The sequence below is a fragment of the Streptomyces sp. NPDC016309 genome, assembly GCF_043077235.1.
Lineage (GTDB): Bacteria > Actinomycetota > Actinomycetes > Streptomycetales > Streptomycetaceae > Streptomyces.
Window position 1 is genome coordinate 509,601 of sequence record NZ_JBIBSG010000001.1, and the last position, 112,555, is coordinate 622,155.

Here is a 112,555-nt window from a genome sequence, read left to right on the forward strand (position 1 = left end):
CGCCCCAGCCCCAGCCGGGTGCCACGGACCGCGGCGGCGACGGTCTCGGCCGCGTCGTGATGGCCCAGGTCGTCCTCGTGGAAGAACGGCAGGCCCATGAGCAGGTCGGTGTCCTCGGGGGTGACCTCCAGGGCGAGTGAGGTCTGCTGGGCGACGTAGCCGCCGTACATCCCCTCCAGCGGCATCCAGGTGTCGTACGACATCACGGCTATCTGGTCGACCCGGCGGGCCACCTGGCCGAAGAACTCCTGCGACCACCACTTCTCGCTGCCGCTCAGCGCGCCGTTCACCGCGTGCGCCGCCGGGAGCGGGTCGATCTGGTGGGCGGCGACCGACAGGGGCGCCTCGCGGGCCCTCGTCAGCTCGCCCAGGTCGTCCAGCAGGCTCAGGTAGTGCCGGTCGCCGGACAGCAGCGGCTCCAGGTCGAAGTGGACGCCGTCGAAGCCCGCGTCCAGGACCTGCCGCGCCGAGCGCACGACGGCGGCGCGGGACGCGGCCCGCTCCAGCCGCAGCCCCTCCGGCCCCTCGGTGGCCAGCACGTCACCGAGCCAGGCGTGGACCCGTATCCCCGGCATCGTGCGGTGCACGGAGTCGATCAGCCACCTCGCCCGCGGGTACCGCCCGGCGGGCAGGCTCCCGTCGTGCTCCAGCGGCCCGGCGTGGACGTACAGGTCCCGGATGCCGGTCCCCTTGATCCGCGCGGCGAACGCGGCGAGATCGGCGTCCTTCTTCCGGCCGTCCACCCAGGCGTGCCCCAGCCAGACGGCGTCCTTGCCCCGGGTCTTCGTCCCCTCCCGCACCTCCCCCGCGTAGTTCATCCGCAGCGCCGCCCCGGCGGTCAGCGGGGGCAGGACGACCAGCAGGAGCAGCGCCAGTGCGATCCGCCTGGGCCACCGGAGCCCCGGACCTCGCCACTTCGCCCTCAGCGCACGCATGTTCACAACGAACCCCCCGTCAGCGGTGCCGAACGATCTCCACCCTAAGGGTCGCCACTGACAGTGACGATCGGCGCCGGGTCGCGTGCGGACAAAGCCCGACATAGCCTCACGCATGTGATGCGGAGCGCCACTCTGGCCTTCCTCGCCGTACCCCTCTGTGCACTGGTGGCGGCGTGGTCGCCGGCTGCCCTGCCCGGCACCCCGCGCGGGCAGGGGTCCTCCGGCGCCGATCTGGTCCTGCCCGTGGCGGTGCTCGTCGCGGTCGCCGCCGTGGCGGCGTACACGTACGCCAAGCGCCGTCGGCGCACCGCCACCCGCACCACCCCGCACGGCGGACACGACCGGTGGGAACCGGCCCCGGCGCGGCCCTCCCCGGACGAGCCGGACGCCCGCGCCGGACGGCTCCTCGCCGACACGGACGAGGCGGTGCGCACGAGCGAGGAGGAGCTGGGGTTCGCCCTCGCGCGGCTCGGGCGGGAACCGGCGCGGCCGTTCACCGAGGCGGTGGCGTACGCGAAGGGCGAGCTGGCCGAGGCCTTCCGGCTGCGCCAGCGGCTCGACGAGGAACGCCCGGAGGACGAGGCGACCCGCCGCCGCACGCTGGAGGAGATCGTCGCGCGGTGCGAGGAGGCCGGCCGGCGGCTGGACGCGGAGGCGGAGGCGTTCGACCGGCTGCGCGCCCTGGAGCGGACGGCGGGGGAAGTCCTCGCCGCGGCCCGGGAGGAGTTCCGCGCGGTGCGCGGCCGGGCCGACCTGGCGGAGGCGGGACTCGTCGCGATGCGCGAGCGGTACGCGGAGTCGGCCGCCGTGCCGGTGGCGGAGGGCGCCCGGCGGGCCAGGGAGCGGCTGCTGTTCGCGTCGGCCGGCCTGGAGCGGGCCGCGGAGGCGGTGGACGGGGGCGATGCCGCCGCCGCGGCGGTCGGTGTACGGGCCGCCGAGGGGGCCCTCCACCAGGCGGCGCTGCTCGTCGACGCGGTGGACCGGCGCGCGAGGGAACTGGCGGAGGCGGCGGGGCGGCTGCCGACCGTGCTCGCCGGCACCGAGGCGGACCTGGCCGAGGCGGGCGGGCTGCTGGAGGGGGCGGCGGGGGCGCCCCCGGCCGGGCTGCGGGGCCGGGCCGCCCGCGCCGAGTCGGTCGTCACCGACGTACGGGCGGCGGTGGCGGACGGACGGTACGACCCCATCGACGCGCTGCGCCGGGTCGGGGAGGCGGGCGCCGCGCTGGACGAGGCCCTGGCGGCCGCGCGGGAGGACCGGGGCGCGCGGCGGGCGGGCGCACTGCTCGACGCGGCGCTGCTCACGGCCGGCTCGGCGGTGGAAGCGGCCGCGGACCACCTCGCGGCGCACCGGGGAGCCGTGGGCGCCCTGGCCCGTACCCGGCTCGCGGAGGCGCACCGGCGGATGGAGCGGGCGCGGGAGCTCGCGGAGGGGTACCTCGCGACGGGGGACCTCGCGGCGGGTGGCGCGGAGGACGCGCGGGAGGCGGCGGCCGAGGCCCGGCAGGCGGACGCGCTGGCCCGGCAGGCCCTGAGCCTGGCCGAGCAGGACGTACGGCGGTTCGCTCCCCTGGGCGGCGGCCCCCCCGACGGCGATGCACCCCCCGACGGGCTGGGCGGGGCGGTGCTCGGCGGGATCCTGCTGCGCGGCGAACCGGGCGGCACCGGCGGCGCGGGCGGCGACGACCCGCCCGGGGCCGATGGCGGCGGTGGCCGGGCGGACGCGCGGTACGGCGGCGGGCCCGGTCGCTTCGGTGGCCGGAGGACGCGCGGCCGGCTGGGCGGGGGCGACCGGTTCCGCCCCGGCCCCTCCTCCGGGACATGACGGCCGCGCGCGGCGCGGACCCGCCGCGCCGCGCGCGAGCGGGCGTCAGAACATGCTCAGGAGCTGGTCGACGGTCGGTTCCTTCATGGCGTCACCGTCCGGCAGCGGCAGTTCGAACCAGACCGTCTTGCCGCGCGGTGTACGGCGGGAGCCCCACCCGGCGCTGAGCAGCCCGACGAGCTGGAGGCCGCGGCCGCCCTCGTCGGTGTCCCGCGCCCGCCGCCGCCGGGGCTGGACCAGGCCCGCGTCCCACACCTCGCAGACGAGGGAGCGGTCCCGCAGCAGCCGGAGCCGTATCTCGCCCTCGCCGTACCGCAGCGCGTTGGTGACGAGCTCGCTGACGAGGAGTTCGACCGTGTCGACGAGCGGCTCCAGGTCCCAGGCGGTGAGCTGTGCTCGGGCCAGCTCCCTGGCGCGCCCCACCGAGCGCGGCTCGCGGGGCATCCGCCAGTCGCCGACCGCCTCGGCGGGCAGCCCCTGGATACGGGCCATCAGCAGCGCGATGTCGTCCTCGCCGTGCCGGGTGTCGAGGGTGTTCAGGACGTGGTCGCAGACGTCCTCCAGCGGCCGTGCCGGATCGGTCAGCGCGCTGCGGAAGGCCTGCATGCCCTCGTCGAGCGGGTGGTGGCGGGACTCGACGAGCCCGTCCGTGTACAAGGCGAGCAGCGCGCCCTCGGGGAGTTCGACCTCCACCTCCTCGAAGGGCTCGCCGCCCACGCCGAGCGGCATCCCCGGCGGTACGTCGAGGAGCAGGGCCTCCTCACCGGGTTCGACCAGCACCGGCGGCAGGTGGCCGGCGTTGGCGAAGGTGCACCGGCGGGTGACCGAGTCGTACACGGCGTAGACGCACGTCGCCAGGTAGACCTCGGACAGCTCCGGGCCGCGCGCCGCGGCGACCCGGGAGGCCTGTCCGCCGCCCGTGGGCGTGCCGAGGCCGCGGGCGATCTCGTCGAGGTGGGAGAGGACCTCGGCCGGTTCCAGGTCGAGCTGGGCCAGGGTGCGTACGGCGGTGCGCAGTTCCCCCATGGCGACGGCGGCCCGCAGCCCGCGCCCCATGACGTCGCCGACGACCAGGGCCGTGCGGTGGCCGGGTAGCTGGATGACGTCGAACCAGTCGCCGCCCACCTCGGTGGCGGTGTTGCCGGGCAGGTAGCGGCAGGCGATGTCCAGACCGGCGGCCTCGGGGTCGCCGGGCGGGAGCAGGCTGCGCTGGAGGATCAGGGCCCGCTCGTGCTCCCGCCGGTAGAGGCGGGCGTTGTCGATGCAGACCGCCGCGCGGGCGGCGAGCTCGACGGCGAGCGCCCGGTCCCGCTCGCCGAAGGGCTCACTGCCCTTGGTGCGGGAGAACTGCACCAGGCCGACCACGGTGTCGTGGGCGACCATCGGCACGACGAGGGTGGACTGGACGAGGCTGCCGTCGGCGCCGGGCACGGCGCGCAGCCGTCCGGTGCGCAGGGCGCCGGCGCACGGCGAGTTGAAGGGGTAGCGGTGGATGGCGCCGACGTCCGTGGACGCCGTCTCGCAGCAGCCGGACGCGGAGCCGGGGTTGACGAGGGGGGCGTCCGAGACGGCGCTGGCGAAGGCGACCCGGCGCAGTTCGGCGCTGGACCCGTCGGCCCGTCCGGGCGGCGCCTCGTCCCCGCTGAGCAGTCCCTGGTACAGGTCGACGGAGGCGAGGTCGCAGAAGCCGGGGACGGCGACGTCGAGGAGCTCGCGGGCGGTGGTCTCCAGGTCGAGGGAGTTGCCGATGCGGGCGCTCGCCTCGTTGAGCAGGGCGAGGTTGCGGCGGGCGTTGGCGGCCTCGCGGGCGGCGATCTGGCGGCGGGTGACGTCCGTGCCGAGTCCGGCGACGCCCACGGGCCGGCCGGAGCCGCTGTGCACCCGGTAGAGGTTGATCGACCAGTGCCTGCGGTCGGTGCTGCCGGGCACCGCGCCGGTGAGCTGGAGGTCCGTGACGGACTCGCCGGTCTCCAGCACCCGGCGCAGCGCGGCGGTCATCCGCTCGGCCTCGGGGCGGGAGAGGTAGTCGTGGACGGTGCGCCCGCGGTGGTCGTCGGCAGAGCCGCCGAAGACGGTCGCGAAGCGCTGGTTGGCACGCTTGACCGTCAGGTCGGTGTCGAACAACAGGAAACCGAAAGGTGATTGACCGAAAATCGCCTGCGCGGCGGCGAGATCGGTCTCCATGCGCCGCAGGGCCCGGACGTCGACGACGATGCAGAGCGCCGCCCTCTCCCCGCGCTCGGTCTCACTGGGCATCACATAGACCTCGGCGATGCCGCGCGGCCTGCGCTCACCCGGCAGCCGGAACGGGACGAGTCCCGTCCACTCCTTGCCGTCCAGGATCTCGGAGACCTTGCGGTGGCCGCGCGGCCGCAGCTCGGCGGGCATGAACGCCTCGACCGGGTCCTTGCCCCTGACCTCCTCGGCGGGAATGCCGAACAGGTCGGCGGCGCGAAGGCTCCACTGGTCGACCAGCCCGTCGGGGCCGATCGAGAAGGAGGCGACCCGTATGTAGTCGTAGATCGAGCCAGGCGGACTGCTCTGCCACACGACGCTGTTCGCCGTCTCGGATATCTCGCTCACGCGACCGTCCCCTCCAGCTCACCGCACCGGACCGGCCATTCCCGCAGTATTCAGCACTACGGCCCCCGTCGGCACGCCGTTCACGATCACAGGGTGGTCTCGTTCGTTTTGAGCCGAGCCCGAAGGTGATCGTTGTCCCTTCACTCTTCTAACCAGGCAGGGCCAGCTCGAACCACACGGTCTTGCCCGACCTGCCCTTTCGGGTCCCCCAGCGGCGGGCGGAGCACGCGACCAGTTGCAGCCCCCGGCCGCCTTCGTCGTCCGGGCCGGCGGGGCGCTCCAGGGGCGGGTCGGGGAGCGGGTCGGAGACCTCGACGAGGAGCGCGGGGTACAGGGGGAAGGGCTCGTCACCGGGGTGCACCAGGACCAGCCGGACCCCGATGGGACCGAAGGCGTACCGAAGGGAATTGGTCACCAGCTCGCTCACGAGCAGCACCGTCACATCGCCGACCATCGCGTCCAGCCGCCAGGCGCGCAGGGTGTCGCGGACCGCGTGGCGGGCCGCGCGTACGGCGTCGAGTTCAGCCGGAAAGGTCCACTCGGCGCACTCGCCCTCGGTGTCGATCACGCCGACCACTTCCCAGACCCAGCGGCTGACCCCACGTCCAATTTCGGTGGGTTAATCAGCACATACCCGATATTTGGGGCGGGCTATCGCGGGAGTGGGCGCATCGTGGCACGAACGGCGTACACCGCGACCGCGCACCCCTTTTCGAGATCCCGCCTCCCGAGCGCGCCGAGGCGCTTCCGGCGTACGTGGCGGGCGCGCTCAGCCGGCGGCGCGACCGGAGGCCGGGTCGGTGGCCGGGTCGGCGGGGGCGGGCTGAGCGGGGGGCAGCAGACAGGCCACCTCCGCCACGGCGGGACGGTCCTGATCCAGCCAGTCGACGGTGTCCAGTTCGTGGCGGAACAGCCAGCGCAGCTCGTCGTGGTCCTCCAGCGGGAGCGGCTCACCGGAGACCAGCCGGGCCGTCCACACCCGCAGGACGTAACCGGGCGCCAGCGGCCATTCGCCGGGGATCCGCTCACCCGGCTCCGTCTCCACGCCCAGCTCCTCGCGGAGCTCGCGCACGAGGGCCTCCGGTCCCGTCTCGCCCGGCTCCAGCTTGCCGCCGGGCAGCTCCCAGCGGCCGGCCAGCTCCGGAGGGGCGCTCCGGCGCGCGGCCAGCAGCCGTCCATGGTCGAGGACGGCTCCGGCCACCACCACACGATCTGTCATGCGCCGGAGCGTAACGCGCGCCGGCCGGCACCCTCGCCGTCGGTCAGCCCGCGGGCTGACCGACGCGCTCCACCCAGTAGAGCTTGTCGGGTCCGGGCGTATCGAGACTGTCGGCGATCTTCTGCGCCTCGTCCCGGGTCGCGTACCTGCCCACCCGGTACTGGTTGCCGTTGTCGTCCTGCCGGATCACCAGCCAGGGAAGGACCGCGCCACTCTCGCTCATCACGCCTCACCCTCCGCCGGCCTGCCCACTTCTAAGCTTCTCCACGAAACCGCAATGCGCATATGCACGAGCTTACGCCTGACCTTTACTGAGCGGATACGTGTTTTCACGAAGAGGTACGCATCCGGCCAGCGAACCGGTGCGCCAAGGGGGCGCACCCGGCCGGGTGCGCCCCCTTGCACAGAACCGCGCCGATCTGAAAACCCGTCAACCGCCGCCGCTCAGCGCACCGGCAGGTGGTACGCGATCCGGTAGCGGTCGGCCGGCACCACGACGTCGGCGGTCTCGACGGCCCTCCCCGAGGCGTAGTACGTCCGCTCCACCACCATCACCACATGGCCGGGCACACCGCCGAGCGTCAGGAGCTCCTCCGCGAGGCCCGGGCGGGCGCCGACCTCCTCCACCACGTTGTCCACCACGACGTCGATGGCGGCCATCCGCTCCACGACCCCGCAGCCGCCCAGCGGGCCCTCCTCGGGCAGCATCACGGGCGTCCGCCCGGTGAGGGTGAGCGGCTCCCAGGAGGTGGAGAGCATCATCGGCTCGCCGCCGTCCCGGAAGACGTACCGCGTGCGCATCACCCGCTCCCCCGGCTCGATGCCCAGGCGCCCGGCGACCTCACGGCTCGCCGGCTCCTGCTCGCTGCCGGACTCCCAGGTGCCGCGCGCCCCCTCGGCCGCCTGCTCCTGCCGGAACGGATTGGCCCCGGCCGTCAGGCCGTACCCGGAGCGGGCGATCCGGCGCGGCACGGGGCGCTCACGGACGTACGTCCCGGAGCCCGAGCGGCCTTCGACGAGCCCCTCGGCCATCAGGACCTTGCGGGCCTCCAGGGCCACGGTGTCCGAGACCCCGTACTCCTGACGGATACGGGCCTGGGAGGGCAGCCGGGTGTGGGGCGGGAGCGAGCCGTTGACGATCTTCTCCCGGAGATCGCTCGCAACGCGCAGATAGGCGGGCTGCTCACCGAAGGTCACTGGCCACTCCCATCAGGTTGACAGACAGCAACAGCGTGGCAACCGACGGTTGCCCGCCGCAAGCATGGGCCAAGGTTTCACTCGAAGTGATGACCGCCGTTTGAGCCCCAGCTCACCGTGGGTATCGCCGCCCGGTCCGCCGCCCCGGGCCCGAGAGGCGAGCCGGGCCCTGCGGGGGTCCGTCAGGCCGTGCCCTCGGCTCCCGTGGCGTCGGCCGGGGGCGTGACGTCCAGCTTCAGGGCGCCGCGCGCCGTGGCGCCCAGGTCGGCGGGGAGCCCGTCGTAGGCCGGCTCGTAGTGCTCCCAGAAGGTGTCCGGGTCCTTGGCGTCCGCCATCCTCGTCCAGTGCTCACGGACGGTCTCCAGCTCCTCGGCCAGGTCCGCCACCGGGCGGCGCGCAGCGGCCGGCCACGGGTGGGCCCGCAGCTCCGCGACCGTCGCCGTGAGCGTCGACGAGACCTTGCGGGCCCAGGCCACGTTGGCCTCCCGGTCCTCCTCGACATCGGCGTCCGGCTCCTCCATGAGGGCCGCGTCGATCCGGTTCACCGGCTTCAGGTAGGCGAGCTGGTGCGCGTCGAGGGTCTTCTCGTCGCCGCGGACCGAGCCGGTGAGCTTGCCCTTCTCGGCCGCGAAGGCGCACGTCACGGTGCGGTCGCCGATCGCCCAGCTCTCCTTGCTCGGCTGGTAGTAGTACATCCACGCGTGGTCGGGAACGGCCCAGGTGTCGAGGGCGTACGCCGTGTTGAGCCGGTCGCAGCGCTTCTCGGCGATCGGCTCGATGGGCTTGTCGCCCGGCCAGGCACGGAACTCCGTGATCTTGAAGCCGCCGGTTATCTCCCCGTCGTGCGGCTCGGCGCAGTCGACGATCGTGACGTCGACGGCCTCCGCCTCGACGGCACCGCCCGGGCTGTCGAAGCACTGCCCCTTGTGGAGGTCGAAGGCGGATCGCGAGCGCGACACCTCGTCGGCGGCGTCCCGCACGCCGTCGTAGACGTCACGGAACGCCCCGGTGGTGAGTCCGACCACCACCAGGAGGGTGCTGACCAGCGAGAGGGCCATGCCGGTGACGGCCAGCCCGGTGCCCCGCTCGCCCCGCCCGCGGATCCGTCCCAGCGCGAACCCGCCCAGGACCATGCCGAGCGGGGGCACCAGGCACACGATCCCGGTGACCAGGGAGGCGATGGCGAGCCCGTTGACGCTCGCCCGGGGCGGCTGCGCGCCGGGCACGCCGTAGAACGGGGCGGGCGCCTGGGGGTACAGCGCCTGGGGCGGGGGCCACCCCTGCGGAGGCCCCTGGGGGGATCCCTGGGGCGGGCCCTGGGGCCCCTGGGAGGACGGTTCCACGGTTCTCGGTGCTCCTGTCGGGGGGCGGGACGAATCGAATGCGCGCGCGGCTGGCGCATCGTACGCGGTGCGCGACAGGAGGCGGAACGCCGTACGGAGGCGGAACGCCGTACGGAGGCGGAACGCCGTACGGAGGCGGAACGGGGTACGGGCCGGAACGGGAGGAGCGGTCACCGCGGGGATGACCGCTCCTCGTCACACGCTCACGCGCGCTCGCTCACGCGCGCTCGCTCGTCCGCGCTCGCTCCCTCCCTCAGAACTGGAGGGCCCAGGAGTCGATCCTCCCGGTGTCGTAGTTCGCGTTGTCGCTCACGCGCAGCTTCCACGTGCCGTCCGCGACCTCGGAGGAGGCGTTGACCGTGTACGTGGTGTTGATGTTGTCGGCGCTGCCGCCGGTGCCGTACCCCTTGAGCGTGTACGCGGTGCCGTCGGGCGCGATGAGCTGCACCTGGAGGTCACCGATGTACGTGTGAACGATGTTCACGGGCACCTGAAGGGCGGACGGGGCATTGCCGGTGACGCCGCTGACGGTGATCGGCGATTCGGCGGTCGCGTTGTCGTTGATCGCGTAGTCGGCGGTGTTCTCGAAGCGCTTCCCGGGCGGCGTGGTGCCGCCGTCGCCCACGTACAGCAGGCGGTTCGGGGAGCCGGTGCCCGGGTTGCCCACGACGCCGGTGGTGGCGGCGGAGGTGAGCGCGGTGGCGACCTGCGACGGGGTGGCCGTCCGGTTGTTCGCCAGGTAGAGCGCCGCGGCGCCCGCGACGTGCGGGGTCGCCATCGACGTACCGGAGATGGTGTTGGTGGCGGTGTCGCTGGTGTTCCAGGACGAGGTGATGGAGGAGCCGGGTGCGAACAGGTCCACCAGGCTGCCGTAGTTGGAGAAGCTGGAGCGGGCGTCCGTGTTGGTCGTCGAGCCGACCGTGATGGCCTCGGCGACGCGGGCCGGCGAGGAGTTGGACGCGTCACGGCCGTCGTTGCCGGCGGCGATGGCGTACGTGACGCCGGAGGCTATGGAGTTGCGGACGGCGGTGTCGAGGGCGGAGTCCACGCCACCGCCCAGGCTCATGTTGGCGACCGCCGGCTTGACGGCGTTGCGGGTCACCCAGTCGATGCCGGCGACGACCTGCGCGGTGGTCCCGGAGCCGGAGTTGTTGAGCACGCGCACGCCGACGATCCGGGCCTTCTTGGCCACGCCGTAGGAGGACCCGGCGACGGTGCCGGCGACGTGCGTGCCGTGACCGTGGCCGTCCTGCGCCGTGTTGTCGTTGTCGATGGCGTCGTAGCCGTAGGAGGCCCGCCCGCCGAAGTCGCCGTGCGTGATGCGTACGCCGGTGTCGATGATGTACGCGGTGACGCCCTCGCCCGCCGGCTCGGGGTAGGTGTAGCTCTGGTTGAGCGGCAGGGCGCGCTGGTCGATCCGGTCCAGGCCCCAGGACGGCGGGGACGGCTGGGTGCCGGTGACCGTGAAGACGCGGTTCTGGACGACGGAGTCCACGGCCGGGTCGGCGGCGAGCTTCTTCGCCCGGTCCTCGGTGAGCTGGACGGCGTAGCCGTTGAGGGCGGAGGTGTACGTCCTCTCGATCTTGGCCCCGTAGCGGGCGGCGACGGCCTTGCCCGCCGTGGACTCGGCGTCGGCGGCCGATTCGTCGAGGGTGACGATGTAGCTGCCCGCGATGGCGCCGGGGGCACCGGCGTTCTCGATCACGCCCTCCGGGGCGGCCGCGGCCGCGGTGGCCGGGAGAGTGGAGAGGGTGCCGAGCGCGAGGGCGGCGACGACGGTGGCGCCGGCTGCGGCCAGTCTTCGCCGCGGGGTACGCATCACTGACATGTGAGGGGTCCTCCTCATTGGTGGTGCGTTGCTGTGGGGGTTTTCGGCAGGGGCATGACAAACAGCGCCGCCGTGTACGCGGCGTTGCCCGAATCCGTCTGCCGAGCGAAAGGTTGACCGATCCATAGGAATCCCACAAGGGTCCTGACGCTCCGGTAACACGGCCGCCATACGCGTGACATGCTGGCTCTCATGAGCCTGTCGGCGGGCTACGTATGTCCGGTGTGCGGTACGCGATCACCCGTATCCGCGCTGACCTGGTGCTGCCCCGGGTGCCGGGGCCCCTGGGACCTGGATTTCACGGCCGGACCGGTGCCCCGGGCCGCGCTCGCCGGCCGGGCCGGTTCGATGTGGCGGTACGAGGAGGCCCTGCCGCTGTCCGACCCGTACTGCACCCTCGGAGAGGGCCGCACCCCTCTGGTCCGCCTCACGGACACGGTGTCGGCCAAGCTGGACTTCCTGATGCCCACCTTGTCGTTCAAGGACCGGGGCGCCGTCATGCTCGCCGAACTCGCCCGCCGCCTCGCCCCGCGCCGGGTGATCGCCGACAGCAGCGGCAACGCGGGCACCGCCGTGGCGGCGTACTGCGCCCGCGCGGGACTGGACTGCGCGGTGTACGTCCCCGAGGGCACCTCCGCCAAGAAGCTGGAGCAGATCCGCGCCCACGGGGCCCGGCTCACCGTCGTCCCCGGCGACCGCGAGGCGGCCGCCCGGGCGGCCAGGGAGGCCGCCGGCGAACCGGGCACCTTCTACGCCTCGCACGTCTTCAACCCGTACTTCCTGCACGGCACCAAGACCTACGTGTACGAGATCTGGGAGGACCTCGGCGGCCGGCTGCCCGGCACGCTCGTCGTCCCCGTCGGCAACGGCACCCTCCTGCTGGGCGCCGCCCTGGCCGTCGCCGAGCTGCATCGGCACGGCCTGATCCGCTCACGCCCCGCCCTGGTGGCCGTTCAGGCGGAGGCGGTGGCACCGCTCGCGGAGGCGTTCCGGACCGGTGCCGACCGGCCGGCCGCGCCCGCCCCGGCGCGGCCCACCATCGCCGAGGGCATCGCCATCCCGGACCCGCCGCGCGCCCGCCAAGTCCTCCGCGCGGTCCGCGAATCGGGCGGCACGTTCCGCACGGTGACGGAGGAACAGATCCGGGCCGCCCAGCTCGACCTGGCCGCGCGCGGGCTGTTCGTCGAGTCGACGGGCGTGGCCTGCTGGGCGGCCATCACCGCCGAGCCGCGCGACGGCGACGTGGTGGTGCCGCTGTGCGGCGCGGGCGCCAAGTCGGGGCTCGCCCCCGCCTGAGCACCACCCGGCCCCGGCAGCGGCCCGGCCCGCGCGCCGCCCGGCGGTGGCGGGTGCAGCATGGAAGAGGGGCCGAAACCGACCACCTATCGGAGGTGCGGGAGCCATGGCCACGTACATGGACGTCCACCGGGGAATGAAGGGCATCACGTCCGAGCAGCTCGACGAGGCGCACCGGGCGGATCTCGCCATCGAGAAGGACGAAGGGGTGCACTTCGAGCACGCCTGGGCCGATCCGGAGTCGGGCACGGTGTACTGCCTGTCCACCGGCCCCTCCGCGGACGCGGTGAAGCGCATCCACGAGCGCACCGGCCACTCCCCCGACGAGATCCACGAGGTGACGCTCTCGGTGTGACGGCCACGGCCGACGGGGGTGCGCCGGGCGCGGCCGCTCCCCCGGCGGACGCGGCGTCCGGGCTCAGAAGTCGTCCGCGCCGTTGCGCAGCTCGGGCGTCCAGTAGCCGGTCTTGGCGGCGGCCTCGTCGACCGCGAGTCCCCCGGCGGGGACGGCGACGGTGTCACTGCCCTCGGCCGGGCCGTCGGCGGCGAACAGGTTCACGGTGAAGCCGGTGACGACCTTCGTCTCCTCGTCGACGCCGCCCAGCGCGACCCGTACGTTCGCGTACGCCGGGGCGCCGGGCTCCAGGACGACCGGGGCCGCGGGCTTGCTCTTGGCCACGGCGGAGACGTTCCGGGCGGTCTGGATCTCGCCGAAGGCGATCAGCGGGTACCCCAGGAGGCGGCAGGTCCGCCCGGACGTGTTGGTGGCGGTGAGGACGATGTGCTCGGTGGGCGTCTCGTCCGCCTTCCGCATGGTGACGGCCACGTCCTGGTAGGTGCAGACGGGGGCCTGCCCGGAGGGCTTCGCGGCGGTGCCGGCAGCGGCGCCCTTGCCCGTGGAGGCGGCCCGGCCGCCGGTGCCCCCGCCCGCCGTGCCCGTACCGCCGCCGGTGGCCGTGGCGGAGGTGGCCGTTCCGGAGCCCGAGCCGGTGCTACTGGTGCCGGTTCCGGTGCCCGGTCGCGCCGCGCCGGTGGTGCTGGCCGCGGCCCCGGCGTCCTGGGCGCCCGTGTCACCGCCGCCCCCGCAGGCGGTCAGCCCCAGCGAGAGGGCGACGGCGGCCGTCGCGGCCAGGACGGCATTCGTGCGGCTCATACGGTTCGTGCGGTTCGTGCGGTTCCTGCGGTGGTGACGCATGGTGGTTCTCCCCCGTTGCGGTCGGTCGGCGCACGCGTTCGGTGCCGTACACAGCCTCCGGTCCCGCGCTGCCGTCCCGCTTACGTGCCGCTAACGCCCCACCGGCAGCCGCGCCAACAGCTCGCCGGCCCGCTCCACGCCCTCGGTGTACCCCGCCGCGTCGGCCGCCTCGCCCGCCCGTCGCAACTGCTCGGCGGCCTCCTCCCGGCGGCCGAGACCGGCGAGCGCCTCACCGTGGACGATCCGCAGTTCGGCGCGGCCGACCAACGCGTCCGGCGAGATCAGCTCCAGCGCCCGCCGGGTGTGCGCGAGCGCCTCCTCGTGGGCGCCCGTCGTCAGACAGTGCCTGGCCAGGTGCTGGAGGGCCAGCACCTGGGTGGGCGGGTGCCCGGTGGCGGCGGCGAGGGAGACCGCACGGGCCATCAGCGCCCCGGCCCGGCGGGACGCACCCGTGGAGTCCAGGACGGCGCCCAGGTTGACGTACGCGATGGCCTCACTGATCGTGTCCCCGGCCAGCGCGGCCAGCGCGGGCGCCTTCTCCAGGTGGACCAGGGCCTCCTCGTCCCGGCCCTCCTCGTGCAGCACCCAGCCGAGCAACGCCCGGGTCCGCGACTGCGCGTCGGGGTCGCCCTCCCGCTCGGCCGCGTCGAGCCCCGCCAGCAGCAGCGGCGTCCAGCCGTCCCTGATCCGCCACAGCATCAGCGGCCACTGCACCAGGGCGAGCCGCCAGGCCCGGTCGTACAGGCCCAGGGCGGCGGCGGCCGCGACCGCCCCCTCCAGCGCCGGGCGCTCCGCCTCGTACCAGGCCAGCGCGGCCGCCCGGTCCTCGAACTCCCTGGTGGCGGCCGGCCGGCGGACGTCGGCGGGCAGGGCGTAGCAGGGCTGGGAACCCGGCTCGGCGGCGGCGTCGGCCGCCAGGCCCGTGTAGAGGTAGTGGTCGAGGAGGCGGCGCAGCCCCTCGGGGTCCGCCCCCGCGGCGAGCCGGCGGGCGTAGAGCCGTACCAGGTCGTGCGGTGTCCAGCGGCCGGGGACGGATTCGGTGAGCAGATGGGCCGCGGCCAGCCGGTCCAGGTCGGCGGAGGCCTGCGCGGGGGACGTCCCGGCGAGCGCCGCGGCCGTGAACCGGTCGAGGTCGGACCCGGTGTGGAGCCCCAGCGCGCGGAACGTCCGGGCCGCGGGCTCGGGCAGTTGCTGCACGGTGAGGCGCAGCGCCGCGGCGACGCCGGTGTCCTCGACGTTCAGCAGGGCCAGCCGGCCGTGCTCGTCGGCGAGTTCGCCCGCCATCGCGTCGAGCGTCCACCGCGGCCGCTCCGCCAGCCGGGCCGCCGTGACCCGCAGCGCGAGCGGCAGCCCGTCGCACAGCCCGGCCAGCGTCAGGGCGGCGTCGGGCTCCGCGGCGACCCGCCCGGCGCCCAGCACGGTGGCGAGCAGCGCCGCCGCGTCGGCCGGCGGGAGGTGCCCGAGCGGTACGGGCCGGGCGGCGTCGGACGCGATGAGGCCACCGAGCCGGTCCCGGCTGGTGACGAGGGTGGCGCAGTGGTCACCGCCGGGCAGCAGGGGCCTGACCTGCTCGGAGGAGCGGGCGTTGTCGAGGACGACGAGGATCCGGCGCTCCGCGGTGAGCGAGCGGAACAGCGCGCCCCGGGCGGCGGGGGTCTCGGGGACGCGTTCGGGCGGGGTGCCGAGGGCGAGGAGGAACTCGCGCAGGACGGAGCCGGTGTCAGGGGCCGGAGTGTCGCTGAAGCCGCGGAGGTCGGCGAACAGCCGGCCGTCGGGGAAGCGGGCGCGGTGCCCGTACGCCCAGTGCAGGGCGAACGCCGTCTTGCCGACCCCGGCGGGCCCGGTGACCAGGCAGACCGGGGCGTCCCCGCCGTCGGCCGCCTCGGTGAGCGCCGCCAGGTCGGCCGCCCGCCCGGTGAACCCGCGCGGCGGGCGGGGCAGCAGCTCCGGGACCGCGATGCCGGCGGGTGCGGTGACGGGTGCGGCCGCGGGAGGGCCGGCCGCGGGACGGGGCCGGGCGGGCGGCGGAGGGGTGGCGCGCAGCAGCGTCGCGTACGCCTCGCCGAGCGTCTCGCCGGGGTCCACACCGAGCTCCTCGGCGAGCAGCCGCCGGGTGCGGTGGTACCAGTTGATGGCATCGGACTGGCGCCCCGAGCGGCCGAGGGCCAGCATCAGCGCGGCGGCCAGCGACTCGCGCAACGGGTGCGCGACGGCCTCGGTACGGAGGACGGCGGCGGCCCGGTCGTGCTCGCCGAGCCGCCCGTACGCCTCCGCGAGCGCCTCCACCGAGGCCAGCCGCCGCTCCTCCAGGGCGCCGGCCGCCGCCTCCAGGGGCCTGCTCCGCACGGCGCCGGTGAGCGCGGGCCCCTGCCAGTAGGACAGGGCCTCGCGGAGCATCCGCACGGTGTCGGCGGGCCGGCGCTGCGAGCGGGCGAGGGCGACGAGCTCCTCGAAACGGTGGGCGTCCACCAGGGTTTCCGGCATCCGCAGCGCGTAGGCCGCCCCCTGGGTGGTGAGTTCGATCCCGTACGCCTCGGCGTCGTGCCGGGTGAGCAGCGCGCGCAGCCGGGAGACGTGCCCCTGGAGGACCGTCTTGGAGTGGGTGGGCGGCTCGTCCTCCCAGAGGGCCTCGGTCAGCTGCCCCACGCTCACGGCGGCGTTGGGCCGCAGCAGCAGCATGGCCAGCAGGCCGGACCGCTTGGCGGGCCCGGGGGCCACGTCCCCGCCCTCCGTCACGACCGCGACGGAACCGAGCAGCCGGAACTCCACCTCTCACCTCCGCCGTCCGCGCCCCGCCAACCTTCCGAGGATACGCGCGGCCCACGAACCGCCCGCGTTCCGGCGCACGGTTCACGCCCCCCACCGGGCCCCCGCTTTGCACCACTTCACCCAGACCTGATCGCGGCTGAGCGTGAGGAAGAAGGGGTCGGACTCGACAGAGTCCGACCCCTTCTTACCTGCATGTCTGCGCTCACACGTTGAAGCGGAACGTCGAGTGCAGAGCTATGACCCGCGGAAACGTCGTTCGGGAGGGGTTTCCGCCAGCACCATCCCAGCACGGGCGGTCAGTAGTGGTACCGAGCCGCAAGGATGATGATCTCCTTCTCCGTCACCAGGTAGACGAGGCGGTGCTCGTCGTCGATCCGCCGCGACCACGCGCCAGGCAGGTGGTACTTCAAGGGTTCGGGCTTGCCGATCCCCGAGAACGGGTCACGTCCGACGTCCTCGATGAGCTTGTTGATCCGGGTGAGCGTCTTGCGGTCGTTCTTGAGCCAGGATGTGTAGTCCTCCCAGCCCTGATCCTCAAAGACAAGCCTCACGCGGCACCCGCACCCGCGCCCGCCGAGTCCGGATCGATCAGCTCGCGCTCCGACACGTCGATGTTTGCCAGGGCGTTCTCGTAGGCCTTGAGCAGCCGGCGGGCGTTCGCCGGAGAGCGCAGCAGGTACGAGCCCTCACGCAGGGCCGCGTAGTCCTCGGCCGAGACAAGCACGGCGTTGCCGTGCTTCGAGACGATCTCGATGGCCTCGTGGTTCTCGTTGACCTTCTTGATCAGCGGAAAGAGTTCCTTGCGGGCTTCGCTCGCGGTGATGGACATGACCTGACCTCTTCCCTGAAGTGGTACCAAATAACGTACCACTACCGACACCCCTCAAGCAGGGTGACCAGCCAGGGGACGTCGCTGGGCACGATCCACTTCAGCCCGACGCGGCACACCTGCAAGCACCATGCAAACGGCCACGATGCAGCCCTGAAGAAAGGCAGTCAGGGGTCCGACTCCGAAGAGTCGAACCCCTTTGACCTGCATGTTTGCTAGATCATCTGCGTTGCGGCATATAGCTGGCTACACGTTGAAGCGGAACTCCACCACGTCGCCGTCCTGCATGACGTATTCCTTGCCCTCCATGCGGGCCTTGCCGGCCGCGCGGGCTTCGGCGACCGAGCCGGTTTCGACGAGGTCGGCGAAGGAGATGACCTCGGCCTTGATGAAGCCCTTCTGGAAGTCGGTGTGGATGACACCGGCCGCCTCGGGGGCGGTCGCGCCCTTCTTGATGGTCCAGGCGCGGGACTCCTTGGGGCCGGCCGTCAGGTAGGTCTGGAGGCCCAGGGTGTCGAAGCCGACGCGGGCGAGGGTGGCGAGGCCGGGCTCCTCGGCGCCGACGGACTGGAGGAGCTCCATGGCGTCCTCCTCGTCCAGCTCGGCGAGGTCCGCCTCCAGCTTGGCGTTGAGGAAGATCGCCTCGGCCGGGGCGACGAGGGCACGCTGCTCGTTCTTGAAGGTCTCGTCCGTCAGCTCGTCCTCGTCGACGTTGAAGACGTAGAGGAACGGCTTGGTGGTGAGCAGGTGCAGGTCGTGCAGGAGCTCGGCCTTCTCGGAGCCCTGGAGGATGCCCTGGGAGAAGAGGGTGTCGCCCCGCTCCAGGATCTCCTTGGCCGCCTCGACCGCCGCGACCTTCGGCGCGACGTCCTTCTTGATCCGGGACTCCTTCTGGAGGCGCGGGAGGACCTTCTCGATGGTCTGGAGGTCGGCGAGGATCAGCTCGGTGTTGATCGTCTCGATGTCGTCCTTCGGCGAGACCTTGCCGTCGACGTGGACGACGTTCTCGTCCTTGAAGGCGCGGATGACCTGGCAGATCGCGTCCGACTCGCGGATGTTCGCCAGGAACTTGTTGCCCAGGCCCTCGCCCTCGCTCGCGCCGCGCACGATGCCGGCGATGTCGACGAAGTCGACCGTGGCCGGAAGCACGCGCTGCGAGGAGAAGATCTCGGCCAGCTTGGTGAGCCGGGCGTCGGGGACGCCGACGACGCCGACGTTCGGCTCGATGGTGGCGAACGGGTAGTTGGCCGCCAGCACGTCGTTCTTGGTCAGGGCGTTGAACAGGGTCGACTTGCCGACATTCGGCAGGCCGACGATTCCGATCGTGAGCGACACGTTGGCGACTTCCCTAGAAGTGAGGATGGTGGGCCGACCCCCCAGTTTACGGGCGTGGCGGAGCGGGGAGCGACGGCGGCCGTAGGGCGAACTCTTGGCCAAGGTCACCCGAAGGGCGTGTCCCATGCCTGATTCCCGGGCCCCCGCGACCTACGTTGGTCAGGTGGAGCAGCACAGGAACAGTCCCCCTCAGCGCCCCCGGCGGGCGCAGTCCCCGGGCGGGCCGGCGGGCCCGGCGGCCCCCGCGGCGTCGGCGGCCCCGCCGGCGCCCGGCCCCCTGCCCCCGGGCGGGCTCATCGACGGCGCGGGCACCCGCCCCGCCGGGACGCGTCCCACACGGCCGCCCGCGAGGCCGGGCGGCCGGGCGGGCCCCGCGGCGGGGCCCGGTGCCGGTGACCGGCCGGGGCGCGCGGCCGGCGGCCCGGGCGGTGGCCGGCCCGGCGGTGCCGGCGGGCCCGGCGCCGGCAGGCCCGGCGGTACCGGGCGGCCGGGACGGCGGGCCGTGCCACCCGTGGTGCTCGCGCTGCGCCGGCTGCCCTCGCCGCGCCTGACCGGGCTGGGCGCCGGGCTGTTCGCGGCCGCGACGATGTTCCTGCTCGGCTGTCTGGACCGGCTGCTCTTCGGTGGCTCCCCGCTGGTGTACGGGATGCTCTTCCTGCCCGTCAGCGCCCTGACCGCGCTGTGGGTGCGGGACGCCGACCTGGTGACCGCGCCGATCAGCGTCCCGATCGCCTTCGCCGCCGGTGTCGTCCCGATCGCCGGAGGCCCCGGCGGCTTCGGCGGCCGGACCATGGCCGTGGTGACCGCGCTCGCCGTGCACGCGGGCTGGCTGTACGGCGGCACCCTGGTGGCGGGCGTCATCACCTCCGTACGGAAGGTACGGCAGATGGGGCGGCGGCAGCGGACCGCCGCCGCCGCCCGGGCCGGCCAGCGCTGACGGCCGGCCGGTCCCTCAGCGGGCCGCGGCGGCCATCGCCGCGCCCACGATGCCGGCGTTGTTCTGGAGCTCCGCCGGGACGATCTCGGCACGCACGTCCTTGATCAGCGGCAGGAACTTCTCCGCCTTGCGACTGACGCCGCCGCCGACGATGAGGAGCTCCGGCGAGAACAGCATCTCGACGTGCGCCAGGTACTTCTGCACCCGGTGGGCCCAGTCCTCCCAGCTCAGGTCCTTGTCGTCCTTGACCTTCGTCGACGCCCGCTTCTCCGCCTCGTGACCGTCGAGCTCCAGATGGCCCAGCTCGGTGTTGGGCACGAGCCGGCCGTCGACGAACAGCGCGCTGCCGATGCCCGTACCGAAGGTCAGGGTGATCACCGTGCCCTTGCGGCCGCGTCCCGCGCCGAAGGTCATCTCGGCGATCCCGGCCGCGTCGGCGTCGTTGAGGACCGTGATCGGCATCCCGCTCAGCCGGTCGCCCAGCAGCGCGGCCGCGTCCACGCCCACCCAGCTCTTGTCGACATTCGCCGCCGTGCGGATGGTGGAGTCCGTGACGACACCGGGGAAGGTGACGCCGATGGGTCCCGACCAGTTGAAATGGGCGACTACCTCGGCAACGCACCCCGCGACGTCGTCCGGCGTCGCGGGGTGCGGTGTCAGTACCTTGTGGCGGGGCTCGGCCAGATCTCCACGCTCCAGGTCCACAGGAGCGCCCTTGATCCCCGACCCGCCGATGTCCACTCCGAAGACGTTCATGGACCCAACGTTACGGGGAGCGGCCGTCGGTCACCGGGTTTCGGTCAGCGCTCCTCGCTGAGGGCGGCGGCCTCGGCCCGCAGGTCGCGGCGCAGCTCCTTCGGCAGCGAGAAGGTGATCGACTCCTCGGCGGCCTTCACGATCTCCACGTCCTCGAAGCCGCGCGCCGCCAGCCACTCCAGGACACCCTCGACCAGCACCTCGGGCACGGAGGCGCCGGAGGTGACGCCGACCGTGGACACGCCGTCCAGCCAGGCCTCGTCGATCTCGTCCGCGAAGTCGACCAGGTGGGCGTCCCTGGCACCGGCACCGAGGGCGACCTCGACCAGCCGGACGGAGTTGGACGAGTTCTTGGAGCCGACGACGATGACGAGGTCCGCCTCGGCACCCATCTGCTTCACGGCCGTCTGGCGGTTCTGCGTGGCGTAGCAGATGTCGTCGCTGGGCGGGGAGATGAGCTGCGGGAACTTCTCCTTCAGCTTGTCGACCGTCTCCATGGTCTCGTCGACCGAGAGGGTGGTCTGGGAGAGCCAGACGACCTTGGACTCGTCCCGCACGGTGACGTTCTCGACGTCGTCCGGGCCGTCGACCAGGGTGATGTGGTCGGGGGCCTCGCCGGAGGTGCCGATGACCTCCTCGTGGCCCTCGTGGCCGATCAGGAGGATGTCGAAGTCCTCGTTCGCGAACCGGACCGCCTCCTTGTGGACCTTGGTCACCAGGGGGCAGGTCGCGTCGATGGTCGCGAGCTTGCGCTCGGCGGCCTCTTGGTGGACGGTCGGCGCCACGCCGTGCGCGGAGAACATCACGATGGACCCCTCGGGGACCTCCGCCGTCTCGTCGACGAAGATGGCGCCCTTCTTCTCCAGGGTCTGCACGACGTACTTGTTGTGCACGATCTCGTGGCGGACGTAGATCGGCGAGCCGTACTGCTCCAGAGCCTTCTCCACGGCGATCACGGCACGGTCCACGCCGGCGCAGTAACCACGCGGAGCGGCGAGGAGGACGCGCTTGTCGGACGACGGGCTGGCAGGCGTAGCAGTCATGTCCCCCATCGTAAGGGCGGGTACGGAGGGCGGGAGATCCGCCGGGCGGCGGGACGGGGCGGGACGGCGGTGGGGTTCACCCTGTGGGGCCACGCCCGGACGGGCCGGGGCGTGGCGGCGGGGCTCACCCGGCCGGAGCGGACGCGTGACGATCCGCGCGGGCCGAGGCGGGCGACGCGGGGCCGGGGGGCTGTCGTAGGCGGCGCGTACGCTCGGCGGCATGGCTCTGCATACGTCTGCCGAAGCTCCCCTGCCCGTCGGTGAGGTCTCGCGGCTCATCGGTGGATGGATCGACCGGCTGGGTGCCGTCTGGGTGGAGGGGCAGATCACCCAGTTGTCGCGGCGCCCCGGGGCGGGGGTCGTGTTCATGACGCTGCGCGACCCGTCGTACGACATCTCCGTGAGCGTCACCTGCTACCGGCAGGTGTTCGACGCGGTCGCGGACGTGGTGTCCGAGGGCGCCCGGGTCGTGGTGCACGCCAAGCCGGAGTGGTACGCCCCGCGCGGGCAGTTGTCGCTGCGGGCGGCCGAGATGAAGCCGGTCGGGATCGGGGAGCTGCTGGCCCGGCTGGAGATGCTGAAGCGGTCGCTGGGCGCCGAGGGGCTGTTCGCGCTCGACCGCAAGAAGCCACTGCCGTTCCTGCCGCAGCTCGTCGGCCTGGTGTGCGGCCGCGCCTCGGCCGCCGAGCGGGACGTGCTGGAGAACGCGCGGCGGCGCTGGCCCGCGGTCCGCTTCGAGGTGCGGAACGTGGCGGTGCAGGGCGTCCACGCCGTGCCGCAGGTCGTGCGGGCGGTCAAGGAGCTGGACGCGCTGCCGGACGTGGACGTGATCATCGTCGCGCGCGGGGGCGGCAGCGTGGAGGACCTGCTGCCGTTCTCGGACGAGCAGCTCGTCCGGGCGGTCGGCGAGTGCCGTACGCCGGTGGTGTCGGCTATCGGGCACGAACCGGACTCCCCGCTGCTGGACCTGGTGGCGGACCTGCGGGCGTCCACCCCCACCGACGCGGCCAAGAAGGTGGTCCCGGACGTGGGCGAGGAGCTGGACCGGGTGCAGGCGCTGCGCGACCGGGCGCTGCGCACGGTCCGGGGGCTGATCGACCGCGAGGAGCGGGGCCTGGCGCATGCGCTGGCCCGGCCGGTGATGGAGCACCCGCGGCGGATGGTCGAGGAGCGCGGGGCGGAGGTCGACGCGCTGCTGGCGCGCGGCCGCCGGGTGTTCGGGCACCTGCTGGACCGGGCGGACTCCGAACTGGCGCACACGCACGCGCGCGTGGTGGGGCTTTCGCCGGCGGCGACGCTCCGGCGGGGGTACGCCGTGCTCCAGCGGGCGGACGGCTCGGTGGTCAGGGCCCCGGAGGAGGTCGCGGCGGACGAGGAGCTGCGGGCCCGGGTGGCGGGGGGCGACTTCCCGGTGCGCGTGGCCGCCGAGGGTGTCGTACCCCGCCCTTAGGCTGGTGCGCATGGCAGCCAACACGACGGAAACGGCGATCGGGTACGAGCAGGCGCGCGACGAGTTGATCGAGGTCGTGCGCCGGCTGGAGGCGGGCGGCACGACGCTGGAGGAGTCGCTCGCCCTGTGGGAGCGGGGCGAGGAGCTGGCCAAGGTGTGCCGCCGCTGGCTGGAGGGGGCGCGGGCCCGGCTCGACGCGGCGCTGGCCGGGGAGGAGGACGGGGAGCGGGCGGCCGAGCAGGAGGAGTGAGCCTCCGGAAGCGGCGTGTGAGAGACGTCATGCCCCTCCGCCGACCCGTTTAGTTGAAACTTAACCTATCTCGGGCGTACGGTGGTGCGCATCGCTTGATCCTTTGCTCCTCCGAAAGGCACGCCGCATGTCCCTCGTTCTCGACCCCGCCGCCCAGGACCTCCTCTTCCGCGAGGCCCGTACCGCGAACACCTTCACCGACGAGCCGGTCACCGAGGAGCAGGTCCAGGCGATCTACGACCTGGTCAAGTTCGGGCCCACGGCCTTCAACCAGTCGCCGCTGCGCATCGTCCTCGTCCGCTCCGCCGAGGCCCGCGAGCGCCTGGTCCCGCTCATGGCGGAGGGCAACCAGCCCAAGACCGCGTCGGCCCCCCTCGTCGCGATCCTCGCCGCGGACAACGAGTTCCACGAGGAGCTCCCGAACCTGTTCCCGCACTTCCCGCAGGCGAAGGACGTGTTCTTCTCGGAGCGCCCGGCCCGTGAGCAGGCCGCCGGTCTGAACGCCGCGCTCCAGGCCGCGTACTTCATCGTCGGCGTGCGCGCCGCCGGTCTCGCCGCCGGCCCGATGACGGGCTTCGACTTCGCGGGCGTGCAGAAGGAGTTCCTGGACGACGACCACACCCCGCTGATGATCGTCAACATCGGCAAGCCGGGCGAGGGCGCCTCGTTCCCGCGCAGTCCGCGACTGGCGTACGACGAGGTCATCACCACCGTCTGAGATCAGGCCCCCGGAGGCATCGCCTCCGGCCGCACCACCGCCGTGTCATCGCGGACGGCGGCCCACGGACCGACGGCCCCGCGCACCATCCCCCCTGGTGCCCGGGGCCGTCGCCGTACGCCCCCTACGCCTTCTCCGCCGGGGCCTTCTCCGCCGGCCGGAGCGCCGTCGCCACCCGGGCGAGCTGCTCCGGGGCCGCCGTGCCGGTCACCACGGTCGTGACGCCCTTGTCGCGCAGCACCAGCGCGTCGTACTTCGGGCCCTCCCAGCGCTGCCAGACCCGGCCCGCCACCGTCTGCGTCCGGCCCGTGTCGCGCGCCTCGTGGGTCACCTCGGCGATGTACTTCTCCGCACCGGCCGTCGACTGCTCGACCGCCACGTACTGCCGGTCGGGCGTCAGGAAGCCGAGGTGCCAGGCGTCGCCGTCCTCGCGGTCGTACGCCACCGAGGTCGGCGTCCAGTCCCCGCCCAGCCCCTCGGGCGCCAGCACCGGGTACGGCGCCGCGCGCTGGGCCGTCACCAGCTCGATCCGGTAGTCGACCGGCTTGATCGGGTCCGCCTTGTCGTCGTGGGGGATGAAGAGGTACATCACGCCCCCGGCGGCGAGGATGACCGCCATCGACTGGAACATCCCGCGCACTGTCTGCTTGCCACGCATACCTGCCACGCCCCCTATGGTCGCATCAGGGTGGCCTGCTCATACGTGGGCCCCTCTGCTCAATATGTCGACCTACCGATAGAGTCGCAGCACCCTCTTCTCCCTTGCGGCCGTCGCCGTACAGAAAGGTGCGTTCCGATGACCGACAATCATCTGCCGTCCGAGCTCGAGGTCTCGCCCGAGGCTCCGGACCGCAACCTGGCCCTCGAGCTGGTCCGGGTGACCGAGGCCGCCGCCATGGCCGCCGGCCGCTGGGTGGGCCGGGGCGACAAGAACGGCGCCGACGGCGCGGCGGTACGGGCCATGCGGACCCTGGTCTCCACCGTGTCGATGAACGGTGTCGTCGTGATCGGTGAGGGCGAGAAGGACGAAGCCCCGATGCTGTTCAACGGCGAGCGCGTCGGCGACGGGACCGGCGCCGAGTGCGACATCGCCGTGGACCCGATCGACGGCACCACGCTCACCGCGAAGGGCATGCCGAACGCGATCGCCGTGCTGGCGGCCGCCGACCGCGGCACCATGTTCGACCCGTCCGCGGTCTTCTACATGGACAAGCTCGTCACCGGCCCGGAGGCCGCCGACTACGTCGACATCAACGCCCCGGTGTCCGTGAACATCCGCCGGGTCGCCAAGGCGAAGCACTCCTCCCCCGAGGACGTCACGGTCGTCATCCTGGACCGCCCGCGCCACGAGGGCATCGTCAAGGAGATCCGCGAGACCGGCGCGCGCATCAAGTTCATCTCGGACGGCGACGTGGCCGGTTCGATCATGGCGGTGCGCGAGGGAACGGGCGTGGACCTGCTGATGGGCATCGGCGGTACGCCCGAGGGCATCATCAGCGCCTGTGCGATCAAGTGCCTGGGCGGTGTGATCCAGGGCAAGCTGTGGCCCAAGGACGACGAGGAGCGGCAGCGCGCCCTCGACGCGGGTCACGACCTGGACCGTGTGCTGTCCACCAACGACCTGGTCAGCGGGGACAACGTGTTCTTCGTCGCGACCGGCATCACGGACGGCGAGCTGCTGCGCGGCGTGCGCTACCGCGCGGAGACGGCGACCACGTCGTCGCTGGTCATGCGCTCGAAGTCGGGCACGATCCGGCAGATCGACTCGACGCACCGGCTGTCCAAGCTGCGCGCGTACAGCCAGATCGACTTCGACCGCGCGAAGTAGTCCGCGCGGCGCGAAGCAGTCCGGGCGGTCCGCGCGGGCAACGGAAAAACGGGGCGCTCCCCTGTGCGGGGGAAGCGCCCCTCTCCGTTCGCGCCGCCGCCACGGCGGGACGCCCGGCGGCGGGTGCCGGGCCTCCCGGTGCCGGGCCCGGACCGCGGCGTCAGCCGGCGGCGGCGATACGGGGGCCGGTCGAGGCGGCCTTCTTCAGCTCCACCTCGCGGCGCCGGCGGCGGGCCAGCACCACGCGCCGCTCGGCCGCCGTCAGGCCGCCCCAGACGCCGTACGGCTCGGGCTGGAGCAGCGCGTGCTCCCTGCACTCGACCATGACCGGGCAGCGGGCGCAGACCCGCTTCGCGGCCTCCTCACGCGCCAGCCGGGCGGCCGTCGGCTCCTTGGAAGGGGCGAAGAACAGGCCTGCTTCGTCCCGGCGGCACACCGCCTCCGAGTGCCACGGACCGGCCTGGTCCTCCCGCGCCGGAAGACGCTGGGAGGAGGAGGCGGCGGCGACCTGGAGGGGCTGGGGCGGCAGTTGCAGCACGGTCTACTCCTGACGACGGCTTCGCGAGCGAGAGACGATGCAGCAAGCCCTACCCGCTGTGCGCGCGCCTATGCACTGCGTGGCGCTCCGTTCCGAGTGGCGGGATTCCCACCGCCGCGAACCGGCCGCGCGGCTCAACCCCCCATGTGCTTACGGAGTTTGTGGTGCAGGTCGGCGAGGAACGCACCGCGCCGGGGCCGCGCCTCCACGTTGCCCAGGACCGCGTACCCGTTGATCACGACGACCGGCGCCTCGGGGTCGCCGGCCTCCAGCCCGGCCACCTCGAAGTTGCCGAGGACTCCGGTGCCGCCACCCCGCAGCGTGACGTTCTCGGGGACACGGACCTCGACGCTGCCGAAGACGGAGACGGCGTCGATCGTGGTCAGGCGCTGGGTGAAGACCGCCTCGCTGAGGTCGATCTCGACGCTGCCGAAGAGGGCGAACGCGGTGGTCCGCCGCCCGACGCGCCAGCGCCCCCGGCGCGTGGTGCTGGAGAGGACGGCGACCAGCCTGTCGGCCGGCACCGCCGGGCCGTCGCCGTCGTACGCGTACGCCTCCCGGGCCGGCGCCTCCGGCGCGGGGCGGGCGGCCGGCAGGTCCCGGACCAGGGGCTGGAGCTCCCCGACCGTCTTGGCGCGGTACACGGCGTCGACGCGCTCGGCGTGCTCCTCCGCGTCGAGCCGGCCCTCGGCCAGGGCCTCCCGCAGGATGTCCGCGATCCGGTCCCGGTCGGCGTCCGAGGCGCGGAGTGCGGGCTCGGCGGGCTCGGCCGGGGTGGCCGGTGCGGCGGGCGCGGCCGGCTTCTGGGGCTGCTTCTCGAGGTCCACGGACCCAGCCTAGCGAAACGCGATACATCGCGACTAGGGGTCCGCGCCCGGAACTGAGCCTTACCTCACAGGTCCGGGCGCCCCGGGGCGTTCTACGCTTGTGGGCGCGCTGCCAACGGAGGCCGCGTCGCCGTCTGCCGAGTGAGGAATGGCCGCAATGCCAGAGTTTCAGTACTCCGATCTGCTCCCGCTGGGAGAGGACACCACGCCCTACCGGCTGGTGACCGCCGAGGGTGTCTCCACCTTCGAGGCCGACGGCCGTACGTTCCTCAAGGTCGAGCCCGAGGCGCTGCGCAAGCTCGCCGAGGAGGCGATCCACGACATCCAGCACTACCTCCGCCCGGCGCACCTCGCGCAGCTCCGCAAGATCATCGACGACCCGGAGGCGTCGAGCAACGACAAGTTCGTCGCGCTCGACCTGCTCAAGAACGCCAACATCGCGGCCGCCGGCGTCCTGCCCATGTGCCAGGACACCGGTACGGCGATCGTCATGGGCAAGCGCGGGCAGAACGTCCTGACCGCGGGCGAGGACGAGAAGGCGCTGTCGCGCGGCGTCTACGACGCGTACAAGAACCTCAACCTGCGCTACTCGCAGATGGCTCCGCTCACCATGTGGGAGGAGAAGAACACCGGCTCCAACCTCCCCGCGCAGATCGAGCTGTACGCGACCGACGGCGGCGCGTACAAGTTCCTGTTCATGGCGAAGGGCGGCGGCTCGGCCAACAAGTCGTTCCTGTACCAGGAGACCAAGGCGGTCCTCAACGAGGCGTCCATGATGACGTTCCTGGAGGAGAAGATCCGCTCCCTCGGTACGGCCGCCTGCCCGCCGTACCACCTGGCGATCGTCGTCGGCGGCACCTCCGCCGAGTTCGCGCTGAAGACCGCGAAGTACGCCTCCGCGCACTACCTGGACGAGCTGCCGGAGGAGGGCTCGGTCCTCGGCCACGGCTTCCGTGACAAGGAGCTGGAGGAGAAGGTCTTCGAGCTGACGCAGAAGATCGGCATCGGCGCGCAGTTCGGCGGCAAGTACTTCTGCCACGACGTCCGCGTGGTCCGCCTGCCCCGGCACGGCGCGTCCTGCCCGGTCGCCATCGCCGTCTCCTGCTCGGCCGACCGCCAGGCCGTCGCGAAGATCACCGCGGAGGGCGTCTTCCTGGAGCAGCTGGAGACCGACCCGGCGCGCTTCCTGCCGGACACCACCGACGAGCACCTGGACGAGTCCGGGGACGTCGTCGAGATCGACCTCAACCAGCCGATGGACGACATCCTCGCCGAGCTGACCAAGTACCCGGTCAAGACCCGGCTGTCGCTGACCGGTCCGCTGGTCGTGGCGCGCGACATCGCGCACGCCAAGATCAAGGAGCGGCTGGACGCGGGCGAGGAGATGCCGCAGTACCTGAAGGACCACCCGGTGTACTACGCCGGTCCCGCCAAGACCCCGGAGGGCTACGCCTCCGGTTCCTTCGGCCCGACGACGGCCGGCCGCATGGACTCCTACGTGGAGCAGTTCCAGGCGGCGGGCGGCTCCAAGGTCATGCTGGCCAAGGGCAACCGCTCCCAGAAGGTCACCGACGCGTGCGGCACGCACGGCGGCTTCTACCTGGGCTCGATCGGCGGCCCGGCGGCCCGCCTCGCCCAGGACTGCATCAAGAAGGTCGAGGTCGTCGAGTACGAGGAGCTCGGCATGGAGGCGGTCTGGAAGATCGAGGTCGAGGACTTCCCGGCGTTCATCGTGGTCGACGACAAGGGCAACGACTTCTTCCAGGACCCGGCGCCCGCCCCGACGTTCACGACCATCCCGGTGCGCGGTCCCGGCCTCGCGTAGCGCGGTCCCCGGGTCCGGTCGGGTCCGGGCACGCGTGCGCGTGCGTACGGGTACGGGTACGGGCCCGGCCACCAGCACGGTGGCCGGGCCCGTCCGCGTGTCCGGGCTAGACGAACCGCTGCTTCGCCGTCCCGTCGCACGCCTGGAGCCGCAGCGGGTCCCGGGGCGCGGCGAGGGTGAGACACAGGGACGGCGCCGCCGCCGGGCGCAGGGTCGCGCCCTCGCGGACGAAGCGCTGATTGGCCGCGCCCGAGCAGTTCCACAGGACCAGCGCCCTGCCCGCCTGGTACACGGCGCCGGGGACGTCCAGGCACCGGTCGTGGGTCAGCGCCGTGTGGACGGACCCGCGCGCCGGGTCGTACCACCAGTCCTGGTTGCGGCCCCCGTGGCAGTCCCAGCCGCCGACCGCCGTGCCGTTGCGGGTGACCGCCCCGGTGACGTCGACGCAGGTGCCGGTGGCCTCGCCCCGCAGCGGGACGAACCCGTCGTCCCACGCCCCCGGCACCAGGACGGGCTTGCCGGTCGACGCGGGGTCGGCGCAGCCGGCCTCACGGACGCCCGCCGCGTAGAACTGGGTCAGGCAGGAGGCGAAGGCGGCGTGACCGGCCGCGTTGGGGTGGAAGGACTGCCGCACGGAGTTCTCGTCCGGCAGCCCGGGCTTGGACAGGTCGATGTAGAGGCCGCGGGCCCAGGTGTCCTCCATGCACACCTCGTGCCCGTGGAAGAGCCGTGAGTTGTCCAGGAAGAACGCCCCGGTGTTCGCGGCGGCGCGCCGCATGCCGCGCTCGAAGGCGGGTACGGCGGTGTCGCGGCCCCAGACGGTGTCGGAGTCGTACCCGAGGCCGCCGCAGGCGAGCTTGCCGGGGAAGCCGGGGTTGTCGCGGAAGTCGGGGCCGATGGGGCTGGGGTAGCCCATGACGACGAGCTTGTAGTCGCCGTCGGCGTACCCGGCGTCGCGCATCACGGTGCGCAGGTCCCGGATCGTCTGCTCGACCTTGGGGACGAGGGCGTCGACGCGGGCCTGCCACCCGGGGGCGTACTTGGGCTCGCACGGGCCCTGGAGGGTGAGGTAGCGGGTGACGCAGTCGGTCATCACGGGACCGAACTGGAGGTCGTCGTTGGCGCCGGCCACCAGGAGCACCATCTTGACGCGGGTGTTCCTGGCCTTGATGGCGAGATTGTCGCTCTGGACGAGTTCGTCGGCGTACTGCTTGCCGCCGCCGATGCGGATGTTGGGCGTGGCGGCGCCGGAGCAGGAGACGTTGTAGGTGACGTCGGCGGGGATTCCGGTGCGGTGGATGGCCGCGCCGGGCGAGCGGTGGCACCAGTTGTCGGGGCCGTTGGTCGGGGGCTCGTAGGTGCCGACGCCCTCGCCGGATATCTCGCTGTCGCCGAGCGAGACCAGTCCGGTCTTCCGGTCGGCGAGCGGCCGTTCGGCGGGACTGCCGTACAGCTTGGTGGCCTCGGCGGCGCGGATCGCCTCCAGCTCGGGCGACAGTGGTACGGATGCGGTGGTACGGGGAGCGGTCGCCGCGTCCGCCGCCGGCACCGCGTCCGCCGCGGTCGCCGCGGTCGTCCCGCCGAGAGCGGCGGCGAACGCGGCCGCGGCCGCGACCGTGCATCGGAGTCCGAACCCGGCTCTGGTACCGGTGCGCGTCATTGCGCCTCCTGGAAGTGGGGTTACCCACGGTTTTTACTGGCCGGTACGGAGCTTGGGAATACGCAGAACCAGACAAGTGCTCAACTTTCACAGGAGGTTGACGTGATGAGTGACGACCAGCAGGACCACCGGATCGAACACGACTCCATGGGTGAGATCCGCGTCCCCGCGCACGCCAAGTGGCGTGCCCAGACGCAGCGGGCGGTGGAGAACTTCCCCGTTTCCGGGCAGCGCCTGGAGCGCGCGCACATCGAGGCGCTGGCCCGCATCAAGGCCGCCGCCGCGAAGGTGAACGCGGAGCTGGGCGTCCTGGACGAGAAGGTCGCCGGGGCCATCGTCGCGGCCGCCGCCGAGGTGGCCGAGGGCCGCTGGGACGAGCACTTCCCCGTGGACGTCTTCCAGACCGGTTCGGGCACGTCGTCCAACATGAACACCAACGAGGTGCTGGCCACCCTCGCCGGTGAGCGCCTCGGCCGGCCGGACGCCGTCCACCCCAACGACCACGTCAACGCGTCCCAGTCGTCCAACGACGTCTTCCCCTCCTCCATCCACATCGCCGCCACCGCCGCCGTGACCAGGGACCTGATCCCGGCGCTGGAGCACCTGGCGGGCGCGCTGGAGCGGAAATCGGCCGAGTTCGCCGACGTCGTCAAGTCCGGGCGTACGCACCTGATGGACGCGACCCCGGTCACCCTCGGACAGGAGTTCGGCGGTTACGCCGCCCAGGTCCGGTACGGGGTCGAGCGGCTGCGCGCCTCGCTGCCCCGCCTGGCCGAGCTGCCGCTGGGCGGTACGGCGGTCGGCACCGGCATCAACACGCCGCCCGGTTTCTCCGCCGCCGTCATCGCCGAGGTCGCCGCCGCGACCGGGCTGCCGCTGACCGAGGCCCGCGACCACTTCGAGGCGCAGGGCGCGCGCGACGGGCTCGTGGAGACGTCGGGACAGCTCCGTACGATCGCGGTCTCGCTCACCAAGATCTGCAACGACCTGCGGTGGATGGCGTCCGGGCCCCGCACCGGTCTCGCGGAGATCAACCTGCCCGACCTCCAGCCCGGCTCGTCGATCATGCCCGGGAAGGTCAATCCGGTGATCCCGGAGGCGGTCCTGATGGTGGCCGCCCAGGTGACGGGCAACGACGCCACGGTCGCGGCGGCCGGCGCGGCCGGGAACTTCGAGCTGAACGTCATGCTGCCGGTCATCGCCAAGAACCTGCTGGAGTCGATCCGGCTGCTGGCCAACGCCGCGCGCCTGCTGGCGGACCGTACCGTCGACGGCGTCACCGCCAACGCCGAGCGGGCGCGCGAGTACGCCGAGTCGTCCCCGTCGGTGGTGACCCCGCTCAACAAGTACATCGGATACGAGGAGGCGGCGAAGGTCGCCAAGAAGGCCCTCGCCGAACGCCGGACGATCCGCGAGGTCGTCATCGCGTCGGGATACGTGGAGCGCGGCGACCTGACGCTCCAGCAGCTCGACGAGGCGCTCGACGTCCTGCGGATGACCCGGCCCTGACCGCGCCCCGGCCGCGCCCCGGCCGCGCCCCGGCCGGCCGGGCCGACCGGCCGCCGGGCCCCCCGGCCGTGATCCGGATCGCGGCGGGGCCGGCGGCGCCCCTCTAGGATCTGCGCATGACAGCCGAGACGACGACAGGGAGAGGGGCGCGCTCCGGCGACGCGCGCTGGGCACCGGGTGCGCGGATCCTGTGGCGCTACCGCGACAACGGGGACGGGCACATCCACATCTGCCGGCCCGTGACCGTCGTCCAGGACACCGACGACCTGCTCGCCGTGTGGATGGCACCGGGCACCGAGTGCGTCAAGCCGGTGCTCGCCGACGGCAGCCCCGTCCACGAGGAGCCGCTCGCCACCCGGTACACCGCGCCGCGCACCACGGCGCGCACCCGCTGGGAGGGCGCCGGGGTGCTGAAGCTGGCCCGGCCGGACGAGCCGTGGTCGGTGTGGCTGTTCTGGGACCACGGATGGCACTTCCGGAGCTGGTACGTCAACCTGGAGGAACCACGCACCCGATGGGCGGACGGCGTGGACTCCGAGGACCACTACCTGGACATCTCGGTGTACCCCGATCGTAGTTGGCTGTGGCGCGACGAGGACGAGTTCGCCCAGGCGCAGCGGAGCGGCCTGATGGGCCCGGCGCAGGCCCGGCGGGTGCGGGCGGCCGGGCGGGCGGCGGTCGAGGTGATCCGCGCCTGGGGCACGCCGTTCGCGGACGGCTGGGAGGATTGGCGCCCGAACCCGGACTGGACGGTTCCGGAATTGCCCGCCGACTGGGATCGCACCCCGGCGCACACGGCTCCGTGAGACCCTTGATGCGCCCCTGGGGTGCAAACGTAGGATCGTCCTCCGCACATTCGCGGAGCAGTAACGACTGAGCAGAGAACAGGAACTGACCGTAAGTCATCCAGTGAGGGGGTGGAGCCGTGCCTGATCCGTGCCCGGATACGTCCCCCCTTGTCGACGCCGCCCTCAGAGCGGGTATAGCGCCTGACAGAGCGATCTCATCGCACTACCGGCCCGGACGGACGGAACCCCACGCGTGACGGAGCATCCCACCTCCCACGAAGGCCGACAGCCGCTGGCTGCCCGGCCGCAGGAACGCACCCGGCCGCGGCAGGAGACGCCTCCGTCCCCCGCCGCGCCGCCCGTGTCCGCGCCCCGCGCGGGTACCGCCCCGGTCCCGTCGTCCCCGATAGCCGCCGCACCCGCCGGGCCCGCACCGGCCGGCCACGGCGGACCGGGACGCGGACCGTCCGGGCACACCGGAGGGGCCCCGGGCCACGGCGCGCCCGGCACCGGCATGGCCCGGCACGCGGCGGGCGCCCCCGGGCACGGCACCGGCACCCCCGGGCACACCGCGGGGGCCGCCGCCCAGGCCGTGGGTCCCGGTGCGGCGCCGGGCGCGGGTCCCGGTGCGGCGCCGGGCGCGGGATCCGGGGCGGGCCCGGGCGCCGGACCGGACGGACGCGTACCGGCGGCCGGCCAGGGCGGCGCGCCCGCCGGACCCGCGGGCCCGCCCGCCGGGCTGCCCGCCCAGGGCGGGACGGTGCCGGGCACCGGCCCGGAGCCGGTGGCGGCCACCCGGCGCGAGGGCGACCGGCTGCGCTTCGTGGGCGCGGCCACGCGCCGGATCGCCCGCGGCATCGACCTGGACGAGATCGTGCTGGGCCTGTGCCGGGCCACCGTGCCGACGTTCTCCGACGCCATCCTCGTCTACCTGCGCGACCCGCTCCCGGTCGGCGACGAGCGGCCGGTCGACCCGTTCGTCCTCCGGCTCCGCCGTACCGACCGGCTGCGTTTAACGGAGGACGACTCCGACTTCGGCCTCTCCGCGGCCGACCAGGACACCGACCTCGACCTCGGCCCGGCGGCCGAGCTGTGCGAGGTCCAGGCCGGCGGCGCGCTCGCCGAGGTGCTCCGTGGCGTACGCCCGGTCTTCGGCGACTCGGCGGCCGCCCGGGCCGCCCTGCCCGAACTGCTCGGCGACGGGCGCTGCGTACCGTCCGGGCACCGGGCGATCCTGGCGCCGCTGCGCGGCCGGCGGCGGGTGATCGGCGCCGCCGTCTTCCTGCGCCGCCCGGACCGGCCGCCGTTCGAGCAGAACGACCTGCTGGTCGCCGCCCAGCTGGCGACGCACACGGCGCTCGGCATCGACAAGGCGGTGCTGTACGGGCGCGAGGCGTACATCGCCGACGAGCTCCAGCGGACCATGCTGCCGGAGAACCTGCCGCAGCCGACCGGGGTGAAGCTGGCCTCCCGCTACCTCCCGGCGGCCGAGACCGCCCGGGTCGGCGGCGACTGGTACGACGCCATCCCGCTGCCCGGCAGCCGGGTCGCCCTGGTCGTGGGTGACGTCATGGGCCACTCCATGACGTCCGCCGCGATCATGGGCCAGCTACGCACCACCGCGCAGACCCTCGCCGGGCTCGACCTGCCGCCGCAGGAGGTGCTGCACCACCTCGACGAGCAGGCCCAGCGGCTCGGCGAGAACCGCATGGCGACCTGCCTGTACGCGGTGTACGACCCGGTCGCGCACCGCATCACCATCGCCAACGCGGGCCACCCGCCGCCGATACTGCTCCACCTCGGCGGCCGGGCGGAGGTGCTGCGCGTCCCGCCGGGCGCGCCCATCGGCGTGGGCGGCGTGGACTTCGAGGCGGTCGAGCTGGACGCCCCCGCCGGGGCGACCCTGCTCCTCTACACCGACGGGCTCGTGGAGTCACGGCTGCGCGACGTGTGGACGGGCATAGAGCAGCTCCGCGAACGGCTGGCCGCCACCGCCCAGTTGACCGGCCCGGACCACTCCCCGCCGCTGGAGGCGCTCTGCGACGACGTGCTCGACATGCTCGGGCCCGGCGACCGGGACGACGACATCGCGCTGCTCGCCGCCCGCTTCGACGGGATCGCGCCGAGCGACGTCGCCTACTGGTTCCTGGAGCCGGAGGAGCAGGCCCCCGGCCGGGCGCGGCGCCTGGCCCGGCGCGCGCTGGCCCGCTGGGACCTGGAGGAGCTGTCGGACAGCGTGGAGCTGCTGGTGAGCGAGGTGGTCACCAACGCGGTGCGGTACGCGGAGCGGCCGGTGACGCTGCGGCTGCTGCGGACGGACGTGCTGCGCTGCGAGGTCGGGGACGACTCCCCGCAGCTCCCGCGCCAGCGGCGGGCGCGGGACACCGACGAGGGCGGTCGCGGCCTGTTCCTGGTGAACCGGCTGGCCCGGCGGTGGGGTGCGACCCGGCTGTCGACCGGCAAGGTGGTCTGGTTCGAGCTGCCGACCAGGATCTGAGCGGCCCCCGTACGGTACGAAGGCGGCCGGGCTCCCTCCGCGAGGGACCCGGCCGCCTTCGTCGTACTCCGTCAGCCGCGCGTCACGGCTTGGGCGGCTTGAGGTCGCCCTCGGTGCCGCCGTCGGCCGGGTCACCGGTCGGGTCGCCGCCGCCGTCGTCACCGCCCGTGGCGCCGCCCAGCTCGCCACCGTCGGTCGGCTCGCCCGTGGGGGTCTGCGTGGGGGTGGGCACCGTCGGCGTGCGGGTGGGGGTGGAGGGCGTGCGCGTCGGGGCCGGGTCCTCGGTGGGCGACTCGGTCTCGTCCGGCTCCTCGGTGGGCGACTCCGTCTCGGTCGGCTCCTCCGTGGGCGTGGCCGTCGGGTCCGGCAGGGAGGGCGCCGACTCGGCGACGTCCAGGTCGAAGCGGGCGTCCGAGCCGCCGTCCAGGGCGCCCAGCGTGTAGTCGGCCCAGATGCGGGCGGGGAAGCCACCGCCGTTGGCGCGTCCGGAGTTGGCGGTGCCGGTCAGGGTGACCTGCCTGCCCTTGTCGGCGTCCTCGCCGAAGAGGGCCACGACGGTGGTCAGTTCGGGTGTGTAGCCGGCGAACCAGGCCGACTTGTTGTTCTCCGAGGTGCCCGTCTTGCCGGCCGCCTGGTACGCGGAGGTGTTCGCCTCGTGGCCGGAACCGTTGCGCACCACGCCGGTGAGGGCGGAGGTGACGGTGTCGGCGGTCTGCCGGCTGATCACCCGGTCGCCCACCGGCGCGATCCGGCGCTCGAAGGTCCGGTCCTTGTGCTCGGCGGACTTCACGATGGTCGGGGTGACCTTCTTGCCGTGGTTGTCGAGGGTGGCGTACACCCCCGCCATGTCCCAGGTCGAGGCGCCCATGGTGCCGAGGGACATCGCGGGCTGCTCGACGAAGCCGTCGCCGTCCTTCATGCCGAGCGACAGCGCGGTCTTCTTCACCTCGGCGGGCTCGGCGTCCACGATCATCTGGGCGAAGACGGAGTTGATGGACTTGTTCATCGCCTCCTGGACGGTGACCGGGCCGTAGCTGCGGTCGTCCTCGTTCTGCGGGGCGAAGGGCGTCTCGCTGCCCTCGACCGGGCGGCGGCTGGTGCCGTCGTAGGTCGTGTTGAGGCCGATCTCGGCGCCGTCCTGGGTCTCGGCGCCGTTCTCCAGGGCGGAGGCGAAGACCAGGGGCTTGAAGGTGGAGGCGGGCTGGAAGTCGCGGCGGGTGGCGTTGGACATCCAGTGCTCGGTGGCGCCGACGCCGCCGTACAGCGCGACGACGCTGCCCGTCTTGGGGTCGACCGAGGTGGCGCCGGCCTGGACCGTCGCGTCGACCTTGTTCTCCTTGCGGTCGAGGTGGTCCTCGAGCTGCTCGTCGACCGCCTTGACGAGCTTCTTCTGCCGCTTCTCGTCGATGTTGAGGGTGATGTCCCAGCCGCCGGCGTCGATGGCCTCCTCGCTGAGGCCCTGGTTCATCATCTCCTGCTTGGCGGCGGCCACGATGTAGCCGGTCTGGCCCTCCATGCCGGGGGCGGCCTTCGGCGCCTGCGGCACCTGGAACTTCTGGACGGTGCGCTCGGAGCGGCTCAGCCAGCCCTCCTCGACCATGTTGTCGAGGACGTAGTTCCAGCGCTCCTTGGCCAGCTTGCGGCCGGTGGAGCTCGCGATGGCCCAGTCGTACTGGTTGGGGGCCTGGAGGAGCGCCGCGAGGTAGGCGCCCTGGGAGACGGTCAGCTTCTCGGCGTCGACGCCGTAGTAGGCCTGGGCGGCGGCCTGGATGCCGTACGCGCCGCGGCCGTAGTAGCTGGTGTTCATGTAGCCGGCGAGGATCTCCGGCTTCTTCATGTTCTGGTCGACCTTGAGGGAGATCACCAGCTCCTTGAGCTTGCGGGTGACCGTCTGGTCCTGGTCCAGGTAGTAGTTCTTGACGTACTGCTGGGTGATGGTCGAGCCGCCCTGCTTGCCCTTGCCGGTCACGGTGTTGAGCACACCGCGGGCGGTGCCCATGAAGTCGACGCCGGAGTCCTGGTAGAAGCTCTTGTTCTCGGCCGCGACGAACGCCTTCTCCACCGGGTCCGGGATCTTCTCCAGGCCGACGATCTCGCGGTTGATCTCGCCGGTGCGGGCGAGGATCTTGCCGTTGCTGTACCGGTAGACGTTGCTCTGCATCGTCGCCTGGGCGTTGGCCGACGGCACCGGGACCAGCAGGTAGATCACGTAGAACGCGCCCATGGTGAGCAGGCAGAGCGTGAAGAAGGTGCCCAGCAGCCTCCTCCAGGTGAAGAAGCGGCGTATGCCGCCGCCTTCGGTCTTCGCCCCGCGCGCCCCGCGTTCCCGCGCCTGTCGCGCACCCGCTCGACCCATCGCTCCGTCGCTCCGCTCTGCTGTGTACGGAAATCAGCTCAGCAAACTAACACCACGGGTACTGACAAAGCTCAACGGATCCGGTCTTTTCCGGACGTGACAATGAGCACCCGTCACAAGGGAACCGACTCCTCAGGGGCGCGAAGGGTTGCCACGGCGGTTAAAGTGATATCACTTTGCTAGACCGAATGGACGACGAACGGGGACGAACATGACGATGACCGATCGCAGCGGCCTGGCCGAGGACCTGCCCGAGATGCCGGAGCCACGCGTCCGCGAGTTCGCGGCCCGCAGCATCGGCGGCGGTCTCGCCCTGCTGCTGGGCCTGGCCGGCCTGGCGGCCGGTGTCGGTCTGGTGGCGGGCGGCGCGACGGCCGGCCCGGCAGCGGTGAAGGTCGCCCTGATCGTGCTCGGCGTGCTGGTGGCGGCCGGCTCGGCGCTCGCCATGGGCGGGCTGAACATGGTGGCGCCCGGCGAGGCGCGGGTGGTGCAGCTCTTCGGGCGGTACCGGGGGACGATCCGGGAGGACGGCCTGCGGTGGGTCAACCCGTTCACGTCGCGGGCGAAGGTCTCCACCCGGGTGCGCAACCACGAGACGGCCGTCCTGAAGGTCAACGACGCCTACGGCAACCCGATCGAGCTGGCCGCGGTGGTCGTCTGGAAGGTCGAGGACACCGCGCAGGCGATGTTCGAGGTCGACAGCTTCCCCGTGTTCGTCTCCACCCAGACGGAGGCGGCGGTGCGGCACATCGCGATCGAGTACCCCTACGACGCGCACGACGAGGACGGGCTGTCGCTGCGCGGCAACGCCGAGGAGATCACCGAGAAGCTGGCCGCCGAACTGCACGCGCGCGTGGAGGCGGCCGGGGTCCGCATCATCGAGTCGCGGTTCACGCACCTCGCGTACGCGCCGGAGATCGCGTCCGCGATGCTCCAGCGCCAGCAGGCCGGTGCCGTGGTGGCGGCGCGCCGGCAGATCGTGGACGGGGCGGTCGGCATGGTCGAGGCGGCGCTGGACCGGCTGGAGGAGCGGGACATCGTGGAGCTGGACCCGGAGCGCAAGGCCGCCATGGTGTCCAACCTCATGGTCGTGCTGTGCGGCGACCGGGCGGCCCAGCCGGTGCTGAACACGGGCACGCTGTACCAGTGACGCCGCCGCCGGAAGGCCGCCAGCGCAAGCAGGTGCTGCTGCGCCTCGACCCGGGCGTGTACGAGGCGCTGGCGCGCTGGGCGTCGGACGAGCTGCGCAGCGCCAACTCCCAGATCGAGTTCCTGCTGCGCAAGGCCCTCGCCGAGGCGGGCCGCCTGCCGGCCGCGCCCGGGCCCCTGCCCCGCCGCGGCCGGCCCCCGAAGGCGCCCCCGCCCACACCCCCGTCCCCGCCCCCGGCCTGACCCAGCCGGGGGCGGGGGGCGGCCCGTGCCGTACACCTGCGCTATACATCGCGTGTATACGTCCGCTGTATAGTCGGCGCATGTCCATCGGTCACACCCTCCTGGGGCTCCTGGAGTCCGGACCGCGCCACGGCTACGACCTCAAGCGCGCCTTCGACGAGAAGTTCGGCCACGACCGCCCGCTGCACTACGGGCAGGTCTACTCGACCATGTCCCGGCTGCTGCGGAACGGGCTCGTCGAGGTGGAGGGGATCGAGCCCGGCGAGGGGCCCGAGCGCAAGCGGTACGCGATCACCGAGGCGGGCGTCACCGATGTCGCGCGCTGGCTGGCGCAGCCGGAGAAGCCCGAGCCGTACCTCCAGTCGACGCTCTACACCAAGGTCGTGCTCGCCCTGCTCACCGGCCGCAGCGCCGCCGAGCTGCTCGACACGCAGCGCGCCGAGCACCTCCGGCTGATGCGCGACCTGACCCGGCGCAAGAAGGACGGCGACCTCGCCGACCAGCTCATCTGCGACCACGCCCTGTTCCACCTGGAGGCCGACCTCCGCTGGCTGGAGCTGACCGCCGCCCGGCTCGGGCAGCTCGCCGAGGCGGTCGGGGGGACGGCGCGGTGACCCCGCTGCTGGAGGCCACGGGGGTCGGCAAGGCATACGGGCCCACTCCGGCGCTCGTCGGCGTCGATCTGGCGGTGCGCCCCGGCGAGATCGTCGCCGTCATGGGCCCCTCCGGGTCGGGGAAGTCGACCCTGCTGCACTGCCTGGCCGGCATCGTCCGGCCCGACACCGGGACCATCACGTACGACGGCCGTGAGCTGACCACCCTGTCCGACTCCCGGCGCAGCGCGCTGCGGCGCGGCGACTTCGGCTTCGTGTTCCAGTTCGGGCAGCTCGTCCCGGAGCTGACCTGCGCCGAGAACGTCGCCCTGCCGCTGCGGCTGGCCGGCGGGCGCCGCAAGCCCGCCGAGCGCACGGCCCTGGAATGGCTGGAGCGGCTGGAGGCCTCCGACGTCGCCGGGAAGCGTCCCGGTGAGGTCTCCGGCGGCCAGGCACAGCGCGTCGCGGTGGCCCGCGCGCTCGTCACCGCGCCGCGCGTGGTGTTCGCCGACGAGCCGACCGGCGCCCTGGACTCGCTCAACGGCGAGCGCGTGATGGGGCTGCTCGGCGACGCGGCCCGGGACACCGGCGCCGCGGTGGTGCTGGTCACCCACGAGACGCGGGTGGCGGCCTACTCGGACCGCGAGGTCGTGCTGCGGGACGGCCGGGTGCGCGACCTGACGGGCGCCCGGTGATACGCGACCTGCTCCTGGGCGCCCGGTTCGCCGTCACCGGCGGCCGACCCGGCTGGGCGCGCACCCTGCTGACCGCCCTCGGCGTGGGCGCCGGTGTGGCCCTGCTGCTGGTCGCGGCGTCCGTGCCGAACGTCCTGGAGGGGCGGGACCTCCGCCACCAGGGCCGCGACCTCACCGCCGGCGAGTCCGGGGCGCCCCGCTCCGACCGCTCCTTCCTGTACGCGGCCACCTCCACGCTCTTCCACGACCGGCCCGTCCGCGGGGTGCTGCTGCGGCCCGACGGAAAGCACCCCCCGGCCCCGCCGGGGGTGCGCGCCCTCCCGGGGCCCGGCGCGATGGTCGTCTCCCCCGCGCTCGGCCGCCTGCTCGCCTCCCCCGAGGGCGCGCTGCTGAGGGAACGCCTGCCGTACGGGATCACCGGCCGGATCGGTGACGCGGGGCTGGTCGGCCCGGCGGAGCTGGTCTACTACGCCCACGGCGCGGCCCTCACCGAGGGGTCCGCCGACGGCCGGGCGGCCGCCTTCGGCCACAACGTCGGGGCGGAGCGGCCCTCCAGCGCCTTCCTGCTGCTGCTGATCGTGGTGGCGTGCGTGGTGCTGCTGCTGCCCGTCCTGGCCTTCGTCGCCACCGCGGCCCGCTTCGGCGGCGAGCGGCGCGACCGCCGGCTGGCCGCGCTGCGGCTGGTCGGCGCGGACATCGCCATGACCCGCCGGATCGCCGCCGGTGAGGCGCTGGCCGGCGCGCTGCTGGGGCTGCTGGCCGGCGCCGGGCTGTTCGCCGCCGCCCGGCACGTCGCCGGCCGGGTGACGGTGTGGGACGTCAACGCCTTCCCGGCCGACGTCACGCCCGTGCCGGCCCTGGCCGTGCTGGTGGCGCTGGTGGTTCCGGTGTGCGCCGTGCTGGTGACGCTGGTGGCCCTGCGCGGGGTGGTGATCGAGCCGCTGGGGGTGGCCCGGGGGACGGTGTCCCGGCCGCGCCGGGTGTGGTGGCGGCTGCTGCTGGTCGCCGCCGGGCTCGCGCTGCTCGTGGCGGCCGGTCCGGTCACCTTCGCGGAGACCACCCTGGACGCGGCGCCGATCGCGGCGGGGGCCCTGCTGGCGCTGACGGGGGTCACGACGCTGCTGCCATGGCTGGTCGAGACCGTGGTCCGGCGGCTGCGGGGCGGCCCGCCGTCGTGGCAGCTCGCCGTGCGCCGGCTCCAGCTCAGCAGTGGTACGGCGGCGCGGGCGGTCAGCGGGATCGTGGTCGCGGCGGCCGGGGCGATCGCGCTCCAGATGCTGTTCGGGGCCGTGCAGAGCGACTTCATGCGGCCCACGAACATGGACGCGGCGCGCGCCCAGCTCAGCCTGCGGGCCGCCACCACCGACCCGGGCGCGCCCCGCGCGCTCGTCCGCGAACTGTCGGCGGCCCGGGGCGTCACCGGTGTCGCGGCCACGCTGTCCTCCTCGGTGTGGCGGGCGGGTCCGCGGCGCGCCGGCGAGGGCTTCGTCCCGAGCACCTCCCTCACGGTCGGCGACTGCCCCTCGCTGCGCGAACTGGGCCGGCTGCCCTCCTGCGCGGACGGTGACGTCTTCATCGCGCGCGCCCACGGCGGCGACGGCCCCGACGACGCCTACCTGGCGGAGACGGCCCGGCCCGGCGCCCGCGTCGACCTGCGGGACGGGCAGGCGCCGCCGCTGCTGTGGCGCATCCCTCCGGGCGCGCGCACGGTCGAGGGGCGACGGGACCCGATGGGGTGGACGTCGTTCGGCGTCTACGCGACGCCCTCGGCGATCGACGCCTCGGTGCTCGACGACCCCGTCCTGACCGCCTGGGTCCGGCTGGACCCGGCCGTGCCGGACGCCGCCGAGCACGCCCGGAACGCCGCCGCGCGGATCAGCCCGCTGATGCGGGTGGACACGGTCCAGGACATGGAGCGGGACCAGCGGTTCACCAGTGTCCGCCGGGGCGTGTTCGCCGCCGCGACGCTCACCATGGCTCTGGTCGCCGTGTCCCTGCTGGTGTCGACGGTGGAGCGGCTGCGCGAACGGCGGCGGCTGCTGTCCACGCTGGTCGCGTTCGGTACGCCGCGCTCGACGCTCGCCTGGTCGGTCCTGTGGCAGACCGCCGTGCCGATCGCGCTCGGCATGGCCCTGGCGGTGGCGGGCGGGTTCGGCCTCGGGACGCTGCTGCTGCGGATGATCGGCAAGGGCGTGGCCGACCCGTGGGTGTTCCTGCCCGTGGTGGGCGTGGGCGCGGGCCTGGTCCTGGCGGTGACCCTGCTGAGCCTGCCGCCCCTGTGGCGCCTGATGCGCCCGGACGGCCTGCGTACGGAGTGACGCGCGGCGCTCCCCGGGTGCCGCCCGGCCCGCTCCCGGGGCGTCAGGCCGCCGGGCCGAGGACGCGGACCGGGAGGGTCCGCATCGCCCCGCGGAGGGCGCCCGCCAGCTCCTCGAACTCGGCCTGGCGGGCCGCGCCCGTGCGCATGGCCAGCGCGATGCGCCGGGAGGGGGCCGGGTCGGCGAACCAGCCCGTCACCAGGCGGTCGTTGCGCCCGGTCTCCACCGTGACGGCGGTGCGCGGCAGCAGGGTCACGCCGAGGCCGCCCGCGACGAGCTGGACCAGCGTGGACAGGCCGGCCGCGGTGGTGGTGACCGCGGCACCGTCCTCCCGGCCCGCCTCGCGGCAGATGTCCAGCGCCTGGTCGCGCAGGCAGTGCCCCTCGTCCAGCAGCAGCAGCCGCAGCTCGCGCAGCGCGTCGCGCGGGATGTCGGTGCGCCCGCCCAGCCAATGGTCCTCGGGCGTGACCAGCACGAAGTCCTCGTCGAACAGCGGCAGTTCGGTGACGCCCGGCACGCCCAGCGGCACGGCCAGCAGCAGCAGGTCCAGCCGACCGGCCGCCAGCCCCTCCAGCAGGGAGGAGGTCTGCTCCTCGTGGACCTGGAGGTCCAGCTCCGGATACCGCTCGTGGACCAGCCGCAGCACGGTCGGCAGCAGGTAGGGCGCCACCGTGGGGATCACCCCCAGCCGCAGCACCCCGGTGAACGGCGCGTGCGCCGCCTCCGCCTCCTCCATCAGCTCCGCGACGGCGTCCAGCACGGCACGGGCGCGGACCGCGAGGCGTTCCCCCGCGGGGGAAAGGAGCACCTTCCGTGTCGTACGCTCCAGCAACTGGACACCGAGTGCCTCTTCGAGTGCCGAAACCGCGCCCGAAAGGGCGGGCTGACTCATACCGATCGCGGCGGCCGCGTCCCGGAAGTGCAGGTGCTCCGCCACGGCCACGAACGCCCTGAGCTGGGCCAGACTGGGCTGCTTACCCTTATATACGGACACCACTGATAACCACCTTCGATCAACACGACCCAGTCTAGCTATTTCACTGATCAATGCACGCCGTGCCATGCTGGGGCTCCGTCCAACCCCCACGGAAGACCTCAAAAGGGACTTCCCAGTTGCAAGGAGCGCGTGTGCTCACTGTCGGTGACCAGTTCCCCACGTACGACCTGACCGCCTGCGTGTCGCTCGAGAGCGGCAAGGAGTTCGCGCAGATCGACCACAAGTCCCACGAGGGCAAGTGGCGCGTGGTGTTCTTCTGGCCGAAGGACTTCACCTTCGTCTGCCCCACCGAGATCGCCGCCTTCGGCAAGCTGAACGACGAGTTCGCCGACCGCGACGCCCAGATCCTCGGCGTCTCCGGCGACTCCGAGTTCGTGCACCACGCCTGGCGCAAGGACCACGCCGACCTGCGTGACCTGCCCTTCCCGATGCTGGCCGACTCCAAGCACGAGCTGATGCGGGACTGCGGTGTCGAGGGCGAGGACGGCTTCGCGCAGCGCGCCGTCTTCATCGTGGACCCGAACAACGAGATCCAGTTCTGCATGGTGACCGCCGGCTCCGTCGGCCGTAACCCCAAGGAGGTCCTGCGGGTGCTGGACGCCCTCCAGACCGACGAGCTGTGCCCCTGCAACTGGACCAAGGGCGAGGACACCCTCGACCCGGTCAAGCTCCTGTCCGGCGAGTGACGAGGAACTGAACCGACATGGCTCTCGATGAACTGAAGTCCGCCATACCGGACTACGCCAAGGACCTGAAGCTGAACCTCGGCTCGGTCATCGGCAACAGCGAGCTCCCGCAGCAGCAGCTCTGGGGCACGGTCCTGGCCTGTGCGATCGCCTCGCGCTCGCCGAAGGTCCTGCGCGAGCTGGAGCCGGAGGCCAAGGCGAACCTGAAGCCCGAGGCGTACCAGGCCGCCAAGTCGGCCGCCGCCATCATGGCGATGAACAACGTCTTCTACCGCACCCGTCACCTGCTCTCCGACCCGGAGTACGGGACGATGCGCGCCGGTCTGCGGATGAACGTCATCGGCAACCCGGGCGTGGAGAAGGTCGACTTCGAGCTGTGGTCGCTCGCCGTCTCCGCGATCAACGGCTGCGGCATGTGCCTCGACTCGCACGAGCAGGTGCTGCGCAAGGCCGGTGTGGACCGCGACACGATCCAGGAGGCGTTCAAGATCGCCTCGGTGATCCAGGCGGTCGGCGCGACCCTCGACGCCGAGGCCGTGCTCGCCGAGTAGTCCCACGCGTCCCCCGCGTACGCGGAAGGGGCCCGCCGACATCCCTGTCGGCGGGCCCCTTCCGCGTACGCGTGCCTCCGGCCGGCCCGCCCCGCGCGCGGGGACGGGGGTCAGGACCTGAGCGCGGTCATCAGCGCCTTCATGTCCTCGACCATGAGGTTCCGCAGACCGGCCGTCGTGGCGGGCGCGGGCACCGGCGCCGGCGCGCCCTCCTCCGCCACCGGGTCGTAATCCGTCTGGGCACTGACGAACAGCGTGAGCACGGCCTGCCCGTCCAGCACCTTCAGCCCCGCGAAGCCCGCGTCGTCCTGGGCGAAGAACGCCCGCTCCCCCAGACCGGGCAGGGGCTTCCAGTCCCAGTCGTCCCAGGCCCGGGCGGTTTCGAGGGCCTCGAACTCCGGTCCGGGGTCCATCTTCTTGTGCAGCGCGTAGGTGAGGTCGACGCCGACCGTCGACTCGTCGGTGCCCAGCGACACCGAGCACTGCACCTGGTCGAGCGCCTCGTGGACCTCGCGCATGCCCTGCGTGGTCTCGCCGCGCTCGCCGTACTCGCCGCTCAGCGCCGTCAGCCGCGCCTCGTCGCACAGTTGCCGGGGGGTGTGGTAGCCGCGCAGGTCGGGGCCCTTGGCCTGGTACGCGTACAGCCCGCCCGCCCAGAGGGCCGAGGCGGCCACCGCGCCGCCGAGCGCCCACAGCCAGGAGCGGCGCGCCCGCCGGCCGTGGCCGGGCCGCCGCCCCGGGTCGCCGGCCGCGTCGGGCTCCGCCGGCGGTACGGGTCCGTACGACGGCGGTATCGGGACGTCGCCGTCGCCGCCCACGAGCTCGGGTTCGGATATCACGCGCCCTCCCCGGGGCCGTTCCCCGGCGCGGGCGTCGGCGCCGTGCCGTGGACCGTCGCCCCGTGCGGGCCGGGCGCGGCGCGCAGCGCCTGCTCCTGGGCGTACGCGCGCAGGTAACCCACGACCGTGTTGGTGACCGCGACGAGCGGCACCGCCACCACCGCGCCGCCGATCCCGGCGACCAGACCGCCGGCCGCGACGGTGAGGACGACCGCGAGCGGGTGAACCCGCACCGCCCGTCCCAGGATGAACGGCTGGAGGACGTGGCCCTCGATCTGCTGTACGGCGAGGACGACCAGCAGCACCATCAGCGCGGTGAACACGCCCTGGGTGACGAGGGCGACGATGACCGCCAGCGCGCCGGAGACGACCGCGCCGACCAGCGGGATGAAGGAGAAGAGGAAGATGAAGACGCCCAGCGGCACGGCCAGCGGCACGTCGAGGAAGTAGATGCCGAGACCGATGAAGATGGCGTCGATCAGCGCGACGATCACCGTGCCGCGTACATAGGCGGTGAGGGTGCGCCAGGCGCGCGGGCCGGCCCCCGCGACACCGGGGCGGGCCTGGGCCGGGACCAGCTTCAGCCACCAGCTCCACACCTTCCTGCCGTCGTACAGCAGGAAGAGCGTCGAGAACATCGTCAGCAGGATGCCGGTGAGGATCTCCACCATCACGGTCACGCCCTGGAGACCGGCGGTGGTGATCTCTTCGGTGTTGGTCCCGATCGTGTCGCTGAGGTTCTTCGCGATGTCGTTGATCTGCTGCTCGGTGACGTGGAACGGGCTGTCCAGGAGCCAGGCCTTGAGCTCGTCGATGCCGTCCCGGACGCGGTCGGAGATGTCGCCCAGGTTGTCCATCACCTGCCAGACGACGAACCAGCCGACGAGGCCCATGATGACGAAGCCGGTGATGGCGGTGACGGCCGTGGCGAGTCCGCGCGGCAGGCCCCAGGTGCGCAGCCGGGCCACGGTGGGCTGGAGCAGCGCGGTGATGAGCAGTGCGGCGACGAAGGCGAGGACGACGAGCTGCACCTCGCTGATGACCTTCATCAGCACCCACAGGGTGCCCGCCAGGACCAGCAGCCGCCAGCCGGCCTCGGCCGCCACACGGATGCCCCAGGGGATGGCGGCGACAGGGTCGGGGCGCGCGGCGACGGCGGGGGCGTACGTGGGGGGCGCGGGAACGCTGTCCGGTACGGCCGGGGTCTCCTCACCGGGCTCGTCCCCCGGCTCACCCGCGGCTCGGCGCTCTTCCAACCGCTGTCCCATCCGGGTCAGGCCGGCGCCCAGTCTGCCGAGCCACCCTGGCACTTTCGACATGATCTTTCCTCTTCCCCCCACCACTCCCCCCGGGAGTTACCGCCCTGACGGTACACGCACGGAGCCCCTCACCGTCGGACGGTGAGGGGCTCCGGGACGCTGAGCCGTGCGGCCGGGCGTTCTAGTACCAGTGGTTGGCCTGCCAGAAGCTCCACGCGCCGCAGGGGCTGCCGTAGCGCTCGTTCATGTAGTTGAGGCCCCACTTGATCTGGGTGGCCGGGTTGGTCTGCCAGTCGGCGCCCGCCGACGACATCTTGGACCCGGGGAGGGCCTGGACCAGGCCGTACGCGCCGGACGAGGCGTTCGTGGCGCGGTAGTTCCAGCTCGACTCGTGGTCCACGATGTTGCTGAAGCACTGGAACTGGTCGCCGGGGATCATCTGGCGGGCCATCGCCTGCACGTCGGAGACGCTGTACGAGGACTGCGTCGCGAAGGTGGTGGCGCTGCGGACCTCGTCGCGGCTGGCGCGCTCCTCGGCCTCGCGCTCCTTGCGCTCCTGCTCGGCCTTCTCCGCCTTCTCGGCCTCCGCGTCGGCGGCGGCCTTCTTGGCCTCCGCGTCCTTGGCGGCCTGGATGCGGGCGGCTTCCTCGGCGGACTTCTGCGCGGCCGAGTCGGCGGCGGCGGCCTGCGCCTCCGCCTGCTGCGTCAGCGACGAGACCTGTACCTGGGCCTGCTCGCCGACGGGGATGTCGGCCAGGAGCGTCGTGTTGGCGGCGGCCGCCTCGAAGTTGTCGTTCGAGGGCTGGGTGTTGCCCGAGGCAACGCCGACGACGGCGCCGACTGTGGTGACCGCAGTGGCCGAAGCCACCGCGAATCCCCGGACCGAGATCCGGCTCACACGGTTTCCTTCCAGCATCGCCCGCTTAGGTGACCTCGCGGGCGAAAATCTTGCCCCTGACGCTGGTCCCCCCACTGCTGGGTCACGGGGGACACGGGCCCGGTGGGCAACTCCCTTGCGGGAGAGCCGCGTGGTGCTGCGGGCGGCATACGGCGAACGACTGTTGAGTTGTGTCACGCGGTGACAGGTGTGCCGTATGCGGGGCCTGACGGAAGCAAGACTCTGCCCGACGCCGACACCGCAAGGCAATTATTCACCGCGTGTGAAAGCTCACACCCCAGTGGTCCCAGGAGTTTTGCGGATTCCGTCGCACGGCGTGGCGCCGCCCGGCTAAGCTCTCGCGCTTTGCCGGGCGGCGCCAATTCCATGTCGGATTTGCGGGGTTAAACCTGCCCGTCCTCCAGCATTTCGGTCACGAGCGCGGCGATCTGCGAGCGCTCGGAGCGGGTCAGGGTGACGTGGGCGAAGAGCGGATGCCCCTTCAGTTTCTCGACGACGGCGACGACTCCGTCGTACCGGCCGACCCTGAGGTTGTCGCGCTGCGCCACGTCATGAGTGAGCACGACCCGGGAATTCGCCCCGATACGGGACAACACGGTCAGCAGGACGTTGCGTTCCAGGGACTGGGCCTCGTCGACGATGACGAACGCGTCGTGCAGCGAACGGCCCCGGATGTGCGTGAGCGGCAGGACCTCCAGCATGCCCCGGCTCAGCACCTCCTCGATGACCTCGCGCCCGGCCACCGCCGAGAGCGTGTCGAACACCGCCTGCGCCCAGGGGCTCATCTTCTCGGCCTCGGTGCCCGGCAGGTAGCCGAGCTCCTGGCCGCCGACCGCGTACAGCGGCCGGAAGACCATCACCTTCTGGTGCTGACGGCGCTCCAGGACCGCCTCCAGCCCGGCGCACAGCGCGAGCGCCGACTTGCCGGTGCCCGCCCGGCCGCCCATGGACACGATGCCGACGTCCGGGTCCAGCAGCAGGTCCAGCGCGATCCGCTGCTCCGCGCTGCGGCCCCGGATGCCGAACGCCTCCCGGTCGCCCCGGACCAGGCGCACGTTCCCCTCGGCGGTGACCCGGCCGAGCGCCTTGCCGCGCTCGGACTGGAGGACCAGTCCGGTGTGCACCGGCAGGCCGGCCGCCTCGGGGACGTACAGTCTCTCCTCCGTGTACAGCAGGTCGACCTGCTCGGCGGAGAGCGGCAGTTCGGACATACCGGTCCAGCCGGAGTCGGTGATGGCGAGCTCCGCCCGGTACTCCTCGGCGAGGAGTCCGACCGACGACGCCTTGATGCGCAGCGGCAGGTCCTTGGACACGACGGTGACGTCGTACCCCTCGGCCTGGAGGTTGCGCGCGACGGCCAGGATCCGTGAGTCGTTGTCGCCGAGGCGGTAGCCGGCCGGGAGGACGGCGGGATCCGAGTGGTTGAGCTCCACACGCAGGGTCCCGCCGAACTCCCCGATCGGGAGCGGGGCGTCGAGGCGGCCGTACCGGATCCGGAAGTCGTCCAGCAGGCGCAGCGCCTGCCGGGCGAAGTACCCGAGCTCCGGGTGGTGCCTCTTGGCCTCCAGTTCCGTGACCACCACGATGGGGAGCACGACCTCGTGCTCCTCGAAGCGGGCCATGGCACCGGGATCGGCCAGCAGGACGCTGGTGTCGAGAACGTAGGTGCGCCTGTCGTTGAGGCGGCGCTTTGTGCTGTTCACCACGGAAGGACCTACCCCCTCAGGTGAGGTCGGGTGCGACTTCGACGGCGTCGCGGGGGGATGGGGCCGGGCTCTGGCCGCGATGCGCGGGCCGAGCTCCGGCCCTCCGCGTCGTCCGTGCACGAGCTGCACGGTCGTCCTGGTGCAAAGGGCCTCCCGGGTGAGCGGGCTGGCGTGCCGCTCACACTGGGGTGGGTATTCCCTCGAACGACCGGCGCCATGCCATGGCATATGACGACGGGTCGGTGAACGGGTGGTGACGGGGGGCCGCCGGGCGGCCGCGCCCCGCCGGGGACGCCCCTTCCGCCGGGCGTCCGGTGTCCCGGGGGAACGGCCCCTCAGGTGCCGTAACGGCGATGGCGGGCGGCGTAGTCGCGCAGCGCGCGGAGGAAGTCGACCTTGCGGAAGGCCGGCCAGTGGACCTCGCAGAAGTAGTACTCCGAGTGGGCGCTCTGCCAGAGCATGAAGCCCGACAGGCGCTGTTCGCCGCTGGTGCGGATCACCAGGTCGGGGTCCGGCTGGCCGCGCGTGTAAAGGTGCTCCGAGATGTGCTCGACGTCCACGATCTCGGCGAGCTCCTCGAAGCTCGTGCCCTTCTCCGCGTGCTCCAGCAGCAGCGAGCGGACCGCGTCGGCGATCTCCTGCCGGCCGCCGTAGCCCACGGCGACGTTCACGAGTATTCCGGTGCGGTCGCGGGTGGCCTCCTCGGCCTCCTTCAGCACCGCCTGCGTCCGGGCGGGCAGCAGGTCCAGCGTGCCGACGTGGTGGACGCGCCAGCGGCCGTCGGCCGCGAGGTCGCGCACCGCGTTCTCGATGATGCCGAGGAGCGGCACGAGCTGCTCCTCCGGCCGGTTGAGGTTGTCGGTGGACAGCATCCAGAGCGTGACGACCTCGACGTCCGTCTCGTCGCACCAGCCCAGCAATTCCTGGATCTTGCTCGCGCCGGCCTTGTGACCCTGCTCCGGGGTGCCGCCGGACGCCTTCGCCCAGCGACGGTTGCCGTCGAGGATGACACCGATGTGCTTGGGCACCTGGGCGTGGTCGAGGCGGCCCTCCACCCGGCGTGCGTAGAGCCTGTACACCAGGTCGCGCAAGTTCACCGATCTCACCTCTCGATTGCGTACGGGCCCGCCACGGCGTCGGCCCAGGGAGACAGGGGGAAGCGGCACCGCTCGATCCCGGCGCACCGCGGCTGTCCCCGAGGCCGCCACATTACTGCGCGGGGGTCACGGCGGCCCAACCCGGTCTGTCACAAGTACGTGATAAGGAGGAGGGCGTGACTGATACCCCCGCATACCGCCCCGCCGACGGCCGCTACGACTCCATGGAGTACCGCCGCACCGGCCGCAGCGGGCTCAAGCTGCCCGCCATCTCGCTCGGCCTCTGGCACAACTTCGGCGACGACCGCACCCTCGCCTCGCAGCGCGCGATCCTCCGCCGCGCCTTCGACCTGGGCGTGACGCACTTCGACCTGGCGAACAACTACGGGCCGCCGCCCGGGTCCGCCGAGACCAATTTCGGCAAGATCTTCGCCGAGGACTTCGCCCGTCACCGCGACGAGCTCGTGCTCTCCACCAAGGCGGGTTACCTCATGCACCCCGGGCCGTACGGCGAGTGGGGCTCCCGCAAGTACCTGCTGTCCTCGCTGGACGCCTCGCTGAGGCGGATGGGCGTCGAGTACGTCGACATCTTCTACTCGCACCGCTTCGACAAGGAGACCCCGCTGGAGGAGACGATGGGCGCCCTCGCCTCCGCCGTCCAGCAGGGCAAGGCGCTGTACGTCGGCGTCTCCTCGTACAGCAGCGCGCAGACCGCCGAGGCGGCACGGCTGCTGAAGGAGATGGGTGTCCCGGCCCTGATCCACCAGCCGTCCTATTCGATGATCAATCGCTGGACCGAGGACGACGCGCTCCTGGACACCCTGGAGGCGGCCGGCATGGGCTGCATCTCCTTCGCGCCGCTCGCCCAGGGCCTGCTCACCGACAAGTACCTCAAGGGCATCCCGGAGGGTTCGCGGGCCACCCAGGGCAAGTCCCTGGACCCGAACCTGCTCTCCGAGGAGGTCGTCCGCCGGCTGCGCGGCCTGCACGAGATCGCCCGCCGCCGGGGCCAGTCCCTCGCGCAGCTCGCGCTGACGTGGGTGCTGCGGGACGAGCGGATGACGTCGGCGCTGATCGGCGCGTCCAGCGTGGCGCAGCTGGAGGAGAACATCGCCGCGCTGGCCGGTGCACCGCTGACGGACGAGGAGCTGAAGGAGATCGACTCGTACGCGGTCGACACCGCCGGCACCAACATCTGGGCGGCCCGGAGCTGACGGCGGTGGCGGCCGGGGCTCGGCCGGGCCCGAGGGCGGGGGCGTCGGGAGGCCGGGCTGCGAGGGGGGCGGCCGGGTCTGGCCGAAGGGCGCTCTTGACGCCGGACGAAAAAACGGGCCGGTCCGTGGGGGGGATACGGACCGGCCCGAGGGGGGGTTTCCACCATAACCCTTCGTAAGTGATGGCGCGCGCCACGACAGGCCGCGACTACGCTCCGAAAATGGGGGACCCCGCCGGAACCACGGGATCCAGCCGGTTTTCCCGTCCCCGCGCCCCGGTTCCGTGTCCTCCCCAGGGGGGACCCCACCGGAAGGGCGTCGGGTTGACGCCCCGGGCGGCGCCTGAAGAAACGCTCCGGCGGAGGAGTGCGGGGGGCGGGGTTCAGCGGCGCAGCAGGGTGATGCCGTCGCGCACGGCGACCTCGCGGTACCCGTACCGCTGCTGGGCGGCGGCCAGCTCGGCCTCCTGCTGTTCGAGCGGGTAGGGCCAGTGGCCCGTCGGGTACGGCCAGGCCTCGGGGGCCCGCCGGTCGTGGATGATCCACTCGGCGGTGGGCGGCGGGAGGCGCTTGCGGTCGTACTCGTACAGCCTCCCCTCCACCGGGAAGGTCGGGAAGACGACGACCGTGCAGCGCGAGGTGAGCTGCGGGACCAGCCGGTTGGAGGCCGCGACGGTGGCGCCGTCCGGGATCCTCGCGAGCAGCGCGCGGGCGGCTTCGATGTGTCCGGTCGTCCGCCAGGTGGCGCGCTGGGCCAGTTGGGCGAGCGGGAACGACGGCAGCATCACCAGCGTGACGGCGAGGACGGTGGCGAGCGAGGCGCGGACGTGGCGGGCGGCGAGCGGGTGCCCGCCGCGGCGCCAGACGGTCAGCGCGTCGATCAGCCCGGCGAGGACGACCGGCATCAGCACGGCGCTGTAGTGGAACGCCGTACCCCAGTGGAAGCCGTTGTCCGACATCATCCGCCAGGCCAGCGTGGGAACGGCGATCAGCGCGAGCGGCGAGCGCAGCGCGAGCAGCGCGGACGGGGCGAAGACCAGGACCAGCGTCATGGCCTTGACGTCGGGGCGCAGCGCGTCGAGCGGGGCGTGCGCGAGGGTGCTGAGGAGTGAGCCGTACCCCTCGGCGAGGTTGCCGCCGTGCGCGTACCCGCCGGCCGGGTGGAAGGCGGGCATCAGCAGCTTGATCTCGGCCGCCGAACCGACGAGCCCGGCCGCCGCGGTGACGAGGCCGAGCCGGCGCGGCCCCTTCAGCGCGATGTACGCGCCGACGGCGGCGAGGGTGAGGCCGAGGTCCTCCTTGACCAGGAGGAGGGGGGCGGCCCAGGCGACGGCCGGGCGCCAGCGCCGGTGGGCCAGGGCTTCGAGCGAGCAGGCGAGCAGCGGTACGGCGAGGGAGACCTCGTGGAAGTCGAAGGCGGCGGCCGACGCGATGCCCCAGCTCAGCCCGTACGCGGCGGCGACGGCGTGGGCGGAGCGGCGGCCGAGCGCCCGCCGGGCCCAGCGGGCGAGCGGCACGACGGCGAGGGCGAGCAGCGCGGACTGGGCGACGAGCAGGCAGAGCGGGGAGGGCCAGATCCGGTAGAGCGGGGCGAGGACGGCCAGGAGGGGGTGGAAGTGGTCCCCGAGGAGGTTGAAGTCCTCGCCGCGCAACGGGACGAGCGGGGCGCGGAGTTCGGCGTAGGCGCGTACCGCCTGCTCGAAGATGCCGAGGTCGTAGCCGGTGGTGCGGAGGAGGAGGTGCCGGCGCACGGCGACGGTCGCGTACAGGGCGCAGAGCGCCGCGGCCCACCCCCAGGGGAGCAGCCCGCCGGCCGGGAGGCGGGGGCGGCGGAACCGGCTGCGGTGGCGGGGGAGGTGGGGGTGGGGGTGGGTGGTGGAGGTGGGCGTGGGGCGGGTGGGGGCGGCGTCGGCGTCCGTGTCGGTGTCGGAGGGGGCCGGGTCGGCCGCGGGGGTGGAGGGAGGTGCCGTGGCCCCCGGGGGGCCGGTGGTGGTGCCGGGGGGCGCGGAGGTCCGTGGGGCGCCCGTGGCCCCGAGGGCGGCCGTCTGCTGGGCCTGGCGGCCGGACGGGGGCCGATTGTCAGGGAATGTCCGCATGTGCCCGCATGCTAGGACGCGGGTGGGCGGCTCAGCGCAGGTCGTGGCCCGTGGTGCTGTCGACGTGGTGCGGAATCTCCCCCTCATGGCGGTCACCCGTCGACAGCGTTCCCGAGGGCTCGAACATCAGAATGGACGCCCCGTCCGGCGAGGACGGCTTGTGCTCCGTGCCCTTCGGGACGACGAAGGTGTCGCCCCGCCGCAGTTCGACCGTCCGCTCGGTGCCGTCGGCCGCGCGCAGCGCGATGTCGAACCGGCCGTCCAGGACCAGGAAGAACTCGTCCGTGTCGGCGTGGACGTGCCACACGTGGTCGCCGGCGGCGTGCGCGATCCGTACGTCGTAGTCGTTCATACGGGCCACGATGCGGGGGCTGTAGACGTCGTCGAAGGTGGCGAGGGCTTCGGTGAGGTTGACCGGCTGGGTATCCATGCGGCCCATACTGCGCCGCTCCTCCGCCCGCAGTCCCGTCCTTTTTCCCGCGCGGACCGTCGGGCGGCGGCCGCCGCTCAGGCGGGCGGGACCGCCGCGAACGCGCCCAGCAGGACGCCCACCAGCGCCCCGCCGATCATGAACGGCCCGAACGGGATGGCGCTCTTGCGGGTCGCCCGCCGCAGCGCCACCAGCCCGAACCCGTACACCGCGCCGAACAGGAACCCGGCGAAGGCCCCCACGAACAGCACGCCCCAGCCGTACCAGCCGAGGGCCACGCCCAGCGCGAGGGCGAGCTTCACGTCGCCGAAGCCCATGCCGCTCGGGTGCACCAGGAACAGCATCAGGTAGCCGGTGCCCATCGCGAGACCGCCCAGCAGCGCGGAGAACCACGCCCCCGCGTGCCACGGCAGCAGCGCGGCGGCCCCCAGCAGCACGGCCGTTCCGGCGGCGAGCGGCAGGGTCAGCCGGTCCGGCAGCCGGTGCACCGCCCGGTCGACCAGGGCCAGAAGCACCGCGACCGGCGCGGCCGACAGCCACACCGCCAGTTCGGGGCGGGGGCCCGTCGCGGCGGCGAGCGCGGCGCAGACGAGGGCGGTGACGACCGGGACGGTGACGGCCGGGGCGGGCCTCGGGGAGGCGGACAGCCGCACAGGAGAAGGGGAGGGGAGCGGGGAAGGGGATCGGGAAGGGGGCGGGGACGGCCGGGAAGGGGATGGCCGGGACGGCGGCGCGGGCGGGGCGCCGTCGGGCCGGGGGGCGTCAGGCTGGGGGCAGTGGGGCCGGGCGCTGTGGGGCAGGGGGCCGTCGGGCAGGGTGGCGTCGGGCAGGGTGGCGTCGGGCAGGGTGGTGCCCGCCGGGACGGCCACCGCGCACACCCCGCAGCGCGGCGGGCCGAGCCAGCCGCGCGCGGGGCCCGTGAACGGGTGCCCGGCGGGACAGGCGTCCCGCCACGGTTCGTCCGGCTCCACGGACAGGCGGTACGCGGCGCGCGGCACGAGCAGGCCGGCGGCGGCGCCCCACAGGGCGGCGACGGCGATCAGCGTGGCGTACACGCGCCCGACCCTAGGGCCCGCCCGGCCGCCGGTCATGGGCCCACGGACCCACTGCCGCCGCTCACGGGCCCACGCTACGGTCGTCGCCCATGGCGAACCTACGCGAGTGGCGCGACGGCGACGGGCTGCTGACCTTCCTGGACCGGCCCGCCCAGGCGCCCGTCCCCGTCGGGATAGCCGCCTCCTTCGGCACCCGGAGGCGCGGTCTGCTGGGCCGGGACGGCATCGCGGGCGCGCTGCTCCTCAGCCCCTGCAACAGCGTCCACACCTTCCGGATGCGGTTCGCGATCGACGTGGCGTACCTGGACCGGGACCTGCGGGTCGTCGACGTGGCCACGATGCCGCCCGGCCGTCTGGGGCTGCCCCGCCTCCGTGCCCGTCACGTCCTGGAGGCCGAGGCCGGGGCCATGGAACGGTGGGGCGTCCGGACCGGCACCCGGCTGGCCGTCACGGTGGGCCCGGCCCCAGCAGGGTGAACGCCCCGTACGCCGCCGAGGCCGCCGCCAGCACGCCCAGGACCAGCACCACCGTCCGGTCCCGCAGCCGCCCCAGGGCCACCGCCGCCGGGAGCAGCAGCGGGAACGCCGGCATCATCAGGCGCGGCCGGGAGCCGAAATACGCGGCGCCGACCAGCGAGACGACGACGACCCCGAGGGTGTACACCAGCACCGGCAGCGGCTGCCGCTGCCTGACGCACAGCCACACCACCCAGCCCACCAGCGCGAGCGCCGCGCACAGCCCCACCCCGGCGAGCGGCACCGGGCCCGTCAGGTTCCGCCACACGAACCGGGCCAGTGCCGCACCGCCGTCGATGCTGTTGCCCCACGCCGCCTGCACCTCGAAGTACGCGGTCGCGCTGCCCTCGCGGACGGCGACGAAGACCACGTACCCGAGCCAGCCCAGCGGTGCGAGCAGCACGCCCGCCGCCATCCGGGCCGTCAGCCGCCGCTCCCGTACGACGGTCACCAGCGCGGTGATCCCGAGCGCCGCCACGAGCGCGGCCGCCGACGGCCGGGTCAGCCCCGCGCACGCGCACAGCGCACCCGCCCAGACCCACCGGTCGCGCAGCACCGCGTACAGCGACCAGGCGGCGAAGGCGGTGAACAGCGTCTCCGTGTACGCCATCGACTGGACGAACGCCGTCGGGTACACGCCCCACAGCACCGCCAGCACCACCCCGGCCCGCCGTCCGGCGACCCGCTCCCCCACGGCGTAGATCCCCCACGCGGCGGCGAGCGACGCCGTCCAGGCGACCACCAGTCCGGCCGTCGCCGCGTCGGTCCGCAGGACCTCCGACAGGCCTCGTTCCAGGGCGGGCAGCAGGGGGAAGAAGGCCAGGTCGGAGTGGACGCTGCCGTCCGGGAGCGTGACCTCGTGGCCGTACCCGTGCTCGGCGATCCGCACGTACCAGACGGAGTCCCAGCGACCCTTCAACCGGTGCAGGGCGTCCTGGCCGGCCGCCGCGGCGGCGACCGCGAGGACCGCCAGCCCCACCGCGCGCACCGCGGCGTAGCCCCACAGGGCGGGCGCTGCGGAGGCGGGACGATCCGGTTGCCGGGACATGCGCCCGATTATCCCGGCCGGTCCCGGCCGGGATGCCGCCGGGCGGCGAGGAGGTCGGCCGGCGGGCCAGGGGGTCGGCCGGCCGCCGGCGGCGGCGGGTGCCGGGGCTCGGGTGTCGGAGGTCGGCGGGCGGGGGTCGGGGCGGGCGTCGGAGGCCGGCCGTGGGCGTCGGGGGCGTCAGCCGGGCGGTTCCTCGACCGGGACGTCGCTGACCGCCGCGACCATCAGGTGCGGGGCGTCCTCGTCGCACTGCCCGACGCTCACCGCCACCCAGCGCGGCCCGTGCGGCGACCCGACCGGGCCCCAGACCATGAGGTCCCCGTACAGGTCGAAGGCGCACAGCTCCGCGAAGAGCGGGAGCACCGGCCCGTCGCCGGCCCCGCCGCGCACGAAGGCGCCCATGCTCACCACCCGGTGCGGTCCCCACCGCTCGTCCAGGACGCTCGTCAGGGCGGCGAGGTACGCCTCCGCCTCCTCCTGGGCGGCGTCCCACTCCGGGCCGGGGACACCGAAGTAGGCGCGGCTCTCCCACAGGAGCCGCAGCCGGAAACCCGCGCCCAGGCTGCCGCTCCAGCCCTCCGCCCGGGACGGCTCCCAGCGGGTGGGGCCGTCCTCCGGTACGGGCAGGTCGAGCAGCGCGCCGACGGCGGCGGCGGTCCCGGTCACGTCGAACGGGGTACCCGTGGCCTTCACAGCTTGGCCCTGTCCATGGGCCGGGGCAGCGCCTCCAGGGCGCCGGTGGCGCGCACGTCCCGGTTGACGGCGACGAGGTCGTCGACGGACGTGACGCTTCCGGACAGGTCCAGCAGCAGGCCGCCGTTCCCGGCCGGCTCCGCCGTTCCCGGCAGGCCCCCGGGTGGTGCGAGGAGCGCGGCGCGCCCCGCGGACAGGTAGGCCGCCCAGCCGACGCACGCCTGGCCGGGCTCGCGCCCGTCGTCCTCCAGGGCGAGCTGGAGTTCCGTCTCCGTCACCTCGCCCCAGTCGACGTCCCACGTCTCGGCGAGGGCGCGGAGGATGGCGGCGTACGGGAGGGGCGGGTGGTCGTCCGGGGCGGTGACGGTGACCACCACGCTCATGGCGAGGTGGCCGGAGGACCCTCCCCCGCTGCCGCTGACGGTGACCCCTACCGGCTGCGCGGCGGGCGTCGACAGCGCCATGGCGTACCCCTTGCGGTCCGACCAGTCGTCACCGGCGTTGCGTTCCCGGAGGTGTGCGGCGAGGGCGTCGGGGCCGGTCGCGTCCCCGATCGGCTCCCAGCCGCCGAAGACGGCCGGGTCGGTCTCGCGCAGCCGCGCGAGGAACGTGCTCCAGCGGACCGCCAGCTCCTGTTCCGACTCGGGCCTGGGCCCCCAGAAGCCCCGTACGACGCGCCTCATGATCCGTCCTCCTCCGTGGTGGCCCCCCTCTTCCGCATCGGCATCCCTATCCGTATCCGTCTCCCGATCCGCATCCTAGGGACCGGCCCCGGCGGACGGGCCGTCACCCGCCGGGACGCATCGGGCCCGAGAGGGGGCGCTGCTGCGGTGTGTGGACCACCTTGACCGGCAGGTCCTCGTCGAGGAACGCCAGCCGGGCCGCCCGGGCGACCAGCGGGTCCGAGAAGTGCCATTCGACGGTACGGCCCCCGGCCGCGGCCACCTGGCCCCGCGCCTCCTCCAGGAACCTCGCCTTCCCGGACTCCGTGAGCCGCGCCACCGGCTTCCCGTCCTTCCGTGCCAGGTAGCCGGTGTAGCCGAGCTTCGCCTCCAGGAACGTCTGCCGGCCGGCGTCCCAGCCGTCGAACTCGACCGGGCGCCTGCCCGCCTCGGGGTGCGGTACGACGTACTCCTTGCCGCGCACGCTGCCGCTGATCTGCTCCTGGTAGCGCAGCCACGCCTCGTTGGCCCAGGTCGGTTCGGGGTTGCGGTCGCGGCTGCGCCAGGCGCCGTTCCCCTGGTCGGCGTCCCCGAGCACCGGGTCGTCGAGACCGGCGGCCCACTCCGGCGGGCCGTAGTTGCGCGGGTCGTTCCGGTCGCCGGGCGTGGGCGGCGGCCACTCCTTGGGCCCGTTCCTCTTCTTCCCGGCGTCCTGCGCGGCCCGTTCGGCCGCGTCCGCGTCGCGGTCGGCCTGCCGGGCGGCCTCCGTCCTCGCCGGGTCGTCGCCCTCGCCGCACGGCTCGGCGAGCAGCCGTACGGGGACGGTGGCGCGGCGCGGGCCGGCGGCGAGGAGTGCGGTGCCCGTGCCGGGGGTGCCGGGGGTGTCGGCGATGCCGGGGATGCCGGCGGTCGTGCCGGTGGTGCCGGCGGTCGTGCCGGTGGTACCGGCGGTCGTGCCGGGGACGTCGCTGCCGGGGGTCCCGGCGGAGTACGGAACACGGGGGCGGCCACCCCGGCTGAACGTGCAGCCCGTGAGGCCCGCCTCCTCCGCGGCCTCGTCGGCATGCCGGCGCGCCTCGCGGGCGGCCGCCTCCGCGGCGTCGACGTCCCCGGCCGCGGCGGCCTTGCGGGCCTTGGCAGCCGCCTCGGACGCCTTGCGGGCCAGGTCCCCGACGACCCCCAGCTTGCCGAGCTTGCCCAGTTTGCCGAGCTTCCCGACGAGCTTGGCCTCGCCGTAGCCGGGGATGAACAGGGACCCCACGTTCCACAGCACGGTGCCGGCGGCCTGCCCTTGATCGCCGCGGCCCCACATGTTCCGGACGTCGTCCCCGAGGAACACGTCGTCGAGGACCGTCACTCCCGTCCCCAGGGACGCCCCGCCCCAGTCGAGGACGGCACCCAGGTGGTCGCCCTCCGCCCACTTGGCAGCCGCGTCCCCGGTGTCCTTCAGCCACTGCTCGCCGAGTCCCCTGCCGTACTCCTTGATGCCCTCCCAGGCCTTGACCGGGTGGAGGACCGTGTCGAACGTGCCGGTGACGTCCCCCCAGAGACCGTCCTTGGCCACGCCCTCGACGAAACCGCCGACCTGGTGCGCGCCGCAGGAGAGGAAGGCCCCGATCCCGGAGGTGCAGCTCTCACCGTCGTTCCCGCCCTCGCTGCCGGCCCCGTCCGCGTCCACGTCCCCCGGGCCGGGCCTGCTCCCGGCCTCGACGCCGGACTCCCCGGTCCCGGAGCCCTCGGTCCCGGACCCCTCGGTCCCCGAGCCCTCGCCGCCGCCCGCCTCGCAGCCGGCGCCGACGACCGCGCACACCGCCGTCCGCAGGCCACCGGCGACCTGAGCCCCGACCCCGGAGACCACCAGCGCCCCCACGATCGCCGCGACGATCAGCACGAGCCCGACGTACTCGGTGGTCGTCTGCCCGCCCTCGGTACGCCAGGTGAGCATCCGGGCCCACCGGAACGGCCGGTGCGCCGCACGCTCCCGGACCGGCAGCAGGAACCAGGAGCGCGACGGGCCCCGGCACAGCAGGACGGTGACGAGGACGGGGACGACCAGTTGCGGTACGCCCCGGCCGTCGCCGTCCGCGAGGTTGCCCAGGGCGCCGGCGATGAACCAGCCCTGGACGGCGAGCAGCCCGCGCCGTACCCACACCCCGCCCGTCCGCACCCGCCGGCCGGCCAGGAACCCGGCCGTACCGGGCAGGGCCCCGTACAGCACCCAGCCGATCAGCTCACCGTCCACGCCGTCCAGCGACGCGGCCAGCAGGAGCACCCCGAGGGCGCCGAGCACCGTGACCGCGAACACGGCCCAAACCAGGGCCAGTACGAGCACCAGCGCCCGTGGCATCGGCCGCCGGGGCGGCACAACTCCCTCACAGCTTGCTCCGGTCGCGGCCATGGACCGACGCTAGGGTGATCCCCCGCCCCAGGTCTTGGGCCCCAGGGCCCAACATGACCGGTCGGGGTGACGGAACGGAAGCACCATGCAACGGGGAAGTGAGCAAGACATGCGTACGTGGACTCGCGCCGTGCCGGCGACGGTGGGCGCCCTGGCACTGGCGTTGGCCCTGTCCGGCTGCAACGGCGGGAAGAAGGGGTCCGGTTCGGGGTCGGGTTCGGGGTCGGGTTCGGCCGCGTCCAGCCCGGCGGAGGACGGCAAGCGGACCTTCCGGCTGGGTGAGGCGAGCCCGGAGAAGGAAAGCGACATGAAGGCGTCCTCGGGCGCCAAGTACACGGTCACGCCGACCAAGGCGCAGACCGGTACCAAGGCCGACATGGCCAACTCCGGCCTGAAGGACGACGGGAAGGACGGCCCGCGAATACCCGTCTACGTGTGGTCGACGCTCACGCACAAGAGCGGTAAGCCCATGCAGGTCGGCGACATGGACGACGACCTGGTCGTCCGGACCGACAAGGGCGTCCGCACCCGGGCCCTGCTGGTCCTGATGGGTGACGCCACGTGGCCCGACTGCCCGCCGACGGACGACGACAAGACGCTGAAGGCCGGCCAGTCGGAGAAGATCTGCACCGCGTTCCTCATCCCGGAGGGCCAGAAGGCCGCCGCGGTGGAACTCACCCAGGGCTTCTACAAGGAGCCGCTGGAGTGGCCGGTCAAGAACTGACCTACCGGTCGTCCGACGGCCGTCGGCCACCGGCCGGGGAGGTGATCTCCCGCCCCCGGCCGGCGGACGGCACGTCGGCACACCCGCCCTTCAGCCGCGTGGGAAGGAGACCTCCACGCGCCGGTTCTTCTTGCGGCCCTCCTCGCTGCTGTTGTCCGCGATCGGGTACTGCTCGCCGTAGCCCCGGATCTCGTACGTGATCCCGCCGGAGGCGAGGAGCGGGGCCAGCACCGTGTGCACCGCGTCCGCACGCTGCTTGGACAGCACGTCGCCGTGGGCGGAGGAGCCGAGGTTGTCGGTGAACCCGAAGATCCGCACCTTGGTGGCGTTCTGCTTCTTGATCTCCTCGGCGATGGCCGCGATACGGGAGTGGGCCTCGGGCGTCAGCTTGGCGCTGTCCTTGCCGAACAGGACCTCGGCCTGGAGCGCGAACTTCAGGTTCGTGCTCGTCTCCTCGCGCCGCTCCTCGCCGCCCTCGGACTCGACGATCGAGATCAGCGGCAGCACCTTCGCCGCCGCGAGCGTCGCCCCGTCCCGCATCTTCAGGTTCGGCGAGTTCCCGTCCACCTCGGGCGGCGGCAGGGTCGACTCGGTCCCCGGCGGCGTACTCGGAATGTCGTCGGCCCACGCCCCGGAAGCCCCGGTGAGCTGCGCTCCGGCGAACAACACCACAGCGGCCACCACGGCGGCGGCCGGCCGGCGGCGTACGGGGGTCCTGCGTGTGCAGGGGGTGGTGGTGCGCATCAGGAGAGCTCGATCGTTGCGACGGGCATCTGCGGGATCTGGATGTCCACCTGGGTGGTGCTCGCGGGAGGCGCGGGGAACTGGGCGAACACCGACACGGACTCACCGGCCTTCACCGTGGTGACGCCGGTGGTCGTCAGCGGGTACCCCTCCGTGTCGCGCAGCACGTAGTAGCGCTTCTTCTCCGTCTTGTCCAAGAGCGTGATGCCGGCGAGGGAGGGCCCCGTCTGCTTCACGTTGACCTCCTGCCCACTCCACTGAGGTGGTGCGATCAACATCTTGGACGTCGTGTTCTTCAGACTTCCGGTCACGGTGATGAAGCCGCCCTGGTCTCTGGCAGCGGTGTGAATGACGAACTGAAAACCGTTGCTGCCGTTGATGGTCGCCAAGGTGGCACTGGTATCCGGCACCGTGGGCCCGTCGTCGCCCTTGGGCGTCCCCTGGCCGGAAGGCGCCGAGGAGGCGCTGCCCACGTTCTCCGGCGGTTTCTTCCCGTCACCGCTCTGCTCGCCACCACCGCCGCAGGCAGACAGGAGTCCAGCCAGTACGACAACGGTCACTCCGGCCGCGGCTCTGCGAGCCGCCGTCCCGTACCGATTACTCATGAGTGCCATTCCTTTGCGTTCCTTCGCGGTCAGTCCTCGGCGAGCCGGACTTCGAAGAGGTCGGACATGTCCGGGAGATCAGTCGGGTCCAGGTCCAGGACGTCACCCTCGCAGTTCAGCGACCCCGGGGATGGCGAATCGCCGTCCTCGGAGGGGTCGAAGCTGCACCGGGGCACGACGATCGCCGTGGCCGTCGCTTCGGCGGTCAGGTCGTCGGTGCCCGGCAGGATCGTGTCGCCCACCGCTTTTTGCGACCGCACGCTCACCGTTGCGCCCCAGCGGCCGTCGGCCAGAGGCGCACAGGCCTCGACGTTCGCCCCGTTCTGTCCGGCGTAGGAGTGGCTGGCACCGCACCCGTCGAGTGTGGGGATCAGCTCGCCGTCCAGCAGGTCACCCAGGTCGTCGAGGGTGAGCTCGAACGCGTCTCGTTGCTCACGGGCCGCCGCGAGTGCCGCCGCGTCCGCCGCGGACTGGGCACCGTTACGGGCCGCCCCTGCCTGGCCGACCGCGAAGAACGCGAGCGCGAGAAAGAGCAGGCTCGCCACTACGAAGATGTAGAGGGGCGAGGCCTGCCCTGTCTCACGCGTCTTGCCGCTGCTCGGGGTCAGCCACCACCGACGATCGCCGTGACGCGCGCGAGCAGTCCGGCGGCGATCGTGTCGCCCACGCCCGACCCCACCACCGCCGCGATGATCACGCCCACCAGGATGATGATCCCGACGTACTCCACCGCTCCCTGGCCCCGGTCGCCGCGGCGTTTGAGGGCGGTGGCGGTGGTGTTGGCCCAGGTGCCCACGTACACCTTGGCCTTGGTCGTGGCCTTGAGCATGGGGTTCGGCATGAGGGTCTCCTCCGGGCTCGTACAGGTCGTTGGGGCGAACGTACGGCGGGGGGAGTGGGGTGGGCATGGGCCTGGGGGCCCAAGTGGGGGCCCAAACGCGGGGACGGGGGCGGTCAGCCATGGGTGGGTCCCCCCTGGGAGTGGGACAGGCCGTGCCAGATGGCGATGGCCTGGCCCCGGTTGTCGGCGTTGAGCTTGGCGAAGATGCGGTTGATGTGGTTCTTGACCGTCTTCTGGCTGATGAAGCACGTGGCGGCGATCTGCTGATTGGTCATGCCCGACGCGATCAGGTCCATCACCTCCACCTCCCGTTGGCTCAGTAATGAATGTGCCACACCCGCTTGCTGCTGCGAAGGCGTTTCGTCAAATCCCGTACGTACGAACGGAGGCGCCGAGGGCATCGGCGTTGCAGGAGCATACTGCGCCCGGACCGTGGCCAGCAGGGCTCCCGAGGCCGTGTGGGTGAAGTGCGCCCGGCCCAGGCGGGCGTCGCGGACCGCGTCGACGAGCTGGTCGGCGGTGAACTCGCCGTGGACGAGGTAGCCGCACGCGCCGAGGCGGAGGGCCTCGTGGACGATGTCGCTCTCGCGGCTGTAGGTGGTCATCAGGACCGGGGCGAGCCGGACCAGGTGGGGCAGGGCCGTGATGCCGTCGACGCCGGGCATGCGGACGTCGAGGAGGATGACGTCCGGGCGGTGGCGGACGGCGGCCTCGTAGGCCTCGCGGCCGTCCGCGGCCTGGGCGGCGACCTCGATGTCCTCGCGGCCGGACAGCAGGACGGCCAGGCCCGCCCGGACGACGGGGTTGTCGTCGGCGACGATCACTCGCAGGTGCTCATGCATGGTGGTGCGCCCTCCTTTTCCAGTGCCCGTACCGGCAGTTCCAGGCGGACCTCCGTGCCCTTGGCCGCCCCGCCCCGGCCGATGCGGATGCGGGCGCCTATCGACGCGGCGCGCTCGACCATGCCGACGAGGCCGAAGTGGCCGGCCCGCTTCAGGGCGTCGAGCGTCGTGCCGGCGGGGAGGCCGCGGCCGTCGTCGTGGACGCTCAGGACCAGTACGTCGCCGGTCACGCCCGACGTCACCTCGATGACCGTGGGCATCCCGTGCCGGTGGGCGTTGTCCATGGCCTCCGAGGCGACGGCCAGGAGCTGGCGGGCCACCGCGTGCGGGACGCGCGGCGCCGGCGGGCCGTCCAGGGGGCGGTACGCGGCGCGGACGCCCTGCCGGCGGGCGAAGTCCGCGGTGCGGGCGGCCAGCTCGGCGGTGAGGTCCACGCCCCCGTCGAGGCCCGTCTCCCTCCGCAGGTCGGCCAGCAGTTCCCGGGACTCGGCGGCGGCGCGGCGGGCCGAGCGGGCGACGAGTTCGGCCTGGAGCCGGACGGTGGCCGGGTCCCGGTGGCCGGCGCCGGCGGCCAGTCCGTCGGCCGCGAGGGCCAGTCCGTGCAGGGTCTTGGCGACCGAGTCGTGCATCTCCCGGGCCAGCCGTGCCCGTTCCGCCTCCACGGCGCCGTTGACGGCGAGGCGGGCCCGCGCCTCGGTGAGTGCCTGGCTCGCGGTGCCGAAGTCGAGGACGAGGCCCCGGAGCGTCGACCCGGCCGCCCCGACGATCACGCACAGGCCGGGGAACAGCAGGGAGGAGGGTTCCACCGCCACCTCCCTGTTCACGCCGTACGACAGGAGCAGCAGCAGCGACTGGAGCACGGCGAAGAACGCGGCGCCGCGCCAGCCGTAGAGCAGCCCGGCGAGCAGCGGCGTGCAGATGGTGACGTACGCGAGGGTCGACTCGGGGGACGCGGTGGCCAGCAGCAGCGCGCCGAACAGCGTGTCGCCCGCCAGGACGACGGGGTGGCGCAGCAGGACGCGGCCGAACCGCTCCCAGTCGCGCAGCACGACGTACGAGACCATGAAGGTGATGAGGACGGCGGCGCCGACGAGCCAGGTGCCGACGCCCGGCGCGGCGCCGTCGAGGGCGAACGGGGACGCCAGGACGATCATCGCCATGCGGAAGCCGAACACCTGGCGGCACAGCGCCTGGAGGGCGTTGATCTGGAGCGGGAGGGAAGGCTCCCGCACCCGCCCGGACGGCGGCTCCGGCCCGGACAGCGGCTCCCGCCCGGACAGCGGCTCCCGCCCGGACGGCGGCTCCGGCCCGGACGGCGGCTCCGGCTCGTTCACGCGCATCCTGTCACCCGCCCCTAGCCACCGATGATGTCCGCGAAGTCGACGCCGGATCCGTAGTAGAAGCTCAGGGCGATCAGGATCATGGTGGCGGGCAGCATCACCATCGTCACGACGAGCGTGGTCTTGGGTACGGCCTTGGCGGCGGTGCGGCGGGCGTTCTGCGCGTCCGTGCGCCGCATGTCGTTGGCGATCTGGATGAGGGTGTCGACGATCGGCGCGCCCAGCTCCTCGCCCTGCTGAAGGGCGGTGACGAACATGGAGACCTGCTCGGAGGCGTTGCGCTTGCGCAGTTGGTCGAAGGCGTCGCGGCGGCTGACGCCCATGTCCATCTGGCGCAGGGTGATGCGCAGTTCGTCGGCCCAGGGCCCGGAGTACTTCTCGGCGACGCGCTCCAGGGCCTGGCGGAAGCCGAGGCCGGCGGAGACGACGACGGCGAGCACGTCGAGGAAGTCCGGCAGGGTGCGCTCGATGTCGTCCTTGCGGCGCCGGATGGCGAGCCGGAGCAGGACGTCGGTCCAGGTCAGCCCGTACACCAGGATGACCACGGCGACGACGGTCTGGCCGCGCGCCAGCATGGCGAGGGCGGCGAGGACGCCGAGGGTGCCGTAGACGGCGCGGCGCGCGGCGTACCGGTCGACGGTCATGCCGCCGGGGTTGCCGGCCATGTCGAGGCGGCGGCGCAGCGCGTCGACGCGCTTGGGGCCCATCATGCCGAGCACGGCGGGGGCCCAGCGCATGCCGAGCCGGTCGATGCCGGAGCCGACGGCGGTGGTGCGGGTGGCGCCGACCTCGAGGGCGAGGACGAGGTCGCCGGGGAGCTTGGCGTCGGCCCGGTACATGCGGACGCCGTGGAAGACGCCGTACACGGACAGGCCGATGACGGCCGCGTACAACAGGCCCACGTCTCCTCCTTTCGTGTGCGGTCAGACCCGGATGCGGGAGAGGCGGCGGATGAGGACGAAGCCGGCGGTGTACAGGCCGAAGGCGAGGACGGAGCCGATCTGGCCGACGGCGGATCCGGTCATCCTGTCGAGGGCGCCGGGGGCCATGCCGTTGATCATCAGCAGGAAGCCGAGGCCCAGCAGGGGCAGGGCGAAGGCGGTCACCTTGACCTGGGAGAGCAGGGTGATGACTTCGCGGCGGGTCTCCTTGCGCTCCTCCAGGGTGCTGGTGAGGTTGCGCAGCGAGGTGACGACCTGGCCGCCGGCGCGGTTGGACAGGACGAGGGTGGAGACGAGGACGACCAGTTCGCGGGAGGGCAGGCGGTCGGCGAGGTCGCCGAGCGCGTCGTCGAGGCTGTGGCCGACGGCGAGCTGGTCGGCGACCTTGCGGAGCTCCTCGCCGGCCGGGTCGTCGAGCTCCTCGGCGGCCATGGCGATGGCGGTACGGAGCGCCAGGCCGGCCTGGGTGGCGTTGGCGAGGACGCGGGTGAGCTCGGGGAGCTGGTTGATGAACGCCTCGGTGCGCTTCTGGCGCTGCCAGTTGAGGAACGCGGCGGCGCCCCACAGTCCGGCGAGCGCGCCGAGGACGCCGAAGAACGGGGCGAAGACGGCGCCGATGGTGAAGTGGATCCCGAGCAGGGCGGCCACCGCGTACACGGCGTACTCGCCGGGTGTGACGTCCAGGCCGGTGGCGGCGATCCCGCGGTCGAGGCGACGGCCCAGTCGCGTGGTGCGCAGGCGCCGGTCGACGCGGACGAAGCGGCGGCGCCGGCCGGGGAGGGCGAGCTGTCCCGTCTGGGTCATCCGGGCGACGAGGGCCTGGCGCTGTGCCTTGCCGGACGCGTAGACGTGCACGCCGACGACGCCCAGCACGCAGGCGAGGAGCGTGACGCCGAGCGTCAGGAGCGGAAGGTTGTCCATGGGGTCCATCGGTCCAGTCGGGGGCGGGGACGGGGCGGCAGGGGGGTGGTCGAGGCGGGCGGGGGCGGCGGGAGCGGTCGGGGTGGACAGGGGCGGGCAGGGCGGTCCGGGGCCGGTGGGGCGCGGTCAGCCGGTCGTGGCGCGGCGGAGGGCGAGCTGGTCGTCGGTGTGGGCCACGCCGAACGCGGCCGGTATGGCCTCGCTCTTCAGGTAGAGGCGTTCGGCGACCCGGCGCGGGAGCGGGAAGTACTCGAACCGGCCGTACACCCTTCCGTCGGCGGCCATCGGCTGGGCGGCGAAGCGGCAGACGGTCGCGATCCGGTACTCCTCGCGGCCGTGGGAGTCGACGACGGCGATCTCGGTGATCTTGCGGGCGCCGTCCGCGTGCCGGGTGAGCTGGACGATGACGTCGACCGCGCTGTTGATCTGGTCCTTGATGGCGACGAACGGGACCTCGACCTCCGACATGGAGCCGAGGGTCTGGAGGCGCATCAGCGCGTCCTCGGCGCTGTTGGCGTGGACGGTGGCGAGGGAGCCGTCGTGGCCGGTGGACATGGCCTGGAGCATGTCGAGCGTCTCGCCGCCGCGGACCTCGCCGACGATGATCCGGTCGGGGCGCATGCGCAGCGAGTTGCGGACGAGGTCGCGGATGGTGACCCGGCCCTTGCCCTCGACGTTGGGCGGCCGCGCTTCGAGGGTGATGACGTGGGACTGCTGGAGCTGGAGTTCGGCGGAGTCCTCGATGGTGACGATGCGCTCGCCCTCGGGGATGAGGCCGGACAGCGCGTTGAGGAGGGTGGTCTTGCCCGTGCCGGTGGCGCCGGAGACGATCACGTTGAACTTGGCGCGCACCAGCCCGGCGAGCAGCATCACCATGTGCTCGTCGAGCGATCCGAGGGCCACCATCTCCTGGAGCGTGAAGGCGCGGGGGAAGCGGCGGATGGTGAGGACGGGGCCGGAGAGGGACAGCGGCGGGATGACGACGTTGACGCGTTCGCCCGACGGGAGGCGGGCATCGACCATGGGGTTGGACTCGTCGACACGGCGGTTGACGGTGGAGACGATCCGCTCGATGGTCTGCATGAGCTGCTCGGTGGAGGAGAACCGCATCGGCAGCTTCTCCAGGCGGCCGCGCCGCTCGACGAAGACCTGCTCGGGGCCGTTGACCATGATCTCGCTGATGGAGGCGTCCTCCAGGAGCGGTTCCAGGATGCCCAGCCCGAGGGCCTCGTCGACGACCCGCCGGATGAGCTGGGAGCGCTCGGTGGAGGACAGGACGGGGCCCTCGCGGCTGATGATGTGGCCGAGCACCCGCTCCAGGCGGGCGCGGCGCTCGGCGGCCGCCAGGGCGGACATCTCCGCGAGGTCGATCTCCTCCAGGAGCTTGACGCGGTAGACGCCGACGAGGTGGTTGTCCTCGCCCTTGCCGTTGGCCGGTTCGGGAGTGGTGATGCGCGCCCGCAAGCTCATGTCGTTCTCTTCTCCTCAGTCGGTGGCGGGCGTGGTGACGGGCATGGTCGTGGACCTCCGCGCGCTGGGGAGGGTGAAGAGGGGGATGACGGAGGGGATGGGGACGGTCGCGGTGGCGGTGACCTGGTCGCCGCCACCGCCGACGGTGACGTCCGCGCCGAGCCACGCGCTGGTGGCGTCCTGTCCCGCGCCCGGCGCGTCCGCCGCCGGGTCCTGCGACGCCACCCGCGCGGCCGCCCTCGACGCCGTGCCCGCCTGCTGCACGGCGTACGCGACGAAGCCGAGCTGGACGGCGGCCAGGGCGGCGATCAGCAGCACGGTGACCCAGCCGACGAACTCGACGGCGGACTGGCCGGCGTCCCTGGAGCGGCGCCCCGGGCCCGCGTACGCGCTCATCCGTCGCCCTCCCTCGCCACCGCCGCCCTGCCCTTCACCGGTACGGGGACGTCGAAGCCCGGGAACAGCACGGGCACGTTCACGCTCACCGAGGCCGTGTAGAGGTCCCCGGCGCCGCCGCAGTCCGCCGCGACCGTCCACGCCCCCGACACGCTGTCCTGCGCCGCCGCCGCGCACGCGCCGGCGCCGCCCACGGTCCCGGCCCGGGCCGCCTCGTCCGCGGCGTTGCCGGCCAGGGACCAGGCGTACCCGACGAGCGCGGCCTGCCAGAGCAGGACGATCGTGCCGAGCACCACCGGGACCATGCCGGTGAACTCGACCGCGACCTGACCTCGGTCACCTGCGTAACGGCGTTCCATGTCCCACTCCGCCCCCTGATCCGACCCGCTACTTGCCGCGTGACCGCCGGAGGCCCACCGACCCCCGGTCGCCGCGGAGCTTCCCCTGCCTGCCTTCCCCTTCCGGTGCCTTGACGATCCCCAGTTCGCCGGCCAGTGCCCACAGCGCCCGCTTGACGGACGACTTGGCCTCCAGGTCCTGCATCCGGCCGGCGTCGACGACCGACTGGAGTTCCCGGAAGTTGGCGGGTACGGCGGTCCTCGCCACCCGGGTGCCGGTGATCTTCTCGACGAGCGGCGGCTGGATCTCGCTGTTGCGGATGTGCCGGTTGACCACCGTCACCGTCTCCTCGGCCTTGCGGATCTGGAGCCGGTCCCACATCCGTACCGTCCGCCTGGCGGCGCGCACGGCCACCACGTCGGGCGTGACGAGCAGCAGCGTGGTGTCGGCCATCTCGATGGCGGCGGCGTTGGCGCCGGTGAGCTGGGTGCCGCAGTCGATGACGACCACCTCGTAGCGGTTGCGCAGCGCGCTGACGATCTGGCGCACCGACCGGTCGGTGACGTCCTCGCCCCGCTCCCCCTCCCCCGGCGCCAGCAGCAGGGCGATGCCGGACTGGTGGGCGTACAGGGCGTCCTGGAGCACCCGGGGAGATATGTCCTGAATGGCCGCGAGGTCCACGACGGACCGCCGGAACTGCACGTCCAGGTAGGAGGCGACGTCCCCGGACTGGAGGTCCAGGTCGGCCAGCGCGACGCTCAGGCCGGAGGCCCGGGCGGCGAGGGCGAGCTGCACCGCGGTGAGGGTGGTGCCAACCCCGCCCTTGGCGCCGCTCACAGTGACGACCCGGCCGCCCGGTCCGGTGAACACGTCGCCGGCACCGGCGTGCCCGAGGTGGCGCCGGACCCCCACGGACCAGGCGGCCGCGGACTGGACGCGCTGGACGAGTTCCTCGTACGACAGCGGCATGCCGACCAGCCCGCGGGCGCCGGAGTCCATGGCGGCGGAGTAGAGGCCGGGACCGGTGTCCGCGGTGATGAGGACGACGCCCACCGCCGGGAAGCGGAGGGCCACTTCCCGGATGAGTTCGAGCGCCGGGACGGGCCCGATCCTTTCGTGGACCAGCACGACCTCGGGCAGTTCGTCCAGGGACTCGGCGGCGAGGCGCGCGAGGGTGTCGATCAGCGAGGTCGAGTCGCCGACCGGGGCAGCCGGTTCGGAGTCGGGGAGCTGGCCGAGGAGGGTGGTGATGGATCGGGCGGCGTCGGCGTCCCCGACGGCCGGGAGGATGCGTGTGGTCATCCGGCCCTCACTTGTTCTTGTCTTCGTCGAGCGTGTAGCTGCCCTCGCCGGGCCGGAGGACGGTGGGGCTGTTCCTGGGCAGCAGCGCCAGCCGTACGTGCTCGGCGAACGACTCGGCGTAGGCCACGCGCTGGGCGTCGGTGGTGCTGAGCGCGAAGGTGATCGGCACCGCCTCGCGGATGCCGACGCCCCGGTTGTCGTCCCGCTTCCCGTCGAGCGGGGTGAGCTTGCCGACGTCGAGGACGCGGGCGTTGGCGACGATGACGCGGGACTCGGCGACGGCGCCCTTCTCCCGGTTGTCGTCGTCGAAGGTGGCGAAGATGTTCACCAGGGACCCGGCGGTGATCTTCCCGGCCACCCCGGTGGCCGCGTCGATCATGATGGCGATCTCCTGCTGGCCGCTCTCCAGCGCGGGCCGTCTGGCGATCATGTCCTCCTGGAGCAGCGAGCCCTTCTTGAGGTCCGTGACGGCGATCCTGTCCTTGACGAGGGAGAGGTCGGTGACGGCGTTACCGGAGAGCCAGCGCTCGGGCATCCTTATCCTCCGGAACTGGCCCGGCTGGAGCGGCGAATAGGCCGCCACGTCGGCTTTCAGTTCGTACGCGTCGACTTCCGGGCCGACCTTGGAATTCACGTCGCTGATCACCGTGACCACACCGGCGAACGCGCCGAAGGCGCACAGGATGGAGAGGAGCAGCAGGATGACACCGCGGCGCTGACGGGAATTCATGGGCGGGGCGACCTCGTGGGAAGACATAGGCGTGGGACCGTGCGGGGACGCGGGCGCGGGGCCCTTCCCGGAGGCGGCCGGGCGGCCGGGCGCGGGCGCGGGGCGGCGGCCGGGAGCGGACCGGGAGCCCTTCCCGGACACGGCCGGGCGGCCGGGCGCGCGGTCGGAGGGGTGCTCATGCCGTGCCCCGGCTGTGCTCGGGCGGCACGAGCGGGGCGGAGCAGAATCCGCAGCGGTCCCCTATGAGGTCCGTTCCGCACCAGGAGCAGACCTCCCGCCGCACGGACGCGACGAGCTGGTAGAGGACCGAGACGTCGGGGAGGAAGGCGGCGAATTCGACGAGCTTCGCCGTCCCCCACCAGGCCGCCGACTCGGCGGGCAGCGGGCATTCCGCGACGCCCTGGACGTGCCAGTCGGGGGCGAGGGACTCGGTGACCCAGTCGGACGCGAGCTGGCCCCGGGCCAGCATCAGGTGGGTGGCGAAGGCGGGGCCGGCGAGCTGGTCGCCGGTGCCCGGTTTGACGAGCTGGGGCGCCGGATTGGCCAGGACGCCGAACTGGGATCCGGGTAACCAGGACGTGGCGTGCGACGTGAGGCCGACGGGGACGCGGTCGAGCCGGGCGACGGAGTTGAGCAGGGCGCCCGCGTAGATGTAGTGGGACAGCAGCCGGGCGGCCGAGGCGATGACACCGGCGCTGAAGTCGCAGACGGAGAGCTGGCGGAGCTGGCGTACGAGGACGGCGACGCCGAGCGGCGGGAGGTCCACCTCCAGCAGCGCGATGCGGTCGCTCTCCAGGACGGAGCGGACGGTGTGCAGCCGGCGCCGGTGGCGGGCGGGGAGGGAGGCGGGGTAGAGGGCGATGACGTAGCCGTGCTGCTCGACCATGACCTGCATGTCGGCGACGGCGGCGTCCAGCGGCTGCGCGTCGGGGGACGGCAGCAGGGCCGCTGTGGGGGTCTGGTGGTCGGTCGGTGGCAACACCAGATCGGCGCTGGTGACGGCAATTGCGGTCGGCACGCTGTTCCCCGTTCGGCTCCGGCCGCCGGCGACTTCCGGCGAGCCGCAGACACCTGCTCTGCCTGCTCCTCCACGCTCACTCCTGCCCGCACTTTAGCCACGTCTCAGGGGGCAGAGAACAGCTTTCCGACCGCTCGGTAGCGAAGCGTGGCCGACCCCCGGGTGACCAATCAGGACGAAGGCGTCAGTGGTTAACTCCCGTTTCTTTCCACAGGCCTTGACAAGTCGATTGGTCTGGACCAGTTTTACGGAAAACAGCGGTGGCCACCGTTCCCCAGCACCTCCCTCGACTCCCCACTCCCCCACGGAGGCAGCACGTGGACCCCTCGCACCGCGACCGCGCCCGCAGACGTCATGACCGCCTGCTCGGTGGAGGCCTGGCCCTGGCCCTGGGCGCCGGGCTGGCCCTGACCGGAGCGGCGGCCGGCACCGCGTACGCCGCCGACGTCAACGTCGCCAGGAACGCCGGCTTCGAGTCCGGTCTCGCCGACTGGACCTGTTCGGCCGGCAGCGGCGCTACCGTCTCCTCACCCGTGCACGGCGGCACCGCCGCGCTGAAGGCGACGCCCGGCGGGCAGGACAACGCCCGGTGCGCGCAGACCGTGGCGGTCCGGCCCAACTCCACGTACACGCTCAGCGCCTGGGTGCAGGGCGGGTACGCGTACCTCGGCGCGACCGGCACCGGGACGACCGACGTCTCGACCTGGACGCCCGACTCGGCCGGCTGGAAGCAGCTCACCACCCGCTTCACCACCGGCGCCGCCACCACGTCCGTGACCGTCTACACGCACGGCTGGTACGGGCAGGCCGCCTACCACGTCGACGACGTCTCGGTCTTCGGGCCCGACGGCGGGGGCGGCGGCGACCCCGACCCGGTGGTGCCCGCCCCGCCCGCCGGGCTCACCGCCGGCGCCGTGACCTCGTCGTCCGTCGCGCTGAGCTGGAGCCCCGTCTCCGGCGCCACCGGCTACCACGTCTACCGGGACGGCACCAAGGTCCAGTCGGTGACCGGGACGTCGGCGACCGTGACCGGTCTGGCGGCGAACACCTCGTACGGCTTCCAGGTCAGCGCGAGCAACGCGGCCGGCGAGTCGGCGAAGTCCACGGCGGTCACCGCCCGGACCTCCACCACCGGGCCCAACCCCGTCCCGGCCGTGCCGAAGCACGCGCTGACCGGCTACTGGCAGAACTTCGACAACGGCGCCGCCGTGCAGAAGCTGCGGGACGTGCAGGCGCAGTACGACATCATCGCCGTGTCGTTCGCCGACTCGACCGCCACGCCCGGCCAGATCACCTTCACCCTCGACCCGGGCGTCGGCTACGCCTCGGTCGCCGACTTCAAGGCCGACATCGCGGCGAAGAAGGCCGCCGGCAAGTCCGTGATCATCTCGGTGGGCGGTGAGAAGGGCAACGTCACCATCAACAGCGACGCGTCGGCTACGGCCTTCGCGAGCAGCGCCTACGCCCTGATGCAGGAGTACGGCTTCAGCGGGGTCGACATCGACCTGGAGCACGGCATCAACTCCACGTACCTGACCAAGGCGCTGCGCCAGCTTTCGGCGAAGGCCGGGCCCGGTCTGGTGCTGACCATGGCGCCGCAGACCATCGACATGCAGAGCACCGGGACGGAGTACTTCAAGACGGCCCTCGCCGTGAAGGACATCCTCACCGTGGTCAACATGCAGTACTACAACAGCGGGTCCATGCTCGGCTGCGACGGCAAGGTCTACTCGCAGGGGTCGGTCGACTTCCTCACGGCCCTGGCCTGCACCCAGCTGGAGGGCGGCCTGGACGCCTCCCAGGTCGGGCTCGGGGTGCCCGCCTCACCGCGCGGCGCCGGCAGCGGCTACGTCGACCCGCAGGTCGTGCGGAACGCGCTGGACTGCCTGACGCGCGGCACCGGCTGCGGCACCTTCAAGCCGTCGAAGACCTACCCGGCGCTGCGAGGCGCCATGACCTGGTCGACCAACTGGGACGCCACGGCCGGCAACGCCTGGTCGAACGCGGTGGGACCGCACGTCCACGCCCTGCCGTAGCACTCAGCCGAGCGGCGGCCGGTTCGCCAGGTAGTGGTGCAGCACGGGGCCCAGTTCCGCCAGCCACTGGTGGAGCTGGGCCTTGCGGCGCGCGTCGACCCGGCACTCGTAGAGCATGCCGCCGGGGTGGGCGACGGCCACCATGAGGACCGCCCCGCCATGCGGGGAGGGCGCGTGGTGCACGGTGGCGACGGCGGACCACGGGAAGTCCAGGGTGTGGCCGTTGATCTCCAGCGACACCCCGGTCGGGTCCACGATCACCGAGTTGCGCCGGTCGTGCGCCACGAACTCCGGCCCGTCGCCGGGCGGCGGCGGACCGTGGGGAGCGGGGGCCGGGGCGCCGTACGGACCCTGCGCCGGGGCGCCGTACGGACCCGGGTACGGAACGGGGGCGGGAGCGCCGTGAGGGGCCTGCGCCGGAGCGCCGTACGGACCCTGCGCCGGGTACGGGGCGGGGCCGCCGGGCGGAACGGGCGGGGGGCCGTACGGCGGCGGTATCGGGACCGGCGGGCCGAAACCCGGGGGCGTCGTCATGCCCCCAGTATGGCCAACCGGCCCCGCCGGCCCCACGTCAGGGCGTCACCAGGGCAGCTCGCGCACCTGCTGCACGCACAGCACCAGGAACAGCACGCCGGCCGCCGCCAGGACACCGTTGCTCAGCATCCCGTTGCGCCACGCGCGGGGCGTGCGGGAGGAGTTGAGGAGCCACACCAGCGTCAGGGCGAGGAACGGCATGAAGAAGGCGCCGATCACGCCGTACACGATGACCAGGCCGAACGGCTGGTCCAGGAACAGCAGGCTCATCGGCGGGAACGTCAGCCACAGCAGGTACGCCCGGAACGGCAGCGACTTCTCCCGGGCGCCCGAGGCCACCTCCTCGCCGGTGGTGGTGCCCCGGGCGCGGAAGTGGGCGACGAAGTCGGCGAACATCAGGCTGACGCCGTGCCAGACACCGATGAGGGAGGTGATGGAGGTGGCGAAGAAGCCCACCAGGAACAGCTTCGACGTGACGGTCCCGTACTGGTCCGCCAGGACGTCACCGAGGTCCAGCAGCCCCTTGTCGCCCTTGGCGAGCGCCACGCCGGCGGAGTGCAGCAGTTCGGCGCCGACGAAGAGCATGGCGACGACGAAGATCCCGGTGGTGACGTAGGCGACGCGGTTGTCCAGCCGCATCACCCGCATCCACGAGGTGTCGGTCCAGCCCTTGGCGTTGACCCAGTAGCCGTACGCGGCGAGCGTGATCGTGCCGCCGACGCCGCCGATCAGGCCGAGGGTGTAGATCAGCGAGCCGTCCGGCAGGACGGGCGCGAGGCCGGCGACCGCGTCCCCCAGGTGCGGGGTCACCCGGACGGCCAAATACACGGTGACGACGAACATCACGCCGACCAGCAGGGTCATGACCTTCTCGAACACGGCGTACCGGTTGAACCAGACGAACACCAGCCCGCCCACCCCGCACAGGACCGCCCACCACTTCAGGTCCATGACGCCGGGGAAGAGCGCCTGGAGCGGCAGGGCGCTGGAGGACATGGCGGCCGCGCCGTACACGAAGCCCCAGACGGCGACGTAGCCCGCGAAGTAGACGGTCGTCCAGGTGCCGAGGCTGCGCCAGCCGTCGAAGAGGGTGCGTCCGGTGGCCAGGTGCCAGCGGCCGGCGGCCTCGGCGAGCGAGATCTTGACGAGGCAGCCGGCGACGGCCGCCCACAGGAGGGTGTAGCCGAACTTGCTGCCCGCGATGAGCGTGGCGACGAGGTCGCCGGCGCCGACGCCCGTCGCGGCCACGACGATGCCCGGGCCGATGTGGCGCCAGCTCGCCGTGCGGAGCGGAGGCTCCGTCCCCTCGGTCTCTCTCTGCCGCGCCGTGTCTGCCATGCGTGGACCGCCTTCCGTTCACCCGACGTCACGTCACCAAAGCGCGGGGCACGTGATCGCGCAAGGGGGCGCGGCCGTGGCAGGGTGGCCGGAGGTGGTCTTGACGCGGTCATGCCACGGGCCCACGATGCGACGCACGGGGAGACCCGCCCCGTACCCCCCACCGCAGGAGTGACCATGCGCATGCGCATACGCGGCAGAAGGTCCGCCACCCTCACGGCCCTCCTGGCGCTCGCCGTCGCGGCGCCGTTCGCCGCCACCGCGACCGCACCGCCCACCCGGCTGCCCGCCGCCTCCGCCGCCACCGCCGAGGAGGTCGTCCGGCAGTACGCGATCCACGGCCCGTCCACCCCCGCCGAGCGCACCGCCCTGCTCGCCACCGGCGTCTCGATCGACGAGGCCGGCGACCACGAGGTCGTCGTCAGCGCCAACGCCGCCCAGGCGCGCGCCCTGCGGGCCCTCGGCCACCGGCTGGAGGCGCTGCCCGCCCCGCCCGACCGGACCGGCGGCAAGGCCGTCGGCGCCATGGACTTCCCCTCGGCCGACGCCCGGTACCACAACTACGCCGAGATGAACGCGGAGATCTCCCAGCGGCTCCAGCAGTACCCGAACATCATGAGCCGCCGCGTGATCGGCAAGTCGTACCAGGGCCGCGACATCGTCGCCATCAAGATCAGCGACAACGTGGCCACGGACGAGAACGAGCCGGAGATCCTCTTCACCCACCACCAGCACGCCCGCGAGCACCTCACGGTCGAGATGGCGCTGTACCTGCTGCGCGAGTTCGGCGCCGGATACGGCTCCGACCCCCGCGTCACCAGCGCCGTGAACAACCGCGAGATCTGGATCGTGCCGGACCTCAACCCGGACGGCGGCGAGTACGACATCGCCTCCGGCTCCTACCGGAGCTGGCGCAAGAACCGCCAGCCCAACTCCGGCTCGTCCTACGTCGGCACGGACATGAACCGCAACTGGAACTTCAAGTGGGGCTGCTGCGGCGGCTCCTCCGGCTCCACCGGCTCCGAGACCTACCGCGGCCCGGCCGCCGAGTCCGCGCCCGAGGTGAAGGTCGTCTCCGACTTCGTCCGCTCCCGGGTCGTCGGCGGCAAGCAGCAGATCACGGCGGGCATCGACTTCCACACGTACAGCGAGCTGGTGCTCTGGCCGTACGGCTACACCTACAGCGACACCGCCCCCGGGCTGACCCAGGACGACCGTGACGCGTTCGCCGCGGTCGGCCGCAAGATGGCCGCCAGCAACGGCTACACCCCCGAGCAGTCCAGCGACCTGTACATCACCGACGGGTCCATCGACGACTACCTGTGGGGCGCGCACAAGATCTTCGCCTACACCTTCGAGATGTACCCGCGCTCCTCCTCCGGCGGCGGCTTCTACCCGCCCGACGAGGTGATCGAACGCGAGACCGCCCGCAACCGCGACGCGGTGCTCCAGCTCATCGAGAACGGCGACTGCATGTACCGGTCCATCGGCAAGGAACAGCAGTACTGCGCCTAGGGGTCCGGAAAGCATCGGCGTGCGGACGGTGCGGTGCGGCTCCCTCCGGGGCCGTACCGCGCCGGTACGCGTGGGGCGCCGCCCGGGGGGTCAGCCCAGGACCGCCATGGCGTCGATCTCGATGAGCAGACCGGCGGGCAGGCCCACGTACACCGTCGTGCGGGCGGCGGGGGGCACGGTGAGGGAGGCGAAGTACGCGTCGTAGATCTCGTTCATCTCGGCGAAGTGCGCCGTGTCCGTGAGATAGACGCGCAGCATCATGACGTCGTCCCAGCTCGCGCCGCCCGCCTCCAGGACCGCCTCGACGTTGGCGAGGGTCTGGAGGGTCTGCTCGCGCAGGGTGGGGCCGGCGGGGGTCGGGGCACGGCCCTCGGCGGCCGGGAGGAAGCCGACCTGGCCGGCGACCTGGAGGATGTTGCCCTTGCGGACGCCGTGGGAGAACCGGGCGGGCGGGGCCGTGTGGGTGGCGGGGGTGATCGCGGTCTTCTCGGTCATCGTCGCGCTTCCTCGGGTGGGGTGCTGCCGGAGTACTCCCGGCTGATGGCGTCGGCGGTGCGCCGCACCAGCGGGAGGAGGGTGAGGAGTTCCCCGGCCGTGACGACGACGTTGGGCGCGGACACCGACATGGCGGCGACGACCCGGCCGTCCGCGCCGCGGACCGGGGCCGCGACGCAGTTGATGGACTCCTCGTGGCCACCGAGGTCGGTGGCCCAGCCCTGTTCGCGCACGGTCGCGAGCTCCTTGAGGAACGCGGCGGCGTTCGGGACCGAACGGGGCGTGTACATGGGGTAGTCGAGCCGGGCGGCCAGCGCGCGCCGCTCGGGCTCGGGCAGGTCGGCCAGCAGCAGCTTCGCCACGGCGGCGACGGTGATGGCGACGGGCTTGCCGATGCGCGAGTACATGCGCACGGGGTAGCGGCTGTCGACCTTGTCGATGTAGAGCACCTCGCCCTCCTCGTACACGGCGAGGTGGACGGTGTGCCCGGTCTCCTCGTTGAGGGCGGCGAGGTGCGGGTGGGCGATCTCGCGGACGTCGAGGTTCTCGACGGCTTCCTGGGCGAGGGCGAAGAGCCGGGCGCCGAGGCGGTAGCGCTGGTCCTCCTGGCGGTAGACCAGGCCGTGCTCGTGCAGGGTGCGCAGCAGCCGCAGGGCGGTGGACTTGTGCACGCCGAGCGCGTCGGCGACCTGCCCGAGGTCGGCGGGGCCGCGCGCGAGCAACGGCAGGATGCTGAGCGCGCGGTCGACGGTCTGGCTCATGGCGTACGTACCTCCTGGTCCTCCCCGGTCCGCGTCCAGCCGGGGCCGAGGTGCAGTCTCCCCCAGGCGGTGTCGTCCAGGTCGGCGAGGCGGTCGGCGTGTGCCGGGGCGGGCGGGGTGCCGAGGTCGCCGGGGACGGTGAGCGCGGCCGCGGCCATGAGGTGCCCGTGCCGGAGGCGGTGCCGGACGGGCAGGCCCCGGAGGGTGGCGGAGAGGAACCCGGCGGCGAAGGCGTCGCCCGCGCCGACGGGCGCGACGACGTCCACCCGGGGGGCGGGCACGAAGGTCGCGGTGCCGCCGGTGTACGCCGTCGCGCCCCGCGCGCCGTGCTTGACCACCAGCACCGCCGGTTCCGGCAGCGCTTCCCGGACCGCAGCGGCGCCGGGGAGGCCCCACGCCGCCTCCGCCTCGTCCTCGCCGACGAAGACGAGGTCGGCGCCCCGCGCCAGGTCCCGCAGGACGGCGGGGTCGGCGCCGCGCCACAGCCCGGGGCGGTGATTGACGTCGAACGACACCAGGGGACGGCCCGGGCGGCGGGTGGTGAGGTCGCGCGTGAGGGCCAGGCACCCGGGGGACAGCGCGGCGGTGATGCCGGTGAGGTGCAGGACGCGGGCGCCGGCGAGGTCCTCGGGCGGGACGGTCCGCGGGGACATCGCCGAGGCGGCGGAGCCGGACCGGTAGTAGACGACCTCGTGGGCGCCGCCGGCCCGGTCGGTGGCGGTGCGGAAGTAGACACCGGTCGGGCGGTGGGGGTCGCGGCGTACGGAGCCGGTGTCGACGCCGTGGGCGGCGACGGCCTCGACCAGGTGGTCGCCGAAGCTGTCGGTCCCGACCCGGCTGACCCACCTGACCCGGTGGCCCGCCGAGGCCAGCGCGCAGGCCACGTTGGACTCCGCGCCCCCGATGGCGCGGGTGAAGGAGGGCACGTCGGCGAGGCGTCCGGGGCGGGAGGGCAGGAAGGTGACCATGGACTCGCCGAGACAGACGACGTCGGTTGCCGTCACGCTGGGGGCTCCTCACCGGGTCTCCCGGGACCCGTTGACCCGGCGTTGCGCCGGATGTTAGACACCAACGAGCAATATACGCAATGACGGTTGCAGGGAATGCAACAGATGGGGAGGGGTCGCATGGCCGCCGCACACCTCAGGGCCGAGGACCTCAGGGACGAGCGCGTCGATCACCGCTTCAAGGGCCTCCCCGTGGACGCCGAGGGCCTGACGGTCGGCGAGCTGGCGGCCCAGCGCCGCGACCTCTTCACCGGCGGCTTCACCACCCCCGTCCTCGCCCTGTCCGCCGAGGCGCTGGAGCACAACCTGGCGCTGCTGGAGACGTACGCCGAGCGGCACGGCCTGGCCTTCGCCCCGCACGGCAAGACCTCCATGGCACCGCAGCTCTTCGACCGGCAGGTCGCCCACGGCGCCTGGGGCATCACGGCGGCCGTGCCGCACCAGGCGCGGGTCTACCGGACGTTCGGCGTCCGTCGGATCTTCCTCGCCAACGAGCTCGTCGACGCCGCGGCGCTGCGCTGGGTCGCCACCGAGCTGGAGCGGGACCCGGACTTCCGCTTCATCTGTTACGTCGACTCGGTGCGCGGCGTCGAGCTGATGGACCGGGCGCTGGAGGGCTGCGCCCGCCCCGTGGACGTCGTGGTGGAGCTGGGCGCGGGCGACGGCGCGCGCACCGGGGCGCGGACGGAGGCGGACTGCGATGCCGTGGCGGACGCGGTCGCCGCCACGAGCACGCTGCGGCTGGTGGGCGTCGCGGGCTACGAGGGCGAGGTGCCCGACGCGACGCCCGGCGCCGTCCGGGCCTGGCTGCTCCGGCTCACCGCCATCGCCGTCGCGTTCGACAAGGCGGGCAGGTTCGCGGCCGCTCCGGACGAGATCGTCGTCAGCGCGGGCGGCAGCGCCTGGTTCGACACGGTCGCGGAGGTGTTCGCGGAGCTGCCGCCGCTGTCCCGCCCGGTGCTGAAGCTGCTGCGATCGGGGGCGTACGTGTCCCACGACGACGGCCAGTACCGCGATCTCACCCCCTTCAACCGGGTTCCGGAGGAGGGCGCCCTGAAGCCCGCCTTCCGGCTGTGGTCCCAGGTGGTGTCCCGCCCGACGCCGGAGCAGGCATTCGTCAACGCGGGCAAGCGGGACGCCGCGTACGACCTCCACCTGCCCGAGGCGCAGGTCGTCCGCTCCGCGCGGGACGGGTCCTTCCGCCCGGCGGACGGCATCACGGTGAGCCGGCTGTCGGACCAGCACGCCTGGCTGGACACGGCGGCGGGCGCGCGCCTGGAGGTGGGCGACTGGGTCGGCATGGGCCTGTCGCACCCGTGCACCTCGTTCGACAAGTGGCAGCTCATCCCGGTGGTCGAGGCGGACGGCACGGTCGTCGACTTCGTCCGCACCTTCTTCTAGGGGCGTCCGCCATGGACCTCGTCGTACGGGACGTCCGCGTCGTCGACGGCACCGGTGGCCCCTCGTACCGCGCCGACGTCGGCGTCACCGGCGGCCGGATCACCGCGATCCGCCGCGAGGGGGAACCGGCGCCGTCCGGCCGGCGCGTCCTGGACGCGCACGGGCTGGTCCTCTCCCCCGGCTTCATCGACATGCACGCCCACAGCGACCTCGCGCTGCTCCGGGACCCGGACCACAGCGCCAAGGCCGCGCAGGGCGTGACCCTCGAAGTGCTGGGCCAGGACGGCCTGTCGTACGCGCCGGTCGACGACCGCACCCTGGACGAGGTCCGCCGGGCCGTCGCCGGCTGGAACGGCGGCGCGCCCGGGGACACGACCGTCGACTTCGACTGGCGGACCGTCGGCGAGTACCTGGACCGCCTGGACCGCAATTTCGGCGGCCGGGGCATCGCGGTCAACGCCGCCTACCTGGTCCCGCAGGGCACGGTCCGCGCGTACGTCATGGGCTGGGAGGACCGGCCGCCGGCCGGCGCCGAACTGGACCGGATGAAGCGGCTGGTGGCCCAGGGCCTGGAGCAGGGCGCGGTGGGCATGTCGTCCGGCCTCACCTACACGCCCGGCATGTACGCCCGGGACGCCGAACTGACCGTGCTGTGCCGGGTGGTGGCCGCGTACGACGGCTACTACTGCCCGCACCACCGCAGTTACGGCGCGGGCGCCTTGGACGCCTACCGGGAGATGCTCGCCCTCACCCGCGACGCGGGCTGCGCGCTGCACTTGGCCCACGCCACCCTGAACTTCGGGGTGAACGAGGGCAGGGCGCCCGAGCTGCTCGCGCTGCTGGACGAGGCGCTGGACGCCGGGGCCGACGTCTCGCTCGACACCTACCCGTACACGCCCGGCTGCACGACGCTGGTCGCGCTGCTGCCGAGCTGGGCGGGCGAGGGCGGCCCGGAGGCGGTCCTGGCCCGTCTGCGGGACGACGCGGCCGCCGAGCGGATACGCCACCACCTGGAGGTGACCGGCTCGGACGGCTGCCACGGCGTCCCCGTCGACTGGGGCACCGTCGAGGTCTCCGGCGTCCGCGCCCCGGACCTCGCCGCCCACGTCGGCCGCCGGCTGGACGGCTGGGCCACCGCGCGGCGCCTGCTGCTCGACGACCGGCTCGGCACGACGGTCCTCCAGCACGTCGGCCACGAGAAGAACGTACGGGCCATCATGCGCCACCGCGTCCACACCGGCGGCTCGGACGGCATCCTCCAGGGCACCAAGCCGCACCCGCGCGCCTACGGCACCTTCCCCCACTACCTGGGGCGGTACGCGCGCGAGCTGGGCGTCCTGTCGCTGGAGGAGGCGGTCGCCCACCTCACCTCCCGCCCCGCCGCCCGGCTCCGCCTCCCCGACCGGGGCCTGGTCCGCGAGGGCTACCGCGCCGACCTGGTCCTCTTCGACCCGGACACGGTGGCGGCGGGCTCCACCTTCGACGCCCCGCGCACCCTCCCCCACGGCATCCCGCACGTCCTGGTCGACGGGCATTTCGTGATCGAGGACGGCCGCCGCACGGACGTCCTGGCGGGCCGCGCCGTCCGGCGCACGGCTTAGGGGGCGTCCACAGCCGGCCCCGGGAGGACCCTTTCTCCGCAATCTTCCCGACAATCCTTTCAGTTGCTTCCGCGTGGTCGATTTGCCGGGGGTTGTCGCTCCGTTGGTCTGCTTATGTCGTCTATGGATCCACTTGCAGAAACGATGAGCGGTCAAGAGGTCGCCCGTACGGGAATCCCGGCCACTCGGATGGCTCAGACCCGGGACGTTTCACGCTCCCGTTAGCTGGGTTATGACAGCGACACTCACCGATGGTCACTCGTCCCGGCATACCGATGTCCCGTCATGGGCGAACAGTTCCGTCGCCATGGGCGACTTCCTGTTCATCCCGGCGTCGTCCCCCGTCGAGGGCATCAACGGGACGCTGCGCGGACGCGGCGCGGTGATCGCCCTCACCTGGTCCGCGCCCGTGCTCCAGGAACTCGCCACCACGATCAACGACCTGGAGACGGCGTTCCGGGCGGCGTGGAGACGAGCGGGACTGCCCACCGGAGCGGGCAAAGGACGAGCGGGGTTCCACGAACATGCGTGAATACGGCATCGAGGACATGCTCGGCCCCCGCCCGCCCGCCTACGTCCCCGCGCACGATCCGCTCGGGCACGATCCGCTCGGGCTGCATCCGCTCGGGCACGATCCGCTCGGGCTGGACCCCTCGGCGGACGTGCAGCACGGGGCGTGGGACCCGGCCGAGGAGCTCGCCTTCCTCCTCCAGGAGGCCATGGAGGCGGACCGGGGCCCGGTACCGGAGCAACAGCTCCCGCCGGACGCGACGGACTTCCCCCTCGACCACGACGGCCTGACGACCCTCGCGAACATGACCGCCGACCTGCCGCCGGTGCGCTCCCCCGGCCACCACGGGCGGCGCAGGACCCGGCCGCCGTCCCTCACCTGGGCCCGCGTCGGCAGTTTCCTGCTCGCCGTGCTGTCGGTGGGGCTGGTGTCCATGGTCAGCGTGTTCAGCGGCATCATCGCCTACGACCCGCTGCGGCACATCGCCGAAGCCCACTCGCCCGCCAGGACGGTCAACTGGTGGCCCCTCCTCGTCTACGGCCCGTGGGCGGTGGCGTCCCTGTCCGTGCTGCGCGCCGCCCTGCACCGGCGCCGCGCCGCGCATTCCTGGTCGGTCGTCCTGCTCTTCTCCTTCATGGGGATGCTGCTGTGCGTGGCCCAGGCCCCCGGGAACTACACGGGCATGGCCGCGGCGGCGCTGCCGACCGTGGCGTCCCTGGCGTGCTTCCACCAACTGGTGCGTTTCATCACCCTCACCCGCCCACCCCGCAAGACGAAGCCGCGGCACCGGATCCTCGACCGGACACGTCCCGCTCCCCGGTGATCACTTTTCCAGCGACAAGATCCACTGTGCAAGATTCCTCACCCTTGCGGATGAACACCACCCGGAAAGTCATCTCATCACCTGAAAGGGCGCATGCCCCATGAACGCGGTCTTCTGGCTGGTCCTGGCCTGTGCCTCGGTCTGTTCCACCGCTCCGGCGTTCGCCGTGTCGATGCGGACCGGGATGTCCCGGCTCGACGCCCGGGAACTGCGCCGCCGTCAGCTCCTCATCCGCGTCCTCCAGACCCGGCAGCGCGCCGGGGCCGCCGGTACGGACGCCTTCGGGGCCCCGGGCGAGCCCGGCGTGCCGGCGGCGGGCGGCGCGGTCCGGCGTACGCCCTAGGCGTGCCTCCGTGGGCGCTCGTCCTAGGGGGTGCCTCCCTGGGCGCCCGCCCGGTCCGGCTCCGCCGCGCGGGACACCGGCGTCCGGCTCCCGCCCGGCGCGGCGGCCGCCTCCCGGCGGAGCGCCAGGGCGGTGACCAGGCAGGCGACGGCCGCCAGGGCGAAGCCGTACGCCGGCGTGCGGCCCGAGGGCGCCGTCTCGTACACCAGCGCGGCGGACAGCACCGCCAGGATCCGGCCCGCCCGTCCCTCCCAGGCGCTCGCCGCCACCACGGTGGTGCCCCACAGCAGGTACCAGGGCTGGACCATCGGCGACAGCGCCACCAGGGCGACGAGGGACAGACCCAGCGCGTGCACCGGGTCGACGCGGCCGCGGACGGCCCGCCACGCCAGGTGGACGATGAGCGCCAGGGCCACCGCCAGGCCGAGGCGCTGGACGGCCGCCTTGACCGGGTCGGGATCGCCGCCCAGCAGCGGGCGCAGCAGCTCGCCGAGACCGAGCCCGAGGTCGCTGGTGACCGACAGCGCGGTGTGGATCGTCCCGGCGACGCTCTGCGTCCGCAGCCAGCCGAACCCGGTGCCCGCGGCCAGCGTCGCCCCCACGGCCACCGCCCCGGCGACCAGCCCCGGCCCCAGCAGGCCCGTGACGATCCGGTGGCGGGTCGCCGCACGGCCCGCCATGACACCGATGAACAGCAGCGCCACGGCGGCCGGGGACTTGACCATCACCGCGAGCCCGACGACCGCGCTGCCCGCGATCCACCGTCCGCGCCGGGCCAGGACCACGCCCGTCAGCATGAGGGCGATCATCAGCCCGTCGTTGTGCATGCCGCCGACCACGTGCATCAGCAGCAGCGGGTTGAGCGCCCCCAGCCACAGGGCCCCGCGCTCGCCGTCCGCCGCGCTCCCGGCGCCCTCCCCGCGCTCCCGTCCGAGACGGCGCAGCGCCCGGACGATCAGGACCAGCGCGACCACGGCGATCAGCCGCATCCCGAGCACGGCCGGCACGATCGTCCCGCCGCCTGTCAGCCGGGTCACCGCCTGCGCCAGCACCAGGAAGACCGGCCCGTACGGAGCCGGCGTGTCCGTCCAGTGCCGGCCGACGCTCGCGGCCGCGTCCCCGCCGGGACCGTGCGGATCCAGGACGGAGGGCCCGGCGCCGTACACGTCGTGGCCCTCCAGCACCATGGCGCCCTGCGCGACGTAGCTGTACACGTCGGCGCTGTACAGGGGCGGGGCGAGGAGCATCGGGGCGGTCCACCAGCCGAGCGTCACCAGGGTGTGGCGTACGGACGCCCCGGCCCTGCCGTAGCCCCACCAGGCGGCGACCAGCAGCGTCAGGCCGAGGTAGGCCAGGACGGAGGCCGCCACCGTGACCCCGGGCCCGTGGGGGACCCAGATCCCCCACGGGTCGCGGGTCGGCAGCGTTCCGGCGGCCCAGCCGCCCGCGGCCACCGCGGCCGACCCGGCCGCGCCCAGCCGGCGGTACCCGTCAGCGCTCATTGCCCACATGACCCGCCAACCTATCGGGCGGGTCCGGGGCGCCCCGCTACGGCTTCGGCAGGACGCACCCCGGCCGGCCGAGGTCGATCTTGTTGCCGATGCCGACGCAGGCCACGATCCCGTACGTCTGCTGGGCGTAGTTGATGCCCGGGCGGACGGTGACGGTGCCGTTCTCGTCCACCTCGCACGGGTTGTTCATGGTGCAGCGCTGCCCGTCCTCGTTCCCGGTGTTGTTCACCGCGACGACCTTGCCGGTGGCGGAGTCGATCACGGGCGACCCGGAGGTGCCGCCGATCGTGTCGCAGGCGGCGGTGTACCGGACGGAGTCCTTCATCGTCCAGCCGGCCTCCTTCAGCCGGTACGCGAAGCCGTCGATGGAGCAGCTGTAGATCCGCTTCCAGTAGCCCGAGACGACCTTGATGGCCGTGCCCTGCGCGGGCCTGGTCGCGTTCAGCTCCAGCGCCCTGATGCCGTAGCGGCCCTGGATCTGGGCGTACGTGCTGCTCAGCTCGTACAGCGAGACGTCGGTGTCGGTCATGGTCGCGTACGCGATCCTGGTGGCGCGCAGGGTGGCGACGCGGGTGCCGGCGGAGTTGAGCAGGCCGAACGACCGGGTGGAGGGCTTGTCGACGACGACCGTGCCGGGTCCGGGCATCCCGCTCTCCAGGCAGTGCCCGTTCGACAGCACGAGCGCGGGGTCGGTGGCCTGCGAGCCCGGCACGCGGACCAGGGATCCGGAGCAGTTGCTGAGCGCGACGGTGCCGGCGAAGTCGACGGCGGCGGCCTTGACGGGCGCCGGGACCGCCGTAGGCGCCGGGGCTGTCGGGGCTGCGGCGGCGGAGGTGGCGCCGGCTCCGAGGAGCGCGAGCGCGAGCAGCGCACCGACGAGAGGCTTGCGCATGTGGGGGGTTCCTCTCCGGGGATGACGTTTGTCATGCGCATTCTGAGCCCCGGTCCGCCGCCGGCAGGAGACCCTTTCCAGCCGCGCCCCCAGCCCGTCGCGGGCGATCGTTCCGCCGGGGCGGTGCGCCGCACCGGTGCGCGGGGCGCGGTCAGTCGTCCGCGAGGGTGTCCAGGAACGCGCTGTTGACCGCCATCAGCCCCCCGTCCACCCGCAGCGTCGTCCCCGTGATCCACGCCGCGTCGGTCGAGGCCAGGAAGGCGACCGCCGCCGCGACGTCCTCCGGCTCACCCACCCGGCCCAACGGGTAGACCCGGTCCGCCAGCGCGGCCAGCTCGCGCTCGCGGCCTTCCCAGGCGCGGGTGCGGATCGTGCCGGGGTTGACCTGGTTGACGCGGACGCCCCGCGGCGCGGCGTCGGCGGCGAGCGTACGGGTGAGCGAGGTCAGGGCGGCCTTCGCGGCGCTGTACGCGTGGCCGCCGAAGGCCTGCTCGGCGTTGACCGAGCCGATGTTCACGATCGCGCCGCGCCCGGACGCCGCCAGCGGCCCCAGCGCCGCCCGGGCGCACCGGAGCGCGCCGACGAGGGTGACGTCCAGGGACCGCCGCCAGGTCTCGTCGGCCTCGTCCTCGAAGCGGGGCTCGTCCGGGGTGCGGGCGAAGGCGTTGTTGACCAGCACGTCCAGCCGGCCGAACGCCTCGACGGCGTGCGCCACCGCCGCCTCGACGGCCGCGCGGTCGGCCACGTCGCACCCGTACGCCACCGCCCCGGGGATCGTCCCGGCCACCTCGCGGGCGGGTTCCTCGTCGAGGTCCACGACCAGCACCCGGGCGCCCTCGGCGCCGAACCGGCGCGCGGTGGCCGCGCCGATCCCGCGCGCCGCCCCGGTGATCAGTACGCCGTACCCGTCGAAACGTCCCCGCACGTCCATCCGGCGATGATCCCGCCCGGGCGGGGGGCGATCAAGGACGCCCTCCGCCGGGGGCGAAGTGGCACAAAACACGAGGCGCCCCACCCGCCACCGCCGTAAGCTCGCGACATGCAGGTGATCCAGTCCACGAAGCTCGCCAACGTCTGTTACGAAATCCGGGGCCCGGTGCTCGAGGAGGCGATGCGGCTGGAGGCTGCGGGTCACCGGATCCTGAAGCTGAACACCGGCAACCCCGCCGCCTTCGGCTTCGAGTGCCCGCCCGCGATCCTGGAGGACATGCTCCGCAACCTCGGCGAGTCGCACGGCTACGGCGACGCGAAGGGGCTGCTGTCCGCGCGGCGGGCGGTGATGAGCCACTACGAGACCCGGGGCATTCCGCTCTCGGTCGAGGACATCTATCTGGGCAACGGCGTCTCCGAGCTGATCCAGATGGCGATGCAGGCGCTGCTCGACGACGGCGACGAGGTCCTCGTACCGGCGCCGGACTACCCGCTGTGGACGGCGTCGGTGTCCCTGGCGGGCGGTACGGCGGTGCACTACCGCTGCGACGAGCAGGCCGACTGGATGCCGGACCTCGCCGACATCGAGCGGAAGATCACCGACCGCACCAAGGCCATCGTCATCATCAACCCGAACAATCCGACGGGTGCGGTGTACGACGACGAGATGCTGCGCGGGCTGACCGAGATCGCCCGGCGGCACGACCTGGTGGTCTGCTCCGACGAGATCTACGACAAGATCCTCTACGACGGCGCCACGCACACCCCGACCGCCGCGATCGCCCCCGACCTGCTGGTGCTGACCTTCAACGGCATGTCGAAGAACTACCGGGTCGCCGGGTACCGCAGCGGCTGGCTGGCGGTGTGCGGTCCGAAGGCGCACGCCTCGTCGTACATCGAGGGGCTGACGATCCTCGCCAACATGCGGCTGTGCGCCAACATGCCGGCCCAGCACGCGATCGCCGCCGCGCTCCAGGGGCGCCAGTCGATCGAGGCGCTGGTGCAGCCGGGCGGCCGGCTGCTGGAGCAGCGGGACGTGGCGTACGAGCTGCTGGTGCAGATCCCCGGCGTGACGTGCGTGAAGCCGAAGGGCGCCCTGTACCTGTTCCCGCGGCTCGACCCGGACGTCTACAAGATCAAGGACGACCGGCAGATGGTGCTGGACCTGCTGCGGGCCGAGAAGATCATGGTGGTGCACGGGACGGGGTTCAACTGGCACGAGCCGGACCACTTCCGGATCGTCACGCTGCCCAACGCCGCCGATCTGGCGGACGCGGTGACGCGGATCGGGAATTTCCTGGACGGGTACGGCCAGCACTGACCCAGCTCAACTTTAGACTGAATCCAAGGTAGGATGGTCTCCTGTCCGAGAGCAGGAGGCCGTCCACCATGTACGAACCGATCCGCACCAAGTCGGTCCACCGGATGGCCGACGACGCCCCGGACCGCATCCCGCACCGCTCCCGCGAGGAGGAGCTGGACATCCAGCTCGCCGGGCACCTCGCCGCGCTGCTCGCCGTCACCGACGAGATCGGCGACGACGTGGCGGCGGACCGCATCGCCCAGCAGGTCGCCCGGCTGCGCGGCGCGCCGCCCGCCCGGCACGCGGGCCTCACCGGCTCCGCCCCGGCGGACCTGCACCGCCGCGCCCACGCCCTCGCGGGCCGCGCCCTGGTCGTCGCCGCCTCCCGGGCCGACACGGCCGCCGCGATCCTGGCCGCCGAGCGCATGGACGCCCACACCGCCGCACTGGCGCGGTTCCGCCCGGTCGGCGCCCCCTGAACGGCCCCGGTCCGCGCCCGGGGAGGGAGCGGACCGGGTGCCACCCACCACCGCGAGGGTCCACATGGGTCGGCCCCCGAAGCCTGAGGGGACTTCGGGGGCCGATCGCATCGTGCCGGGTCATTCGTGAACCCACAGGTCAGGGCGGATGTCGGGCTGACCCGCCACGACGTCCATCGGGGTCAGCCCAGGCGCTCGACCAGCGCGCGGTGCTCGTCCCACAGCTCCTTGGGCGTGTGGTCACCGAAGGTGTTGAGGTGCTCGGGGACCAGGGCGGCCTCCTCGCGCCAGATCTCCGTGTCGACCTTCAGCAGGAAGTCCAGGTCCTCGTCGGGCAGGTCCAGGCCCTCGGTGTCCAGCGCCTCGCGCGTCGGCAGGATGCCGATGGGGGTCTCGACGCCCTCGGCCTTGCCCTCCAGGCGCTCCACGATCCACTTCAGGACACGGCTGTTCTCGCCGAAGCCGGGCCAGACGAACGCGCCCTCGTCGTTCTTGCGGAACCAGTTGACGTAGTAGATCTTCGGCAGCTTGGACTGGTCCGGCGCGTTCTTGCCGACCTTGATCCAGTGAGCCATGTAGTCGCCCATGTTGTAGCCGCAGAACGGCAGCATGGCGAACGGGTCGCGGCGCAGCTCGCCGACCTTGCCCTCGGCGGCGGCGGTCTTCTCGGAGGCGACGTTGGCGCCGAGGAAGACGCCGTGCTGCCAGTCGAAGGACTCGGTGACCAGCGGGACGGCGCTGGCGCGGCGGCCACCGAAGAGGATCGCGGAGATCGGCACGCCCTTGGGGTCCTCCCACTCGGGCGCGATGATCGGGCACTGCGAGGCGGGCACGGTGAAGCGGGCGTTGGGGTGGGCGGCCGGGGTCCCGGACTCCGGCGTCCAGTCGTTGCCCTTCCAGTCGGTGAGGTGGGCCGGGGTCTCCTCCGTCATGCCCTCCCACCAGACGTCGTTGTCGTCGGTGAGGGCGACGTTGGTGAAGACCGAGTTGCCCCACAGCGTCTTCATCGCGTTGGCGTTGGTGTGCTCACCGGTGCCGGGCGCGACGCCGAAGAAGCCCGCCTCGGGGTTGATCGCGTACAGCCGGCCGTCCTCGCCGAACCGCATCCAGGCGATGTCGTCGCCGATCGTCTCGACGGTCCAGCCGGAGATCGTGGGCTCCAGCATCGCGAGGTTGGTCTTGCCGCACGCGGACGGGAAGGCGGCGGCCACGTACGTCGACTCGCCCTGCGGCGGGGTGAGCTTGAGGATCAGCATGTGCTCGGCGAGCCAGCCCTCGTCGCGGGCCATGACGGACGCGATGCGCAGGGCGTAGCACTTCTTGCCGAGAAGGGCGTTGCCGCCGTACCCGGAGCCGTAGGACCAGATCTCGCGGGTCTCGGGGAAGTGCGAGATGTACTTGGTGGAGTTGCAGGGCCACGGGACGTCCTGCTCGCCCTCGGCGAGCGGAGCGCCGAGGGTGTGCACGGCCTTGACGAAGAACCCGTCGGTGCCCAGCTCGTCCAGGACGGCCTGGCCCATGCGGGTCATGGTGCGCATGGAGACGGCGACGTACGCGGAGTCGGTGATCTCGACGCCGATGGCGGAGAGCGGCGACCCGACGGGGCCCATGCAGAAGGGCACGACGTACATCGTGCGGCCCTTCATGGAGCCGCGGAAGATGCCCTTCTCACCGGCGAAGATCTCCTTCATCTCCGCCGGGGCCTTCCAGTGGTTGGTCGGCCCGGCGTCCTCCTCCTTCTCGGAGCAGATGAAGGTGCGGTCCTCGACGCGCGCGACGTCGGTCGGGTCGGAGGCGGCGTAGTACGAGTTCGGACGCTTGACCGGGTCGAGCTTGCGGAACGTGCCCTTGGCGACGAGCTCCTCGCACAGGCGCTCGTACTCCGCCTCTGAACCGTCGCACCAGACCACGGCGTCCGGCTGCGTGATGGCTGCGATCTCGTCGACCCAGGAGATCAGCTCCTGGTGGTTGGTGGGGACGGTGGTGGGAGCCGCATTACCGCGCGCCACGATTGCTCCTTGTCGAGGGGTTTTGGGTTGTCTGCCCCGTGGGGGCTGCGACCCGGATGCTTCACATGGATCTCTTGGCGCTCATCCGGTGCCGACCGCACTCATCTGATCATCCGTGCCTTGTGCGCATATGTCCAGAGGGTCTCTCACGTGAGCATGGCCACTCACCGCCGGAACCCGCTAACGCGTCGGTAGCATTCCGGACATGACTGCAGGCCCCCCCGAAGTGACCGAGATCGAACCTCCGCCGGTGAAACCGAGGCTGCGCGGCTGGCTGCACGCGGGCATGTTCCCCCCGGCCCTCGTCGCCGGCATCGTTCTCACCGCGCTCGCCGATTCCACCCGGGCCCGCGTCGCCTGCGGCGTCTACGCCTTCACCGCCTGCCTGCTCTTCGGGGTGAGCGCCCTCTACCACCGCGGCGACTGGGGTCCGCGCGCCACGGCGGTGCTGCGCCGGCTCGACCACGCCAATATCTTCCTCATCATCGCGGGCACCTATACCCCGCTGACCCTGCTCCTGCTCCCCGACTCCACCGGGCGGGTGCTCCTGTGGGCGGTCTGGGCCGCCGCGGTGGCGGGGATCGCCTTCCGGGTGTTCTGGGTCGGCGCCCCGCGCTGGCTCTACACCCCGTGCTACATCGCGATGGGCTGGGCGGCCGTGTTCTTCCTGCCCGACTTCATGCGGGCGGGCGGCGTCGCCGTGCTGGTCCTGGTGGTCGTCGGCGGAGTCCTCTACAGCCTGGGCGGCGTGGTGTACGGGCTCAAGCGCCCGGACCCGTCGCCGCGCTGGTTCGGCTTCCACGAGGTCTTCCACTCCCTCACCCTCGCGGCGTTCATCGCCCACTACGTGGGCATCTCCCTGGTCGCCTACCGGCACGCCTGACCCGCCCGGCACCAAAACGGCCGTGACGCCCCGCGCCACGGCCGTCGGTCGTGCTCCGTGCGCACCGCACGTGAGGCACCGTCAGGGACGGCTCCGGTCCCTGGGCGCGGCCCCGGCGCGCGTGTCCCCCGGCCCGCAGGCGGTGCCGTCCCGGTCGGGGTCGAGCCGCAGCGGATCGTCCGCGCCGTTGAGCCGCAGCCGTCCGTAGTCGTGGTCCGCCAGCCAGGCGCAGCGGGCCCCGGTCGTCGCCTTCACCTCCTTCGGGAACACCGTCGGCACGCACACCCCGGCCGCGCCGTAGTGCCGGTCGCACCCGGCGATCCGCGGGCTGACCGGGACGGAGTCCCGCTTCTTCAGCGGCTTCCGCGGGGCGGCGGCGAGGCTGCCGGCGAAGTCGTGCACGTGCGCCGAGCGCTCCGCCTCGGCCGCCATCGCGGCCGGCCCGCCCAGGTGCACCCATGCGGCGACGGACGGGATGCCGTGGGCGTCCACCGCGAACAGCATGTACCAGCCGGGCGGGGCCAGGTTGGGGTTGGCGGTGACGTTCAGGTCGACCGTCCGGTCGTCGACCACCGACAGCGGCAGGTCCACGAACCGCTGGTTGGGGTCGGAGGAGTGGGTGACGGCGGCCGGGCGGATCAGCTCGGCCCTGGCGATCGGCCGGTCGACGGTGACGCGCTGGGTGTCGCCGTAGTTCCACCTCCCGTCGATCACGGAAGTGATCCTCGGGCGGGGGCCCTTGAGCAGGTACGGGGGCGTGTAGACCGACACGTCGTGGTTGTAGGTGCCGTTGCCCGGGTTGTCGCCGACCGCCATGACCCGGCCGTCGGGCAGCAGGAACGCGGAGGAGTGGTAGGTGCGCGGCACCGGGTCGGCGGCCAGACCCGGCTCGTAGGTGTTGGTGACCGGGTCGAAGAACGACGCCTCGTACACCGGGTCGGCCCGGTCGTGCAGGCCGCCGCCGGTCTCCAGGACCTTGCCGTCCGGCAGCAGCACCGCCGAGACGAACATCTTGCCCTCGTCGCCGGTCTGCGGCCGCTTGCCCTGCCCCTGGTCGACCAGGCCCTGCGGGAGCGGCGGGCCCGCCACGTACCCCGGGTTCGGCTGCTTGAGGTCGATGATGTCGGTGAGGCGGTTGGCGGCGGGGTTGCGCTCGTTGTTGCCGCCGCCGATGGTCAGCACCCGCTGGTCCTGGGCGGGCGGCAGCAGGACGCTCGCCGACTCGTCCCGCTCGTCCTTGTTCCGCAGGCCCGGTACGTCGGTGACGGTGTTGGCGTCGTAGTCGTAGATCGAGGCGCCCGTGCCCGGGGTGCCGTTGCCGAAGGTGTGACTGCCGGAGTAGAACAGCCGCCCGTCCTGCATCAGGATCATCGACGGGTACAGGCCCCAGTAGGACCAGGTCTGGTTGACCTCGTTCATCGGCAGCCACTTGTGCTGCGCGGCGGAGAACTTCTCCGCCGTCACATTGCCGGTGGAGTCCTCCTTCAGACCGCCGAAGGAGATCACGTCACCGTTGCCGAGGATCGTCGCCGACGGGTACCAGTGCCCGTCGTGCATGTCGTTGGTCCTGGTGTACGTCTCGGTCGCCGGGTCGAAGACGTACGAGTCCTTCAGGCCCTGGTAGCCGATCCTCCCGTCGGCGGACGGGTAGCCCTTGTTGCCGCTCATGACCAGCACCCGGCCGTCGGAGAGCTGGACGTGGCCGGCGCAGAACATGTCGGCGGGCGTGGGGACGGTGCGGAAGGAGCCGTTCGCCGGGTCGTACACGGCGGAGGTGAACGTGCCGGCCTTGAACAGCTCCGGGTCGTTGCCGGAGCCGGCGATCAGCAGCACCTTGCCGTTGTGCAGCACGACGGAGTGCATGGACCGGACCGGGTTCCTGGTCGGCAGCACGTCCCACCGGCCCTTGGCGCACTCCTCGGCGGTGCCGGTGCACACCGGGTCGGGCGCGGGCGCGGCGACCTCCTCCATCACGTAGTCGTCGGTGGTGACGCTGCCGGTGCCGAAGACGGACACGCCCCAGGCGATCCGGTCGGTGCCGGGCGGTACGGCGGGGGTGCGCACCTCGGCGCGGGTGTAGGCGGCGGCGAGCGGCAGGGTCTTGAGGTCGGTCCAGTACTGCCAGCCGGCGGCCGTGTCGTGCCGGAACAGCGTGATCGCCGCGTCGGGCGTGGTCGACCGGTACCAGAGGGACAGGTCGTACTGCCGCTCCGCGGCGACGGTGGGGGCGCAGGCGGCCGACTCGGTGATGAGCGCCTTGCGGTCGCCGTCGACCCGGCGGGTCAGCTCGACCTTCATGGCGGCGGTGCCGGAGTGGGCGTCGCCGGTGGTGGTGAACGTGAAGTCGTTGTCGCCCCACCCGGACCGGGACCAGCAGTCGGGCATGCCGTCGTGGCCGGTGCCGGGGGTCTCGAAGCCGGGATTCCTGATGAGGTTGGTCCCGGCGGCGGCCGGGGGCTGGGCGGCCAGGAGCAGCCCTGCGGTGAGGGCGCCGATGGCCGGCAGGGCCGCCGGGCGGCGCCGGCGCGGGGTCCGTTTCACCGGGGTTTCCTTCCTGTACGGGCGGTACGGGCGGCCGTACGCGCCCCGCGGGGCAGGTAGACCAGGGCCTCGGTGCCGGCGAACCGCAGAACGAAGGTGGTCAGCAGCGCGAGGGCGGTGGCGGGCAGCGCGGCCATGTGGAGCTGCCCGACGAACAGGGCGATCAGGGGCAGGCGCAGCACGAGGTCGGCGTTGGCGAGGAGCGCGAAGCGCCCGAGGCGGTCGGCCCAGTGCCGGTGGTGGCGGCGGCCGCGGAACAGCAGCGCCTCGATGAGGAGGAAGTTCCAGGCGACGCCGAGCTGGTTGGCGAGGACCTCGGCGGTCAGGTAGTGCGTCCCGGCACCGGTGAGGACGTGCAGGGCGGCCAGGTTGGGGACGAAGCCGCTCAGGCCGATCAGTCCGAAGGCGGCCATGCGGGCGAGCGGGGACGCGGTGCGCAGTCCGACGAGGTGGCGCAGGAACCGCAGCCCCTCCCGGGCGGTGGACTTGGAGACGCCGGCGAACCGCTCCTCGAAGACGAACGGCACCTCGGCGACACGGGCCGGGCGGCACCGCACGGCCAGCTCCAGCAGGATCTTGTAGCCGAGCGGGCGCAGCGTCCGGGCGGTCACCGCGCCGCGCCGGACGGCGAAGAACCCGCTCATGGGGTCGCTGATGCCGCGCAGGGCGCGCGGGAAGAGCCCCTTGGTGAGCAGGGTCGCCCCGCGCGAGACGGCGACGCGGTACCCGCCGGCGAGTCCGGCGCGGCTCCCGCCGGGCAGGTAGCGGCTGGCGACGACGAGGTCGGCGTCCTCCTTCTCGCCGGTGGCGACGAGGTCGGGGACGAGGGCGGGCGGGTGCTGGAGGTCGGCGTCCATGACGACGATCCAGTCGGAGCCGGCGGCCTTCAGTCCGGCGACGACGGCACCGCCGAGGCCGCCGTCGGGGGTGTCGCGGTGGATGACGGAGACGGGGAAGGGGCAGTCGCGGGCGGCGTCGGCGATCACGGCGGGGGTGTCGTCGGTGGAGTCGTCCACGAAGACCACCTCGCAGGGCAGCCGGCCGGGTACGGACGCGGCGATGCGGCGCAGCAGCTCGCGGACGTTCGCCGACTCGTTGAAGGTGGGGACGACGACGGTGACGGCTCCCGGTTCGGGGATGTCACCGGTGACCGGGGCGACGTGCTCGGCGCCGGTGGGCTGGACGGTCACGGGGCCTCCGCTGTGGTGATCTTCCGGATCTCGATCCGTTCCTCGCCCTCGCCGAAGGTGGCGACGGGGGCCGAGTGCTCCAGCGCGGCCCTGACGGTGGGCAGGTCGCGCGCGTCGCGCCGTACGGTCGGGGAGGCGACGACGTAGTCCAGGTCCCGCCAGCCGCGGGGCAGGGTCTTCGTCACCGCCGGGTCGAGGTCCGCCTTGTAGAACCAGATGGCCCCGAGCCCCGGCCGGTACCCGGCGTGGACCAGGTCGAGCCAGAGCGCGTCGTCGGCCAGCACGCGCGCGTGCGCGGGGTCGGGGACCTCGCGGCCGAGCCAGGCGGCGGCGGCCCGGTAGGGGGCGTTGGCGTCGGCGGTCATGGCGGTGCGGTCGCCGTCGTACCAGCGCGGGAGGACGACCGCGGCGGCGGTGGCCGCCAGGAGGACGGCGGCCGCCCGGCGGGCCGGCAGCAGCGCGGGGGTGCGGCGGCCCTTGCGCAGTACGGCGTGGGCGACACTGGCGGCGCCGCCGGCCAGGACCAGGGCCAGGAAGGGCAGCGCCTGGATGACGTACATGGCCGGCAGGTATCCGGAGGGGCGCATCGCGACGAGTGCGAGGACGGCGACGGCCAGCGCGGGTCCGGCGAGTGCCCGGGCGGTGACCGACCACCGGAGGGTGAGCAGCAGCAGGGCGGCGCCGGCGAGGCCGCCGAGCGGCAGGACGCGGTCGTAGTAGAGCCAGGAGTCGAGGACCCCGTTGGAGCCGGTGCCGTCGGTCAGGATGAAGCCGGAGCCGGGGCGGCTCATCTGGTAGGTGATGCCGTCCCACAGGGAGACGTGTCCGTCGCCCGGCAGCAGTTCGCCCTTGAGGAGCGCGAACAGCGGGTAGGAGAGGCCGATCAGGGCGCAGGCGGTGACGGCGCCGGTGACGGCGAACTTGCGGGTGTCGCGGTGGCTGTGGCGCCACATGGTCATCAGCAGCGCCGGCAGGACGACGAGCATCGTCTCCTTGGTCAGGACAGCGGTGGCGGCGGCGACGCCGGCCCCGAAGTGGTGCCACAGGTGTCTGCTGGGCGAGGCGGCGAGGCAGAACGCCAGCAGCGTCCACATCACGGCCAGGTTGTCGAGGAAGATCTCCCGCTGGAGGACCACGGACAGCGGGGAGAGCCCGAACAGCGCCATGGCCAGGCCGGCGGCCCAGCGCGGCAGCCACAGCCGGCGGGCGAGGACGTACAGCATGACCGCGGAGGCGGCGCCGATCAGCAGCATCGCAAGCCGCATGGAGGCGACGGTCATCGACTCGGGCGCGATCAGCGACGGGATCCAGGTGAGGGCGGCGAGCTGCATCCAGCCGAGCGGCGGATGGTCGTACCAGTACGTGTAGTGGGCGAGGCCCCGGCCGTTCTGCACGGCCCAGGCCTGGGCGAGGTAGGTGCCCTCGTCGTCGCTGAGGGCGGGGTACTGCTGGATGTTCCAGCCCTGGACGAGCAGGATCACCACGAGCAGCGCACCGCACAGGACCAGGTCGGGGCGGGAGCCGCGGAAGCGGACGACGGGCCGGGTGACGAGCCGTCTCTTGTCGTGCGGGGCCGCCGTGGTGGCCGGCTCGGGGACCGCGGGTGCCGCGGGCAGGGTGGCGGTCATCGGGCGGCCCCCTCGCGGACGAGGTGGGCGCCCACGTGGCTGGTGAGCTCCCACTCGGTGCGCCCGCGCTGCTCGCGCCAGACCGCGCGGACCGCCGCGCCCGCGAGCAGCACCTGGTAGAAGGGCCCGCCGACGATGAGCTTCAGGTAGTGGACGAACCCGACCCGCAGCCCGTACTGCCGGCCGAAGTCGTGCAGCCCGACGATCTCGAAGACGAAGGTCACCATGGCCGTCAGGAGGGGGAGGAAGGTGATGACGGCGACGCCGATGGGGACGTCGAGGAAGAGCGCGACGGCCACGTTGAGCGGGATGACGACGCCGGTGAAGGCCTGCATGAACGGGGTCATGAGGGTGTACCGGGCGAGCATCCGCTGTCCGAGCGTGGGCAGTTGCCGCCAGTCCTTCTTGCGGTAGACCTGGAGGAAGCCCTGGTTCCAGCGGGTGCGCTGCTTGAGCAGGCTCATCAGGGTGCCGGGGGTCTCCTCGCGGGTGACCATGTCGGCGTCGTACGCGACGACGACCTTCTTGCCCGTGCTGGACAGCCGGACCCCCAGGTCGCAGTCCTCGGCGAGGCAGTCGGGGTCCCAGCCGCCGGCTTCGCGCAGGACGTCCGTACGGACGAAGACGGTGTTGCCGCCCAGCGGGATGAAGCCCTTGGCGGCGTGCAGGTGGAGGCGGGAGCGGAACCAGAAGAAGTACTCCAGGCAGTTGCGCAGGGAGTACCAGCTCGAATGGAAGTTGATGAGCTGGACGCCGCCCTGGACGACGTCGGCGCCGGTGGCGGTGAAGGCGTGGTCCACGTGGGCCAGCAGCTCGGGGTGGACCTGGTCCTCGGCGTCGAAGACCCCGACGACGTCGCCCCGGCAGTGCGGCAGCGCGGTGTTGAGCGCCTTGGGCTTGTTCTTCGCCTCGTGCGTGTCGACGACGACGCGTACGCGGCCGGGGTCGCGGGCCGCGGCCCGCTCGGCGACCTCGGTGGTCTCCGGGTCGTCGTGGCCGACGATCACGATGATCTCGAAGTCCCGGTGGCCGGACTCCAGCAGCCGGTCGATGGTGTGTTCCAGGACGAGTTGTTCGTGGCGGGCCGGCAGCAGCAGCGAGAACGACAGGCCCTGCAGCCCGTCCGGACGCTCGAAGCGGGTGGCCGCGAGCGTCTCGGGCGTGCGCCAGGCGTGCATCTGCCACCACAGCGTGAAGGCGGCCATCCAGAAGAGCGCCAGCGATATGGCGGCGACGGACACGGAAATGAGCACGGAAAGGTTCCCCCCTCCGACCACGCCGCGACGGCCGCAGGTGCGCGCTCCGGTGACCCCACCGGTCGTGCGCCGCCGCAGTACGGTCGTTCCCCAAGAGACATGTCAGGGGCGAGTCGCGGCAGGACCCCCCTGGCCGTCGACGCCCTCGTACGACGTCCGCACGCGTCCTCCCCAGAACGTGTGCGCCGTCTCCACTCCTTATGTCCGACGAGGATAGAGGCAGAGGGTGACAGTCAGGAGCCGTCCGGCGAAAAACTGTGTTTCCAGGCTCAGTTGGTGAGCTTGCGGGTCAAATCGGCGGGGTCCGTGGTAGGCGCGTCGCAGGTGAAGTGGCGGCAGACGTACGCGGCGGGCCGCCCGTCGACCAGGGGGCGGTCCCTGAGCAGCGGGAACTCCCCGTCCTCGACGTCCGGTCCGCCGAAGGCGACGACGGCACCGGGCGCGGTGCCCAGCAGGGCCGCCCGGTGCAGGGCGCGGGCGGCCGCGTCGTCCGGGCGGCCGGTCACGGCGACCTCGCGCGGCCCGTCGAGGAGCGCCTCGGCGACGGCGAGGCCCCACCCGATGAAGCGGGGCGCGCGCGGCCCGAGGGCCTTGACCACGCCCAGGGCCGCCTCGGCCGCGGTGCGGTGGGCCTCGGAGCCGGTGTGGGCGGCGTACGACAGCAGGGCCCCGGCGGCGGCGGTCCACCCGGAGGGGGCGGCGTTGTCGGTGGGGTCCTGGGGGCGGCGGATGAGCTGTTCGGCGTCGTGCGCGGTGTCGTACAGCGCCCCGTCCTCGCCGGTGAACCGGTCGAGCACCAGGTCCAGGAGGAATCCGGCGAACTCCAGCCACACGCCCTCGCCGGTGACGGACGCCAGCGCCAGGAACCCCTCGGCGACGTCCGCGTAGTCCTCCAGCACCCCGGCGTTGGCCCCGGCCCGCCCCTCCCGGGACGTGCGGGTGAGCCGCGCCCCGGGGTCCATGTGCAGCCGGACCAGCAGGTCGGCGGCCTCCGTGGCCCGGTCGACCAGGTCGGGGCGGTCGAAGTAGGCGCCGGTCTCGGCGAGCGCGGCGATCGCCAGCCCGTTCCAGGCGGCGACGATCTTGTCGTCCCGGCCGGGGCGGGGGCGCTCCTCGCGGGCGGCGAGCAGCCGCCGCCGGATCCCCTCCAGCCGTTCGGCGTCGGCCACCCCGGCGTCCTGCGGCAGTCGCAGCACCGAGGCCCCCTCCTCGAAGGTGCCCTCCTGGGTGACCCCGTAGTGCCGGGCGGCGTACGCGGCGTCCTCCTCGCCGAGCACGGCGCGGAGCTGCCCGGGCGTCCACACGTAGAAGGCGCCCTCCACATGCCGGCCGGTGCCGTCGTCCGAGTCGGCGTCGAGCGCGGAGGCGAAACCGCCCTCGGCGGTGCGCAGCTCCCGCACCATGAAGTCGGCGGTCTCCAGGGCCACCCGGCGGGCCAGGTCGCTGCCGGTGACCCGCCACAGGTGGGCGTACACCCGGCACAGCAGGGCGTTGTCGTACAGCATCTTCTCGAAGTGCGGCACGACCCACTCGCGGTCCACCGAGTAGCGGGCGAAGCCGCCGCCGAGCTGGTCGTAGATGCCGCCCCTGGCCATCGCCTCGCACGTGTCGGCGGCCATCTGGAGGGCGCCCTCGGCGCCGGTGCGGGCGTAGTGGCGCAGCAGGAACTCGATGACCATGGACGGCGGGAACTTCGGCGCGCCGCCGAATCCCCCGTGCCGGTCGTCGTAGTCGCGGGTGAGTCCGAGGAGGGCCTGCGCGAGCTCCTGCTCGCCGGGCGCGCCGGACCCGCCGAGGGCCAGGGAGCGTCCCGCGAGCTCCCGCACGATGTTCCCCGCGACCTCGTCGACCTCCTCGCGCCGGTCGGCCCAGGCGACCGCGACGCCCTGGAGGACCTGGGGGAAGGACGGCATGCCGTGGCGGGGCGCGGGCGGGAAGTACGTACCGAAGTAGAACGGCTCGGCGTCGGGCGTCAGGAACACCGTCATGGGCCAGCCGCCGTGGCCGGTGGCCGCCTGGACGGCCTCCATGTAGACGGCGTCGACGTCGGGCCGCTCCTCGCGGTCGACCTTGACCGGGACGAAGTGCTCGTTGACGTACTCGGCGGTGGTGGCGTCCTCGAACGACTCGTGGGCCATGACGTGGCACCAGTGGCAGGAGCTGTACCCGACGCTCAGCAGCACCGGCACGTCGCGGCGCCGGGCCTCCTCGAACGCCTCGCCCGACCAGGGCCACCAGTCGACCGGGTTGTCGGCGTGCTGGAGGAGGTAGGGGGACGTCTCATGGGCCAGTCGGTTCGCCATACCACCCATCCTGCCGGATGCGCGTACCCGGCGCCTCGGGCGTCCGGGGCCGGGGCGCCGGGGCCGCCGGCGGGCCGCCGGGGCGGGCGGGCCCCGGCCCCCGCACGGTAACGGCACCTGCCGGGCGCGCCGCGGCTCCCCGAGCGCCTGGGGCGGTCAGGGAGCCGGGGCGGGCGGGGCCGGCCCGCGGCGGCCGGCGCGCCTAGCGGGCGGCCTGGCCCGGGGCCGGGTCGGCGCCCGCGGCGGGGGCCGGGGCCTCGGGGGCTTCCTCGAAGTCGACCTTGCCCATGTGGCGGTTCATCGACTTCATCAGCAGCCATACGCCCGCGGCCATGACCGCGAAGACGAGGAAACCGAGGACGCCGGGGGTCACCTTGTTCTCGTCGAGCTCCTGGGCCGCGAGCGGGACGAGCTGGGTCAGTGCCTGGTGTGCGCTCATGTCAGGCATTGTCGCGGATGCCCGCGAAGAGGTCGTCCTCGGGGAGGGAGGTGTCCACCACGGACTTGGCCAGCTCGTAGTCCTCCGTCGGCCAGACCTCCTTCTGGATCTCCATCGGCACGTGGAACCAGCCGCCGTCCGGGTCGATCTGCGTGGCGTGGGCGATCAGCGCCTTGTCGCGGATCTCGAAGAAGTCGGCGCACGGCACGTGCGTGGTCAGCGTCCGCTCGGCGCGCTGGAACTCCTTCCAGCGCTCCAGCCACTCGCCGTACGGGGACTCCAGGCCACGGGCCAGCAGCGCCTCGTGCAGGGCGACGGTGCGCGGCCGGTTGAAGCCCTGGTTGTAGTAGACCTTGGACGGCTGCCAGACGGGTCCGAACTCCGACTCCGGGTACTTCTCGGCGTCCGTCGCCCCCTCGAAGGCCACCATCGTGATCTTGTGGGTCATGATGTGGTCGGGGTGCGGGTAGCCGCCGTTCTCGTCGTACGTGGTGATGACCTGCGGCCGGAAGGCGCGGATCGACCGCACCAGACGGCCGGCGGCCTTGTCGACGTCCTCCAGGGCGAAGCAGCCCTGCGGCAGCGGCGGCAGCGGGTCGCCCTCGGGCAGGCCGGAGTCGACGAAACCGAGCCACTCCTGCCGTACGCCGAGGATCTCGCGGGCCTCGTCCATCTCCTTGCGGCGTACCTCGTGGATGTTCTCCTCGATGTACGCGTCACCCTGGAGCTTCGGGTTGAGGATGGAGCCGCGCTCGCCACCGGTGCAGGTCACGACCAGCACGTCCACCCCCTCGGACACATACTTGGCCATCGTCGCCGCGCCCTTGCTCGACTCGTCGTCGGGGTGGGCGTGAACGGCCATCAGTCGCAGCTGCTCAGTCAAGACTCGATCCTCAATGATTTGTCACATCGGCCGGCTTCTATAGTGACGGAATCGGCAGGCGGAAAATTCCGCCGTTCGGCCGAGGAGAGGAACGATCATGAGCGCGGTACGGGAAGGACTGCCCGAGGGCCGGTACGGCCGCTCGGCGGACGAGCGTGCCGACCGCAAGCTCAAGGTCGTCGGCTCCGTGCTCGGCGTGGTGCTGCTGGCCGTGGTCGGCTGGTTCGGGTACGACTACGTCGCCGGCCAGAGGATCAGCGCGGAGCTGATCAAGTTCGACGTCCCGGACGACGACCGGGTCCTGGTGCACCTGGAGGTGCGCAAGGACAGGGACGCCAAGGGCTCCTGCACCCTGCGCGCCCTCTCCCGGGACGGTGCCGAGGTCGGCCACAAGGACGCCCGCTTCGACCGGGCCGACGACCGGATCGACGAGGTCGTCACCGTGCGGACGACGGCCCGGGCGACCAGCGCCGAGCTGCTCGGCTGCACCGAGGGGTAGACGCGCCCCACGCCCGTTCCGTGTCCCCGTCGTGACCAGCGCGGACACAGATTCCGTGGCATTCGTCCTCCCCCTCGCCCCGCGAAATTGTTAGGCTCGTGGTTTCGCCCATCCAGGAAGGCACAATCCTTCTGGGTAGGGCGATGCTTTGTATTCCCAGTACCGACGAGGAGCACCTGTGACCCAGACCAGCGAAAACGTCACCTGGCTCACCCAGGAGGCGTACAACCAGCTCAGGGCCGAGCTGGAGTACCTGTCTGGTCCCGCGCGAACCGAGATCGCCGCCAAGATCGCGGCGGCGCGCGAGGAGGGCGACCTGCGCGAGAACGGCGGGTACCACGCGGCCAAGGAGGAGCAGGGCAAGCAGGAGCTGCGCGTGCGCCAGCTCACCCAGCTCCTGGAGCACGCGAAGGTGGGCGAGGCTCCCACGGAGAGCGGGGTCGTCGCGCCCGGCATGGTGGTCACGATCGCCTTCGACGGCGACGAGGACGACACCCTGACCTTCCTGCTCGCCTCGCGCGAGTACGCGAGCTCCGACATCGAGACGTACTCCCCGCAGTCGCCGCTCGGCTCGGGCGTCAACGGCAAGAAGGTCGGCGAGGACGCGGAGTACGAGCTGCCGAACGGCAAGAAGGCGTCGGTGACGATCCTCGACGCGAAGCCGTACTCGGGCTGACACGACCGGCACGCGGTCCCACCGGTACGGCCGGCGGGACCGACGGAGAAGGGCCGGGCCGCGCACCACGCGCGGCCCGGCCCTTCCCGCTGACCGGCCTCAGGCGGCCGAGCGGTACTTGCGCACCGCTAGCGTGCGGAACAGCGCGATGATCACCACCGACCAGATGACCGAGGCCCACACCGGGTGCTGCATGGGCCAGGCGCTGGAGGTGGAGACGCCGGGGTTGCCGAACAGCTCCCGGCAGGCCTGCACCGTCGCGCTGAAGGGGTTCCACTCGGCGACGTGCCGGAGCCAGGGCGTCATCTGGGACGAGTCCACGAACGCGTTGGACACGAACGTCACCGGGAAGAGCCAGATCAGCCCGCCGGACGTGGCGGCCTCGGGCGTACGCACGGACAGGCCGATCAGCGCGCCGATCCAGGAGAACGCGTACCCGAGGAACAGCAGCAGCGCGAACGCGCCGAGCGCCTTCGGCACGCCCTCGTGGATGCGCCAGCCGACGAGCAGCGCGACGATCGCGAGGACGACGACGGTGAGCGCGGTCTGGACGAGATCGGCGAGCGTCCGCCCGGTGAGGACGGCCCCGCGGGCCATGGGCAGGGACCGGAACCGGTCGATCAGGCCCTTGTGCATGTCGTCGGCGATGCCCGCGCCGGCTCCGGCGGTGGCGAAGGTGACGGTCTGGGCGAAGATGCCGGCCATCAGGAAGTTGCGGTAGACGCTGGGGTCGGTGGTGCCGCCGATGTTCATGGAGCCGCCGAAGACGTAGCTGAACAGCACCACGAACATGATCGGCTGGATCAGCCCGAAGATGATCATCTCGGGGATCCGGGACATGCGGATCAGATTGCGGCGGGCGACGACGAGGGAGTCGGCGACCGACTGCGCGATGCCGCCGCGCGGCCTGGGCGCGGCGAGCCGGGGGGTGGTGTCGGACACGGCGCTCACTTCGCGGCCTCCTTGCGGTCGCCGTCCTCGTCCGTCCGCTCGGCGACGTGGCCGGTCAGTGAGATGAACACGTCGTCGAGGGTGGGACGGCGCAGGCCGATGTCGTCGATCTCGACGCCCCGGGTGTCCAGCTCGCGAATGACCTCGGCGAGCAGCTTGGCGCCGCCGGTGACCGGGACGGTGAGCTTGCGGGTGTGGGCCTCGACGGCGACCTCGCCCTTGCCGAAGCCGGTGAGGACGGCGCGGGCTGGGTCGATCTGGTCGGGCTGGTGCACGACGACCTCGACGCGCTCGCCGCCGGTGCGGAGCTTGAGCTGGTCGGAGGTGCCGCGGGCGATGACCTTGCCGTGGTCGACGACGCAGATGTCGTCGGCCAGGTGGTCGGCCTCCTCCAGGTACTGGGTGGTCAGCAGCAGGGTCGTACCGCCGGCGACCAGTTCCTGGATGACGTCCCAGAGCTGCTGCCGGTTGCGGGGGTCGAGCCCGGTGGTCGGCTCGTCCATGAACATCACGGGTGGCGACACCACCAGCGCGGCGGCGAGGTCGAGGCGGCGGCGCATGCCGCCGGAGTACGTCTTGGCGGGCCGGTCCGCGGCGTCGGCGAGGTGGAACCGCTCCAGCAGCTCGCCCGCGCGCGCCTTCGCGGCCTTGCTCCGCATCTGGTAGAGCTGGCCGACCATGTGGAGGTTCTCGCGGCCGGTGAGGTACTCGTCCACGGCGGCGAACTGCCCGGAGAGGCCGATGGCCCGCCGGACCTCGTTGGGGTGCTTGAGGACGTCGATGCCCGCGACGACCGCCCTGCCGCTGTCGGGCCGGAGCAGCGTGGTCAGTACGCGCACCGCGGTGGTCTTGCCGGCCCCGTTGGGGCCGAGCAGCCCCAGGACGGTCCCTTCCGGGACGTCGAGGTCCACTCCGTCCAGAGCCCGTACGTCGCCGAAGGTCTTGACCAGACCCTCGGCGTGGATTGCGCCTGGCATGTGGGTCTCCCGTTGATGGGGTGAGTCGCTACCCAAAGCGTAGGGACGCCGGACGCCCACCGCCCGGCAATTGTGTGACTGACGCCACACCCTAACGCGATACTCGCGTCCCACAACGGGTCCGGCCCCGGTATGCGGGAGCCTCGTGCCGGTTCCGGGAGCCTCAGGGCATCACGGTGTAGCCCGCGTCCCGCAGGGCCGAGGCCACCTCCCGGCAGTGCTCGGGCCCCTTGGTCTCCAGGTGCAGCTCCACCTCGACCTCCGTCAGGCCCAGCCGCGGGTCGGTGCGGACATGGCCCACGTCCAGGACGTTGGCGTCGGCGACCGACAGCACGCCCAGCAGCGTCGCCAGGGCGCCCGGGCGGTCCGTCAGACGCAGGCGGAGGCTCAGGTACCGGCCCGCCGCCGCCATGCCGTGGCGGAGGATCCGCTGCATCAGCAGCGGGTCCACGTTCCCGCCCGACAGCACCGCCACCACCGGCCCGGTGAACGTGTCGGGCGCGGCCAGCAGGGCCGCCACCGGACTCGCCCCGGCCGGTTCCACCACCAGCTTGGCCCGCTCCAGGCAGAGCAGCAGCGCCGACGAGAGCTGGTCCTCCGACACCGTGCGCACCTCGTCGACGAACTCCTCGACGATCCCGAACGGCACGTCCCCGGGCCGCCCGACATGGATGCCGTCCGCCATCGTGGGGGCGGTGTCGATCACCAGCGGGTGACCCGCCGCCAGCGAGGGCGGGTACGCGGCCGCCGCCTCCGCCTGTACGCCGATCACCTTGACGTCCGGCCGCAGGGCCTTCACCGCCACCGCGATGCCCGCCGCCAGCCCGCCGCCGCCGATCCCGACGACCACGGTCCGCACCTCGGGGCACTGTTCGAGGATCTCCAGCCCCACCGTGCCCTGCCCCGCGATGACGTCCCGGTGGTCGAAGGGGTGGATGAACACGGCGCCCGTGTCGTGCGCGTACTCCTGCGCCGCCGCCAGCGTCTCGTCGACCACGTGGCCGTGCAGCCGCACCTCCGCCCCGTACTCCCGCGTCGCCGCCACCTTCGGCAGCGGGGCACCCACCGGCATGAACACCGTGGACCGCACACCCAGCAGGGACGACGCCAGCGCGACGCCCTGCGCGTGGTTGCCGGCCGACGCCGCGACCACCCCGGCCGCCCGCTCCTCCGGACGCAGCCCCGAGATCCGCACGTACGCGCCCCGCAGCTTGAACGAACCGGTGCGCTGGAGGTTCTCGCACTTGAAGTGGACCGGCGAGCCGACCAGCCGCGACAGATGGCGGCTGCCCTCCATCGGGGTGGTCCTGGCCACCCCGGACAGCATCTTCTGCGCCCCGCGGACGTCGTCGAGGATGACCGGGTGTGAGGGGCGTGGCCTACCGAAGCTCATGACGCCCAGTCTCGCAGCTCATCACGTTCGTGCAGCGCCGGTATAAAGGCGCACGGAGCCGCGTACTCTGTCCCCCACCAACCGACCACCACCGCACGAGAGAGCCCCGCAGCCATGCCCACATCTCAGGACATGACGACTCCTGCGCCTGTCTCCCGGGGGACCGCCCCCGAAGCCCCGGGTGACCACGGTCTCCTCGATGCCCTCCAGCACCAGGTGGCCGTCTTCGCCCGCCGGGCCGAGCAGACCCGGCTCGGCGGCACCGGCCAGCTCCGCAACTCGATGGACCGCGCCGCCTACCTCCTCCTGAACCGCCTGGACCAGGAGGGCCCGATGGGCGTGAAGGCGCTGGCGGCCGGGATGGGCATCGACTCGTCCACGGTGACCCGCCAGGTCGCGCCGCTGGTCGACACCGGCCTGGTCAAGCGGACCTCGCACCCGGAGGACGGCCGTGCCGTCGTGCTCCAGCTCTCGCCGCGCGGGCAGGCCCGCCTGGAGGAGGTCCGCTCCTCCCGGCGCGAGCTGATGGCGCAGGTGACCGACGGCTGGACCGAGACGGAACGCGCGTCGTTCTGCACCCTGCTCACCCGCTTCAACTCCGCGCTCTCCGCCCGGCAGGCCGGGCTGCCCCCGGCCGAGCGCGAGGCGGAGCGGGAGCCGGAGCGGGACACGGAGAACCCTCCCGCCTCTTGACCCGGGCCGGGCGCCTGGCCTGATATGAGGACGTGCGAGAGCAGCGGCGTCATCAGGCCACGGCGCAGCTCCACCGCGCCCGCGGCCGGGACGCCCGGCTCCGGGACGCCCCGGTGCCCGACACCCGGGACCGGGACTTCGAGGCGTTCGTGGCGGGCGCGGCGGGCCGGCTGCTGCACGCCGCCACACTGCTGACCGCCGAGCCGCCCGGCCGCGCCCCGCGCGCCGGGGCCCTGCTGACCGCCGCCCTCGCGGCCACCTACGCCCGCTGGGACCGGCTGCGCGGCGAGGACCCGTACGACCTCACCCGCCGCGAACTGGCCACCCGTTTCGCCCGTGCCGCCTGGCGCTTCCACCGCCCGTACGGCGGGCTCCTGTCGCGGCTCACCCCGCTGGAGCGGCTCGTCGTGGTGCTGCGCCTGTACGAGGGCGTCGCCGAGGAGCAGACGGCGGCGCTGCTCGGGCTCCCGGAGGAACGGGTCCGGGCGACCTGCGCCCGTTCGGTGGCCGTCCTGCGGCACGCACCGCGCGGATCCGGCACACCGGACGGGGCGGGCGCCTCCGCGCCGGGCGCGCCGGGCGCAGGCGCGCCCGGTCCGCCGCGGGGTGCCCCGTGAGCGGCTACGACCGCAAGGAGGACGAGGTCCGGCGGCTGCTCGACGCCCCGGCCCACGTCCCCGTCCCGCCGGACCTGCTGCCCCGCGCGATCGGCCGCGGCACCCGCGTGCGGCGCCGGGCACGGGTGCTGCGCCGCGTCCTGTGGGTGCTGCTGACCGCGGCGGCGGTGGCGTTCGCGGTGTGGGCCTCGGTCGCCGAGCCGTGGCACGTACCCCCGTCGCGGGTCACCCCGCCCTTCGAGGGCTGGTGACGCGGCCGCCACCGTCCCGGCGACCCGGCCGCCACCGGCCCTTCCCGGGCCGTTCCGTGCGGTTCCGTGCCGTTCCGTGCCGGCTAGCCCAGCGCCTGGCGGAGGTCCGCCAGCAGGTCGTCGGCGTTCTCGATGCCGACCGACAGGCGCACCAGGTCGCCCGGGACCTCCAGCAGCGAGCCCGCGACGCTCGCGTGCGTCATCCGGCCCGGGTGCTCGATCAGCGACTCGACGCCGCCCAGCGACTCGCCCAGCGTGAAGAGCCTGGCGCGGTTGCAGACCTCGACCGCCGCCTCTTCGCCGCCCTGGACACGGAAGGAGATCATGCCGCCGAAGGCGCGCATCTGCTTGGCGGCGACCTCGTGGCCGGGGTGCTCGGGCAGGCCCGGGTAGAGGACGCTGGTGACCTTGGGGTGGCGGGTCAGCATCTCGGCGACCCGGGTGGCGTTCTCGCTGTGCCGGTCCATGCGGACGGCCAGCGTCTTGATGCCGCGCAGCACGATCCAGGAGTCGAACGGGCCGGCGACCGCGCCCATCGCGTTCTGGTGGTACGCCAGTTCCTCGCCGAGCGTCTCGTCGGCCGTCACCAGCGCGCCGCCCACGACGTCGGAGTGGCCGCCCATGTACTTGGTCAGCGAGTGCACGACGACGTCCGCGCCGAGCGCCAGCGGCTGCTGGAGGTAGGGGCTGGCGAAGGTGTTGTCCACGACGAGCTTGACGCCCGCCGAGCGGGCCACGTCCGCGAGCGCCGCGATGTCGGTGATGCCGAGCAGCGGGTTCGACGGCGTCTCGACCCAGATCGCCTTCGTACGGTCGGTGATCGCGTCCCGTACCGCCGCCGGGTCGGAGGTGTCGGCGACCGACCACTCCACGCCCCACCGGGCGACGACCTTCGCGAACAGCCGGAACGTGCCGCCGTAGGCGTCGTTCGGGATGACCACGTGGTCGCCGGGGGCCAGGAGCGTCCGCAGCAGGCAGTCCTCGGCCGCGAGGCCGGAGGCGAAGGCCAGGCCGCGCCGGCCGCCCTCCAGCGCCGCGAGGTTCTCCTCCAGCGCCGTACGCGTCGGGTTGGCACTGCGGCTGTACTCGTAGCCGCCGCGCAGGCCGCCCACACCGTCCTGCTTGTAGGTGGACACCTGGTAGATGGGCGGGACGACCGCGCCGGTCAGCGGGTCGGCGGTGTTGCCCGCATGGATGGCGCGGGTCTCGAAGTTCTGGTGGGTGTGCTCGTCGCTCATGAGGTCCGAGCGTAGTCGCGGGCGGCCGTTCGCACCGGACGCGTCCGGGACAATGTGCGTATGGAGATTCTCTGGTTCCTGTTCACGGTGGGCATCATCGGCGTCGTGCTCGTGCCGTGGCTGATGCGCCGTCGCGCCGGCGGCGGCATCCGCCTGGTGGAGCCCGGTGCGCCGGACGCCGCCGATCCCGGTGCGTACGGCTTCGTGCGCCAGGAGCACCTCGACGTACGCATGCCGGGACCGGACGAGGACCTCCTGGCCGTGCTGGACGTGGTGCAGCGCACCCAGGACTGGCGTGCGGCGTCCCAGCTTCTGGCCGGTACCGACAAGGACGACGAGGAGCGGTGGCAGCGGGTGCAGGCGTTCGCGGGCGCCGCGGCGCTGGAGCTGGCGCGGCAGCCGGGGACCGGCGCGGCGTGGCTGCGGGCCTGGCGTGCCGAGAAGCCGAAGGACCCGGGCGGGGCGCAGGTGTACGCCGAGTTCCTGGTGCAGCAGGCGTGGCGGTCGTCGTCCGCGGGCGCCGACGACTTCCGGATCATCCTGGAGGAGGCGCGCACGGTCTGCGAGGAGGCCGCGCTGCTCGCGCCCGGCGACCCGGTGCCGTACATCGTCGAGCTGGCCGTCGCGCGGGGCCTGGGGTACCCCCACGAGCGGTTCGACCAGGTGTGGGCGAAGATCATCGACCGGGCGCCGCGGCACATGGGCGCGCACCTGGCGGCCCTGCACTACTGGTGCGAGAAGTGGCACGGCTCCCGGAAGGACGCCGACCGGTTCGCGACGGCGGCCGCGGCCCGTGCCCCCCAGGGGTCACTGCTGGCGGCGCTGCCGCTGTTCGCGGTCTTCGAGCACCTGCCGGAGGTGGCGATGGTGCGGGACTTCTACGGCACCGAGGTGGTGTCGAAGGCCATGGAGGGCGCGTTGTACGCGGTGCACTCCGCCCGCCCGGACGACCCGATGCTCGCCCACGTCCGCCATCTCCTGATCCACTTCCTGGTGGGGGCGGAGCGCTGGTCGGAGGCCATGCACCAGCTCGTCCACGTGGACGGTCACATCGGCGCGCTGCCGTGGACGCTGAGCGAGGACCCGGCGGCGCAGTACGCGGTGTACCGCGCGCTGGCGGTCGCGGGCTACGAGGCGAACGGCGGCAGCCCGGCGACGCTCCCCCACTGACCCGCCGGTGCCGCCCCGTTCCGGCCCGCCCGTGGACCGGCCGGAACGGGGTGGCCGTGGAATGCGGGCCGGCACCGGGACGTTGTTCGGGTGCCGCCCCGGCGTCGCCGCAGAAGGAGACCCAGTCATGCTGTTCGGCCGTACCCCCGTCCTCCCCACCCCCGACGAGGCCCTGCGCGGCCGTCCGGAGCCCGGGTTCACCGTGCCCTCGCGCCACACCGTGCTCGGCAACCCGCTCCTGGGTCCCTACCCGGCCGGCCTGGAGGTGGCGGACTTCGCCCTCGGCTGCTTCTGGGGCGCGGAGCGGAAGTTCTGGCAGACCGAGGGCGTGTGGACGACGCTCGTCGGCTACCAGGGCGGCTACACCCGCAACCCCTCCTACGAGGAGGTCTGCTCCGGCATGACGGGCCACACGGAGGTCGTCCGCGTGGTCTTCGACCCGTCCGTGGTGTCCTACGCCGCGCTCCTGAAGCTCTTCTGGGAGTCCCACGACCCCACCCAGGGCTTCCGCCAGGGCAACGACGTGGGCACCCAGTACCGTTCGGCGGTCTACACCCACTCCCCCGCCCAGGCGGCCCGGGCCGAGTCCTCCCGTACCGCCTACCAGCAGGTCCTCACCGGCTCGGGGTACGGCACGATCACCACGGAGATCCTCCCCGCCGCCGACCGCGTCTTCTACCCCGCCGAGCCCTACCACCAGCAGTACCTGGACAAGAACCCCGGCGGCTACTGCGGCATCGGCGGTACGGGCGTGAGCTGCCCCATCGGCGTGGCCAAGGCGCCCGCGCC

The 112,555-nt window shown here is 73.0% G+C and carries 106 protein-coding genes (2 of these 106 only partly in view); 39 read left to right on the forward strand and 67 right to left on the reverse strand.

Annotated features, from left to right (window positions below):
• On the reverse strand, positions 1 to 935 hold the 5' portion of the coding sequence (locus ACF068_RS02265; RefSeq protein WP_392272246.1) for a hypothetical protein. Its footprint begins 97 nt before the window's first position; only the first 935 of its 1,032 coding nucleotides appear in the window; the start codon lies at positions 933 to 935; its stop codon lies off the left edge, out of view.
• 120 nt (positions 936 to 1,055) lie between these two features.
• Between ACF068_RS02265 and ACF068_RS02270 the strand changes: the two genes are divergently transcribed.
• Positions 1,056 to 2,759, forward strand: coding sequence for a TPM domain-containing protein (locus tag ACF068_RS02270; RefSeq protein ID WP_392272247.1), 1,704 nt, complete (start codon positions 1,056 to 1,058; stop codon positions 2,757 to 2,759).
• Positions 2,760 to 2,804: 45 nt separating this feature from the next.
• Here the strand turns inward: ACF068_RS02270 and ACF068_RS02275 are convergent, their stop codons facing one another.
• The 7 genes from ACF068_RS02275 to ACF068_RS02305 form a co-directional block, all read right to left on the reverse strand.
• Positions 2,805 to 5,342: a SpoIIE family protein phosphatase gene (locus tag ACF068_RS02275; RefSeq protein ID WP_392272248.1), complete on the reverse strand. Its 2,538-nt coding sequence runs from the start codon at positions 5,340 to 5,342 to the stop codon at positions 2,805 to 2,807.
• Positions 5,343 to 5,490: 148 nt separating this feature from the next.
• The gene (locus tag ACF068_RS02280) at positions 5,491 to 5,919 is read right to left on the reverse strand and encodes an ATP-binding protein (RefSeq protein WP_392272249.1); all 429 of its coding nucleotides are present in this window, start codon (positions 5,917 to 5,919) and stop codon (positions 5,491 to 5,493) included.
• A gap of 192 nt (positions 5,920 to 6,111) precedes the next feature.
• Positions 6,112 to 6,561 (reverse strand): (deoxy)nucleoside triphosphate pyrophosphohydrolase, encoded by a 450-nt coding sequence (locus ACF068_RS02285; protein WP_392272250.1) that lies wholly within the window; start codon positions 6,559 to 6,561, stop codon positions 6,112 to 6,114.
• Positions 6,562 to 6,604: 43 nt separating this feature from the next.
• Positions 6,605 to 6,784 (reverse strand): SPOR domain-containing protein, encoded by a 180-nt coding sequence (locus ACF068_RS02290; RefSeq protein ID WP_392272251.1) that lies wholly within the window; start codon positions 6,782 to 6,784, stop codon positions 6,605 to 6,607.
• Between the two features lie 221 nt (positions 6,785 to 7,005).
• On the reverse strand, positions 7,006 to 7,758 hold the full coding sequence (locus ACF068_RS02295; protein ID WP_392272252.1) for a GntR family transcriptional regulator: 753 nt from the start codon (positions 7,756 to 7,758) through the stop codon (positions 7,006 to 7,008).
• A gap of 182 nt (positions 7,759 to 7,940) precedes the next feature.
• The gene (locus ACF068_RS02300; RefSeq protein ID WP_392272253.1) at positions 7,941 to 9,101 is read right to left on the reverse strand and encodes a DUF4190 domain-containing protein; all 1,161 of its coding nucleotides are present in this window, start codon (positions 9,099 to 9,101) and stop codon (positions 7,941 to 7,943) included.
• Positions 9,102 to 9,354: 253 nt separating this feature from the next.
• Positions 9,355 to 10,929, reverse strand: coding sequence for a S8 family serine peptidase (locus tag ACF068_RS02305; protein ID WP_392272254.1), 1,575 nt, complete (start codon positions 10,927 to 10,929; stop codon positions 9,355 to 9,357).
• A 192-nt stretch (positions 10,930 to 11,121) separates the two neighbouring features.
• Here ACF068_RS02305 and ACF068_RS02310 point away from each other — a divergent pair, with 192 nt between their 5' ends.
• The gene (locus tag ACF068_RS02310) at positions 11,122 to 12,225 is read left to right on the forward strand and encodes a threonine synthase (protein ID WP_392272255.1); all 1,104 of its coding nucleotides are present in this window, start codon (positions 11,122 to 11,124) and stop codon (positions 12,223 to 12,225) included.
• Positions 12,226 to 12,331: 106 nt separating this feature from the next.
• Entirely contained in the window at positions 12,332 to 12,580 is a 249-nt protein-coding gene (locus ACF068_RS02315; protein ID WP_392272256.1) for an SCO4226 family nickel-binding protein, read from the forward strand.
• A 63-nt stretch (positions 12,581 to 12,643) separates the two neighbouring features.
• Here the strand turns inward: ACF068_RS02315 and ACF068_RS02320 are convergent, their stop codons facing one another.
• The 5 genes from ACF068_RS02320 to ychF form a co-directional block, all read right to left on the reverse strand.
• The gene (locus ACF068_RS02320; protein WP_392272257.1) at positions 12,644 to 13,378 is read right to left on the reverse strand and encodes a DUF4232 domain-containing protein; all 735 of its coding nucleotides are present in this window, start codon (positions 13,376 to 13,378) and stop codon (positions 12,644 to 12,646) included.
• A gap of 132 nt (positions 13,379 to 13,510) precedes the next feature.
• Positions 13,511 to 16,189, reverse strand: coding sequence for a BTAD domain-containing putative transcriptional regulator (locus ACF068_RS02325; protein WP_392272258.1), 2,679 nt, complete (start codon positions 16,187 to 16,189; stop codon positions 13,511 to 13,513).
• A gap of 296 nt (positions 16,190 to 16,485) precedes the next feature.
• A complete protein-coding gene (locus tag ACF068_RS02330) occupies positions 16,486 to 16,740 on the reverse strand; it encodes a Txe/YoeB family addiction module toxin (RefSeq protein WP_392272259.1) in 255 nt (84 codons plus the stop codon).
• Positions 16,737 to 17,018, reverse strand: a complete 282-nt coding sequence (locus tag ACF068_RS02335) for a type II toxin-antitoxin system Phd/YefM family antitoxin (RefSeq protein ID WP_392272260.1) — start codon at positions 17,016 to 17,018, stop codon at positions 16,737 to 16,739. The genes ACF068_RS02330 and ACF068_RS02335 overlap by 4 nt, the downstream gene beginning before the upstream one ends.
• A gap of 246 nt (positions 17,019 to 17,264) precedes the next feature.
• On the reverse strand, positions 17,265 to 18,353 hold the full coding sequence (ychF, locus tag ACF068_RS02340) for a redox-regulated ATPase YchF (protein WP_392272261.1): 1,089 nt from the start codon (positions 18,351 to 18,353) through the stop codon (positions 17,265 to 17,267).
• Positions 18,354 to 18,855: 502 nt separating this feature from the next.
• On the opposite strand from ychF, the gene ACF068_RS02345 reads away from it, so the two are divergent.
• Entirely contained in the window at positions 18,856 to 19,290 is a 435-nt protein-coding gene (locus ACF068_RS02345) for a DUF6542 domain-containing protein (RefSeq protein WP_392272262.1), read from the forward strand.
• A 15-nt stretch (positions 19,291 to 19,305) separates the two neighbouring features.
• Here ACF068_RS02345 and ppgK read toward each other — a convergent pair whose 3' ends face one another.
• Both ppgK and ACF068_RS02355 read right to left on the reverse strand, forming a co-directional pair.
• Complete coding sequence (gene ppgK / locus ACF068_RS02350; RefSeq protein ID WP_392272263.1) at positions 19,306 to 20,046, reverse strand: polyphosphate--glucose phosphotransferase; 741 nt, start codon at positions 20,044 to 20,046, stop codon at positions 19,306 to 19,308.
• A 44-nt stretch (positions 20,047 to 20,090) separates the two neighbouring features.
• A complete protein-coding gene (locus ACF068_RS02355) occupies positions 20,091 to 21,089 on the reverse strand; it encodes a 4-hydroxy-3-methylbut-2-enyl diphosphate reductase (RefSeq protein ID WP_392272264.1) in 999 nt (332 codons plus the stop codon).
• 220 nt (positions 21,090 to 21,309) lie between these two features.
• Between ACF068_RS02355 and xseA the strand changes: the two genes are divergently transcribed.
• The 3 genes from xseA to ACF068_RS02370 all read left to right on the forward strand — a co-directional run bounded on the left by xseA (position 21,310) and on the right by ACF068_RS02370 (position 23,507).
• Complete coding sequence (xseA, locus tag ACF068_RS02360) at positions 21,310 to 22,539, forward strand: exodeoxyribonuclease VII large subunit (RefSeq protein ID WP_392272265.1); 1,230 nt, start codon at positions 21,310 to 21,312, stop codon at positions 22,537 to 22,539.
• A 10-nt stretch (positions 22,540 to 22,549) separates the two neighbouring features.
• Positions 22,550 to 22,789 carry an exodeoxyribonuclease VII small subunit gene (locus tag ACF068_RS02365; RefSeq protein WP_392272266.1) on the forward strand — a complete coding sequence of 80 codons (240 nt, stop codon included), beginning with the start codon at positions 22,550 to 22,552 and terminating at the stop codon, positions 22,787 to 22,789.
• 127 nt (positions 22,790 to 22,916) lie between these two features.
• A complete protein-coding gene (locus tag ACF068_RS02370; RefSeq protein WP_392272267.1) occupies positions 22,917 to 23,507 on the forward strand; it encodes a malonic semialdehyde reductase in 591 nt (196 codons plus the stop codon).
• A 124-nt stretch (positions 23,508 to 23,631) separates the two neighbouring features.
• Here ACF068_RS02370 and ACF068_RS02375 read toward each other — a convergent pair whose 3' ends face one another.
• Entirely contained in the window at positions 23,632 to 24,174 is a 543-nt protein-coding gene (locus ACF068_RS02375; protein ID WP_392272268.1) for a DUF4245 domain-containing protein, read from the reverse strand.
• Between the two features lie 129 nt (positions 24,175 to 24,303).
• On the opposite strand from ACF068_RS02375, the gene glpX reads away from it, so the two are divergent.
• On the forward strand, positions 24,304 to 25,335 hold the full coding sequence (gene glpX, locus ACF068_RS02380; RefSeq protein WP_064068324.1) for a class II fructose-bisphosphatase: 1,032 nt from the start codon (positions 24,304 to 24,306) through the stop codon (positions 25,333 to 25,335).
• Between the two features lie 160 nt (positions 25,336 to 25,495).
• Here the strand turns inward: glpX and ACF068_RS02385 are convergent, their stop codons facing one another.
• The gene (locus ACF068_RS02385) at positions 25,496 to 25,873 is read right to left on the reverse strand and encodes a WhiB family transcriptional regulator (RefSeq protein WP_392272269.1); all 378 of its coding nucleotides are present in this window, start codon (positions 25,871 to 25,873) and stop codon (positions 25,496 to 25,498) included.
• A gap of 134 nt (positions 25,874 to 26,007) precedes the next feature.
• Positions 26,008 to 26,700, reverse strand: a complete 693-nt coding sequence (locus tag ACF068_RS02390; protein ID WP_392272270.1) for a DUF1707 domain-containing protein — start codon at positions 26,698 to 26,700, stop codon at positions 26,008 to 26,010.
• Between the two features lie 157 nt (positions 26,701 to 26,857).
• On the opposite strand from ACF068_RS02390, the gene ACF068_RS02395 reads away from it, so the two are divergent.
• Entirely contained in the window at positions 26,858 to 28,525 is a 1,668-nt protein-coding gene (locus ACF068_RS02395; protein ID WP_392272271.1) for a fumarate hydratase, read from the forward strand.
• A gap of 106 nt (positions 28,526 to 28,631) precedes the next feature.
• Here the strand turns inward: ACF068_RS02395 and ACF068_RS02400 are convergent, their stop codons facing one another.
• Positions 28,632 to 30,185, reverse strand: coding sequence for a ricin-type beta-trefoil lectin domain protein (locus ACF068_RS02400; protein ID WP_392272272.1), 1,554 nt, complete (start codon positions 30,183 to 30,185; stop codon positions 28,632 to 28,634).
• Between the two features lie 105 nt (positions 30,186 to 30,290).
• On the opposite strand from ACF068_RS02400, the gene ACF068_RS02405 reads away from it, so the two are divergent.
• The 3 genes from ACF068_RS02405 to ACF068_RS02415 all read left to right on the forward strand — a co-directional run bounded on the left by ACF068_RS02405 (position 30,291) and on the right by ACF068_RS02415 (position 34,979).
• Positions 30,291 to 31,694 carry a class II fumarate hydratase gene (locus ACF068_RS02405; RefSeq protein WP_392272273.1) on the forward strand — a complete coding sequence of 468 codons (1,404 nt, stop codon included), beginning with the start codon at positions 30,291 to 30,293 and terminating at the stop codon, positions 31,692 to 31,694.
• Between the two features lie 116 nt (positions 31,695 to 31,810).
• Positions 31,811 to 32,500, forward strand: coding sequence for a DUF402 domain-containing protein (locus ACF068_RS02410; RefSeq protein WP_392272274.1), 690 nt, complete (start codon positions 31,811 to 31,813; stop codon positions 32,498 to 32,500).
• 274 nt (positions 32,501 to 32,774) lie between these two features.
• On the forward strand, positions 32,775 to 34,979 hold the full coding sequence (locus tag ACF068_RS02415; protein WP_392272677.1) for a SpoIIE family protein phosphatase: 2,205 nt from the start codon (positions 32,775 to 32,777) through the stop codon (positions 34,977 to 34,979).
• Positions 34,980 to 35,061: 82 nt separating this feature from the next.
• Here the strand turns inward: ACF068_RS02415 and ACF068_RS02420 are convergent, their stop codons facing one another.
• Complete coding sequence (locus ACF068_RS02420; protein ID WP_392272275.1) at positions 35,062 to 37,335, reverse strand: transglycosylase domain-containing protein; 2,274 nt, start codon at positions 37,333 to 37,335, stop codon at positions 35,062 to 35,064.
• Between the two features lie 217 nt (positions 37,336 to 37,552).
• Between ACF068_RS02420 and ACF068_RS02425 the strand changes: the two genes are divergently transcribed.
• From ACF068_RS02425 to ACF068_RS02445, 5 genes are all read left to right on the forward strand, one after another.
• On the forward strand, positions 37,553 to 38,485 hold the full coding sequence (locus tag ACF068_RS02425; RefSeq protein WP_392272678.1) for an SPFH domain-containing protein: 933 nt from the start codon (positions 37,553 to 37,555) through the stop codon (positions 38,483 to 38,485).
• Positions 38,482 to 38,727 carry a hypothetical protein gene (locus ACF068_RS02430; RefSeq protein WP_392272276.1) on the forward strand — a complete coding sequence of 82 codons (246 nt, stop codon included), beginning with the start codon at positions 38,482 to 38,484 and terminating at the stop codon, positions 38,725 to 38,727. Before ACF068_RS02425 ends, ACF068_RS02430 begins: the two co-directional genes overlap by 4 nt.
• An 80-nt stretch (positions 38,728 to 38,807) precedes the next feature.
• Entirely contained in the window at positions 38,808 to 39,341 is a 534-nt protein-coding gene (locus ACF068_RS02435; protein ID WP_392272277.1) for a PadR family transcriptional regulator, read from the forward strand.
• Entirely contained in the window at positions 39,338 to 40,015 is a 678-nt protein-coding gene (locus ACF068_RS02440; protein ID WP_392272278.1) for an ABC transporter ATP-binding protein, read from the forward strand. The genes ACF068_RS02435 and ACF068_RS02440 overlap by 4 nt, the downstream gene beginning before the upstream one ends.
• The gene (locus ACF068_RS02445; protein WP_392272279.1) at positions 40,012 to 42,333 is read left to right on the forward strand and encodes an FtsX-like permease family protein; all 2,322 of its coding nucleotides are present in this window, start codon (positions 40,012 to 40,014) and stop codon (positions 42,331 to 42,333) included. Before ACF068_RS02440 ends, ACF068_RS02445 begins: the two co-directional genes overlap by 4 nt.
• A gap of 43 nt (positions 42,334 to 42,376) precedes the next feature.
• Here ACF068_RS02445 and ACF068_RS02450 read toward each other — a convergent pair whose 3' ends face one another.
• Positions 42,377 to 43,327, reverse strand: coding sequence for a hydrogen peroxide-inducible genes activator (locus tag ACF068_RS02450; RefSeq protein ID WP_392272280.1), 951 nt, complete (start codon positions 43,325 to 43,327; stop codon positions 42,377 to 42,379).
• 134 nt (positions 43,328 to 43,461) lie between these two features.
• Between ACF068_RS02450 and ACF068_RS02455 the strand changes: the two genes are divergently transcribed.
• Positions 43,462 to 44,016, forward strand: coding sequence for a peroxiredoxin (locus ACF068_RS02455; RefSeq protein ID WP_392272281.1), 555 nt, complete (start codon positions 43,462 to 43,464; stop codon positions 44,014 to 44,016).
• A 17-nt stretch (positions 44,017 to 44,033) separates the two neighbouring features.
• On the forward strand, positions 44,034 to 44,567 hold the full coding sequence (locus tag ACF068_RS02460) for an alkyl hydroperoxide reductase (protein WP_126883712.1): 534 nt from the start codon (positions 44,034 to 44,036) through the stop codon (positions 44,565 to 44,567).
• Between the two features lie 110 nt (positions 44,568 to 44,677).
• Here ACF068_RS02460 and ACF068_RS02465 read toward each other — a convergent pair whose 3' ends face one another.
• From ACF068_RS02465 to ACF068_RS02485, 5 genes are all read right to left on the reverse strand, one after another.
• Entirely contained in the window at positions 44,678 to 45,406 is a 729-nt protein-coding gene (locus ACF068_RS02465; protein WP_392272282.1) for a hypothetical protein, read from the reverse strand.
• Positions 45,403 to 46,725 (reverse strand): AI-2E family transporter, encoded by a 1,323-nt coding sequence (locus ACF068_RS02470; RefSeq protein ID WP_392272283.1) that lies wholly within the window; start codon positions 46,723 to 46,725, stop codon positions 45,403 to 45,405. Before ACF068_RS02470 ends, ACF068_RS02465 begins: the two co-directional genes overlap by 4 nt.
• A gap of 121 nt (positions 46,726 to 46,846) precedes the next feature.
• Positions 46,847 to 47,563 (reverse strand): transglycosylase SLT domain-containing protein, encoded by a 717-nt coding sequence (locus ACF068_RS02475; protein ID WP_392272284.1) that lies wholly within the window; start codon positions 47,561 to 47,563, stop codon positions 46,847 to 46,849.
• A gap of 383 nt (positions 47,564 to 47,946) precedes the next feature.
• Entirely contained in the window at positions 47,947 to 49,269 is a 1,323-nt protein-coding gene (locus tag ACF068_RS02480; protein WP_392272285.1) for a PhoH family protein, read from the reverse strand.
• A gap of 335 nt (positions 49,270 to 49,604) precedes the next feature.
• Positions 49,605 to 50,366: an isoprenyl transferase gene (locus ACF068_RS02485; protein WP_126883717.1), complete on the reverse strand. Its 762-nt coding sequence runs from the start codon at positions 50,364 to 50,366 to the stop codon at positions 49,605 to 49,607.
• 176 nt (positions 50,367 to 50,542) lie between these two features.
• Here ACF068_RS02485 and mgrA point away from each other — a divergent pair, with 176 nt between their 5' ends.
• Positions 50,543 to 51,580, forward strand: a complete 1,038-nt coding sequence (gene mgrA / locus ACF068_RS02490; RefSeq protein ID WP_392272286.1) for an L-glyceraldehyde 3-phosphate reductase — start codon at positions 50,543 to 50,545, stop codon at positions 51,578 to 51,580.
• A 382-nt stretch (positions 51,581 to 51,962) separates the two neighbouring features.
• Here the strand turns inward: mgrA and ACF068_RS02495 are convergent, their stop codons facing one another.
• From ACF068_RS02495 to ACF068_RS02505, 3 genes are all read right to left on the reverse strand, one after another.
• Positions 51,963 to 53,675: a DUF2079 domain-containing protein gene (locus tag ACF068_RS02495; RefSeq protein WP_392272287.1), complete on the reverse strand. Its 1,713-nt coding sequence runs from the start codon at positions 53,673 to 53,675 to the stop codon at positions 51,963 to 51,965.
• 31 nt (positions 53,676 to 53,706) lie between these two features.
• Positions 53,707 to 54,105, reverse strand: coding sequence for a cupin domain-containing protein (locus tag ACF068_RS02500; RefSeq protein ID WP_392272288.1), 399 nt, complete (start codon positions 54,103 to 54,105; stop codon positions 53,707 to 53,709).
• 77 nt (positions 54,106 to 54,182) lie between these two features.
• The gene (locus tag ACF068_RS02505) at positions 54,183 to 55,160 is read right to left on the reverse strand and encodes a prepilin peptidase (protein WP_392272289.1); all 978 of its coding nucleotides are present in this window, start codon (positions 55,158 to 55,160) and stop codon (positions 54,183 to 54,185) included.
• Between the two features lie 89 nt (positions 55,161 to 55,249).
• On the opposite strand from ACF068_RS02505, the gene ACF068_RS02510 reads away from it, so the two are divergent.
• Positions 55,250 to 55,636 carry a DUF192 domain-containing protein gene (locus ACF068_RS02510; RefSeq protein ID WP_392272290.1) on the forward strand — a complete coding sequence of 129 codons (387 nt, stop codon included), beginning with the start codon at positions 55,250 to 55,252 and terminating at the stop codon, positions 55,634 to 55,636.
• Here ACF068_RS02510 and ACF068_RS02515 read toward each other — a convergent pair.
• The 4 genes from ACF068_RS02515 to ACF068_RS02530 form a co-directional block, all read right to left on the reverse strand.
• Positions 55,608 to 56,723 (reverse strand): glycosyltransferase family 39 protein, encoded by a 1,116-nt coding sequence (locus ACF068_RS02515; RefSeq protein WP_392272291.1) that lies wholly within the window; start codon positions 56,721 to 56,723, stop codon positions 55,608 to 55,610. The two genes, ACF068_RS02510 and ACF068_RS02515, sit on opposite strands and share 29 nt — an antisense overlap.
• A gap of 177 nt (positions 56,724 to 56,900) precedes the next feature.
• The gene (locus ACF068_RS02520) at positions 56,901 to 57,389 is read right to left on the reverse strand and encodes a hypothetical protein (RefSeq protein ID WP_392272292.1); all 489 of its coding nucleotides are present in this window, start codon (positions 57,387 to 57,389) and stop codon (positions 56,901 to 56,903) included.
• A gap of 23 nt (positions 57,390 to 57,412) precedes the next feature.
• On the reverse strand, positions 57,413 to 58,099 hold the full coding sequence (locus ACF068_RS02525; protein ID WP_392272293.1) for a hypothetical protein: 687 nt from the start codon (positions 58,097 to 58,099) through the stop codon (positions 57,413 to 57,415).
• A gap of 103 nt (positions 58,100 to 58,202) precedes the next feature.
• Positions 58,203 to 60,476, reverse strand: a complete 2,274-nt coding sequence (locus ACF068_RS02530) for a Tox-REase-5 domain-containing protein (protein WP_392272294.1) — start codon at positions 60,474 to 60,476, stop codon at positions 58,203 to 58,205.
• A 109-nt stretch (positions 60,477 to 60,585) separates the two neighbouring features.
• On the opposite strand from ACF068_RS02530, the gene ACF068_RS02535 reads away from it, so the two are divergent.
• Complete coding sequence (locus ACF068_RS02535) at positions 60,586 to 61,200, forward strand: hypothetical protein (RefSeq protein WP_392272295.1); 615 nt, start codon at positions 60,586 to 60,588, stop codon at positions 61,198 to 61,200.
• 90 nt (positions 61,201 to 61,290) lie between these two features.
• Here ACF068_RS02535 and ACF068_RS02540 read toward each other — a convergent pair whose 3' ends face one another.
• From ACF068_RS02540 to ACF068_RS02605, 14 genes are all read right to left on the reverse strand, one after another.
• Positions 61,291 to 61,944, reverse strand: coding sequence for an OmpA family protein (locus ACF068_RS02540; RefSeq protein ID WP_392272296.1), 654 nt, complete (start codon positions 61,942 to 61,944; stop codon positions 61,291 to 61,293).
• The gene (locus tag ACF068_RS02545; protein WP_392272297.1) at positions 61,944 to 62,558 is read right to left on the reverse strand and encodes a hypothetical protein; all 615 of its coding nucleotides are present in this window, start codon (positions 62,556 to 62,558) and stop codon (positions 61,944 to 61,946) included. Before ACF068_RS02545 ends, ACF068_RS02540 begins: the two co-directional genes overlap by 1 nt.
• Positions 62,559 to 62,578: 20 nt before the next feature.
• The gene (locus ACF068_RS02550; protein ID WP_392272679.1) at positions 62,579 to 63,157 is read right to left on the reverse strand and encodes a pilus assembly protein TadG-related protein; all 579 of its coding nucleotides are present in this window, start codon (positions 63,155 to 63,157) and stop codon (positions 62,579 to 62,581) included.
• The gene (locus tag ACF068_RS02555) at positions 63,154 to 63,390 is read right to left on the reverse strand and encodes a hypothetical protein (protein ID WP_392272298.1); all 237 of its coding nucleotides are present in this window, start codon (positions 63,388 to 63,390) and stop codon (positions 63,154 to 63,156) included. Before ACF068_RS02555 ends, ACF068_RS02550 begins: the two co-directional genes overlap by 4 nt.
• Positions 63,391 to 63,503: 113 nt before the next feature.
• Positions 63,504 to 64,232: a response regulator gene (locus tag ACF068_RS02560; RefSeq protein WP_392272299.1), complete on the reverse strand. Its 729-nt coding sequence runs from the start codon at positions 64,230 to 64,232 to the stop codon at positions 63,504 to 63,506.
• Positions 64,211 to 65,566, reverse strand: a complete 1,356-nt coding sequence (locus ACF068_RS02565; RefSeq protein ID WP_392272300.1) for a sensor histidine kinase — start codon at positions 65,564 to 65,566, stop codon at positions 64,211 to 64,213. The genes ACF068_RS02560 and ACF068_RS02565 overlap by 22 nt, the downstream gene beginning before the upstream one ends.
• Positions 65,567 to 65,586: 20 nt before the next feature.
• A complete protein-coding gene (locus ACF068_RS02570; RefSeq protein WP_392272301.1) occupies positions 65,587 to 66,474 on the reverse strand; it encodes a DUF5936 domain-containing protein in 888 nt (295 codons plus the stop codon).
• Positions 66,475 to 66,495: 21 nt separating this feature from the next.
• Complete coding sequence (locus tag ACF068_RS02575) at positions 66,496 to 67,434, reverse strand: type II secretion system F family protein (RefSeq protein WP_392272302.1); 939 nt, start codon at positions 67,432 to 67,434, stop codon at positions 66,496 to 66,498.
• Between the two features lie 126 nt (positions 67,435 to 67,560).
• The gene (locus ACF068_RS02580; protein WP_392272303.1) at positions 67,561 to 68,904 is read right to left on the reverse strand and encodes a CpaF family protein; all 1,344 of its coding nucleotides are present in this window, start codon (positions 68,902 to 68,904) and stop codon (positions 67,561 to 67,563) included.
• 15 nt (positions 68,905 to 68,919) lie between these two features.
• Positions 68,920 to 69,300 carry a TadE family protein gene (locus tag ACF068_RS02585; RefSeq protein WP_392272304.1) on the reverse strand — a complete coding sequence of 127 codons (381 nt, stop codon included), beginning with the start codon at positions 69,298 to 69,300 and terminating at the stop codon, positions 68,920 to 68,922.
• The gene (locus ACF068_RS02590) at positions 69,297 to 69,659 is read right to left on the reverse strand and encodes a TadE family protein (protein ID WP_392272305.1); all 363 of its coding nucleotides are present in this window, start codon (positions 69,657 to 69,659) and stop codon (positions 69,297 to 69,299) included. The genes ACF068_RS02585 and ACF068_RS02590 overlap by 4 nt, the downstream gene beginning before the upstream one ends.
• Before the next feature lie 28 nt (positions 69,660 to 69,687).
• Positions 69,688 to 70,941: a CpaE family protein gene (locus tag ACF068_RS02595; RefSeq protein WP_392272306.1), complete on the reverse strand. Its 1,254-nt coding sequence runs from the start codon at positions 70,939 to 70,941 to the stop codon at positions 69,688 to 69,690.
• Positions 70,942 to 70,948: 7 nt separating this feature from the next.
• Entirely contained in the window at positions 70,949 to 71,671 is a 723-nt protein-coding gene (gene cpaB / locus ACF068_RS02600; RefSeq protein ID WP_392272307.1) for a Flp pilus assembly protein CpaB, read from the reverse strand.
• Between the two features lie 175 nt (positions 71,672 to 71,846).
• Positions 71,847 to 72,689: a hypothetical protein gene (locus tag ACF068_RS02605; RefSeq protein ID WP_392272308.1), complete on the reverse strand. Its 843-nt coding sequence runs from the start codon at positions 72,687 to 72,689 to the stop codon at positions 71,847 to 71,849.
• 317 nt (positions 72,690 to 73,006) lie between these two features.
• Here ACF068_RS02605 and ACF068_RS02610 point away from each other — a divergent pair, with 317 nt between their 5' ends.
• Complete coding sequence (locus tag ACF068_RS02610) at positions 73,007 to 74,725, forward strand: chitinase (protein WP_392272309.1); 1,719 nt, start codon at positions 73,007 to 73,009, stop codon at positions 74,723 to 74,725.
• A gap of 3 nt (positions 74,726 to 74,728) precedes the next feature.
• Here ACF068_RS02610 and ACF068_RS02615 read toward each other — a convergent pair whose 3' ends face one another.
• Positions 74,729 to 75,259, reverse strand: a complete 531-nt coding sequence (locus ACF068_RS02615) for a hypothetical protein (protein ID WP_392272310.1) — start codon at positions 75,257 to 75,259, stop codon at positions 74,729 to 74,731.
• Positions 75,260 to 75,304: 45 nt separating this feature from the next.
• On the reverse strand, positions 75,305 to 76,597 hold the full coding sequence (locus ACF068_RS02620) for an Nramp family divalent metal transporter (RefSeq protein ID WP_392272311.1): 1,293 nt from the start codon (positions 76,595 to 76,597) through the stop codon (positions 75,305 to 75,307).
• A 177-nt stretch (positions 76,598 to 76,774) separates the two neighbouring features.
• Between ACF068_RS02620 and ACF068_RS02625 the strand changes: the two genes are divergently transcribed.
• Entirely contained in the window at positions 76,775 to 78,112 is a 1,338-nt protein-coding gene (locus ACF068_RS02625; protein WP_392272312.1) for a M14 family metallopeptidase, read from the forward strand.
• A gap of 90 nt (positions 78,113 to 78,202) precedes the next feature.
• Here the strand turns inward: ACF068_RS02625 and ACF068_RS02630 are convergent, their stop codons facing one another.
• From ACF068_RS02630 to ACF068_RS02640, 3 genes are read right to left on the reverse strand one after another with little or no spacing between them, the layout of a single operon-like run.
• Complete coding sequence (locus tag ACF068_RS02630; RefSeq protein ID WP_392272313.1) at positions 78,203 to 78,607, reverse strand: RidA family protein; 405 nt, start codon at positions 78,605 to 78,607, stop codon at positions 78,203 to 78,205.
• Positions 78,604 to 79,368 carry an IclR family transcriptional regulator gene (locus tag ACF068_RS02635; RefSeq protein WP_392272314.1) on the reverse strand — a complete coding sequence of 255 codons (765 nt, stop codon included), beginning with the start codon at positions 79,366 to 79,368 and terminating at the stop codon, positions 78,604 to 78,606. The genes ACF068_RS02630 and ACF068_RS02635 overlap by 4 nt, the downstream gene beginning before the upstream one ends.
• Positions 79,365 to 80,372: a sugar kinase gene (locus tag ACF068_RS02640; protein ID WP_392272315.1), complete on the reverse strand. Its 1,008-nt coding sequence runs from the start codon at positions 80,370 to 80,372 to the stop codon at positions 79,365 to 79,367. The genes ACF068_RS02635 and ACF068_RS02640 overlap by 4 nt, the downstream gene beginning before the upstream one ends.
• A gap of 123 nt (positions 80,373 to 80,495) precedes the next feature.
• On the opposite strand from ACF068_RS02640, the gene ACF068_RS02645 reads away from it, so the two are divergent.
• The 5 genes from ACF068_RS02645 (at position 80,496) to ACF068_RS02665 (ending at position 85,054) form a co-directional block, all read left to right on the forward strand.
• A complete protein-coding gene (locus ACF068_RS02645) occupies positions 80,496 to 81,776 on the forward strand; it encodes an alanine racemase (protein ID WP_392272316.1) in 1,281 nt (426 codons plus the stop codon).
• Between the two features lie 11 nt (positions 81,777 to 81,787).
• Positions 81,788 to 83,377, forward strand: coding sequence for an amidohydrolase family protein (locus ACF068_RS02650; RefSeq protein WP_392272317.1), 1,590 nt, complete (start codon positions 81,788 to 81,790; stop codon positions 83,375 to 83,377).
• A 307-nt stretch (positions 83,378 to 83,684) separates the two neighbouring features.
• Positions 83,685 to 83,909, forward strand: coding sequence for a hypothetical protein (locus ACF068_RS02655; protein WP_392272318.1), 225 nt, complete (start codon positions 83,685 to 83,687; stop codon positions 83,907 to 83,909).
• Positions 83,902 to 84,711, forward strand: coding sequence for a DUF2637 domain-containing protein (locus ACF068_RS02660; RefSeq protein WP_392272319.1), 810 nt, complete (start codon positions 83,902 to 83,904; stop codon positions 84,709 to 84,711). Before ACF068_RS02655 ends, ACF068_RS02660 begins: the two co-directional genes overlap by 8 nt.
• Positions 84,712 to 84,811: 100 nt before the next feature.
• Positions 84,812 to 85,054, forward strand: coding sequence for a hypothetical protein (locus ACF068_RS02665; RefSeq protein ID WP_392272320.1), 243 nt, complete (start codon positions 84,812 to 84,814; stop codon positions 85,052 to 85,054).
• 23 nt (positions 85,055 to 85,077) lie between these two features.
• Here the strand turns inward: ACF068_RS02665 and mptB are convergent, their stop codons facing one another.
• The 3 genes from mptB to ACF068_RS02680 form a co-directional block, all read right to left on the reverse strand.
• Positions 85,078 to 86,565, reverse strand: a complete 1,488-nt coding sequence (gene mptB, locus ACF068_RS02670; RefSeq protein WP_392272321.1) for a polyprenol phosphomannose-dependent alpha 1,6 mannosyltransferase MptB — start codon at positions 86,563 to 86,565, stop codon at positions 85,078 to 85,080.
• Between the two features lie 37 nt (positions 86,566 to 86,602).
• Positions 86,603 to 87,457, reverse strand: a complete 855-nt coding sequence (locus ACF068_RS02675) for a trypsin-like serine peptidase (RefSeq protein ID WP_392272322.1) — start codon at positions 87,455 to 87,457, stop codon at positions 86,603 to 86,605.
• A gap of 151 nt (positions 87,458 to 87,608) precedes the next feature.
• Positions 87,609 to 88,388 carry an SDR family NAD(P)-dependent oxidoreductase gene (locus ACF068_RS02680; protein ID WP_392272323.1) on the reverse strand — a complete coding sequence of 260 codons (780 nt, stop codon included), beginning with the start codon at positions 88,386 to 88,388 and terminating at the stop codon, positions 87,609 to 87,611.
• Between the two features lie 108 nt (positions 88,389 to 88,496).
• Here ACF068_RS02680 and ACF068_RS02685 point away from each other — a divergent pair, with 108 nt between their 5' ends.
• Positions 88,497 to 89,708, forward strand: a complete 1,212-nt coding sequence (locus ACF068_RS02685; protein ID WP_392272324.1) for a pyridoxal phosphate-dependent aminotransferase — start codon at positions 88,497 to 88,499, stop codon at positions 89,706 to 89,708.
• 68 nt (positions 89,709 to 89,776) lie between these two features.
• A complete protein-coding gene (locus ACF068_RS02690; RefSeq protein ID WP_392272325.1) occupies positions 89,777 to 90,169 on the forward strand; it encodes a hypothetical protein in 393 nt (130 codons plus the stop codon).
• Between the two features lie 182 nt (positions 90,170 to 90,351).
• Here the strand turns inward: ACF068_RS02690 and ACF068_RS02695 are convergent, their stop codons facing one another.
• Positions 90,352 to 92,178, reverse strand: a complete 1,827-nt coding sequence (locus ACF068_RS02695; protein ID WP_392272326.1) for a phosphoenolpyruvate carboxykinase (GTP) — start codon at positions 92,176 to 92,178, stop codon at positions 90,352 to 90,354.
• A gap of 205 nt (positions 92,179 to 92,383) precedes the next feature.
• Here ACF068_RS02695 and ACF068_RS02700 point away from each other — a divergent pair, with 205 nt between their 5' ends.
• Positions 92,384 to 93,061, forward strand: a complete 678-nt coding sequence (locus ACF068_RS02700; protein WP_392272327.1) for a hemolysin III family protein — start codon at positions 92,384 to 92,386, stop codon at positions 93,059 to 93,061.
• An 81-nt stretch (positions 93,062 to 93,142) separates the two neighbouring features.
• Here ACF068_RS02700 and ACF068_RS02705 read toward each other — a convergent pair whose 3' ends face one another.
• The 7 genes from ACF068_RS02705 to mca all read right to left on the reverse strand — a co-directional run bounded on the left by ACF068_RS02705 (position 93,143) and on the right by mca (position 103,301).
• Positions 93,143 to 95,602 (reverse strand): galactose oxidase-like domain-containing protein, encoded by a 2,460-nt coding sequence (locus ACF068_RS02705; RefSeq protein ID WP_392272328.1) that lies wholly within the window; start codon positions 95,600 to 95,602, stop codon positions 93,143 to 93,145.
• A complete protein-coding gene (locus tag ACF068_RS02710; protein ID WP_392272329.1) occupies positions 95,599 to 96,792 on the reverse strand; it encodes a glycosyltransferase family 2 protein in 1,194 nt (397 codons plus the stop codon). The genes ACF068_RS02705 and ACF068_RS02710 overlap by 4 nt, the downstream gene beginning before the upstream one ends.
• Positions 96,789 to 98,420 carry an ArnT family glycosyltransferase gene (locus ACF068_RS02715; protein ID WP_392272330.1) on the reverse strand — a complete coding sequence of 544 codons (1,632 nt, stop codon included), beginning with the start codon at positions 98,418 to 98,420 and terminating at the stop codon, positions 96,789 to 96,791. The genes ACF068_RS02710 and ACF068_RS02715 overlap by 4 nt, the downstream gene beginning before the upstream one ends.
• Positions 98,417 to 99,673: a glycosyltransferase gene (locus ACF068_RS02720; protein WP_392272331.1), complete on the reverse strand. Its 1,257-nt coding sequence runs from the start codon at positions 99,671 to 99,673 to the stop codon at positions 98,417 to 98,419. The genes ACF068_RS02715 and ACF068_RS02720 overlap by 4 nt, the downstream gene beginning before the upstream one ends.
• A gap of 272 nt (positions 99,674 to 99,945) precedes the next feature.
• The gene (locus tag ACF068_RS02725) at positions 99,946 to 101,979 is read right to left on the reverse strand and encodes a thioredoxin domain-containing protein (RefSeq protein WP_392272332.1); all 2,034 of its coding nucleotides are present in this window, start codon (positions 101,977 to 101,979) and stop codon (positions 99,946 to 99,948) included.
• Between the two features lie 202 nt (positions 101,980 to 102,181).
• Positions 102,182 to 102,427, reverse strand: a complete 246-nt coding sequence (locus ACF068_RS02730) for a hypothetical protein (protein ID WP_392272333.1) — start codon at positions 102,425 to 102,427, stop codon at positions 102,182 to 102,184.
• Complete coding sequence (mca, locus tag ACF068_RS02735; RefSeq protein ID WP_392272334.1) at positions 102,420 to 103,301, reverse strand: mycothiol conjugate amidase Mca; 882 nt, start codon at positions 103,299 to 103,301, stop codon at positions 102,420 to 102,422. Before mca ends, ACF068_RS02730 begins: the two co-directional genes overlap by 8 nt.
• A 97-nt stretch (positions 103,302 to 103,398) precedes the next feature.
• Here mca and ACF068_RS02740 point away from each other — a divergent pair, with 97 nt between their 5' ends.
• Both ACF068_RS02740 and greA read left to right on the forward strand, forming a co-directional pair.
• Complete coding sequence (locus ACF068_RS02740) at positions 103,399 to 103,800, forward strand: DUF4307 domain-containing protein (RefSeq protein WP_392272335.1); 402 nt, start codon at positions 103,399 to 103,401, stop codon at positions 103,798 to 103,800.
• A gap of 178 nt (positions 103,801 to 103,978) precedes the next feature.
• Positions 103,979 to 104,476, forward strand: coding sequence for a transcription elongation factor GreA (gene greA, locus ACF068_RS02745; RefSeq protein WP_392272336.1), 498 nt, complete (start codon positions 103,979 to 103,981; stop codon positions 104,474 to 104,476).
• A 99-nt stretch (positions 104,477 to 104,575) separates the two neighbouring features.
• On the opposite strand, the gene ACF068_RS02750 is transcribed toward greA, so the two are convergent.
• From ACF068_RS02750 to ilvA, 3 genes are all read right to left on the reverse strand, one after another.
• On the reverse strand, positions 104,576 to 105,427 hold the full coding sequence (locus ACF068_RS02750) for an ABC transporter permease (RefSeq protein ID WP_392272337.1): 852 nt from the start codon (positions 105,425 to 105,427) through the stop codon (positions 104,576 to 104,578).
• A complete protein-coding gene (locus tag ACF068_RS02755) occupies positions 105,424 to 106,404 on the reverse strand; it encodes an ATP-binding cassette domain-containing protein (protein ID WP_392272338.1) in 981 nt (326 codons plus the stop codon). Before ACF068_RS02755 ends, ACF068_RS02750 begins: the two co-directional genes overlap by 4 nt.
• A gap of 163 nt (positions 106,405 to 106,567) precedes the next feature.
• Positions 106,568 to 107,797 carry a threonine ammonia-lyase gene (ilvA, locus tag ACF068_RS02760; RefSeq protein WP_392272339.1) on the reverse strand — a complete coding sequence of 410 codons (1,230 nt, stop codon included), beginning with the start codon at positions 107,795 to 107,797 and terminating at the stop codon, positions 106,568 to 106,570.
• 132 nt (positions 107,798 to 107,929) lie between these two features.
• On the opposite strand from ilvA, the gene ACF068_RS02765 reads away from it, so the two are divergent.
• The 3 genes from ACF068_RS02765 (at position 107,930) to ACF068_RS02775 (ending at position 109,358) form a co-directional block, all read left to right on the forward strand.
• Complete coding sequence (locus ACF068_RS02765) at positions 107,930 to 108,490, forward strand: MarR family winged helix-turn-helix transcriptional regulator (protein WP_392272340.1); 561 nt, start codon at positions 107,930 to 107,932, stop codon at positions 108,488 to 108,490.
• Between the two features lie 113 nt (positions 108,491 to 108,603).
• Positions 108,604 to 109,107, forward strand: a complete 504-nt coding sequence (locus tag ACF068_RS02770) for a sigma factor-like helix-turn-helix DNA-binding protein (RefSeq protein ID WP_392272680.1) — start codon at positions 108,604 to 108,606, stop codon at positions 109,105 to 109,107.
• On the forward strand, positions 109,104 to 109,358 hold the full coding sequence (locus ACF068_RS02775) for a hypothetical protein (RefSeq protein WP_392272341.1): 255 nt from the start codon (positions 109,104 to 109,106) through the stop codon (positions 109,356 to 109,358). The genes ACF068_RS02770 and ACF068_RS02775 overlap by 4 nt, the downstream gene beginning before the upstream one ends.
• An 83-nt stretch (positions 109,359 to 109,441) precedes the next feature.
• On the opposite strand, the gene ACF068_RS02780 is transcribed toward ACF068_RS02775, so the two are convergent.
• Positions 109,442 to 110,596: a cystathionine gamma-synthase gene (locus ACF068_RS02780; RefSeq protein ID WP_392272342.1), complete on the reverse strand. Its 1,155-nt coding sequence runs from the start codon at positions 110,594 to 110,596 to the stop codon at positions 109,442 to 109,444.
• A gap of 60 nt (positions 110,597 to 110,656) precedes the next feature.
• Between ACF068_RS02780 and ACF068_RS02785 the strand changes: the two genes are divergently transcribed.
• Both ACF068_RS02785 and msrA read left to right on the forward strand, forming a co-directional pair.
• Positions 110,657 to 111,766 (forward strand): hypothetical protein, encoded by a 1,110-nt coding sequence (locus ACF068_RS02785; RefSeq protein ID WP_392272343.1) that lies wholly within the window; start codon positions 110,657 to 110,659, stop codon positions 111,764 to 111,766.
• Positions 111,767 to 111,893: 127 nt separating this feature from the next.
• Positions 111,894 to 112,555: the 5' portion of a peptide-methionine (S)-S-oxide reductase MsrA gene (msrA, locus tag ACF068_RS02790; protein ID WP_392272344.1), read on the forward strand. It continues 10 nt past the right edge of the window; only the first 662 of its 672 coding nucleotides appear in the window; the start codon lies at positions 111,894 to 111,896; its stop codon lies beyond the right edge, outside the window.

Bases quoted from the DNA above. Each gene is read 5' to 3' on its own strand.
- ACF068_RS02270 (WP_392272247.1), top strand. From the start codon at position 1,056: ATGCGGAGCGCCACTCTGGCCTTCCTCGCCGTACCCCTCTGTGCACTG.
- ACF068_RS02285 (WP_392272250.1), bottom strand. From the start codon at position 6,561: ATGACAGATCGTGTGGTGGTGGCCGGAGCCGTCCTCGACCATGGACGG.
- ACF068_RS02290 (WP_392272251.1), bottom strand. From the start codon at position 6,784: ATGAGCGAGAGTGGCGCGGTCCTTCCCTGGCTGGTGATCCGGCAGGAC.
- ACF068_RS02305 (WP_392272254.1), bottom strand. From the start codon at position 10,929: ATGTCAGTGATGCGTACCCCGCGGCGAAGACTGGCCGCAGCCGGCGCC.
- ACF068_RS02310 (WP_392272255.1), top strand. From the start codon at position 11,122: ATGAGCCTGTCGGCGGGCTACGTATGTCCGGTGTGCGGTACGCGATCA.
- ACF068_RS02315 (WP_392272256.1), top strand. From the start codon at position 12,332: ATGGCCACGTACATGGACGTCCACCGGGGAATGAAGGGCATCACGTCC.
- ACF068_RS02320 (WP_392272257.1), bottom strand. From the start codon at position 13,378: ATGAGCCGCACGAATGCCGTCCTGGCCGCGACGGCCGCCGTCGCCCTC.
- ACF068_RS02335 (WP_392272260.1), bottom strand. From the start codon at position 17,018: ATGTCCATCACCGCGAGCGAAGCCCGCAAGGAACTCTTTCCGCTGATC.
- ppgK (WP_392272263.1), bottom strand. From the start codon at position 20,046: ATGAACGTCTTCGGAGTGGACATCGGCGGGTCGGGGATCAAGGGCGCT.
- ACF068_RS02355 (WP_392272264.1), bottom strand. From the start codon at position 21,089: ATGACTGCTACGCCTGCCAGCCCGTCGTCCGACAAGCGCGTCCTCCTC.
- xseA (WP_392272265.1), top strand. From the start codon at position 21,310: ATGGCTCTGCATACGTCTGCCGAAGCTCCCCTGCCCGTCGGTGAGGTC.
- ACF068_RS02365 (WP_392272266.1), top strand. From the start codon at position 22,550: ATGGCAGCCAACACGACGGAAACGGCGATCGGGTACGAGCAGGCGCGC.
- ACF068_RS02370 (WP_392272267.1), top strand. From the start codon at position 22,917: ATGTCCCTCGTTCTCGACCCCGCCGCCCAGGACCTCCTCTTCCGCGAG.
- glpX (WP_064068324.1), top strand. From the start codon at position 24,304: ATGACCGACAATCATCTGCCGTCCGAGCTCGAGGTCTCGCCCGAGGCT.
- ACF068_RS02395 (WP_392272271.1), top strand. From the start codon at position 26,858: ATGCCAGAGTTTCAGTACTCCGATCTGCTCCCGCTGGGAGAGGACACC.
- ACF068_RS02400 (WP_392272272.1), bottom strand. From the start codon at position 30,185: ATGACGCGCACCGGTACCAGAGCCGGGTTCGGACTCCGATGCACGGTC.
- ACF068_RS02405 (WP_392272273.1), top strand. From the start codon at position 30,291: ATGAGTGACGACCAGCAGGACCACCGGATCGAACACGACTCCATGGGT.
- ACF068_RS02410 (WP_392272274.1), top strand. From the start codon at position 31,811: ATGACAGCCGAGACGACGACAGGGAGAGGGGCGCGCTCCGGCGACGCG.
- ACF068_RS02420 (WP_392272275.1), bottom strand. From the start codon at position 37,335: ATGGGTCGAGCGGGTGCGCGACAGGCGCGGGAACGCGGGGCGCGCGGG.
- ACF068_RS02425 (WP_392272678.1), top strand. From the start codon at position 37,553: ATGACCGATCGCAGCGGCCTGGCCGAGGACCTGCCCGAGATGCCGGAG.
- ACF068_RS02435 (WP_392272277.1), top strand. From the start codon at position 38,808: ATGTCCATCGGTCACACCCTCCTGGGGCTCCTGGAGTCCGGACCGCGC.
- ACF068_RS02460 (WP_126883712.1), top strand. From the start codon at position 44,034: ATGGCTCTCGATGAACTGAAGTCCGCCATACCGGACTACGCCAAGGAC.
- ACF068_RS02470 (WP_392272283.1), bottom strand. From the start codon at position 46,725: ATGTCGAAAGTGCCAGGGTGGCTCGGCAGACTGGGCGCCGGCCTGACC.
- ACF068_RS02495 (WP_392272287.1), bottom strand. From the start codon at position 53,675: ATGCGGACATTCCCTGACAATCGGCCCCCGTCCGGCCGCCAGGCCCAG.
- ACF068_RS02500 (WP_392272288.1), bottom strand. From the start codon at position 54,105: ATGGATACCCAGCCGGTCAACCTCACCGAAGCCCTCGCCACCTTCGAC.
- ACF068_RS02510 (WP_392272290.1), top strand. From the start codon at position 55,250: ATGGCGAACCTACGCGAGTGGCGCGACGGCGACGGGCTGCTGACCTTC.
- ACF068_RS02515 (WP_392272291.1), bottom strand. From the start codon at position 56,723: ATGTCCCGGCAACCGGATCGTCCCGCCTCCGCAGCGCCCGCCCTGTGG.
- ACF068_RS02525 (WP_392272293.1), bottom strand. From the start codon at position 58,099: ATGAGGCGCGTCGTACGGGGCTTCTGGGGGCCCAGGCCCGAGTCGGAA.
- ACF068_RS02530 (WP_392272294.1), bottom strand. From the start codon at position 60,476: ATGGCCGCGACCGGAGCAAGCTGTGAGGGAGTTGTGCCGCCCCGGCGG.
- ACF068_RS02535 (WP_392272295.1), top strand. From the start codon at position 60,586: ATGCGTACGTGGACTCGCGCCGTGCCGGCGACGGTGGGCGCCCTGGCA.
- ACF068_RS02540 (WP_392272296.1), bottom strand. From the start codon at position 61,944: ATGCGCACCACCACCCCCTGCACACGCAGGACCCCCGTACGCCGCCGG.
- ACF068_RS02545 (WP_392272297.1), bottom strand. From the start codon at position 62,558: ATGGCACTCATGAGTAATCGGTACGGGACGGCGGCTCGCAGAGCCGCG.
- ACF068_RS02555 (WP_392272298.1), bottom strand. From the start codon at position 63,390: ATGCCGAACCCCATGCTCAAGGCCACGACCAAGGCCAAGGTGTACGTG.
- ACF068_RS02560 (WP_392272299.1), bottom strand. From the start codon at position 64,232: ATGCATGAGCACCTGCGAGTGATCGTCGCCGACGACAACCCCGTCGTC.
- ACF068_RS02575 (WP_392272302.1), bottom strand. From the start codon at position 67,434: ATGGACAACCTTCCGCTCCTGACGCTCGGCGTCACGCTCCTCGCCTGC.
- ACF068_RS02580 (WP_392272303.1), bottom strand. From the start codon at position 68,904: ATGAGCTTGCGGGCGCGCATCACCACTCCCGAACCGGCCAACGGCAAG.
- ACF068_RS02585 (WP_392272304.1), bottom strand. From the start codon at position 69,300: ATGAGCGCGTACGCGGGCCCGGGGCGCCGCTCCAGGGACGCCGGCCAG.
- ACF068_RS02590 (WP_392272305.1), bottom strand. From the start codon at position 69,659: ATGGAACGCCGTTACGCAGGTGACCGAGGTCAGGTCGCGGTCGAGTTC.
- ACF068_RS02595 (WP_392272306.1), bottom strand. From the start codon at position 70,941: ATGACCACACGCATCCTCCCGGCCGTCGGGGACGCCGACGCCGCCCGA.
- cpaB (WP_392272307.1), bottom strand. From the start codon at position 71,671: ATGAATTCCCGTCAGCGCCGCGGTGTCATCCTGCTGCTCCTCTCCATC.
- ACF068_RS02615 (WP_392272310.1), bottom strand. From the start codon at position 75,259: ATGACGACGCCCCCGGGTTTCGGCCCGCCGGTCCCGATACCGCCGCCG.
- ACF068_RS02620 (WP_392272311.1), bottom strand. From the start codon at position 76,597: ATGGCAGACACGGCGCGGCAGAGAGAGACCGAGGGGACGGAGCCTCCG.
- ACF068_RS02625 (WP_392272312.1), top strand. From the start codon at position 76,775: ATGCGCATGCGCATACGCGGCAGAAGGTCCGCCACCCTCACGGCCCTC.
- ACF068_RS02630 (WP_392272313.1), bottom strand. From the start codon at position 78,607: ATGACCGAGAAGACCGCGATCACCCCCGCCACCCACACGGCCCCGCCC.
- ACF068_RS02635 (WP_392272314.1), bottom strand. From the start codon at position 79,368: ATGAGCCAGACCGTCGACCGCGCGCTCAGCATCCTGCCGTTGCTCGCG.
- ACF068_RS02645 (WP_392272316.1), top strand. From the start codon at position 80,496: ATGGCCGCCGCACACCTCAGGGCCGAGGACCTCAGGGACGAGCGCGTC.
- ACF068_RS02650 (WP_392272317.1), top strand. From the start codon at position 81,788: ATGGACCTCGTCGTACGGGACGTCCGCGTCGTCGACGGCACCGGTGGC.
- ACF068_RS02655 (WP_392272318.1), top strand. From the start codon at position 83,685: ATGGGCGACTTCCTGTTCATCCCGGCGTCGTCCCCCGTCGAGGGCATC.
- ACF068_RS02660 (WP_392272319.1), top strand. From the start codon at position 83,902: ATGCGTGAATACGGCATCGAGGACATGCTCGGCCCCCGCCCGCCCGCC.
- ACF068_RS02665 (WP_392272320.1), top strand. From the start codon at position 84,812: ATGAACGCGGTCTTCTGGCTGGTCCTGGCCTGTGCCTCGGTCTGTTCC.
- mptB (WP_392272321.1), bottom strand. From the start codon at position 86,565: ATGTGGGCAATGAGCGCTGACGGGTACCGCCGGCTGGGCGCGGCCGGG.
- ACF068_RS02675 (WP_392272322.1), bottom strand. From the start codon at position 87,457: ATGCGCAAGCCTCTCGTCGGTGCGCTGCTCGCGCTCGCGCTCCTCGGA.
- ACF068_RS02680 (WP_392272323.1), bottom strand. From the start codon at position 88,388: ATGGACGTGCGGGGACGTTTCGACGGGTACGGCGTACTGATCACCGGG.
- ACF068_RS02685 (WP_392272324.1), top strand. From the start codon at position 88,497: ATGCAGGTGATCCAGTCCACGAAGCTCGCCAACGTCTGTTACGAAATC.
- ACF068_RS02690 (WP_392272325.1), top strand. From the start codon at position 89,777: ATGTACGAACCGATCCGCACCAAGTCGGTCCACCGGATGGCCGACGAC.
- ACF068_RS02700 (WP_392272327.1), top strand. From the start codon at position 92,384: ATGACTGCAGGCCCCCCCGAAGTGACCGAGATCGAACCTCCGCCGGTG.
- ACF068_RS02715 (WP_392272330.1), bottom strand. From the start codon at position 98,420: ATGACCGCCACCCTGCCCGCGGCACCCGCGGTCCCCGAGCCGGCCACC.
- ACF068_RS02725 (WP_392272332.1), bottom strand. From the start codon at position 101,979: ATGGCGAACCGACTGGCCCATGAGACGTCCCCCTACCTCCTCCAGCAC.
- ACF068_RS02730 (WP_392272333.1), bottom strand. From the start codon at position 102,427: ATGCCTGACATGAGCGCACACCAGGCACTGACCCAGCTCGTCCCGCTC.
- ACF068_RS02740 (WP_392272335.1), top strand. From the start codon at position 103,399: ATGAGCGCGGTACGGGAAGGACTGCCCGAGGGCCGGTACGGCCGCTCG.
- ACF068_RS02755 (WP_392272338.1), bottom strand. From the start codon at position 106,404: ATGCCAGGCGCAATCCACGCCGAGGGTCTGGTCAAGACCTTCGGCGAC.
- ilvA (WP_392272339.1), bottom strand. From the start codon at position 107,797: ATGAGCTTCGGTAGGCCACGCCCCTCACACCCGGTCATCCTCGACGAC.
- ACF068_RS02765 (WP_392272340.1), top strand. From the start codon at position 107,930: ATGACGACTCCTGCGCCTGTCTCCCGGGGGACCGCCCCCGAAGCCCCG.
- ACF068_RS02780 (WP_392272342.1), bottom strand. From the start codon at position 110,596: ATGAGCGACGAGCACACCCACCAGAACTTCGAGACCCGCGCCATCCAT.
- ACF068_RS02785 (WP_392272343.1), top strand. From the start codon at position 110,657: ATGGAGATTCTCTGGTTCCTGTTCACGGTGGGCATCATCGGCGTCGTG.